Source organism: Roseibium sp. SCP15 (assembly GCF_040329435.1).
GTDB lineage: Bacteria > Pseudomonadota > Alphaproteobacteria > Rhizobiales > Stappiaceae > Roseibium.
Genome location: NZ_JBDZYI010000002.1, coordinates 1,259,331 through 1,374,673 on the forward strand (window position 1 = coordinate 1,259,331; position 115,343 = coordinate 1,374,673).

General features: G+C 57.5%; 102 protein-coding genes and 1 pseudogene (1 of these 103 only partly in view). 59 read left to right on the forward strand and 44 right to left on the reverse strand.

What is annotated here, in order from left to right:
• Positions 1-152: 152 nt before the first annotated feature.
• The 6 genes from ABLO27_RS13190 (at position 153) to ABLO27_RS13215 (ending at position 7,918) form a co-directional block, all read left to right on the forward strand.
• On the forward strand, positions 153-2,177 hold the full coding sequence (locus ABLO27_RS13190) for a bifunctional DedA family/phosphatase PAP2 family protein (RefSeq protein WP_353033375.1): 2,025 nt from the start codon (positions 153-155) through the stop codon (positions 2,175-2,177).
• 226 nt (positions 2,178-2,403) lie between these two features.
• Complete coding sequence (locus ABLO27_RS13195; RefSeq protein WP_353033376.1) at positions 2,404-2,832, forward strand: YeeE/YedE family protein; 429 nt, start codon at positions 2,404-2,406, stop codon at positions 2,830-2,832.
• 4 nt (positions 2,833-2,836) lie between these two features.
• A complete protein-coding gene (locus tag ABLO27_RS13200) occupies positions 2,837-3,274 on the forward strand; it encodes a DUF6691 family protein (RefSeq protein ID WP_353033377.1) in 438 nt (145 codons plus the stop codon).
• Between the two features lie 36 nt (positions 3,275-3,310).
• Positions 3,311-4,204: an MBL fold metallo-hydrolase gene (locus tag ABLO27_RS13205; RefSeq protein ID WP_353033378.1), complete on the forward strand. Its 894-nt coding sequence runs from the start codon at positions 3,311-3,313 to the stop codon at positions 4,202-4,204.
• Positions 4,205-4,375: 171 nt separating this feature from the next.
• Positions 4,376-6,052 carry a TIGR01244 family sulfur transferase gene (locus ABLO27_RS13210; RefSeq protein ID WP_353033379.1) on the forward strand — a complete coding sequence of 559 codons (1,677 nt, stop codon included), beginning with the start codon at positions 4,376-4,378 and terminating at the stop codon, positions 6,050-6,052.
• An 81-nt stretch (positions 6,053-6,133) separates the two neighbouring features.
• Positions 6,134-7,918 carry a SulP family inorganic anion transporter gene (locus ABLO27_RS13215; RefSeq protein WP_353033518.1) on the forward strand — a complete coding sequence of 595 codons (1,785 nt, stop codon included), beginning with the start codon at positions 6,134-6,136 and terminating at the stop codon, positions 7,916-7,918.
• Between the two features lie 14 nt (positions 7,919-7,932).
• Here the strand turns inward: ABLO27_RS13215 and ABLO27_RS13220 are convergent, their stop codons facing one another.
• Complete coding sequence (locus ABLO27_RS13220) at positions 7,933-8,421, reverse strand: hypothetical protein (RefSeq protein WP_353033380.1); 489 nt, start codon at positions 8,419-8,421, stop codon at positions 7,933-7,935.
• Between the two features lie 133 nt (positions 8,422-8,554).
• Between ABLO27_RS13220 and ABLO27_RS13225 the strand changes: the two genes are divergently transcribed.
• Positions 8,555-9,064 carry an MmcB family DNA repair protein gene (locus ABLO27_RS13225; protein ID WP_353033381.1) on the forward strand — a complete coding sequence of 170 codons (510 nt, stop codon included), beginning with the start codon at positions 8,555-8,557 and terminating at the stop codon, positions 9,062-9,064.
• A gap of 201 nt (positions 9,065-9,265) precedes the next feature.
• On the opposite strand, the gene xylA is transcribed toward ABLO27_RS13225, so the two are convergent.
• The 5 genes from xylA to xylF all read right to left on the reverse strand — a co-directional run bounded on the left by xylA (position 9,266) and on the right by xylF (position 15,451).
• On the reverse strand, positions 9,266-10,585 hold the full coding sequence (gene xylA, locus ABLO27_RS13230; RefSeq protein WP_353033382.1) for a xylose isomerase: 1,320 nt from the start codon (positions 10,583-10,585) through the stop codon (positions 9,266-9,268).
• 11 nt (positions 10,586-10,596) lie between these two features.
• The gene (xylB, locus tag ABLO27_RS13235) at positions 10,597-12,048 is read right to left on the reverse strand and encodes a xylulokinase (protein WP_353033383.1); all 1,452 of its coding nucleotides are present in this window, start codon (positions 12,046-12,048) and stop codon (positions 10,597-10,599) included.
• A gap of 148 nt (positions 12,049-12,196) precedes the next feature.
• Complete coding sequence (locus ABLO27_RS13240; RefSeq protein ID WP_353033519.1) at positions 12,197-12,964, reverse strand: ATP-binding cassette domain-containing protein; 768 nt, start codon at positions 12,962-12,964, stop codon at positions 12,197-12,199.
• Between the two features lie 24 nt (positions 12,965-12,988).
• Positions 12,989-14,284, reverse strand: coding sequence for a sugar ABC transporter permease (locus tag ABLO27_RS13245; protein WP_353033384.1), 1,296 nt, complete (start codon positions 14,282-14,284; stop codon positions 12,989-12,991).
• A gap of 135 nt (positions 14,285-14,419) precedes the next feature.
• Entirely contained in the window at positions 14,420-15,451 is a 1,032-nt protein-coding gene (gene xylF, locus ABLO27_RS13250) for a D-xylose ABC transporter substrate-binding protein (RefSeq protein ID WP_353033385.1), read from the reverse strand.
• 270 nt (positions 15,452-15,721) lie between these two features.
• Here xylF and ABLO27_RS13255 point away from each other — a divergent pair, with 270 nt between their 5' ends.
• The 6 genes from ABLO27_RS13255 (at position 15,722) to ABLO27_RS13280 (ending at position 24,853) form a co-directional block, all read left to right on the forward strand.
• The gene (locus tag ABLO27_RS13255) at positions 15,722-16,987 is read left to right on the forward strand and encodes an ROK family transcriptional regulator (protein WP_353033386.1); all 1,266 of its coding nucleotides are present in this window, start codon (positions 15,722-15,724) and stop codon (positions 16,985-16,987) included.
• Positions 16,984-18,411 carry a di-heme oxidoredictase family protein gene (locus ABLO27_RS13260; protein WP_353033387.1) on the forward strand — a complete coding sequence of 476 codons (1,428 nt, stop codon included), beginning with the start codon at positions 16,984-16,986 and terminating at the stop codon, positions 18,409-18,411. Before ABLO27_RS13255 ends, ABLO27_RS13260 begins: the two co-directional genes overlap by 4 nt.
• A complete protein-coding gene (locus tag ABLO27_RS13265) occupies positions 18,408-20,066 on the forward strand; it encodes a CRTAC1 family protein (protein WP_353033388.1) in 1,659 nt (552 codons plus the stop codon). The genes ABLO27_RS13260 and ABLO27_RS13265 overlap by 4 nt, the downstream gene beginning before the upstream one ends.
• Positions 20,067-20,504: 438 nt before the next feature.
• Complete coding sequence (locus ABLO27_RS13270; protein ID WP_353033389.1) at positions 20,505-21,893, forward strand: NAD(P)-dependent oxidoreductase; 1,389 nt, start codon at positions 20,505-20,507, stop codon at positions 21,891-21,893.
• On the forward strand, positions 21,886-23,199 hold the full coding sequence (gene preA / locus ABLO27_RS13275) for an NAD-dependent dihydropyrimidine dehydrogenase subunit PreA (RefSeq protein WP_353033390.1): 1,314 nt from the start codon (positions 21,886-21,888) through the stop codon (positions 23,197-23,199). The genes ABLO27_RS13270 and preA overlap by 8 nt, the downstream gene beginning before the upstream one ends.
• Positions 23,200-23,338: 139 nt before the next feature.
• Positions 23,339-24,853 carry a BCCT family transporter gene (locus ABLO27_RS13280; protein ID WP_353033391.1) on the forward strand — a complete coding sequence of 505 codons (1,515 nt, stop codon included), beginning with the start codon at positions 23,339-23,341 and terminating at the stop codon, positions 24,851-24,853.
• Positions 24,854-24,962: 109 nt separating this feature from the next.
• Here the strand turns inward: ABLO27_RS13280 and ABLO27_RS13285 are convergent, their stop codons facing one another.
• Together ABLO27_RS13285 and ABLO27_RS13290 are read right to left on the reverse strand one after the other, a co-directional pair.
• A complete protein-coding gene (locus ABLO27_RS13285; protein ID WP_417714776.1) occupies positions 24,963-25,436 on the reverse strand; it encodes a DUF2269 family protein in 474 nt (157 codons plus the stop codon).
• Positions 25,436-26,731, reverse strand: coding sequence for an SDR family oxidoreductase (locus ABLO27_RS13290; protein ID WP_353033393.1), 1,296 nt, complete (start codon positions 26,729-26,731; stop codon positions 25,436-25,438). Before ABLO27_RS13290 ends, ABLO27_RS13285 begins: the two co-directional genes overlap by 1 nt.
• 393 nt (positions 26,732-27,124) lie before the next feature.
• On the opposite strand from ABLO27_RS13290, the gene ABLO27_RS13295 reads away from it, so the two are divergent.
• Both ABLO27_RS13295 and ABLO27_RS13300 read left to right on the forward strand, forming a co-directional pair.
• Positions 27,125-27,649 carry a PAS domain-containing protein gene (locus ABLO27_RS13295; RefSeq protein WP_353033394.1) on the forward strand — a complete coding sequence of 175 codons (525 nt, stop codon included), beginning with the start codon at positions 27,125-27,127 and terminating at the stop codon, positions 27,647-27,649.
• 51 nt (positions 27,650-27,700) lie between these two features.
• Positions 27,701-28,852, forward strand: a complete 1,152-nt coding sequence (locus ABLO27_RS13300) for a methyl-accepting chemotaxis protein (RefSeq protein WP_353033395.1) — start codon at positions 27,701-27,703, stop codon at positions 28,850-28,852.
• 67 nt (positions 28,853-28,919) lie between these two features.
• On the opposite strand, the gene ABLO27_RS13305 is transcribed toward ABLO27_RS13300, so the two are convergent.
• Positions 28,920-29,909, reverse strand: coding sequence for an ABC transporter substrate-binding protein (locus tag ABLO27_RS13305; RefSeq protein ID WP_417714777.1), 990 nt, complete (start codon positions 29,907-29,909; stop codon positions 28,920-28,922).
• Between the two features lie 439 nt (positions 29,910-30,348).
• On the opposite strand from ABLO27_RS13305, the gene ABLO27_RS13310 reads away from it, so the two are divergent.
• Entirely contained in the window at positions 30,349-31,071 is a 723-nt protein-coding gene (locus ABLO27_RS13310) for an isochorismatase family cysteine hydrolase (protein ID WP_353033397.1), read from the forward strand.
• 83 nt (positions 31,072-31,154) lie between these two features.
• Here the strand turns inward: ABLO27_RS13310 and ABLO27_RS13315 are convergent, their stop codons facing one another.
• Complete coding sequence (locus ABLO27_RS13315; protein ID WP_353033398.1) at positions 31,155-31,832, reverse strand: Crp/Fnr family transcriptional regulator; 678 nt, start codon at positions 31,830-31,832, stop codon at positions 31,155-31,157.
• 252 nt (positions 31,833-32,084) lie between these two features.
• Between ABLO27_RS13315 and ABLO27_RS13320 the strand changes: the two genes are divergently transcribed.
• On the forward strand, positions 32,085-32,774 hold the full coding sequence (locus tag ABLO27_RS13320) for a nitroreductase family protein (RefSeq protein WP_353033399.1): 690 nt from the start codon (positions 32,085-32,087) through the stop codon (positions 32,772-32,774).
• A 60-nt stretch (positions 32,775-32,834) separates the two neighbouring features.
• Here the strand turns inward: ABLO27_RS13320 and ABLO27_RS13325 are convergent, their stop codons facing one another.
• The 7 genes from ABLO27_RS13325 to ABLO27_RS13355 are packed head-to-tail and all read right to left on the reverse strand — an operon-like array spanning position 32,835 to position 40,353.
• Complete coding sequence (locus tag ABLO27_RS13325; protein WP_353033400.1) at positions 32,835-34,670, reverse strand: V-type ATP synthase subunit A; 1,836 nt, start codon at positions 34,668-34,670, stop codon at positions 32,835-32,837.
• Positions 34,667-35,413, reverse strand: coding sequence for a hypothetical protein (locus ABLO27_RS13330; RefSeq protein WP_353033401.1), 747 nt, complete (start codon positions 35,411-35,413; stop codon positions 34,667-34,669). The genes ABLO27_RS13325 and ABLO27_RS13330 overlap by 4 nt, the downstream gene beginning before the upstream one ends.
• Positions 35,414-35,415: 2 nt before the next feature.
• Positions 35,416-36,117 (reverse strand): hypothetical protein, encoded by a 702-nt coding sequence (locus tag ABLO27_RS13335; protein WP_353033402.1) that lies wholly within the window; start codon positions 36,115-36,117, stop codon positions 35,416-35,418.
• 9 nt (positions 36,118-36,126) lie between these two features.
• The gene (locus tag ABLO27_RS13340) at positions 36,127-36,576 is read right to left on the reverse strand and encodes an ATP synthase subunit C (RefSeq protein WP_352946633.1); all 450 of its coding nucleotides are present in this window, start codon (positions 36,574-36,576) and stop codon (positions 36,127-36,129) included.
• Positions 36,573-38,366: a V-type ATP synthase subunit I gene (locus tag ABLO27_RS13345; protein WP_353033403.1), complete on the reverse strand. Its 1,794-nt coding sequence runs from the start codon at positions 38,364-38,366 to the stop codon at positions 36,573-36,575. Before ABLO27_RS13345 ends, ABLO27_RS13340 begins: the two co-directional genes overlap by 4 nt.
• The gene (locus ABLO27_RS13350; protein WP_353033404.1) at positions 38,363-38,986 is read right to left on the reverse strand and encodes a V-type ATP synthase subunit D; all 624 of its coding nucleotides are present in this window, start codon (positions 38,984-38,986) and stop codon (positions 38,363-38,365) included. Before ABLO27_RS13350 ends, ABLO27_RS13345 begins: the two co-directional genes overlap by 4 nt.
• Positions 38,986-40,353 carry a V-type ATP synthase subunit B gene (locus ABLO27_RS13355; RefSeq protein ID WP_353033405.1) on the reverse strand — a complete coding sequence of 456 codons (1,368 nt, stop codon included), beginning with the start codon at positions 40,351-40,353 and terminating at the stop codon, positions 38,986-38,988. Before ABLO27_RS13355 ends, ABLO27_RS13350 begins: the two co-directional genes overlap by 1 nt.
• Before the next feature lie 668 nt (positions 40,354-41,021).
• Between ABLO27_RS13355 and ABLO27_RS13360 the strand changes: the two genes are divergently transcribed.
• Together ABLO27_RS13360 and ABLO27_RS13365 are read left to right on the forward strand one after the other, a co-directional pair.
• Positions 41,022-42,797: an ethylbenzene dehydrogenase-related protein gene (locus tag ABLO27_RS13360; protein WP_353033406.1), complete on the forward strand. Its 1,776-nt coding sequence runs from the start codon at positions 41,022-41,024 to the stop codon at positions 42,795-42,797.
• A gap of 31 nt (positions 42,798-42,828) precedes the next feature.
• Positions 42,829-43,845, forward strand: a complete 1,017-nt coding sequence (locus tag ABLO27_RS13365; RefSeq protein WP_353033407.1) for a 2Fe-2S iron-sulfur cluster-binding protein — start codon at positions 42,829-42,831, stop codon at positions 43,843-43,845.
• Between the two features lie 57 nt (positions 43,846-43,902).
• On the opposite strand, the gene ABLO27_RS13370 is transcribed toward ABLO27_RS13365, so the two are convergent.
• From ABLO27_RS13370 to ABLO27_RS13380, 3 genes are all read right to left on the reverse strand, one after another.
• On the reverse strand, positions 43,903-46,794 hold the full coding sequence (locus tag ABLO27_RS13370) for an EAL domain-containing protein (protein ID WP_353033408.1): 2,892 nt from the start codon (positions 46,792-46,794) through the stop codon (positions 43,903-43,905).
• 14 nt (positions 46,795-46,808) lie between these two features.
• Positions 46,809-47,546 (reverse strand): PstS family phosphate ABC transporter substrate-binding protein, encoded by a 738-nt coding sequence (locus tag ABLO27_RS13375; protein WP_353033409.1) that lies wholly within the window; start codon positions 47,544-47,546, stop codon positions 46,809-46,811.
• Between the two features lie 478 nt (positions 47,547-48,024).
• On the reverse strand, positions 48,025-49,059 hold the full coding sequence (locus tag ABLO27_RS13380; RefSeq protein ID WP_353033410.1) for a LacI family DNA-binding transcriptional regulator: 1,035 nt from the start codon (positions 49,057-49,059) through the stop codon (positions 48,025-48,027).
• A gap of 187 nt (positions 49,060-49,246) precedes the next feature.
• Between ABLO27_RS13380 and ABLO27_RS13385 the strand changes: the two genes are divergently transcribed.
• The 9 genes from ABLO27_RS13385 (at position 49,247) to ABLO27_RS13425 (ending at position 59,208) form a co-directional block, all read left to right on the forward strand.
• Positions 49,247-50,479, forward strand: a complete 1,233-nt coding sequence (locus ABLO27_RS13385; RefSeq protein ID WP_353033411.1) for an ABC transporter substrate-binding protein — start codon at positions 49,247-49,249, stop codon at positions 50,477-50,479.
• 136 nt (positions 50,480-50,615) lie between these two features.
• Positions 50,616-51,509: a carbohydrate ABC transporter permease gene (locus tag ABLO27_RS13390; protein ID WP_353033412.1), complete on the forward strand. Its 894-nt coding sequence runs from the start codon at positions 50,616-50,618 to the stop codon at positions 51,507-51,509.
• 1 nt (position 51,510) lies between these two features.
• On the forward strand, positions 51,511-52,440 hold the full coding sequence (locus ABLO27_RS13395) for a carbohydrate ABC transporter permease (RefSeq protein WP_353033520.1): 930 nt from the start codon (positions 51,511-51,513) through the stop codon (positions 52,438-52,440).
• Between the two features lie 11 nt (positions 52,441-52,451).
• Positions 52,452-53,540, forward strand: coding sequence for an ABC transporter ATP-binding protein (locus ABLO27_RS13400; RefSeq protein ID WP_353033413.1), 1,089 nt, complete (start codon positions 52,452-52,454; stop codon positions 53,538-53,540).
• Between the two features lie 32 nt (positions 53,541-53,572).
• Positions 53,573-54,319 carry a sugar phosphate isomerase/epimerase family protein gene (locus ABLO27_RS13405; protein ID WP_353033414.1) on the forward strand — a complete coding sequence of 249 codons (747 nt, stop codon included), beginning with the start codon at positions 53,573-53,575 and terminating at the stop codon, positions 54,317-54,319.
• 9 nt (positions 54,320-54,328) lie between these two features.
• On the forward strand, positions 54,329-55,462 hold the full coding sequence (locus tag ABLO27_RS13410) for a Gfo/Idh/MocA family protein (protein WP_353033415.1): 1,134 nt from the start codon (positions 54,329-54,331) through the stop codon (positions 55,460-55,462).
• Complete coding sequence (mgrA, locus tag ABLO27_RS13415; protein WP_353033416.1) at positions 55,462-56,508, forward strand: L-glyceraldehyde 3-phosphate reductase; 1,047 nt, start codon at positions 55,462-55,464, stop codon at positions 56,506-56,508. The genes ABLO27_RS13410 and mgrA overlap by 1 nt, the downstream gene beginning before the upstream one ends.
• Positions 56,505-58,112 carry a glycoside hydrolase family 43 protein gene (locus tag ABLO27_RS13420; protein ID WP_353033417.1) on the forward strand — a complete coding sequence of 536 codons (1,608 nt, stop codon included), beginning with the start codon at positions 56,505-56,507 and terminating at the stop codon, positions 58,110-58,112. Before mgrA ends, ABLO27_RS13420 begins: the two co-directional genes overlap by 4 nt.
• A 40-nt stretch (positions 58,113-58,152) precedes the next feature.
• Positions 58,153-59,208 (forward strand): sugar phosphate isomerase/epimerase family protein, encoded by a 1,056-nt coding sequence (locus tag ABLO27_RS13425; RefSeq protein ID WP_353033418.1) that lies wholly within the window; start codon positions 58,153-58,155, stop codon positions 59,206-59,208.
• Between the two features lie 14 nt (positions 59,209-59,222).
• Here the strand turns inward: ABLO27_RS13425 and pcaQ are convergent, their stop codons facing one another.
• A complete protein-coding gene (gene pcaQ, locus ABLO27_RS13430) occupies positions 59,223-60,143 on the reverse strand; it encodes a pca operon transcription factor PcaQ (protein WP_353033419.1) in 921 nt (306 codons plus the stop codon).
• Positions 60,144-60,279: 136 nt separating this feature from the next.
• On the opposite strand from pcaQ, the gene pobA reads away from it, so the two are divergent.
• The 7 genes from pobA to ABLO27_RS13465 are packed head-to-tail and all read left to right on the forward strand — an operon-like array spanning position 60,280 to position 66,225.
• The gene (pobA, locus tag ABLO27_RS13435) at positions 60,280-61,449 is read left to right on the forward strand and encodes a 4-hydroxybenzoate 3-monooxygenase (RefSeq protein WP_353033420.1); all 1,170 of its coding nucleotides are present in this window, start codon (positions 60,280-60,282) and stop codon (positions 61,447-61,449) included.
• Complete coding sequence (pcaD, locus tag ABLO27_RS13440; RefSeq protein WP_353033421.1) at positions 61,449-62,249, forward strand: 3-oxoadipate enol-lactonase; 801 nt, start codon at positions 61,449-61,451, stop codon at positions 62,247-62,249. Before pobA ends, pcaD begins: the two co-directional genes overlap by 1 nt.
• Positions 62,233-62,628 (forward strand): 4-carboxymuconolactone decarboxylase, encoded by a 396-nt coding sequence (pcaC, locus tag ABLO27_RS13445; RefSeq protein WP_353033422.1) that lies wholly within the window; start codon positions 62,233-62,235, stop codon positions 62,626-62,628. Before pcaD ends, pcaC begins: the two co-directional genes overlap by 17 nt.
• Before the next feature lie 27 nt (positions 62,629-62,655).
• On the forward strand, positions 62,656-63,381 hold the full coding sequence (gene pcaH, locus ABLO27_RS13450; RefSeq protein ID WP_353033423.1) for a protocatechuate 3,4-dioxygenase subunit beta: 726 nt from the start codon (positions 62,656-62,658) through the stop codon (positions 63,379-63,381).
• A gap of 2 nt (positions 63,382-63,383) precedes the next feature.
• Entirely contained in the window at positions 63,384-64,004 is a 621-nt protein-coding gene (pcaG, locus tag ABLO27_RS13455) for a protocatechuate 3,4-dioxygenase subunit alpha (RefSeq protein ID WP_353033424.1), read from the forward strand.
• Between the two features lie 17 nt (positions 64,005-64,021).
• Positions 64,022-64,855 carry a 3-keto-5-aminohexanoate cleavage protein gene (locus ABLO27_RS13460; RefSeq protein WP_353033425.1) on the forward strand — a complete coding sequence of 278 codons (834 nt, stop codon included), beginning with the start codon at positions 64,022-64,024 and terminating at the stop codon, positions 64,853-64,855.
• A gap of 53 nt (positions 64,856-64,908) precedes the next feature.
• Positions 64,909-66,225, forward strand: coding sequence for a lyase family protein (locus ABLO27_RS13465; protein ID WP_353033426.1), 1,317 nt, complete (start codon positions 64,909-64,911; stop codon positions 66,223-66,225).
• A 3-nt stretch (positions 66,226-66,228) separates the two neighbouring features.
• Here ABLO27_RS13465 and ABLO27_RS13470 read toward each other — a convergent pair whose 3' ends face one another.
• The 5 genes from ABLO27_RS13470 to ABLO27_RS13490 form a co-directional block, all read right to left on the reverse strand.
• Positions 66,229-66,579, reverse strand: coding sequence for a hypothetical protein (locus ABLO27_RS13470; RefSeq protein WP_353033427.1), 351 nt, complete (start codon positions 66,577-66,579; stop codon positions 66,229-66,231).
• Between the two features lie 125 nt (positions 66,580-66,704).
• On the reverse strand, positions 66,705-68,060 hold the full coding sequence (locus ABLO27_RS13475) for a TRAP transporter large permease (RefSeq protein ID WP_353033428.1): 1,356 nt from the start codon (positions 68,058-68,060) through the stop codon (positions 66,705-66,707).
• Positions 68,061-68,067: 7 nt separating this feature from the next.
• Entirely contained in the window at positions 68,068-68,577 is a 510-nt protein-coding gene (locus ABLO27_RS13480; protein WP_353033429.1) for a TRAP transporter small permease, read from the reverse strand.
• Complete coding sequence (locus ABLO27_RS13485) at positions 68,577-69,611, reverse strand: TRAP transporter substrate-binding protein (RefSeq protein ID WP_353033430.1); 1,035 nt, start codon at positions 69,609-69,611, stop codon at positions 68,577-68,579. The genes ABLO27_RS13480 and ABLO27_RS13485 overlap by 1 nt, the downstream gene beginning before the upstream one ends.
• A 449-nt stretch (positions 69,612-70,060) precedes the next feature.
• Positions 70,061-70,813 (reverse strand): IclR family transcriptional regulator, encoded by a 753-nt coding sequence (locus ABLO27_RS13490; RefSeq protein WP_353033431.1) that lies wholly within the window; start codon positions 70,811-70,813, stop codon positions 70,061-70,063.
• A 133-nt stretch (positions 70,814-70,946) separates the two neighbouring features.
• Between ABLO27_RS13490 and ABLO27_RS13495 the strand changes: the two genes are divergently transcribed.
• The 3 genes from ABLO27_RS13495 to ABLO27_RS13505 are packed head-to-tail and all read left to right on the forward strand — an operon-like array spanning position 70,947 to position 75,069.
• The gene (locus tag ABLO27_RS13495) at positions 70,947-72,395 is read left to right on the forward strand and encodes an aldehyde dehydrogenase (protein WP_353033432.1); all 1,449 of its coding nucleotides are present in this window, start codon (positions 70,947-70,949) and stop codon (positions 72,393-72,395) included.
• Between the two features lie 10 nt (positions 72,396-72,405).
• The gene (locus tag ABLO27_RS13500; RefSeq protein WP_353033433.1) at positions 72,406-73,329 is read left to right on the forward strand and encodes a ketopantoate reductase family protein; all 924 of its coding nucleotides are present in this window, start codon (positions 72,406-72,408) and stop codon (positions 73,327-73,329) included.
• Positions 73,330-73,350: 21 nt separating this feature from the next.
• Complete coding sequence (locus tag ABLO27_RS13505; RefSeq protein WP_353033434.1) at positions 73,351-75,069, forward strand: thiamine pyrophosphate-requiring protein; 1,719 nt, start codon at positions 73,351-73,353, stop codon at positions 75,067-75,069.
• A gap of 381 nt (positions 75,070-75,450) precedes the next feature.
• Here the strand turns inward: ABLO27_RS13505 and hemA are convergent, their stop codons facing one another.
• The gene (hemA, locus tag ABLO27_RS13510) at positions 75,451-76,674 is read right to left on the reverse strand and encodes a 5-aminolevulinate synthase (RefSeq protein ID WP_353033435.1); all 1,224 of its coding nucleotides are present in this window, start codon (positions 76,672-76,674) and stop codon (positions 75,451-75,453) included.
• A gap of 192 nt (positions 76,675-76,866) precedes the next feature.
• Here hemA and ABLO27_RS13515 point away from each other — a divergent pair, with 192 nt between their 5' ends.
• Together ABLO27_RS13515 and ABLO27_RS13520 are read left to right on the forward strand one after the other, a co-directional pair.
• On the forward strand, positions 76,867-77,574 hold the full coding sequence (locus tag ABLO27_RS13515; RefSeq protein WP_353033436.1) for a Crp/Fnr family transcriptional regulator: 708 nt from the start codon (positions 76,867-76,869) through the stop codon (positions 77,572-77,574).
• Positions 77,571-78,131, forward strand: coding sequence for a DUF4202 domain-containing protein (locus ABLO27_RS13520; RefSeq protein WP_353033437.1), 561 nt, complete (start codon positions 77,571-77,573; stop codon positions 78,129-78,131). The genes ABLO27_RS13515 and ABLO27_RS13520 overlap by 4 nt, the downstream gene beginning before the upstream one ends.
• On the opposite strand, the gene ABLO27_RS13525 is transcribed toward ABLO27_RS13520, so the two are convergent.
• From ABLO27_RS13525 to ABLO27_RS13550, 6 genes are read right to left on the reverse strand one after another with little or no spacing between them, the layout of a single operon-like run.
• A complete protein-coding gene (locus tag ABLO27_RS13525) occupies positions 78,121-78,393 on the reverse strand; it encodes a hypothetical protein (RefSeq protein WP_353033438.1) in 273 nt (90 codons plus the stop codon). The genes ABLO27_RS13520 and ABLO27_RS13525 overlap by 11 nt on opposite strands.
• A gap of 21 nt (positions 78,394-78,414) precedes the next feature.
• A complete protein-coding gene (locus ABLO27_RS13530) occupies positions 78,415-78,981 on the reverse strand; it encodes a cytochrome c oxidase subunit 3 (RefSeq protein WP_353033439.1) in 567 nt (188 codons plus the stop codon).
• A gap of 2 nt (positions 78,982-78,983) precedes the next feature.
• The gene (locus tag ABLO27_RS13535; RefSeq protein ID WP_353033440.1) at positions 78,984-80,921 is read right to left on the reverse strand and encodes a nitric oxide reductase activation protein NorD; all 1,938 of its coding nucleotides are present in this window, start codon (positions 80,919-80,921) and stop codon (positions 78,984-78,986) included.
• Positions 80,922-80,931: 10 nt separating this feature from the next.
• Positions 80,932-81,741 carry a CbbQ/NirQ/NorQ/GpvN family protein gene (locus ABLO27_RS13540; RefSeq protein WP_353033441.1) on the reverse strand — a complete coding sequence of 270 codons (810 nt, stop codon included), beginning with the start codon at positions 81,739-81,741 and terminating at the stop codon, positions 80,932-80,934.
• 5 nt (positions 81,742-81,746) lie between these two features.
• Positions 81,747-83,117: a cbb3-type cytochrome c oxidase subunit I gene (locus ABLO27_RS13545; RefSeq protein WP_353033442.1), complete on the reverse strand. Its 1,371-nt coding sequence runs from the start codon at positions 83,115-83,117 to the stop codon at positions 81,747-81,749.
• 24 nt (positions 83,118-83,141) lie between these two features.
• Entirely contained in the window at positions 83,142-83,594 is a 453-nt protein-coding gene (locus ABLO27_RS13550; RefSeq protein WP_353033443.1) for a c-type cytochrome, read from the reverse strand.
• Between the two features lie 465 nt (positions 83,595-84,059).
• Here ABLO27_RS13550 and ABLO27_RS13555 point away from each other — a divergent pair, with 465 nt between their 5' ends.
• The 14 genes and pseudogenes from ABLO27_RS13555 (at position 84,060) to ABLO27_RS13615 (ending at position 96,172) form a co-directional block, all read left to right on the forward strand.
• Positions 84,060-85,631, forward strand: a complete 1,572-nt coding sequence (locus ABLO27_RS13555) for a cytochrome D1 domain-containing protein (protein WP_353033444.1) — start codon at positions 84,060-84,062, stop codon at positions 85,629-85,631.
• Between the two features lie 251 nt (positions 85,632-85,882).
• Positions 85,883-86,374, forward strand: a pseudogene (locus ABLO27_RS27140) (NapC/NirT family cytochrome c); the annotation flags it as partial.
• A 75-nt stretch (positions 86,375-86,449) separates the two neighbouring features.
• Positions 86,450-87,634 (forward strand): ethylbenzene dehydrogenase-related protein, encoded by a 1,185-nt coding sequence (locus ABLO27_RS13560; protein ID WP_417714787.1) that lies wholly within the window; start codon positions 86,450-86,452, stop codon positions 87,632-87,634.
• A gap of 59 nt (positions 87,635-87,693) precedes the next feature.
• Positions 87,694-88,113 carry a cupredoxin domain-containing protein gene (locus ABLO27_RS13565; protein ID WP_353033446.1) on the forward strand — a complete coding sequence of 140 codons (420 nt, stop codon included), beginning with the start codon at positions 87,694-87,696 and terminating at the stop codon, positions 88,111-88,113.
• A gap of 210 nt (positions 88,114-88,323) precedes the next feature.
• Positions 88,324-89,121 carry a uroporphyrinogen-III C-methyltransferase gene (cobA, locus tag ABLO27_RS13570; RefSeq protein WP_353033447.1) on the forward strand — a complete coding sequence of 266 codons (798 nt, stop codon included), beginning with the start codon at positions 88,324-88,326 and terminating at the stop codon, positions 89,119-89,121.
• Positions 89,114-89,419: a c-type cytochrome gene (locus ABLO27_RS13575; RefSeq protein WP_353033448.1), complete on the forward strand. Its 306-nt coding sequence runs from the start codon at positions 89,114-89,116 to the stop codon at positions 89,417-89,419. The genes cobA and ABLO27_RS13575 overlap by 8 nt, the downstream gene beginning before the upstream one ends.
• On the forward strand, positions 89,416-90,564 hold the full coding sequence (locus ABLO27_RS13580) for a cytochrome D1 domain-containing protein (RefSeq protein WP_353033449.1): 1,149 nt from the start codon (positions 89,416-89,418) through the stop codon (positions 90,562-90,564). Before ABLO27_RS13575 ends, ABLO27_RS13580 begins: the two co-directional genes overlap by 4 nt.
• A 3-nt stretch (positions 90,565-90,567) precedes the next feature.
• A complete protein-coding gene (locus ABLO27_RS13585; protein ID WP_353033450.1) occupies positions 90,568-91,557 on the forward strand; it encodes an AsnC family transcriptional regulator in 990 nt (329 codons plus the stop codon).
• The gene (locus ABLO27_RS13590) at positions 91,554-92,009 is read left to right on the forward strand and encodes an Lrp/AsnC family transcriptional regulator (protein WP_353033451.1); all 456 of its coding nucleotides are present in this window, start codon (positions 91,554-91,556) and stop codon (positions 92,007-92,009) included. Before ABLO27_RS13585 ends, ABLO27_RS13590 begins: the two co-directional genes overlap by 4 nt.
• A complete protein-coding gene (locus tag ABLO27_RS13595; RefSeq protein ID WP_353033452.1) occupies positions 92,006-92,494 on the forward strand; it encodes an Lrp/AsnC family transcriptional regulator in 489 nt (162 codons plus the stop codon). Before ABLO27_RS13590 ends, ABLO27_RS13595 begins: the two co-directional genes overlap by 4 nt.
• Before the next feature lie 2 nt (positions 92,495-92,496).
• Entirely contained in the window at positions 92,497-93,717 is a 1,221-nt protein-coding gene (gene nirJ / locus ABLO27_RS13600; RefSeq protein WP_353033453.1) for a heme d1 biosynthesis radical SAM protein NirJ, read from the forward strand.
• Positions 93,692-95,236 carry a cytochrome D1 domain-containing protein gene (locus tag ABLO27_RS13605; RefSeq protein WP_353033454.1) on the forward strand — a complete coding sequence of 515 codons (1,545 nt, stop codon included), beginning with the start codon at positions 93,692-93,694 and terminating at the stop codon, positions 95,234-95,236. The genes nirJ and ABLO27_RS13605 overlap by 26 nt, the downstream gene beginning before the upstream one ends.
• A gap of 55 nt (positions 95,237-95,291) precedes the next feature.
• Positions 95,292-95,936 carry a CbiX/SirB N-terminal domain-containing protein gene (locus tag ABLO27_RS13610; RefSeq protein WP_353033455.1) on the forward strand — a complete coding sequence of 215 codons (645 nt, stop codon included), beginning with the start codon at positions 95,292-95,294 and terminating at the stop codon, positions 95,934-95,936.
• Positions 95,933-96,172 (forward strand): hypothetical protein, encoded by a 240-nt coding sequence (locus ABLO27_RS13615; protein WP_353033456.1) that lies wholly within the window; start codon positions 95,933-95,935, stop codon positions 96,170-96,172. The genes ABLO27_RS13610 and ABLO27_RS13615 overlap by 4 nt, the downstream gene beginning before the upstream one ends.
• A gap of 48 nt (positions 96,173-96,220) precedes the next feature.
• Here the strand turns inward: ABLO27_RS13615 and ABLO27_RS13620 are convergent, their stop codons facing one another.
• The 11 genes from ABLO27_RS13620 to ABLO27_RS13670 form a co-directional block, all read right to left on the reverse strand.
• Positions 96,221-96,583, reverse strand: coding sequence for a putative quinol monooxygenase (locus tag ABLO27_RS13620; protein WP_353033457.1), 363 nt, complete (start codon positions 96,581-96,583; stop codon positions 96,221-96,223).
• Positions 96,584-96,950: 367 nt separating this feature from the next.
• Positions 96,951-97,946, reverse strand: a complete 996-nt coding sequence (locus ABLO27_RS13625; protein WP_353033458.1) for an FAD:protein FMN transferase — start codon at positions 97,944-97,946, stop codon at positions 96,951-96,953.
• Between the two features lie 44 nt (positions 97,947-97,990).
• On the reverse strand, positions 97,991-98,542 hold the full coding sequence (locus tag ABLO27_RS13630; RefSeq protein WP_353033459.1) for a nitrous oxide reductase accessory protein NosL: 552 nt from the start codon (positions 98,540-98,542) through the stop codon (positions 97,991-97,993).
• Entirely contained in the window at positions 98,539-99,369 is an 831-nt protein-coding gene (locus ABLO27_RS13635; protein WP_353033460.1) for an ABC transporter permease, read from the reverse strand. Before ABLO27_RS13635 ends, ABLO27_RS13630 begins: the two co-directional genes overlap by 4 nt.
• A gap of 3 nt (positions 99,370-99,372) precedes the next feature.
• The gene (locus tag ABLO27_RS13640) at positions 99,373-100,278 is read right to left on the reverse strand and encodes an ABC transporter ATP-binding protein (protein ID WP_353033461.1); all 906 of its coding nucleotides are present in this window, start codon (positions 100,276-100,278) and stop codon (positions 99,373-99,375) included.
• On the reverse strand, positions 100,275-101,558 hold the full coding sequence (locus ABLO27_RS13645) for a nitrous oxide reductase family maturation protein NosD (protein WP_353033462.1): 1,284 nt from the start codon (positions 101,556-101,558) through the stop codon (positions 100,275-100,277). The genes ABLO27_RS13640 and ABLO27_RS13645 overlap by 4 nt, the downstream gene beginning before the upstream one ends.
• Positions 101,559-101,561: 3 nt before the next feature.
• A complete protein-coding gene (nosZ, locus tag ABLO27_RS13650) occupies positions 101,562-103,472 on the reverse strand; it encodes a TAT-dependent nitrous-oxide reductase (RefSeq protein WP_353033463.1) in 1,911 nt (636 codons plus the stop codon).
• Positions 103,473-103,501: 29 nt separating this feature from the next.
• Positions 103,502-105,655 carry a 4Fe-4S binding protein gene (locus ABLO27_RS13655; protein WP_417714788.1) on the reverse strand — a complete coding sequence of 718 codons (2,154 nt, stop codon included), beginning with the start codon at positions 105,653-105,655 and terminating at the stop codon, positions 103,502-103,504.
• A 173-nt stretch (positions 105,656-105,828) separates the two neighbouring features.
• Positions 105,829-106,731: a DMT family transporter gene (locus ABLO27_RS13660; protein ID WP_353033465.1), complete on the reverse strand. Its 903-nt coding sequence runs from the start codon at positions 106,729-106,731 to the stop codon at positions 105,829-105,831.
• Positions 106,712-109,045, reverse strand: a complete 2,334-nt coding sequence (locus tag ABLO27_RS13665; protein WP_353033466.1) for a PIG-L family deacetylase — start codon at positions 109,043-109,045, stop codon at positions 106,712-106,714. Before ABLO27_RS13665 ends, ABLO27_RS13660 begins: the two co-directional genes overlap by 20 nt.
• Before the next feature lie 17 nt (positions 109,046-109,062).
• Complete coding sequence (locus ABLO27_RS13670; RefSeq protein ID WP_353033467.1) at positions 109,063-110,223, reverse strand: ROK family transcriptional regulator; 1,161 nt, start codon at positions 110,221-110,223, stop codon at positions 109,063-109,065.
• Between the two features lie 125 nt (positions 110,224-110,348).
• On the opposite strand from ABLO27_RS13670, the gene ABLO27_RS13675 reads away from it, so the two are divergent.
• The 5 genes from ABLO27_RS13675 to ABLO27_RS13695 all read left to right on the forward strand — a co-directional run.
• Positions 110,349-111,605, forward strand: coding sequence for an extracellular solute-binding protein (locus tag ABLO27_RS13675; protein WP_353033468.1), 1,257 nt, complete (start codon positions 110,349-110,351; stop codon positions 111,603-111,605).
• Positions 111,606-111,669: 64 nt separating this feature from the next.
• The gene (locus ABLO27_RS13680; RefSeq protein WP_353033469.1) at positions 111,670-112,569 is read left to right on the forward strand and encodes a carbohydrate ABC transporter permease; all 900 of its coding nucleotides are present in this window, start codon (positions 111,670-111,672) and stop codon (positions 112,567-112,569) included.
• Between the two features lie 80 nt (positions 112,570-112,649).
• On the forward strand, positions 112,650-113,453 hold the full coding sequence (locus ABLO27_RS13685; protein ID WP_353033521.1) for a carbohydrate ABC transporter permease: 804 nt from the start codon (positions 112,650-112,652) through the stop codon (positions 113,451-113,453).
• Positions 113,450-114,946, forward strand: a complete 1,497-nt coding sequence (gene argH / locus ABLO27_RS13690; RefSeq protein ID WP_353033470.1) for an argininosuccinate lyase — start codon at positions 113,450-113,452, stop codon at positions 114,944-114,946. Before ABLO27_RS13685 ends, argH begins: the two co-directional genes overlap by 4 nt.
• Before the next feature lie 4 nt (positions 114,947-114,950).
• Positions 114,951-115,343: the 5' portion of an ABC transporter ATP-binding protein gene (locus tag ABLO27_RS13695; RefSeq protein ID WP_353033471.1), read on the forward strand. It continues 663 nt past the right edge of the window; the window shows 393 of its 1,056 coding nt (coding positions 1-393); it begins with the start codon at positions 114,951-114,953; its stop codon lies beyond the right edge, outside the window.

Genomic DNA, 115,343 nt, shown 5'->3' on the forward strand with positions numbered 1-115,343 from the left:
ATGTTCCAGATCAAAGGTTCGAAATTGCAGAAGAATCCGTTTTTTCCTGTTGGAGGAAACAATGGAGGCCTATATGAAACGATATCAGAGCCCGACAGGTTTTGCCTGGACCGGTCTCGATCTTGACCACATGACTTTCGTCGAACCGGCAGATGTCCGTATCTGATTTTATTGATCCCATACTAAGCTTCATTGCCAACAATCCGTCGCTTGCGGGTTTGATCTGCTTTCTGGCAGCGATGGGCGAAGCTCTTTTCATCATCGGGTTGTTCGTGCCGACAACAGTCGTTCTGGTTGGCGCCGGCACACTTGTAGGCCTTGGCAAGCTGGATCCGGTGCCGCTGTTCATCTGGACAACGCTCGGTGCAACCGCGGGCGACGCGATCTCCTATTGGATCGGCTACACGTTCAAAGACAAGATCAAGCGCATGTGGCCGCTCAACAAATATGCGCACATGATCGAGAGCGGAGAAAAATTCTTTCAACAACACGGCGGCAAAAGCGTTTTCATCGGCCGGTTCGTTCCGGGCGTCAAATCCGTCGTTCCCGGGATCGCCGGGATGGCCGGAATGAATTTCACACGGTTTTCCGTGGTCAACGTCACGTCCGCCTTTGCGTGGACGATTGCCCATATGGGCCCTGGCATCATCGCAGGTTCTGCACTTGGTGCGATCGGTCAGATCAGCGGACGCCTGGCATTCGTGTTGGGAGCGCTGCTGGTCGTCATCTTCCTGATCGTCATGCTTGGCCGCTGGCTGATCCTGATCATTCTGCCGCTGTTTCCAAACACGCATGCAATGATTGTCAGCTGGTTTGCCAAACGTGATGACCGGGTCTCCCGCTGGATTGCGCAAAACTTCGACCCTGCCCATCCGCGTTCGACCGGCATGCTGGCTTCCGCCCTGCTGCTGCTGATCAGCATGCCTGCATTCTTCTGGATCATGGGCGAAGTTGCTCCGGGCGAACCGATGGTGCGAGCCGATCTTGCCATCTTGAACCTGTTCGACAGCCTCCGCACGCCAGTCGGCGACAAGATCATGGTGTTCATGACAACCCTTGGCGACGGCGTTGTCGTCACCGGGGTTACAGTCGCTGTGGCTGCGTATCTGTTCGGCAGAAAAGCCTGGCGGCGCGGCATCGGCTTCGTCATCGCCATGGCGGGAACGGCAATGTTCGTTCCGCTCATCAAGCTTCTGTTGCACCGCTCCAGACCGATAGAGCTTTATGCCGGTGCTGACGCCTACAGTTTCCCCAGCGGACACGCGACGCTCAATGCCGTCCTTTTCGGCATTTGTGCGGTCTTGATTGCCCACGACCTGAAGAGATGGGCCAAGGCAGGTATTTTCACGGTGTTCGCGACCTATGTGATCACCATAGGCTTCTCGCGCATTTATCTTGGTGCTCACTGGATGTCGGACGTTCTGGCCGGTCTCCTGTTTGGCACGGCGATGGTCTCGGCGTTCGCGTTTGTGTTCGGCCCCATTCACAACGAGAAGATCGGCCGTGCAACACTGGCATGGATCGTGGTGGTCACGCTGGCGGCCTTCGGTGGTTGGCATCTGTCCACGAGCTTCGACAAGGCGTTGCTGACTTACGAACCGCGAACCAATAAGGAAGTCATGACCGCGTCCAGCTGGCGCGAATATGGCTGGATTTCCGTTCCGGCCCGCCGGATCGAATTGAACGGAGACCGGGAAGAGCCGCTGGTCATTCAGTATGCCGGTTCGTTGCGGCGCTTTGCCGACATTTCCGAAAAGGATGGCTGGCATTTGCCGCCCAAATGGTCGCTCACAACGGCCGGTGGATTTGTCGAGGGAGAAACGCCGCCGGATTCGCTACCGATCCTTCCGCGCAGCCAGAACGGTCATCAACCAGATCTCGTTCTGATCAGGAAAGATCCAGGCAAAGACAAGAGTGGACGATGGGTTCTGCGCCTGTGGCCCAGCCAATACGAAGTTCTGGAAGGAGGCCGCCTGCAGCCTCTATATGTCGGCTCCGTGGTGCATGAGGACATCGTACGCCCGCTTGGAGAATTCTCCGGGCCACGCACCGACATCCATGCACCTCCCCTGGCTGACAATCCTGCCACGCATATACCCGGTTCTGTGATCCGGACACGGTCGGATGGAACGGAAGTCGTTCTGGGTTTCGCGGAAGACAAGACAGGACAGCCATAAGGTCTAATTCAGTCCCCTTACCAGAAACAAAGTGAGGAAGTTTTCTTCCTCTCTGCAATCCCGCTTTGACTCGAGCGAATGCAAATCAGCCGGTACTGACGCATTTTCAGTGCCTTGCGGCGCAATTTTTCCATCTTTCAGCCTGCGACACCTCGTCTTCGGGGAACTACTTGCGACTTTGTTATTATATTCATATATTCGAATATAACGTAATTAGGAAACCACCATGACTGACTTCACTCCTCTTCTGAGTTTTGCCGGCGGCACGATGATCGGCCTTGCCGTGGTCGCCTTGATGGCGGTTCACGGCCGCATCGCCGGTATCAACGGCATTGTCAGCGGCTTTCTGACAACCCAGCTGACGCAGGACTGGGCTTGGCGGGCGGCGTTTTTGGCGGGAATGGTCGCCAGCCCTTTGATCATGCTCGCAGTGACCGGGCAGCTCCCGACCATCTCGATACCATCTTCTCCCGTGCTGCTCGCAGTCGGCGGATTTCTGACCGGCGTCGGTACCACGCTCGGCTCCGGATGCACGAGTGGGCACGGGGTGTGCGGTATGTCCAGGCTGTCGGCCCGCTCCATTGCGGCGACACTTACCTTCATGGCCACCGCCATCGCGACCGTTTTTCTGACCCGTCACGTCTTTGGAGGCTGATCGAATGAGACTTGTTTTTGCTTTCGCATTTGGCCTTCTGTTCGGCAGCGGTATACTGATTTCCGGAATGGGAAATCCGGCAAAGGTCCTGAATTTTTTTGATCTCGCAGGAACCTGGGATCCGAGTCTTGCCTTCGTCATGGGCGGCGCGTTGCTGGTCACGGCTATCGGCTATCGTCTGGTGTTCCGCATGCAAAAGCCCCTGCTGGCGCAGGCATTCAGCCTGCCGAGCAAACAGGATCTGGACGTCAGATTGCTCGGTGGCTCCGCCATATTCGGTGTCGGCTGGGGTCTGAGCGGCTTCTGCCCGGGTGGTCTCATTCCGGTGCTCGGACTTGGCATGAGCGGCCCATTGCTGACAGCAGCAGCCATCGCGGCAGGTATTGTTTCGGCCAGATGGATGATCAAATTGAACTATGGCGGACAACCGGCCGGTGCCTGATCCCAACAGAGTACGGCCGCTAATAGGGAGATAATAATGAGCAGTTCAAACTACCCGGTCGACATGGCTGTCAAACCGGAAGTGAAGGCCTTTTTCGATCCGGCGACGAACACGATCAGTTACGTCGTGAAGGATCCGGCGACCAATTCGTGCGCCGTGGTCGACAGTGTCATGGATATCGACTATGCGGCCGGCCGTATCACTTACGATCATGCCGACGAAATCATTGCCCATATCCAGGACAATGGCCTGAAGCTTGAATGGCTCATTGAAACGCATGTCCATGCCGATCACCTGTCGGGTGCACCGTATATTCAACAGAAGCTAGGCGGCAAACTCGGCATCGGCGACAAGATAACCGTGATTCAGGAAACCTTCGGCAAGGTCTTCAACGAAGGCACGGAGTTTCAACGCGACGGTAGTCAGTTCGATCAGCTGTTCAAGGATGGCGACAGCTACCAGATCGGCGAAATGACGGCATTTGTCATGTACACGCCTGGTCACACGCCTGCCTGCATGGTGCACGTCATGGGTGATGCGACTTTTGCAGGCGACACATTGTTCATGCCGGACAGCGGCTCCGCCCGCGCGGACTTCCCCGGCGGTGACGCGGGCACGCTCTATGATTCAATTCAGAAGGTTCTCTCGCTACCCGACGACATGCGCCTGTTCATGTGCCACGACTACGGGCCCAATGGACGGGACATTCAGTGGGAGACGACCGTCGGCGCGGAGAAAGAGCACAACATTCATGTCGGCGGCGGCAAGACGAAAGCAGAATTCGTCAAGTTCCGCACGGAACGGGATGCCCAGCTCGACATGCCGAAACTGATCATACCCTCGCTGCAGGTCAACATGCGCGCCGGGAAACTGCCGCCAGCTGACGACAGCGGCAAGACATTCCTGAAGGTGCCGGTAAACACACTCTAGACCCGGGACACACGGGCAGATCCGCTCCGGTTCTGCCCTGTCATCGATTTATCTGCATTTTCAACGCATTGAATTGCGCAATTCTGAAGCCTGATCGCCATGCCAATTCGATCGGGGTCGTTCAGTGCGCTCAAAATCCGTTTTGAACAAAAGCGCCGGGAGGAAACGGCCATGACGATAAAGGCAATCAACTCGGAAATTTCCGTTGCCCCGCAGATCACACCAGACGATCTGACCGACATTGCCCAACTCGGATTCCGATCCGTCATCTGTAACCGGCCTGACGGCGAAGGCGCTGACCAGCCGACCTTCGAAGAGATCGAGGCAGCCGCCGGAAAGTTTGGTATTGAAGTCCACTATCTTCCGATCGTTGCGGGAAAGGTGCGCGACGAGGACGCGGATGCTTTCAATGTGTTGATGAGCACGTTGCCCAAACCGGTGCTCGCCTATTGCCGAACCGGAACGCGCTCGGCAACGCTCTGGTCGCTGTCCCAGTCGGACAAGCTTCCGCTTGCAGACATTCTGGCTCAGTCCAAATCTGCCGGTTATGACATGGCAGGCGTTGTGCGCCGGATCGCCAATGGCGGACGCACACCGACGGAATCGGCTGAAGATGCGCGTTTTGACGTCGTGATCGTGGGGGGTGGCGCTGCTGGCATCTCGGTCGCCTCCAGTCTCCTGGCCCGCAAATCCGATCTGAATGTCGCGATCATCGATCCGGCCGATGTACACTATTATCAACCCGGCTGGACCATGGTCGGCGGGGGTATCTTCAATGCGTCCGACACCGCGAAGACCATGGGTTCACTGATCCCGCGCGGGGTACACTGGATCAAATCAGCCGTTGCTGCGTTTGAACCGCAGGACAACGCCGTTGTGCTGGATGGTTGCCGTGTCGTCAAATATGGCCGTCTGGTCGTCTGCCCGGGCCTTAAACTCGACTGGCACGGGGTGGAAGGCCTGGTCGATACGCTCGGCAAGAACGGCGTCACCTCCAACTACCGCTACGACCTGGCTCCCTATACATGGCGCCTGGTTCAGGAAATGGACGCGGGACGTGCGCTCTTCACGCAACCGCCCATGCCGATCAAATGTGCCGGCGCGCCGCAAAAGGCGATGTATCTTTCCGCTGACTTCTGGGTGAAAACCGCCAGGCTCGGCAGCATCGACATTCAGTTCATGAATGCCGGTGGCGTTCTCTTTGGCGTCAAGGACTACGTTCCGGCGCTGATGAATTACGTCGAACGCTACGGCGCCCAGCTGAACTTCTTTCACAATCTGGTCTCGATCGACGGACCGGCCAAAAAGGCTGTCTTCGAAGTGAAACAGCCGGGTCAGGAGCCAACGCGTTTCGAAACCGACTTCGACATGATCCACGTAACCCCGCCGCAGACCGCTCCCGACTTCATTCGCGTATCGCCGCTTGCCGATGGCGCCGGATGGGTGGACGTCGACCAGTCGACGCTTCGCCACAAGACCTATGACAACATATGGTCTCTGGGTGACGTCATGAACGCTCCCAATGCCAAGACTGCGGCCGCCGCCCGCAAGCAGGCACCGGTCGTCGCCGAGAACCTCGTGTCGGATATCGAAGGACACAGTGCAACGGCTCAGTATGACGGTTACGGATCCTGCCCCCTCACCGTGGAACGGGGCAAGATCGTACTCGCGGAATTCGGCTATGGCGGGACGCTGTTGCCGAGCTTTCCGCGATGGTTGGTGGACGGGACCAAACCAACGCGGACTGCATGGCTTCTGAAAGAGCGCATCCTGCCACCGATCTATTGGCGCGCGATGCTGCGCGGCAAGGAGTGGATGGCCAAACCGGAAAAAGTCACCGCTTCATAAGCCTTTAATCGAAAACCTGTTTCATCGCTCGAGCCGGTTCTCCGGCTCGAGCGATGTCCCGGCGGAATGAAAGCCCAATTGATGAACCTGCTTCAGCGCTATTTGCCCATCCTCGATTGGGGAAAGCGATACGACAAGGAAACTGCGACCAACGATCTGGTCGCTGCGGTGATCGTGACCATCATGCTGATCCCGCAATCGCTGGCCTATGCGTTGCTCGCCGGACTGCCGCCGGAAGTCGGACTTTATGCATCGATCCTGCCGCTGGTTGCCTACGCGCTTTTCGGCACCAGCCGGGCTCTGGCAGTCGGCCCGGTTGCCGTCGTTTCGCTCATGACCGCCTCGGCTGTCGGCGAACTGGTGCAGCAGGGCACGCCGGAATATCTCGGGGCGGCAATCGTCCTGGCATTCCTCTCCGGGTTGATGCTGGTCGTCATGGGGCTTTTCCGGCTTGGCTTCCTTGCAAATCTTCTAAGCCATCCGGTGATTTCAGGTTTCATCACCGCCTCCGGGCTGCTGATTGCCTCCAGCCAGCTGAAACACATTCTCGGCGTACCGGCGAACGGGCACACCCTTTACGATATCCTGCTGTCGATCCTCGATCACCTCAACGAAATCAACTGGATCACCTTCGCCATCGGAGCCGCAGCAACGGCATTTCTGTTCTGGGTTCGCAAGGGACTGAAAAAGATGCTGCTCGGGTTTGGTTTCAAGCCATTTCTTGCCGATATCCTGACCAAGGCCGGACCAGTGGCGGCCGTCGCCGTCACGACACTTGCCTCCGCAACGTTTCACCTGGGGGAACGGGGGGTTCGGATCGTTGGCGATATCCCGTCCGGACTGCCCGTGCCGCAGTTGCCAGCCTTCGACAGCGAACTCTGGATGGCACTTGCCGGTCCCGCATTGCTGATTTCCGTGATCGGCTTCGTGGAATCCGTGTCAGTTGCACAAACGCTGGCGGCGAAGAAACGGCAACGCATCGATCCGGATCAGGAATTGATCGGCCTCGGGGCCTCCAATATTGCCTCTGCTGTTTCCGGCGGATATCCGGTGACGGGTGGTTTCGCGCGATCGGTCGTCAATTTCGATGCAGGTGCCGCAACGCCTGCGGCCGGTGCCTTCACTGCTGTCGGTATCGCGCTTGCAACCTTGTTCCTGACGCCGTTGCTGACCCATCTTCCCCAGGCAACTCTTGCTGCGACGATTATCGTGGCCGTTCTTTCGTTGGTCGATTTCGGTGCTATCAAACGCACCTTCGCCTATTCAAAGAGCGACTTTTCCGCGATGGCGGCGACCATCGCCGTTACGCTGGTTTTTGGTGTCGAACCAGGTGTCGTCACCGGCGTTCTGTTGTCCATCGCGCTTTACCTTTACCGCAACAGCCGCCCGCATATGGCGATTGTCGGTATCGTTCCGGGAACCGAACACTTCCGCAATGTCGACCGGCACAAGGTGGTCACAGGCGAAAGTGTGTTGACCTTGCGCGTCGACGAAAGCCTGTTTTTCGCAAATTCCCGCTATCTGGAAGACAGGGTCTATGAGCTTGTGGCAGAGAGACCTGAGATAGACCATGTCGTCCTGATGTGCCCGGCCGTGAATGAGATCGATGCCAGTGCCCTGGAAAGTCTTGAGGAGATCAATCACCGGCTTTCAGATTCCGGCGTCTGTTTCCACCTTTCGGAGGTCAAAGGACCTGTGATGGACCGGTTGAAAAGAACCGATTTTCTCGATCATCTGACGGGCCGGGTCTTCCTCAGCCAGTACGAGGCTTTGTGTGCGCTGGACCCGCTGACAGCGCATCTGGCAGAGGCCCGCACGCCGAAGAAAACCGCACGACCGGTTGTCTGGGCAGGGCCAGAGATCTGACCCCGAGGGGTCAATCAATCGCTGCCGTCAGCTTTCAGGACCGGATTGATCTTTTCGCAGAAGCGGAACTGGACCGGAGGCCTTTCGCCTTCCTGCACCAGCAGGCCATCGGTGCCCCTGGGCTGAACGGTCACCAGCTCAATCGCCTCTCCCCCATCGTTCATCAGGCAATTGATGGCCGCGCGCTGCGTATCACGGCTGCCCAACTCGGCCCCGTAAACCTGGCAGATGCGTCCCGGCATTTCCCAGAGTCCGCGATAGATGGCCAGGGTCGACCCCGGAGCACTCTGGTCGATGCGCGGAGCAGGACAATCTTTCAAGTCGCGCACCCAGATCCCTTGCGCGAAGCTGGCAAAACGCAGGTCGAGCGTTCGCCCCTGCAGCAACGGTGCCGATTTCGGCACCTGAATTTTCAAATCGCCTTTTCCTGCCAAGGCCGGTTCTCCCATCCCGGCGCTCAGCACGGCAAGCACAGCGCTCACCTTCACAAAATCAAACCGCATAACCCCTCCCGGATTGACTTATCCAATTCATAGATGCGCAATCCTTCCATTGGAACAGGCAATCTACACGGACCGATCAACTTCTGCGAGAGGTCGACTTGTCTATTTCGAACAAATGTGGAACAAAATTCACATGAACGAAGAAGCATCACATCAATCGGGCCGAATTCAGCTGGAGGATCCACTGGTTGACGGTCGTCAATCAGAAACAGCGCTGAAGGTTTGGCGTGGTGCTGCCCGGTTGCTCCGCCAAATGGATTTTGCCTGCCTGCCGGAAGTGACGCTTGCATCGGCGCGGCGGGCAGACCTCCTTGCCCTCGGCCCCAGGCACGAGCTCTGGATAATCGAGGTCAAGTCATCGATTGCAGATTTGCGAGCGGACAACAAATGGCCGGATTACCGCCAGCACTGCGATCGGCTCTATTTCGCCACCCATCCGGATGTTCCTGTCGATATCTTTCCCGAAGAAGCAGGCCTCATCATCTCCGACGGTTTCGGAGCGGAAATCCTGCGCGAAGCCCCTGAGCACAAGCTGGCTGCAGCCACGCGCAAATCGGTAACGCTTCGCTTTGCCCGCCATGCCGCTCATCGCCTGCATGACCTGTCGGACCCCGACGGCCGGCGCTTCTTTGACGGTCTTTAAGTGTTCAGACGGTCTGAAGCACCTGTCGCTGCCGGAATTTGAAGATTTCAATGCGATAAGCAGTGCTCTTTGTTTCAAGGTTTTCGCGGAACGCTAAAAATCAGCCACAAAAAAATGGCCGCGAACAAGTCGCGGCCAGGTACCAGATAGAACTTCGGTCTATTCTGGGAGGATCTTTCGGATCACATCAGGTGAATTCCGCTAGGCGAACAGGTTCACCAGGCTTTCCAGATATTCCTGTTTGCCGGATTTCGGCTGCGGCTCCAGGTCAGCCGCATGCACACGGTCTGCAAGGGCTTCGAGCGAAGAGCCTCCTTGCAGGATTTCCGCATTTTCCGGCTTCTGCCAACCGGCATACCGGTCGTCGACAAAACCTTTCAGGCGGCCGTCTTCGATCATGGCCGCTGCCGCCTTCAATCCACGGGCGATCGCATCGGCTGAGCCAACATGAGCCTGAATCAGGTCAACAGGATCGAGCGACTGGCGGCGCAGCTTGGCGTCAAAGTTGGTGCCACCGGAGGTGAACCCGCCCGCCATCAGGATCTCGTAATAGGCAAGCGCAAGTTCCGGCACGTTCATGCCGAAATGATCGGTATCCCAACCGCACTGGTAGTCGTTCCGGTTCATGTCAACGGAACCGAAAATGCCCAGGGAGCGTGCCATGTGCAGTTCGTGCTCGAAGGAATGACCGGCAAGAATGGCGTGACCCTGCTCAATGTTCATTTTCACTTCGTTCTCAAGGCCATAGGCTTTCAGGAAACCATAGACGGTCGCGACATCATAGTCGTACTGGTGTTTCGAGGGTTCCTGCGGCTTCGGCTCAATCAGGATGGCACCCTTGAAACCGATCTTGTGCTTGTACTCAACCACCATGTTCAGGAACCGGCCGAGCTGGTCGAGCTCCTGTTTGACGTCGGTGTTGAGCAAAGTCTCGTAGCCTTCACGCCCACCCCAGAGCACATAGTTCGCGCCATTGAGGCGTACCGTCACATCCATGGCGTTCTTCACCTGGGCCGCTGCATAGGCAAAGACATCTGGATCCGGGTTGGTCGCCGCGCCGCTCATGAACCGGCGATTGGAGAACATGTTGGCGGTTCCCCAGAGCAGCCCTATGCCGGTATCGGCCATTTTCTTCTCAAAGATGTCCGCAATCGCGTTCACATTGGCATTGCTCTCGGCAAGGGTTTTGCCTTCCGGGGCGACGTCGCGGTCATGAAACGTGAAGAACGGCATGCCCAGGATCTGGAACATCTCGAAAGCGACATCGGCCTTGAGCTTTGCCTGCTCCATGGGATCGCCTCCGGCCGCCATCCAGGAGCGCATGAACGTTTCGCCGCCGAACGGGTCGGAGCCCGGCCAGCAGAAGTTATGCCAATAACAAACGGCGAAACGCAGATGGTCTTCCATGCGCTTGCCAAGAACAATCTCGTCCTTGTTGTAGTGGCGATAGGTCAGCGGATCGCGGCTTTCCGGTCCGGCGAATTGAATCGGCTGCAAATCGCCGAAAAACCCAGTGCTCATGACAATTCTCCTTAGAAGCCAGCCTGCTTGAAGGCCGGATAGAGTTGACGCCAGCGGCCGAAGGCCTCGGCATATCTTTCAGTGAGGGCAGGAACGGGATCGATGCTCATCTTGAGTTCCGGTCTGGTGAAAATCCCGTTTGTTGTCTGTTCAGCTGCGGCCTGGCCAAGTCGAGCCGCACCGAGGGAGGCGCCGAAATCGCCATCGACCGGCACATCCACGGGCACGTTCAGCAAGCTGGCAATGATTTCCAGCCAGGTGCGCGAGCGCGACCCGCCGCCAACGGCCAGCAACCGGTCGACCCGTGTGCCGGCGACACTCAGGGCATCCAGGCAATCCTTGAGCGCAAACGCGACACCGTCGAGCACCGCATGTGTCAGCGCGGCATCGTCGCTCTGGTGGGAAATACCAGCAAAGCCAGCGCGAATTTCGACATCGTTGTGAGGTGTCCGTTCGCCGCCCAGATAAGGCAGGAACGATACCGGCGAAGGTCCGGTGACCTCACCCAGTCCCTCCGTCAACTCGCCCGGAGACTTTTTCAGGATACCTGAGAGCCAGTTGAGGCAGTCTGTTGCCGACAGGATAACGCCCATCTGATGCCAGGTGTCCGGCACGGCATGACAGAATGCATGGACCGCACCTTCCACGTTTGGCGAGAAGCGGTCATTGGTAACGAAAAGCACCCCGGACGTGCCGAGAGAGACGAAGGCCGAGCCCGGATCAACCGCACCGACACCGCACGCTGAGGCGGCATTGTCACCACCGCCACCGGCAATGACAGGCGGTGTTTCGATGCCCCATCGGGCGCACAGCTCCGCTTTCAGGGTTCCGGAGCCTTGCGCCCCCTCCACCAGACGTGGCATCTGCTTTCTGGTCAGTCCGGTTGCGGCGAGCAGATCGTCGCACCATTCTCTCTTTGCGATGTCCATCCAGAGCGTGCCGGCACTGTCCGACATGTCGCCGACATAGTCGCCAGTCAGCTTGAAACGCACATAATCCTTCGGCAGCAGGACCATCGCGGTCTTTGCAAAGATCTCCGGCTCGTTTTCCCGGACCCATTGCAGCTTGGGCGCAGTAAAGCCCGGCATGACCAGATTGCCCCCCAGGGACATGAACTTCGGCTCCGCAGCTGACAGTTCAGCGCATTGCTTTCCGGAACGTCCATCATTCCACAGGATGCACGGCCGGAGCGGCCTGCCTGCGTCATCCAGCAGTGTCGCGCCATGCATGTGACCGGAAAGGCCGATACCTTTCACGGCGGCCAACTCTTTAGGCGCTCGCTCCTTCAAGGCATCCAGAACGGTTTCGCAGGCGGTCCACCAGCTGTCGGGATCCTGCTCCGACCAGCCCGGATGCGGGCGTTCCACTGTCAGGTCCGCTGTCGCGGAGGCAACCAGAGACTGGTCCTCGCTGAGCAGAATGGCTTTCACCGAACTGGTGCCGATATCGAGACCGATATACATGAGGTGCGTTCCTCAAAAAGCTTCAAAAAGAATGCCGATGCCCGTTACAGGATCTCGGCGCACTGTTCTTATACGTGCCGGAACAAAAGCTTACGCCCTTTTCCGGCAGACAGACCCCGCGGGCTGACGCCCGCGGGACCAATTCGGTTTACCCGAGCACGGTATCATCGACAAGAGCACCGGGGCCCGGGGTCGCGCCTTCAGGGCATTTGCCAAGGATGATCATTCCGAGGACATCGTCGTCCGTCACATCGGTTGTCTTGGCGGTGCCGACCAACTGACCGTTTTTCATGACTGCGATCCGATCGCAAAGCTGGAACACGTCATGAATGTCATGGCTGATCAGGAAGATGCCGAGCCCCTGCTTTTTCAGCTCCTGGATCAACTCCGCCACCATCTGGGTTTCATGTACACCGAGCGCAGCTGTCGGCTCATCCATGATCAGGATCTTGGCATTGAAGTAGACCGCACGGGCAATTGCCACTGACTGGCGCTGACCACCGGACAGGGCTTTCACAGGTGCATGGAACTTTTTGAAGTTCGGATTGAGCCGGCCCATGATCTTGCGGGTTTCGGCTTCCATCTTGTCGTCGTCGACAAAGCCGAGAGGCGACGTCAATTCACGGCCGAGAAACAGGTTCGATGCCGCATCGAGGTTATCCGCCAGCGCAAGGGTCTGGTAGATCGTTTCGATGTTCTGCGCCCGAGCGTCCCGTGGTGAGTGAATGTGGACCTCTTCACCATTGATGCGGATCTCTCCACTATCGGCTTTGTACGCCCCCGAGAGGATCTTGATCAGCGTCGATTTGCCCGCACCGTTGTGACCGAGCAGGCCGACCACTTCGCCAGGGTAAAGATCAACGGAAACATGATCCACGGCGTGCACCCCGCCAAAGGAGATGCACATGTCTTTCATTTCTACGAGAGGGGTTGCCATCGCTTATTCTCCCGTGCGCTTGCGGTAGATGATGTCGACCAGAACGGCGAGAACCAGCACGGTGCCAACAACAATATTCTGAAGCGGAGCGTCGACACCGACCATGGCCATGCCCGACTGCAGTGACTGCATGATCAGGGCACCGAGAATTGCGCCATAGATCGTACCGACACCACCGGCCAGTGCCGTGCCGCCGATCACCGCTGCCGCAATCACCCGAAGCTCATCAAGCGTACCGATGTCATTGGTCGAAAAGCCGAGACGTGCCGAGGCAACCGCGGCTGCCAGCGCACACAATCCACCCATGATGGCGAAGATCTTCACCGTAAGGAAACGGGTGTTGATGCCCGAGAGCTCCGCCGCATCCGGATTGCCGCCTGTTGCGAAGATGTATCGACCCAACCGCGTGCGACGCGCGGTGACGGTCATGGCAACAGCCACCAGAATGAGAAGAACCACGGAATAAGGAATGCCATAGCCGACAGTCAGGCCCTCAGGCATCGTTTCACCAGCCGCTTCAAACATCCTTCTGAGACGAGCCTTGGGGATGTGATAGGCGTTCAGGACAGCGACAAATCCCATGATTGCGATCGTGGTGATCGCTCCAATTGTGACTTCAGCCCAGGCCGGCTTGACCGGAAACCCGTGCGATGCCTTGCGCCTGCGTGAGCCGATCTGCAGCCACAGCGACATGCCAACGGCAAGAATGCCGAAGATCCAGGACGCACTTTCCCCCATGGTGCCGCCGATGCCGCCGAGCATGGTGAAGGTTTCGTTGAGCGGACCTATGGTCTGGCCCGAGGTGATGAACCAGGCAACATTCCGCCAGACGAGAAGACCGCCCAGAGTGACAATGAAGGCAGGAATGCCCAGATAGCCGATCATCCAGCCCTGGAAAGCGCCGATGGCCACGCCCACGAAGATACCGGCAATGAGAGCGATTACCCAGATCGCGGGATGCCCGAGACCGAGAACGTCCGGATGGGCGAGGATGTCCGTCTGAACCACAGCCATGACCGCCGCAACGGTTGCCAGCAGAGACCCGACCGACAGGTCGATGTGACGGGTGACGATGACGAACACCATGCCCGTTGCCATGATGGCGACGGAAACGGTCTGGATCGTCAGGTTGAAGATGTTGCGCGGTGTAAGGAACCGGCCGTCCGTGAACACGTTGAACACCAGGCACAGAACGATAAACGCTCCGATCATGCCCAATAGGCGCGTGTCGAGCTGCAACGCGGCAAAGAAGTTTCGTGCTGCCGGGTTTTTCGACCCAGGCAGTGCGGTGTCGGACATAGAGGTTACTCCTGCTTGGAGACCATTACGCTTTCGCATCGGGTGGCCTGTCCCGGGGGGACTGCAGTGGCAGTCAACCCTGATTTGGCCCCGGTTCCTTAGAATAACCGGGGCCGCGCTTAAAGCGTACTGTTATTAGTTACAAGGCGCCGGGCCGTTTGAAACGCCCTGGCAGAGATCGTCCTTGGAGATCCAGCCAGCGTCGACGACGGCGGTCAGGTTATCCTTGGTGACCGGCAACGGAGCCAGGAACTTGGCGGTCAGCTCGGTGCCACCCGGGGAAGTCCATTTGGCTGCGCCCGGAACGTCGGACATTTCAGCACCGTCTGCCAGTGCAACGGCGATCTCACCGGCTTCCTTGCCGAGTTCACGCGCGTCTTTCCAGACCGAAACAGTCTGTGTGCCCTTGGCAACGCGGTTCAGAGCGGCATGGTCGCCGTCCTGACCTGAAACCGGAATGCCTTCCATGCCCTGAGCCGTCAGAGCTGCGACAACACCACCAGCGGTACCGTCGTTGGAAGCAACAACAGCATCAACCTTGTTGTCGTTGGCGGTCAGGATCTGTTCCATGTTGCGCTGAGCGTTCGCCGGCAACCAGCCATCGGTATAGGCTTCACCGACAATCTTGACGTCACCGGTGTCGATCGCAGCCTGCAGAACTTCCTGCTGACCACCGCGGAGGAAGTCCGCATTCGGGTCAGTCGGGGACCCCTTGATCATGACGTAGTTGCCCTTCGGCGCGGCGGCCAGAACCTCAGCGGCCTGCATACGGCCGACTTCGACGTTGTCGAAAGTCAGGTAGAAAGCACGCGGATCGTCGATGAGGCGGTCGTAACCGACAACCGGAATGCCTTCGTCGGCAGCAGCCTGAACAGCCGGACCGATAGCCTGAGCGTCCTGAGCCAGGATGATCAGGGCATTGGCACCCTGTGCGATCAGCGCTTCAACGTCGGACAGCTGCTTGGCAGAAGAGCTCTGTGCGTCAGCGGAAATATACTTGGCGCCGGCAGCTTCCAGAGCACCCTTGATGGCTGCTTCGTCGGTCTTCCAGCGTTCTTCCTGGAAGTTCGACCAGCTCACTCCGACAACGATGTCGGAAGCCTGGGCGGCTGTCAGTGCAGTCGCGGACAATAGGGCGCCCGCCAGCAAAGTGGTAATCTTACGCATTGCGATGTTTCCTCCAGTTGGCACAGCATACGTCGAGCTGCTGCGCCTAAAATGCGTCTGTTTAGCAAGGGCCTTTTTGAGGCGCCTGCAAATAGGACAACCTTGTTGTTATTTTTTTTAGTGTCCGAAAAAAAGTTGCAGGAAAGCGCGGCTCCTGTCAACATGGTTTTGCAAAACTCTGCTCCACGGGACTTGAAATTCCCGTAGAAGAGCAGGAAAACCGGGAAAAAACCGGGACAGAGGAAACACCGAGGGAAGAGCTGAGCGAGCATGACACGCAAGGCGGACCGGGATCAGATCCGGCGACAAAACAGAAGTATTGTTCTACAGGCCCTGCGCCGGAACGGTCCGATGGCTCGGATCGATCTCGGCCAGATGACACGGCTCAGCCCTGCGACCGTGACGGCCATCACCTCCGACCTTCTGGACCAGGGATTGATTCTCAGTCTGGAAAGCGAAGAGCCCAAAACACCGCAGGCGCGCGGTCGGCCGCGCACCTTGCTGAAACTCAATCCGGACGCGGTCTACACCGTCGGTGTCCGGCTTTCGGTCAACAACATCGACATGTCGTTGGTGAATTTTTCCGGTGAAGTCACTCGGGAAAAGCGCACGCATTTCGACAGTGCGAGCGCGGATGCCGCCAGTTTTCCAAAAACGCTGACGGACGCCATCAGACTGTTTCTGCAGGAAGCCGGGATAGGCCCCTCCAGGGTGCGGGAGATCGGCGTTGCGGCACAGGGTGTTGTCGAAACGGAAACGGGTGTCGTAGCCTGGAGCCCGGCCTTTGCCGGTCGCAAGATACCGGTCGTAAAACCGCTGCAGTCCGCTTTTGGTGCCGAGTGCTATATCTCCAACGATACCAATATGATAACCGAGGCGCTGCACTGGTCCGATCCCAATCGGTACAGCGGAACATTCGCCGTGATCATGCTGGATTACGGTGTCGGTATGGGGCTTTATCTGAACAATCAGCTGTTTGCCGGCGCCAGCGGCACGGCAGCCGAATTCGGCCATGCCAACCACATTCCAGGTGGTGCGCTTTGCCGCTGCGGCAAGAAGGGATGCCTGGAAGCTTACCTGTCAGACTACGCGCTCGTTCGAGCCGCATCCCATCTACCTGAAAACACCGATCCGATTTCCATCGAAGCGGGTGTGAGCGGTCTTGCCAGGCTGATCGAACTTGCAAGTTCAGGTGATGAAAACGCCCTCAAGGCATTTCATGAAGCCGGCCGCGTTCTGGGTTACGGCCTCGCCCGTGTGATCGCGATGATCGACCCGAAACGGCTTGTCCTGACCGGTGCCGCGATGCGCGCCTTTTCGTTCATGGAAAAGGGCATGTGGGAAGGTCTTGAGGAGGCGCTTGTTGCCGATCTCAGAAACAACTTCTCGCTGGATGTCATGCCCTGGAATGAGGATTTCATCCGCAGCGGTCTGATCGCCCAGTCCATGGAGCGGCTCGACAAGGACTTTCTGGGCAACGCGACGCCTGCTTCTAGCCGCGTGTCCAGAACAGATAGTTCGGAGATCCCGGCATGACCCGGGCATCCAGATTGTCCGTGGCCGTCCTGGCTGCAGGCGTCGGCCTGCCGTCCATTGCGCAGGCAGACCCGGACCTGCCCCCCTGGAGCGAAAAGGCCATTCAGGAAGACGTCGACATAGATGCGCTGGCGGCCTCCGGTCAGGACCCGATTGCCATTCTCCAACCGCTCGGAGAACAGCTGTTTTCCGCCAAATTCACCACACAGGATGGAGCGGGAAGACCGGACGCGACGGGTGCAATCGTTCCGACGAAAGTTCGCCGGCAATCTCATCTGGCGTTTCAGCGCCTCGCCGGACCGGACGCCAACGCCTGTTCCTCGTGCCATAATGAACCGGCCATCGGCGGTTCCGGGGCTTTTACAGCAAATGTCTTCGTTTCCGAGGGCTTCGAGAGTGCCGATTTCGACACGATAGATCCGCAGTTTTCCAACGAGCGCAACACCAATGCCATTCAGGGCGCAGGACTGATCGAGCTGCTTGCCCGGGAAATGACCGTCGATTTGCGTGCGCAGCGTCAGAACCTGCTGGAACAGGCCCGGACGGTTGGTGAGCCGGTCAAGGTTGACCTTCTGACCAAAGGCATCTCGTTCGGAACTTTGACGGCTTATCCTGATGGAACCCTGGATGTGTCGGGACTTGATGGGATCGATGACGATCTGACCCTGCGCCCCTTCAGCCAGAAGGGTGTCTTTTCGTCGCTTCGGCAATTCACCGTCAATGCCATGAACGCTCATCACGGCATTCAACCAAGCGAGCGCTTCGGCCCGGAATGGACGGGCTCCACCGACTTCGACGCCGACGGTTATGAAAACGAAATGAGCCCCGGACAGGTTTCGGCGCTTGTCGCCTGGCAGGCAACCTTGCCGGCACCGACGCAGAAAGTGGATTTGCCGGATATCTGGCAGGATGCAGCGGACAAGGGTGAAATTCTGTTCAGCGAAATCGGCTGCGCCTCCTGCCATGTTCCGTCTCTTCCACTTGAAAGCCTCGTGTTTTACGATCCGGGGCCGTTCGACACGGCGGGCACCTTGCGCCAAAGCGACCTGAAAACGCCGCTTGCTCTGGATCTTGCCACACTCGACTGGGTGCAGGATTTGCCCCGGGATGAAGAAGGGCGGGTTCTCGTGCCGCTCTATGGCGACCTGAAACGCCACAAGATAGCCGATGCAGGCAATGACACGTTTGGCAACGAGCTGCTGGCACAGAGATTTGTGGCTCGGGATGTATTCATCACCGCCGAACTCTGGGGAATTGGCAGCACGGCCCCTTACGGGCACAGAGGTGATCTGACGACGCTTGACGAGGTCATCCGGGCACATGGCGGTGAGGCAAGCGGAAGCCGAAAAACATACGCCGACCTGAGCGAAACCGACCGGCAATCTGTCATTGCCTTCCTGCGCAGCCTGGAGATTGCAGAATGAAACACTTCAGTCTTTTGCTGTCAGGGGTGCTGCTTGCCGGGCTTGCCGCCGCTCCGGCAATTGCAGAAGAAGGCCGCGAAACGTCACTTGCTCCCGTTCCCCAATTCGTTGAAGAAGCCGGGGCGGCCGGCATCTATCATACATATGACGGCGCGTGGGAATATTTCGTGGGTGGTGGCACCGCAATATTCGATTGCAACAATGACCGGCTGCCAGACCTGTTTCTTGCAGGTGGCAAGAACCCTGCAGGTCTTTACAGAAACGCCAGTCCGACAGGTGGCGCGCTCGCGTTCGAACAGGTCGACAGCGGTTTGACCGACAAGCAGTTGCGCAAGGTTCTCGGTGCCTATCCGCTGGACATCAACAATGACGACGTGCTGGATCTGGTTCTTCTGCGCCTTGGTGAGAACCTGATCCTGCAGGGCAAAGGCGACTGCACATTCGAGGTGGCCAATCGCGCGCTTGCTTTTGATGGTGGCCGGGAATGGACCACGGCATTTTCCGCCACATTCGAACCGGAACAGAAATTTCCGACCCTTGCCTTCGGCAATTATGTCGATCGTTCCGCTCCAGGTTCGCCCTGGGGCACGTGCCACGACAACTTCCTGTTCCGGCCAGAAGCGACCGCTGAGAGAGGAGCAGGCTACCCGGAAGCAACGCGGCTTTCTCCCGGCTACTGCACCTTGTCGATCCTTTTCACTGACTGGAACCGGTCCGGTGAGGCTGATCTGCGCATCTCGAATGACCGTCATTACTACCGGGGCGGTGAGGAACAACTCTGGGCCGTGCCCCCGGGGCGTCCGCCACGGCCGTACCGCAAAACCGACGGCTGGCAACACCTGAAAATATGGGGCATGGGAATCGCCTCGGTCGACCTGGATGTCGACGGATATCCCGAATACGCGCTGACAAGCATGGGTGATACCAAGCTGCAGAAACTTGATGACGAATCGGATGAGACCGTTCCGGTCTATCAGGACATAGCCTTTGACCTCGGGGTCACCGCCCACCGCCCCTACGCCGGCGAGGACCTGAAGCCTTCCACCGGCTGGCACTCGGAGTTTCAGGACGTCAACAATGACGGGCTCTGGGATCTTTTCATCGCAAAAGGCAATGTCGAGGCCATGCCGGACTTCGCAGCCTACGATCCCGACAACCTTCTTATCGGCCAGTGGACCGGCAAATTCGTCGAGACAGGCGATCAGGCCGGGATTGCCCTGGACCGGCGCGGCCGTGGAGCGGGCCTGGCAGATTTCAATGCAGACGGTCTTCTGGATCTCGTTGTCGTCAACCGGGCTGCCCCCGCCAGTCTCTTCCGCAATGTTGGCCAGGGAACAGCTGAGAAACCGAGACCTCTCGGCAATTGGCTGGCGGTGGACATTCGCCAACCCGGAGAACCGAATTCCAGAGCGGTTGGTGCCAAGATCAGCGTGAAGACCGGTAACCGGACAATGGTCAAGGATATCCAGGTCGGTGCAGGTCATGCCTCTGGCCAGATGGGTTTCGTCCATTTCGGTCTCGGTGTCGCAGAGCGCGCAAATGTTCGCATCAAGTGGCCGGATGGTGACTGGAGCCACAGCTACCGGGTCTTCGCCAATGGCCACGTCATTATCGAAAGAGGGGCCGAAAAGGCTCGGCTCTGGTATCCCAGGTGAGCGGAAGAAGACGGAACTGCGCGATCTGGAAGCGCTACCCTACGGCCGGTGCGCACTTCCAATATCGCCTTCCCCTTATGCCGCTCAAGCCATCGCTCGCTTGAAACGTGTTGGTCAGCACCTGCAGGCAGATCTCTTTCACTACTTGATTGGATCTTCTGGGGCGGGTGTGCACCGGCCGATTTGGCGAGATTTTGATCATCCCGGATGGAAAATCCTCAAAATCTGGCTCTTCAAGGCCGATAAATTTTCTACTCAGATTTGTCGTAAGCTGCTGTGTTTTCAGTAATTTAATTTCTGATACTTTTCCTCAAGTTTATAATTGTTCTAAAAATATTTGACTAACTGTTCAAATTTTTGCCCAATAGGGTCATGAGCTGCCTCAAAAAACGAAGGTGGCCACCTTGAAAATTGATCGCCAACCTTCCGGAGATCTCCATGACCCAGACCAAAGCCGGCCCGGACATCGCCGCCGGACGCTTGCCTGAGGACGCGTACGCAGAGAATTTCAGTGATCTGCATCCGTTGCTGGCGCCGCATGAAGCCAGCGTCGAAGCTGACCGCTGTTACTTCTGCTACGATGCGCCCTGCATGCAGGCCTGCCCTACAAGCATCGACATTCCCCAGTTCATCCGCCAGATCTCGACGGGCAACCCGACCGGATCGGCGAAGACGATCTTCGAGCAGAACATCCTGGGCGGCATGTGCGCCCGCGTCTGCCCGACTGAAACCCTGTGCGAACAGGTGTGTGTCAGGGAAGTTGCCGAAGGCAAACCGGTAAAGATCGGCGAGCTGCAACGCTTCGCCACTGACCACTACATGAGCGAGAACGACAGCACACCGTTCACGCGCGCTGCGCCAACCGGCAAGAAAATCGCCGTTGTCGGCGCCGGACCGGCTGGGCTTTCCTGTGCCCATCGCCTCGCTGTTCACGGCCACGACGTCACCTTGTTCGACGCCCGCGAAAAGGCCGGTGGGCTGAACGAATATGGTATCGCCTCTTATAAATCCGTCGACAATTTCGCGCAGCGCGAAGTCGAATTCGTCCTGTCCATTGGCGGGATCGAAGTGAAAAGCGGCATGCGCCTTGGCGATAACCTGGATCTTGGAGACCTGCGCTCTACCTATGATGCCGTTTTCCTGGGAATCGGCCTTGGCGGTGTGAACGCCCTGGGCCTCGATGGCGAAGACAAGGCCGGATCGCTGGACGCCGTTGACTACATCGCCGACCTGCGTCAGGCCAAGGAGCTTGCCAAGCTTCCCGTCGGCCGCAGGATCGTTGTGATCGGAGGCGGTATGACCGCGGTCGACATCGCGGTTCAAACCAAGCTGCTGGGTGCCGAAGATGTAACGATCGCGTATCGGCGCGGGCAGGACCGGATGAATGCTTCGGAATACGAGCAGCAGCTTGCACAGACAAGCGGTGTCCGTATCCTGACCTGGGCGCAACCGAAGGCACTGGTGACGGAAAATGGCTCCGTGACCGGCATTGAACTTGAGCGTACCGAAGAGCAGGATGGCCGTCTGAACGGTACGGGACAGACCGTCACGATGCCTGCCGACATGGTGTTCAAGGCAGTCGGTCAAAAACTCGTGCAGGCCGACCTCGGCGATGCGCTGTCCCTGGAGAAGGGCCGGATCGTTGTTGACGATGACCGCAAGACCAACCTTCCCGACGTATGGGCCGGGGGCGACTGCGTACTCGGCGGCGAGGACCTGACGGTCGCAGCCGTAGAGGACGGAAAAATCGCCGCTGAAAGCATCAATGCCGCCTTGAGCGAACAATCGCTCGGCGCCACGGATTCGAGGGAGAGCAAGTATGGCTGACTTGCGTACAAATTTTATCGGCATCAAATCGCCGAACCCGTTCTGGTTGGCTTCCGCGCCGCCGACAGACAAGGAATACAACGTCGTTCGGGCCTTCAAGGCTGGGTGGGGCGGTGTCGTCTGGAAAACGCTTGGGGAAGATCCTGCCGTCGTCAACGTGAACGGCCCGCGCTACGGCGCCATTCACGGCAAGGACCGTCAGTTGGCCGGCCTCAACAACATCGAGCTGATCACCGACCGTCCGCTGGAAGTGAACCTGCAGGAAATCAAGCAGGTCAAGCGCGACTGGCCTGACCGGGCACTGGTTGTCTCCTTGATGGTGCCGTGTGAGGAGCAGAATTGGATCGACATCCTCAAACGCGTCGAAGAGACCGAAGCCGACGGTGTTGAGCTGAACTTCGGCTGTCCGCACGGCATGAGTGAACGCGGCATGGGATCTGCCGTCGGACAGGTGCCGGAATATATCGAGATGGTCACCCGTTGGGTGAAGCAGCATTCACGCATGCCATGCATCGTCAAGCTGACGCCGAACATCACCGATGTGCGTAAACCAGCGCAAGCTGCCAAGGCAGGAGGCGCAGACGCCGTCTCGCTGATCAACACGATCAACTCCATCATGGGCGTCGATCTCGATATCATGTCCCCTTCCCCGTCGGTTGACGGCAAGGGCGCTCACGGCGGCTATTGCGGCCCGGCGGTCAAGCCGATCGCACTCAACATGGTTGCGGAGATCGCCCGCGATCCGGCAACGCATGGTTTGCCGATTTCCGGTATCGGCGGCGTGACCGACTGGCGCGATGCCGCCGAGTTCATGGCCCTTGGCGCAGGCTCGGTACAGGTCTGTACCGCAGCGATGACCTATGGTTTCAAGGTTGTCGAAGACATGATCGATGGTCTGAGCGACTGGATGGACAGCAAGGGATACACCTCCGTCGACCAGTTTGTCGGCAGTGCAGTCCCGAATGTCTCCGACTGGCAGTATCTCAACCTGAACTACATTGCCAAGGCGAAGATCGACCAGGACCTCTGCATCAAGTGTGGCCGGTGCCACATCGCCTGCGAAGACACGTCTCACCAGGCGATCACCAACATGGTGAATGGCGAACGCATGTTCGAGGTGATCGACGAGGAATGCGTCGGCTGTAACCTGTGCGTCAACGTCTGCCCGGTCGAGAACTGCATTTCCATGGAGGCGATGGACCCCGGCAGCACCGATCCACGGACGAAAAAGAAAGTGGAAGAGGACTACGCCAACTGGACCACCCATCCGAACAATCCGATGGCGGTCAAGGAAGCTGCGGAGTAACACCTCCGGCCACTTCAATATCATGCGCAGGCAAATCCAGAATTTGCCTGCGCATTTTCATTTCCCGTTCGCAAAAGCAACCTTTGCGTTCAAATGCTTGCGCCGGTAGCCTGTAACCGAGGACTTTTCCCGAGGGGGTATGATGCAGAGTTCCCGGTTGCTTCTGGCGACATCCTTGAGCCTTTGTGCCGTAATCGGTGTTTGGGGCGTTGTTGACCCGGCGGGGCTGCTGGCCCTGGCCAAGATCATTGTCGATCAGTATTTCTTCAGCCGTGGCTGGTTCGTCATGCTGTCCGTGACGGTCATGCTGCTGTTTTGCCTTGGCCTGACTTTCACCCGCTTCGGTGACTTGCGGCTCGGCAAGGACACGGATCGGCCGGAATACTCCACCCCCACCTGGATAGCGATGCTGTTTGCAGCCGGAATGGGCGTCGGTCTGCTGTTCTGGGCGGTCGCCGAACCGCTCACGCATTTCTACTTTGCCAAGGAGGCGTTGCCCGCACCGCTCGCGGCCGAGCAGGCCCTGCTGGCTGCAAACTTCAACTGGGGCATTCACGCCTGGGCGATTTACGGAACGACAGCGCTCACGATCGCCTATTTCAGTTTTCGGCGAGGCACACCGATGCTGGTGAGCGCGCCAGTCAAGAATCTGTTTCCGGGTGAAACCTGGGCGTCAGTTGTCGGCTGGTTCTCTGATTTCATGGCCATTGCCGCGATTGCGATCGGTGTCGGCGGTTCGGTTGCCATGGGCGTTTATCAGGTGGCGGACGGAGTTTCCGTCCTCACGGGCGGTGAGACCGCGACACCGTTCATGATCGGAGCTGTGTTCCTGATCATGGTGGCTGCCTATATTCCGCCGCTCCTGGTGGATCTTGGCAGCGGCATGGCGCGCCTTTCCAACATTGCCATGTGCCTTGCCATCGGCCTCGTCGCCTACACCATCATTCTCGGGCCAACCGAATACCTGATGAACTCGATCGTCAGCGGAATTGGCCTTTACGTTGCCGAAGTCGTTCCACGAGGCCTTCAAACGTTCACCTTTTTCGGCGATGAAGCGAGCCGCTGGTTCCAGGACTGGACACTTACCTACATGGTCTGGTGGATCGCCTGGGGACCGTTTGTTGGCGTTTTCGTGGCCCGGATTTCAAGAGGACGAACGATCCGCGAGTTCGTGCTTGGCGTTTTGATCGGGCCCACGTTGTTCTCCACCATCTGGTTCGGCGCCTTTGGCGGTGTCGGACTTTTCGAAGCGTTGAACGGTCAGGGGGAATTGCTTGCCATGACCCAGACCAATGTCGAGCGGATGACCTTTGCCCTTCTCGACAGGCTTCCGCTTTCAACCATCACCACGCTTGCGACCATCGCCGCCGCTTTCCTGTTCATTGTCACAAGCGTCGTTAGCGCAGCGTTTGTACTTGGCATGTTTTCGACAGGGGGCAATCCCAACCCCAGTGCAAAGGTCAGGGTTATCTGGGGTGGACTGCTCGGTGTCCTGGGGGCAGCCATGATCCTGTCCGGCTCCGCCCAGGCCATGAAGACCCTGATCGCACTGGGCGCGCTGCCATTCGTGCTCATCACTGGCCTGTTGCTGGCCTGCCTCGTCAGAGCTCTTATCCTGGACAGCAGAACGGAGGCTTCACATGCTGATCGGTGATCCGCTCGATACTGTTTTGAACCTCGGCGCCTTCGCCTTCATCGGCGCAATGATCTGGCTGATCATGCGCAAGGAGCCGGACAAGCCTGAATGAAGCCGGACACCGCGCCTAAAAGAGCGGGTCCGGTTTGGTCAACATGAGCCATACGATGGCAAGAACCGCGAAGAAGGCCGGAAACCCAAAGGCAAACCAGACGCGATAAAGCCTGTGATAGGTGGCAGGCAATTCTGTCTGCATTTCTGCTGCAGCCAGTGCCAAACGGCGCATCCTGATCTGGATCCAGACAACCGGAAGCCAGAACATCCCGACAAACACATAAAGGCAAAGGGAGGCCAGAACCCAGCCTTCCAGGATCGGCCAGCCGGTTTCGCGGGCAAGCAGATACCCCGTGACCGGTTGAAAGACCGCCGCGGTTGCCGTGAACACCGTGTCGGCAAGGACAACAATCCCGGCGACATGCGCGATCAGCACCGGATTTTGCGACCTGTTGGACATCACCATGAAAAAAGCGATGCCCGCGCCCGTCCCCAGCAGCACACATGCACCGATCACATGGGCATAGCGCAACAGGTCGTAGATCATCACCGTGTCTCCACAAGCATGGCCACGAACATGGACAGCACCATGGCCGGAAAAACCTTCACCAATGGTCCCAACGGATCTACCCAAAGCGAAGGCGCCCAAACCGTTGCCCCCACAAGATAAGCCAGCGAAACGACAATCATTCCCAAGCAAGCAAGCCGTGTCCACGGTCGCCACAGCACGGCTCCTGCCAGGGCAAGATCCATAACCGCTCCCAAGGAGACGGCAGTCTTCGCAAAGCCAGAAGACAGGCCGCGGTCGGTAAGCACCGCTGCCGCCGCCTCGAAGGACACCAGCCCGATCAAACCCGACAGACCCCAAAAAACCGCCAGGCATGCAATCGCGAGCGGCAACAAGAGATAAAGGCGCGCAAATGCCCGTTCCTGCGCGGTCGCTTCCAGATGCTGCAACGTCTCCTCAAGGGGTTTCACGGGGCGGCCACCGCGCTCATTCCATGCCGTTGCGTCTCCTCGAATTCCATTGTCCAGCGACACCAGCGCATTCGTTCTGAAAGGTGAGCGCCAGCCGAACCATCCCAGGGCATCAGCGCCCTTACCCAGCAGTGAAACAGCGCTTTCAGGAACGGTCACCACAATGCGCCATGACGGAAAGCCCAGCCACGATCTGATCCGTACCGTCAGATCATGAAAGGACCAGCACCCGTCTTCCGTCAGATCCGCTACCAACCGGCTTCCAAGTTCACCTTCCGCGGCCTGGACAACGGCGCTGGCGACGTCATCAAGATGTACCGTTTGAACCGGGGCGTTCGGGAAGACCTTTGCTCCGACGACCGGCAGGGCCGCGACCGCCCGCAGCAAAGCGGTTCCCCCATAGGCTTCTGCTCCGAGCACCAGAACCGGGCGCAGAACAATCCAGTCGATCTCGGAAGCCGAGATCAGCTGATCCCCTCTGGCCTTTGTCCGGAAGAAATCTGTCGGAGCATCAAGCGAAACACCGGCGGCCGATATCTGCACCAATCTGGTCTGCGTTCCCGTCAGCGCCTCGAGAAGCCGCTCCACAGCGGTTTCGTGAATTGCCACAAGATCATCCCGGGCACCATCCTGCAGAGCCCCTGAGGCGTTCACGACAACGTTCGCATCCCGAAACACCGTCTTCCAGCGCTCGACCGAACAGTTTGCAATATCTTCAAGTACCCAGGACAGGTCCGGGAATGCCCGAAACGCCGCGTTCCTTGAACGGCCGACGGCGGTTACTTCATAGCCGGCCGTTTGCAGCGCGCGGACGCAAGCAGCTCCAATAAAGCCGTAAGCCCCAAGAACGACTGCTTTTTTCATGCCCCGATATCCTGCCCGGTTTTCTTTGGGTTTTAGGCCGGGCCGTCCGACGAGTAAAATACAAAGTGGTAATTTCCACCCGCAACCTCACAGGTTGCTGCTTGAAATCCTGCTGCCGACCTGTGTTTCTGCTGTTGCAACCTAGCGAATACCTCAACATTACCCTAGGTAATCACTTCTTCTTTACGTAGAATTACCTACGATAAAATGCAGTTTTTGACAATTATCTACGTAGCGTTAACCGGCAATTAATCACAGTATTTCTAACAATGTATTCGAAGCAGTTTACGGAACTCAACGTAATATTTAAAAGAGAAACTTTCTACTAATGCAACCCTGAGTTCTTGCCATTCTGTTTGAGACTGGAATCTTTGTATATTACGGAGCAACCAATTGCGAAACGACGTGTTTCTCACTGACGTTGAGCGCTTTTTTGATGAAAACGAGATCATCGTCAGCAAAACCGACCTCAAGGGCCGCATCACCTATTGCAATGATGTTTTTCTGCGAGTTGCCGGATACACGGAAAAGGAATGTCTCGGACAACCTCACAGTCTGATCCGTCATCCCGACATGCCGCGCTGCATCTTCGATTTGCTTTGGGAAACGATTCAGTCAGGCCGGGAGATTTTCGCCTACGTCAAGAACCGCTGCAAGAACGGTGACCACTATTGGGTCCACGCGCATGTGACACCCAGCAGGGACAAGGGCGGGACGGTTGTCGGCTACCATTCCAATCGCCGTGTCCCTGACCGAAAGGTGCTGGAGACCGCGATCATGCCGCTTTACGATAACCTGCTGGCCGAAGAGCGCGGACACCAGGACCGCAAGAGCGGTCTTCGAGCGTCGAAAGCAATGATCAGATCGTTGCTGGAAGACCACGCCGTCGACTATGACGAGTTCATAGCCACACTTTAGATCTTTCGAAAATTGAATTGAATTTCGCACTTGTTCTGGGGGGCAAGAACCATGCTGATGGGTAAGAACAACTCGGCCATTCAAAAGGCACTGAATGTTGTGGAGAGGGTAGCAGAAGGTGACTTCGAGGCGCGCATCATCAACATCACGGAAAGCGGAGAAGCCGGCCGGCTGCTTCATTCCATCAACCGCATGATCGATCGGGCCGACGCCTATGTGCGCGAATCCAAGGCATCGCTCGAATACGTCGCCGACAACAAGTATTTCCGCCGGATTTCCGAAAAAGGCATGTCAGGCGCCTTCGGCGAGGCAAGCCAGACGATCAACAGCGCCATGCAGGTGATGGAAGACAGGGTTACCTCATTCAAGGACGTTGTTCTGGGTTTTGAAGGAACGATGGAAGAAGTCGTTGAATCGGTTGCAACTGCAGCCACACAACTGGAAGCTTCCGCCGGTTCAATGAACACCTCATCGGTTTCAGCAAGTGAACAAGCCTCATCGGCAGCAGCCGCCGCCGAGGAAGCCTCCGTCAACGTGTCCGCTGTTGCCGCGGCAACAGAACAGCTGACCCAATCGGTCAACGAGATCAATCAGCAGGTCTGCCAGTCCGTGGAAATCACCAGCCAGGCCGTTGGCGAGGTCGATCAAACGAATGCGGATATAGGTACGCTGTCGGATGCTTCGGAAAAAATCGGCGAAGTGGTGTCCCTGATTACCGAAATTGCCAACCAGACCAATCTTCTGGCACTCAATGCCAGTATTGAGGCTGCCCGGGCCGGGGAAATGGGCAAGGGGTTTGCTGTGGTTGCAGCGGAAGTGAAAGAGCTCGCGAGCCAGACCGCCCAGGCAACCCGGGAAATCGGCCTTCAGATCGGCGATATCCAGTCGGCAAGCTCTCAGGCGGTAGCGTCCATCGATTCGATCGGCACCACGATCTCCAAGATCGATGAAATATCTTCGGTCATATCCGCCGCCGTTGAAGAACAGGGCGCCGCAACGTCCGAGATCGCCAGAAACATCAATCAGGCTTCAATCGGCGCCAATGAAGTCAGCTCCAATATCGGAGCAATCAGCTCGGTTGCCGGTGAAACCAAGAAAGAAGCGAACGAAGTGCTTCTGGCAGCCGGTGCGCTTGCAGAAAAAGGCAACCTGCTGCGCAGTGAAGTATCAGGCTTTCTCACCGAGGTCCGACAAGTCATCTGACAAACGCAAAAAAAGGCCGCCCGGTGGGCGGCCTTTCCCAATTGCTGATTTCCGAGGCGACAGCGGCTTAGAGCTTGTCGGTCACCGCGGTGGAGGTTGCTCCTTCCGGGAACTTCGTGATCACCGGTGCTGAACCGCCGCTCAGAAGAGATTTCACCGTCCGCTCGTATGCATCCATGTCGAGCTTGCCGTCAGACCCATCGACCAGTTTGACGATTTCGCCGACCATGCGGATCTGGTGTTTTTCCGTCTGAGCACCGGTCGCATCGTTTTCCAAAACGATCTCGGCCGCCTCTTCCGGGTTTTCAGCTGCATAAGCCCACCCCTTCATGGAAGCTTTGACGAACCGTGCGAGCTTGTCGACCATTGCCGGATCTTCAAGGCTGGACTCAAGAACGTAGAGACCGTCTTCCAGCGTTGCGACACCCTGGTCTTCGTATTTGAAGACAACGAGCTCTTCTGCCGGGATGCCTGCATCAATGACCTGCCAATATTCGTTGTAGGTCATTGTGGAGATGCAGTCGGCCTGCTTCTGAAGCAGAGGATCAACGTTGAAGCCCTGTTTCAGGACAGTCACGCCTTCAGGACCACCTTCGGTGGAGATACCGAGCTGGCTCATCCAGGACAGGAACGGATATTCGTTGCCGAAGAACCAGACACCAAGAGTTTTGCCCTTGAGATCCGGCGGAATGGAGATGCCTGTATCCTTGCGGCACGTCAGCATCATTCCCGATTTCTTGAACGGTTGCGCGATGTTGACGAGCGGCACGCCCTTCTCGCGGGATGCCAACGCCGAAGGCATCCAATCGATGATTACGTCGGCACCGCCACCAGCGATCACCTGCGGCGGAGCAATGTCCGGACCGCCCGGCTTGATGGTTACGTCAAGGTCTTCCTCTTCATAAAAGCCCTTGTCCTTAGCCACATAATAACCGGCAAACTGGCCCTGGGTGACCCATTTCAGCTGAAGCGTCAGTTCATCAGCAGCTTCCGCTGCTCCCGAGACCAGGCTCGCCCCCAAAACGGAAGCAAGCGCTAGACTTTTCAATGCCTTCATTGCCATTCCCCTACTGGTTTTGGACCTTGCTCAGTCGGCAAAGTCCTTCTCTGGAATTATCAACACCTTGCCGATCCAACGACGGGACAGCTCCCGACCGCCCCATTGGATGCCAGCAATCTGGCCGCTGCAAGAACATCCGGGCATTTTTGCCTTCTGAACGCCTCCGCTGACCAATTGGTCAAGAAAATCTAGAAAGCAGCCACGTCCTTGGTCAAGGTTATTTTTTGTTCAAGGGTCATTTGCCGTCATTTTGCCGGTGGCAACCGGCTCTTATGCGCCACTTGCAGTCGAACTAATGGTGCCCGGATTTTTTTCGCGAGGTGGAACAAATGTTCCAGAGCGCTTCTCGCCAGTTTTCTACAACCAGATCCGCCGGCAACGACTATTGCCAACGTGTCGACCGGCCGTTTTTGAAGACAAACGGAGAGTTGTAGAAATGAAAACCTTATTGTTGTCCCTCGCAGCAAGCCTGCCTCTCGTGCTTGCCAGCGCCGTTGCACCGGCTGCTGAAAATCCGCTGCCAACGTTCGACAAGGCACACACGGCGATCGTGATCACGGATCCGCAGAATGATTTCCTGGCACCTGACGGCAAGCTCTATGGCCTCGTTGCGGAAAATCTGGCGGAACTTGGAACCATCAGCAACATTGAAACGCTGATGAAGACCGCAAAGTCCGAGGGTGTTGCCCTTGCTGTTGACCCGCTGGTCTATACGCGGATTGATATCGACTGGTCCCGCGCGGGAGCCCTTCAGCGCCAGTTGCTGGATATGAAGGCTCTTTATCGCGAATCCCTCAATGATGAAGAAGGGTTTGAAGGATCAGGCGCAGACTTCTACGAGCCGTACAAGAAGTACATCCATGACGGCGACACGATCGTTGTCGCTCCTCACAAGATGTACGGACCGGAAAGCAACGATCTGATCTATCAGCTTCGTGCCCGTGGAATAGACACGGTTATTCTCGGCGGACTTGTTGCCAACCTGTGTGTGGATTCGCATATGCGTGCGCTCATGGAAAACGGTTTCAAGGTGTATGTCGTCAAAGATGCCGTCGGAGCCCCAGGCACTGATGCCTACAATGCGGCACTCGTCAATTACAGCATGATCGCCAATGGCGTTCTGACCACCGAGGAAACAACAAAGGCCCTCGCCAATTAGGACGCTGCGCGCCAGGGGAATATCGGACGGGCCCCTGGCGTTTGCTCCGGATCGGCTTCAACTACAGCTCAGACCCAATCAACTCAGTTTTCCGGAGCCTCAGAGCGGACCAGCTCCTGCAGGCGCCGTCGATCCAGGATCGTGATCCGTTTGGGCGCAAGCGAGATCAGGTTTTGGCTGGCAAGGTTGCGCAGCAGGCGGGAAACGACTTCTCTAAGCGTGCCAAGATCACGCGCAAGCCTGTCCTGCGACAGGCAAATGACCCCTTCTTCATCCGCTCTCGCCAATAATAGCAGCACCAGACGCTCTTCCTGCGGCAGGCGCATGGACTGTTCCAGACTGTAGAGCAGAGAATACACGCGCCCCGACAGCTGCTCGAACAAAAACCCCTGAACTGCAGGGTCTTTGGCAAACAGTTCCCTGAACACGTGACCGGACAAGGTCAGAAACTCGACCCCCTCGGTGTCCGCAGCTGCAAAGGCGGGGTATGGCATGTCTGAAAAGAGACTGTTCAGCGCCAGAATGCAACTCTCACCGGGTTCTATCCAGTAAAGCGTGCCTTCGCGCCCCTCCGGATCGATGTAGTAGACGCGAATGTTTCCCGATTTGACCAGAAAGACGCCGTTAACAGTGTCTCCGGGATGCAGAATGTCCTCGCCGGCAGCAACGACGGTGCGGGTAATGTTTTCATTCAGGTACGCCAATGCCTCCGGCTGCATGCCGCGTGCGAAAGGCACGATCCTTTCAAGTTTTTCCTCCATGATGCTCCCCTTCATAGCCTCGGCAGGCTCCGCAGCCAATGTGCTCACGCTCTCGCTCGACCAAGCGATCGAGGCCGTTTCAATCCTCTCGGAAAACGAATTGCCACTGCAATGTTGTGTTCAGGTATTTCAGGGACTTAGAGTGATCTCAAAGCGCACGCTCTTTCAATTGTGCAATTGGTCTCTGAGTGCTTATGACACGCCTGACCGATTGCCGGCCGGGCGGCACGGAAACTGAACCGGACGACGAACATGATTGCCAAATCCAAACTGGACTACAAACCACTCCCCCTGCCGGACCGGCGTGACTTTTCCGACGAAGAAATGCTGAGGCGTGCCGAGACGTTTTACGAGGATGTCCGCACGCGCCACACCGTGCGCGAGTTCACAGATCGACCGATCGACCGCGCGGTGATTGAAACCTGTATTCGTGCAGCGGGGACCGCTCCAAGCGGCGCCAATCACCAGCCCTGGCATTTTGTGGCCATTTCCAATCCGGAGCTCAAGCACAAGATCCGCCTTGCGGCGGAGGAAGAAGAACGCCGTTTCTATGATGGCGGCGCAGGAGATGAATGGATCAAGGCGCTCGAGCCAATCGGAACCAACGCTGACAAACCGCACCTGGACATCGCCCCGTGGCTGATCGTCATCTTCGCCCAGCGCTGGGGCACCTATGAAGATGGCAGCAGATACAAGCACTATTACGTCCCGGAGAGCGTTGGCATCGCCACCGGTGTGCTGATCACGGCATTGCATCATGCCGGGCTCAGCACGTTGACGCACACGCCCAACCCGATGAAGTTTCTGAACGATATTCTGAACAGGCCGGAAGCGGAAAAACCGGTAATGATCCTGGCTGTGGGGCATCCGGCACAGGACGCGACGGTTCCGGCGGTCGCGAAAATCAAGAAGCCGCTTGAGGAAATTCTCAGCGTGTTCTGAAACAAGATCCGAGAATGAGCAGGCGTCATGCGTGCCTGCTCCAAGCCGAAAACGCTCAGATCATGACGTGACCTGCCGTGGGGCTTCAGCGACGTTTTCCTTTATTTTCTGCAACAGGTCCTTGCGTTCCTGACTGTCATCCGCAGAATAGTTCAGATTCTTGAACAGGGACGTCTGCTCGGTGAAGAACTTGCGTACCGCGTCCTTGTCCTCAAAGGCAAAGTCGGACTTGGCAATGGAATAGACGAGATCAAATGTCTGCTGTTGGCGAGCAAGCGGGGCAGATACATCGACATCGTCGAAGGCATCCTGCTGCAGGTAGACCATATCGAGAAAAAGCGCCTTTTGCTGAAGCACGAAGTCTTCGGTCGAGACCCCTTCTTCACCGGTGACCTGCATCATCCGGGTGATTTCATCGCCTTTGGCGAGGAGCTCGATCATCTCTTCGACATGTGGCACCCAGTTGGGACCGATGTTTTTCAGGTACCAGTCACCGAGCTGTGCGTGATAGCGGGACCAGGACAGAAGCGGATCGACTGCCGGATAGAAGCGCTTGTAGGCCCTCTCTGAGGACAGACCCAAGAAGGTCTTGACCGTGCCTAGCGTGGATTGGGTGACCGGCTCCTCGAAATTGCCGCCGGCCGGCGAAACCGTGCCGATCATGGTGAGGCTTCCGGTATCACCCGTTGCCGTTCTCAATACTCCGGCGCGCTCATAGATGCCCTTGATCGCGGAATCGAGATAGGCGGGGAAGGCTTCTTCGCCTGGTATTTCTTCCAGACGGCCAGAGGTCTCACGCATGGCCTGCGCCCAGCGGGATGTACTGTCGGCAATCAGCAGCACGTCATAACCCATCTGGCGATAATATTCGCCAAGCGTAATCCCGGTATAGATGGAAGCCTCGCGAGCCGCGACCGGCATCGAGGACGTGTTGCAGATGATCACCGTCCGATCCATCAGGGTGCCATCGCCCGACGGATCAGGCTGATGAGGAAATTCCGTGATTGTTTCCACCACCTCGCCGGCACGCTCGCCGCAAGCAACGACGATCACGATGTTGACTGCGGAAAATCTGGAAATCAGCGACTGCAGAACCGTTTTGCCGGCACCGAACGGGCCGGGAATACATCCCATTCCGCCTCGTGCGATCGGAAAGAAAGTATCGATCAACCGCAAGGTGGTGATCAGAGGCTCGCTTGGATAAAGCCGCTCACTCTGCCCTGCCTTGACCAGACCTTCCGGAAGCGCTCGCCTGACCGGCCAATGTTGAACCATGCTCAGGTCGCGGGTTTCACCACGATCGTTCTTGAGCGTGACCACCGTTTCGTTGATGTTGAAGGTACCCTCACGCACCCGCTCCACTGACCAGTTACCTGTCAGAGAGAAGGGAGCCATTATCTTGTGCTCGAACCGGCCCTCAGGGACCGTGCCAAGCGTATCACCCGCCTTGACCGGATCTCCCGATGTGACCTTGGGCTCGAATGCCCATTTCCGGTTCTGGTCGAGTGCATTGGTGAGCACACCACGCGGCAGGAAGAAGCCATGTTCTGCAGCAATATCGGCCAAAGGGTTCTGCAAACCGTCGAAAACGGTGCTGAGCAGTCCCGGGCCCAGCGCGACGGACAGCATTTCACCGCTTTGGATGACCTTGTCGCCGACACGGACGCCGTGGGTGCTTTCAAACACCTGAGCTTCGGCAGACTTGCCGCGAACCCGCAGCACTTCGGCCTTCAGATATTCTCGAGGCTTGCCTTCACGTTCCGGACCGTGAGGAATGATGTAGACCACCTCGTTCTTGATGAGAGGAGCATCGCCTGTCGGGGCAATCGTCACCAGGTCGTCCTGGACGGCGATGATTTCTGCCGTCGGCTCCGGAAGCTGGACATGGCTTGTCATGAAATGGCTCCCTCAAGAGGTAATGAACTGTCTTTCAAGAATTCCTGCCCCACACCCGGGTTTTCGGGAGCTTGCGGGCCGTTCAATGCTGCGGCAACCAGCGACAGAAGGCGCTTGCGCGCCTCCTCTTCGTCGTAACGCGACCAGCGTTCGACAATGACCCAACGCAACACATAGATGCCGACGGCCTCGAAATCGAATTCGTGACGCGTGCCATACTGATCGAGTTGGCGGAACACTTCAGTCAGGGTAAGGCGTTCCATGGCGACATGATCGTCCGACTGCATCAGCCGATGTGCCTCGGCAACCCAGGGCTTGAAATGCCCCAAACCAAAAGCCGGATCGGTCCAGTTTGCCTTTATCTGGCTGCACCAGCAGCCAAAACCCCAGTTCTGAATATCTCCGGCGGCGTCCTGGCCTCGCCCCCGTCTTCTGAGCGCTGCGATCAGAGTGCGCGTTTCCATGCGTGCCTGCACCAGGTCCTGCAGATCGGGATAGTCCTTCAGATCGGCGATGACCTGGTTCGCCCGGCGAATGACTTCAACATCCTGATCGTATTTTGCCACACCTGCCCAAGCAGTGACTTCCACCATTTCACGCAACAGACGCTGATGTTCTTCCTCAAGCATCGCAAGACGCTGCTTCAGCCGGAACTTCGAAATCGGAACATCCTTGCGCGAGAACAGCTTGCCCAGATGCGGCAGGCTGGTCATGAGCGCGATATATTGGTGCGGCCGGGACATGGTCAGCGAAGCACTCCTTCCATGACAGCGCGCAGGCGCGGCTGAAGATGGCGCTTCAACAAGGTCGCAATCGCTTCCTCGGTCAGGTCGATCGTCACGTCTCGATCCGTCAGCTTGACTTTGATGCCGTCAAATCCCGGCGCGGTGGAGAATGTCACCCCGTCGCGCAACACCTCTCCTGCAAGAGCAATGACGAAATGCGTCAGCGTCCCAGGTTCGACAGCTTCCGGGGACTGCTTCAGCTCCTCGAATGTCACCACTTTTTCCGGAAGCACCACTTCCATCGGTTCCGTGTCGCTGACCGACGCGTTTTCCTTGGCGTTGGCGGCCATTGCCAGAATGAGTTTTTGCAGGAACTCCTGGTCTCCGAGGGTCGTCCCGACCAGTCTGCCGGCCTCCTGCTGAATGCGGTCACCGAGCTCGTTTCTGAGGCTCAGGACAAGATCCCGGGCCGCGACCTTCAGGCCGTCTTCCGTGGCGGCTTTCTCTTTGGCGGCCTCTGCGCGCGCATCCGCCAGAAGACTGTCCGCCTTTTTCTGCGCTTCGGCAACGATTTCGTCTGCCCTGGTCTTCGCCTTGGCCAGGATCTCGTCGCCTTCGGTTTTGCCCGCCGAAACGCCTTCCGATTTCAGGCGGTCAATCAGAGCCTGAACCCCTGCGCCTGCTGTGTTTTCCAGGTCTGTCGCCCCTTTGCTCTTGGACATCATCGCCTCCTAACTCGGGATCGAGCCGGCCAGGACCAGGGCAAAGACGAGTGCGAAGACCGAGAAGCCCTCAAGCACAGCCGCAGGTGCCAGCGAAATACCGAAAATCTCCGGTTTTGCCTTTGATGCGTGAATGGCAGAGGCCAGAACCTCGCCCTGGCGTATGCCTGTAAAAAGCATGGTGAAACCGGAAAGAACGCCGATACCGAACAGCGCGGCCCCGTTCGCTGCGTCCACACTGGATTGTTGCAGGGAGAACATGATCACGATGCCGTAGATCACCTGAGACGACGGCATGAGGGAAACACCGATAAAGCGGCCATACCCGCCCTCGCTGTCCAGCATGGCACCAATCGCGGCGCTGCCGCCAAGAGCACATCCCCAGGCGCTGCCGATCGCCCCAAGGGCAACCGGCGCGTAAAGCCCGAACCAACCGAGAGCCACAACGAATTCGTTCACAGGCGTGTCTCCTCTTTCTTAAAAGGACGGAAGGGCTTGCCTTCGTCTTTCAAACCCCAATTGAAAAATTCAATAACGTTCAGTCGCAGACCGTGGACAAACCCCGCGATTACACCGAGTCCGATGTTGATGGCGTGGCCGATGGACAGGACCAGCAGTGCGATCAGAAGGCCGATGCCGGGCACGGCATGATTGAGCTGTCCCGAAAGGGAATTTATGGTCTCGGCCAGCGACGCTGCCGCCAGTCCCAATGCGAACAGACGCATGTAGCTGAGAACATCGGAAAAGATGTTGACGATCCGGGCGAGTGCCGCAAGACCATCGAATAACCGCAGGCCGCCTGACTTGACGGACTCCACCTTTCTGTCGCTGCCGAAAAAACCGACCGTAAGCAATCCGACGATGATGCTAACCGGCCCGGCGGTTGCGAACAGTGTGCCCTGCCCGAGAAATGTCGCCAGTCCGCCGAGGGCAACGAGAGACCAACCGACCGGTTGGTATCGGCCACTTGGTGTCTTTTCATGAAATGCCCGAAGCAGATTGGCCAAAACGATATGGACCACGCCAATGGTCAGCGTGATCTTCATCATGGTGTCGACATCCTTCAGATGAAGCACTTTCAGATGAGCCAGGAAACTGCCTTCCGGCGGCGAAACACCGAAATAGCTGCCTGTCGCCACGCCGAATGCCGTCGTGGAAACCATCAACCAGGCGAACATCCGGAACATGCGCCTGCCAAGCTCCGAACCGGTAAAGCGTTTCCGAAACAGGAACAGAAGTGCAAGCAGCAAAAGACCATAGCCCGCATCCGTCATGATCATTCCGAAGAAGATGATGAAGGAGACGTAGACGACCGACGACGGGTCCCAATCCCGGTAACCGGGTGTCTGGTAGAATTCAACGAGGTCTTCCCCGGCCTCAAGGGCTTTCGCGTTTTCCAAAAGGGTTGGCGGTCTATCCTCTTCCGACAGATCCTCAAAGACCGCAGCAATCCCGAGCTTGGCGGAAAGTTCCTGGATTTCAGCAACCTGATCGCGCCGCGCCCAGGCCTGCAACATGAAAATCCGTTCGCTGTCAGCCGTTTCAAGTGCGGCGCGCTGGCGGGCGGACAGGTCTCGTGCTGCCGCCAGGTTCCGCGCCAGAATGTAGCGCCACTTGGTCAGCGACTGCCGTTCAAGCTCAAGTTCTTCAAGGTCGATCGCAGCCTTTTCATAAGCGCGTTTGAGCTGTGAAAGCGAGGCCGAACCAACATGGGTTCTGGGCACGGGCATGGCGTTCACTGCCGGCTCTTCAGGAGACAGCAACACGACGTAAGACCGGTACCTGTCTTGATGCACGACCTCCAGCACCTTGTCCGAAGTGTCTACCGCCTTGAGCTTGCTGTGCGGCACGACGTAGAACCAAAGGCGGTTATGGCCGATTTCCTCAAGTTCCGAGAAGCTGAAGTCGCCCCAGGGCTCAACGTCCTGTATCCGGCGGTCCAGCTTGGCAAGCAGATCCTGGCAGTCTTTCAGCGCCTTTCGGTTCTTCAGGGTCCGGTCGACGACCTCCTCCAGATGGAAGTCGTCCGGCTCTGTCACGGGGCGACGCTGCGCCTGGCAGTCCATCAGCCAGCGCAAGGCTTCCACAGCCTCACGGCCGAGGCCTGCAGGCACGGCTTCAAGCTCCTTTTGCGCTGACGTCAACGCAATGAGGTGCAACGTACCAAAGACCTGTGCCGCTTCCAGAACCTTTTCCTTGTCGTCCAGAATGCCGACGAGGTTTACTTTGACGAGGGGGACGATGGTCATATCTCGGCCATCCTTTCCTCGGCGCTGCGAGCAGCCGTCTTGCGCTTGGAGATCTTGGCGCGAACAACGGCGTCGCGTTCCGCGTCTGCCAGCGCCATCCGGATCTTCTTGATGTTTCGTTCAGCGCGCGGGATGAGCACTTTCTCAAACAGGTTGACCCGGCGGGAAATCACCGCCTCAGCTTCGATCAACCGCTCGATACGTTCTCTGGCGACTTCCCTTTCCATGTTCAGGCGCAGCAAGTCCTGCATTCCTTTCACATAAGGGTCGACCCAATGTGGCCGCGCCAGCAAAGAATAGGGCGCTGTCTCCACTTCAATGTCTTCCAGAACCGGAAGAATCGTACCGGACAGGTTCTGCTCACCCCGGACAACGTTCTTGAGCGTGACCAGCCCCTCAAGCGGGACCTGGTCGTTAGCCATCATGGGCAGGGAACCGGCTAGGTCGGCGAACCTTTCCTCATAGTCCTTTTCAAGGCGGACTGCTGCTTCCTTCGCCTTGGCGCGTTCAGCCATGATCTGCAGGCGCTTGAGTTCCAGCGACGGCAGAAATCGCTTGAACTCCGACAATTGTGCGCTCTCCCGGGCAAGGGATGACTTGTTGAGCGCGAGCTTCGCCATCAGGCGGCCTCCTCATCCGAAGGATCCGAGGTGGCCGACTTTTTCGGGAAGTATTTGTCGATCAATCCCTGTTTCATCAGGAGTTGCTCTGGCTCGAAGCACTCCGCCAGGGTCTCCCAGCAAAGATCCAGTGTTTCCTCGAGAGGTTTGGAGACTTCGATATTCATGAAACGCTCACGAAACAGAGCACCGAACTTCAGGAGCTGCCGGTCGTAATCGGACAGCTCGAACGCCATCGATTGCTTCTGTTCCGCATCGCGCGCACCGGAATAGAACCGGATCATGGTATTCATGATCTGGTTGTGATCCTCACGCGTCACCTTGCCGATGACGTGCTGCTTGAGGCGGGACAACGATCCGAACGGGTCAAGCACGCCGCTATGGAGGTAGAACTGTCCCTCGGTGATATAGCCGGTGTTGTCAGGCACAGGATGAGTAACGTCATTGCCCGGCATGGTCGTTACGGTGAGAATGGTCACAGACCCCGACCCTTTGAAGTCGCAGGCTTTTTCGTAGCGGCGCGCCAGCTGGGAATAAAGATCTCCCGGATATCCCCGGTTTGCTGGGACGCGTTCCATCGCAATGGAGACTTCCTTCATTGCGTCGGCAAAGGCGGTCATGTCGGTCAGCAGCACCAGGACGCGCTTGCCTTCTTCCACCGCAAATTTCTCCGCAACCGCGAGCGCCATATCCGGCACCTGAAGCCTCTCGACAACAGGATCCGAAGCCTGGTTGATGAACATCACGGTGCGTGGGAACACGCCCGCATCCTCAAACTGCTTCCGGAAAAAGGCATAGTCATCGAAAATCAGGCCAAGACCGCCGAACACAACGATATCGGCGTCGGCCTGAATGCCGATCCGGGCCAGAAACGGATTGTAAGGTTCTCCCGATACCGAAAAGATCGGGATTTTCTGGCTCTCGACCAGACAATTGAAAATATCGATCATCGGCACGTCTGTGCGGATCATGCGCGAGGCCAGAACCCGTTTCATGGGGTTGGCTGACGGGCCACCAATGGGCACGGACGGATCGCTGGAAAGATCAGGCCCCTGATCGATCGGCCGGCCGGCACCGCTGAACACACGACCAAGGATGTTGTCGGAGTAGGTGACCATGGCCGGCTCACCCATAAACCTGACCGAAGCGTTGTTGGCCAGCCCCTTGGTGCCCGAGTTCACCTGAAGCGACACCATGTCCTGATCAATGTTGATCACCTGGGCAAGAGATGACGCACCGTCTCCGGCATCGACCAACGCCAGATCCCCCAGGCATGGCCGTCCCTCGGACTCGGCCTTCGAGGAAGACACCTGAATACGAATGATATCACCGACAATATCGACAATCCGGGTATGGGAGACCAGCATAAATGCCCCCTTGGAATGGACTATTCTCAAAATACGGCGCATGGAACATGCGCAAGGCCCGCAAGCCTGATCCGGTCAAAGCGGACAAATTATCTTAGGCGGCTTTCCTGACCTCTTACAACCTGCACATTAGGCATAGGAAGGCGAACAGCTTCAACCGGAACGAAGTTAAAAACGAAATGATTACACGTGTATGACCTGCATCAAGGACGGCAATGCAAAGCAACGAATTCGCGTGCTTGACCCGCAGTTTCCCGGAAAAGGTCGATGATCAGAGGGGCAGGAAAACGAATATGCGACGCGTCACGCGTCCCTCGATATTGACAAAACTGACAGTGACTTCACCAGGCTGCTGGCACCGCTTACGGCCCAAATCTCAATTGCCGCAGCGTCACAACTATTATTAGCAAGATGCAGTAATACTTACAACCTCTCTTACAATTAGAGGTTATATTAGTTGTTTATTAATTATTAACCCTATAATGCATACATTGTCGACGAAAAAATAGAAAAGTGGCGACTTTGCAGCATCTTTTTGCTTTTCTTTTTCCTTCCGGTGCTATTTTTTAACTAAGAATATAAAACTCTCATTAATTTTTCGGCACGAATCAGGTTTTAACAACCTGTCGCTACGCACCTGAAGGTTGGAGGAAAAGTTGACGGACCAAGTGACTGATCACACCCTTGAACTCACTTCTCCGCCAAAATCCTCGGGACGTGCCGGAGCGCAGGCTCAAGGTGATCGTGCGGGCAAGGCTGGAGGCCGGCCGGAAGATCAAAAAGCACCCGTGCGCAGTGATCTCGGCACAATCCTTCTTCACTGGACGCTGGTGATTGCAATCTTTACGAGCTTGCTGACGGGCCTGCGACTGTCTTCCGATGCAGAAGGCTCCTGGTTCGCCATCATGTTCGAACCAATCCTGCCTCAAGGTGAAATCTGGACCTGGCACTACGTGTCGGCCGTCTTTGTCCTGGCCCTGATCTTTGCATATACGGCCTATATGTCGCTTGCCCGCCTGAAGCGCCGGGTTTCTTCCAAGAAAGTCGTGGTCCTGACCTTGCCGGCAAGCACGAAGCTTCGCATCGCGGCGGTCAATGTCATTGCCTACTGGATCCTGTTCGCGGCAGTACTGGTGCTGACGGCAACCGGCGTTCTGCTCTATCTGGGCCACGGTGGCTTGTGGGTGGACGTTCACTACATCTCTGCCCTGACCGTTCTGACCTACATCTTTGCGCACGTTGTTCTGCATTACTTTTATGGCGGCTGGGAACAATTGCTCCGCCTGTTCCGCCCGCAATCCCTCCGCCAGTTTCCCGGAATGGGCCGATATCCACTTGCCAAGGCAGCAGCCCTTGGCGCAGTCGTCCTGGCAGGTGCAGTCGCGCTTGATTTCAGCACCCGGGACGACCTTATTGTCGCTCAGGCCTCAACGCTGCCCAAGCTGGACGGCGTTCTGGACGATCCGGCATGGCAGAACGCAAGACCGGTTTTCGTCAGAACGCAGCAGGGTTCAAACCTCAACGGCACGGGAGAATCGACCGTTGAGGTGCGGGCGGCGCAGATCGGAGACAAGATCGCCTTTGCCTTCCGCTGGGAAGACGCCTCACGGTCGTTGAAGCGCCATCCGCTGGTCAAGACCGAGGAAGGCTGGCGCATGCTCAACAATCGCGCCGACATCTCGGACGAGACGGCCTACTATGAAGACAAGTTTTCCGTCGCCTTTTCAAAGACGGACGCATTCGGTGGCGGCGCCTCCACACACATGGGGCCGAAACCACTTTCCGATAAACCGTCTTCCTTTCACGGGCGCGGCCTTCATTATACGACGGACGGAAGCCTTCTGGACGTCTGGCAGTGGAAGGCAGCGCGCGGCGGCATGATCGGCAAGGTCGATGACATGTGGTTCGGCACGCCGCTGGAGCCCAATGAAGGCCAGGCAGCAGGCAAGAAGCGTTACAGCGCCGGTTACGGTGCTGACGAAGGCAAGTCCTTTTACGTCTATAACTACAAAGGCTCGCCAGAGACCGGCTATCGGGAAACCGTCAGCGTCAAGCGTCTTCCGTTGGATTACGTGAAGACTGCTTCTCTCATGGGCAAGATCGACATGGACACCGAAGCGACCGACGACGAAGGGTCGCAGTGGTGGATGTTTGACGCGGAAAGCGTCCCCTATTCCCCGGAAAAAGATGCAGAGATCCCCGTTGGCACTGTCATTCCCGGCGTGCTGATTACGGGTGAATATCTGGGCAGCCGCGCGGATCTGAACGGCGGCGCGAAATGGAAGGACGGCTACTGGACGCTGGAAGTGGTTCGCGACATGGACACCGGCAACCACCAGGACCTGGCGATGGAAGATGGTCTTTATGTCTGGCTATCGGTTTTCGATCACAACCAGACCCGCCACACCAGGCACTCCCGCCCGGTTCGCCTGACCTTCAACTGATCAAACAAGCCCTCAAGCACGGACAATCAACATGTCGAAGAGCACTTGCACCGTCACAATCAACGGCAAGAAGATAAAGGCGAATGTCGGCGACACGCTGATCGATGCCGGGCTTGGCGGACGTCTGGTGCTTCCTCACGATTGTTGTTCCGGTCAGTGCGAAACCTGCCGGGTACGCGTTCTGAGCGGTCAGGTCGATGATCTGGGCACCCGTGAGAAAAACTCGGTTCTGGGCTGCCTTGCCGTGCTGGAAGGAGATGCGGAAATCTCTTACGACCCTGTCCCGATCGTGAAGACGATCAAGGGCACGGTGGAGAGTATCCGAAAGATCAAAGAAGATTACCTGGAAGTGCGCGTGCGGACAGCCAGAACGGTGACGTGGCTTCCCGGTCAGTATCTGCGGGCGACCTTCGCCGGATATCCGGCCAGGGATTACAGCCCGACCACGCCGCTCAACCTGGATGCGGAACAGGATGTCATCGTGTTCCACATCAAGGTCTACCCGAACAGCATCGTTTCCTCGAAACTGGGAAATCAGATCGACAAGGGCCACGCCGTGAAACTTCGTGGACCCTTTGGCAATGGCTTCCTGCGCAGGCAGCCTGAACCGATTGTCCTCACGTCCACCGGCACCGGCTTTGCTCCGATCTGGTCGATTGCCGTTGCCGCGAGCATGGGTCAGCCCAACCGCGATATCAGAATGATCGTCGGTTCGCGCACCCGGGACGGACTTTACATGCGGGACGCCATCCGCTGGCTGAAAAACCGCGGTATTTCGATAACGCTCACTGCCAGTGATGGAGACAACGAGACGGTTCTGACCGCCCGCCCTTACGAGCTACTTGGCGAACTTTCCTCAGACCATATCGTTTATTCCGCCGGAGCACCATCGCACGTAGATGCCACGCGTGATGTTGCCCGCCAGGCCGGCGCAACCTTCTACGCGGACCCGTTCTTCGTAGCCGAGGAAAGCAAAGGCTTGCTGACGCTTGCAAATTCGCTACTGCGGAAGGCCAAGACACCATTCGCGAGCGCAGCGGCAAGCTGACAGGCACATCATTTCGGGCAAATCATTTCAGGCAATGGGTCTTGAGGCGTGGCGCTCTTACTGAGCAGCCGCGGTGAAAGAGTTTTGGCTGGCGTAGACCAGCGCCTCGGTTTCTTCAATCGGTTTCGGGCTACCGAGGAAATATCCCTGCGCGTCGGTACAGCCGATTTCCGTGAGCATATCCAGAAGTTGCTTCGTTTCGACGCCTTCCGCCGTGGTCGTCATGTTCAGATTTTTCGCCAGTTCGATCACGGCCCGGACAATAGAGACGGAGTCCTCCGAATAGGCCATTGAACGAACGAAAGACTGGTCGATCTTGATCTTGTCGAAGGGGAAGCGCCGCAAGTAGCTGAGAGAAGAATAGCCGGTTCCAAAATCATCCATGGAAACTTTCACTCCCAGGGATTTTGCCTGATGAAGCGCATCCAGAACATCATCGGCATCGGTGAGAAGAACGCTCTCTGTGACTTCGAGTTCAAGTCGATCGGCCTGCAAGCCGGATTTGGCAAGAGCATTGATCAGAACCGGCCCAAATGCGTGACCGCGCAGCTGTCTTGGAGACAGGTTTACCGCCATCCGAAGCTGTGCAGGCCAACGAGCCGCAACGCGACAGGCTTCGTTCAGTACCCATTCGCCGATCTGCAGGATCAGGCCGGTATCTTCCGCAAGTGAAATGAACTCGATTGGCGAAACCATCCCGCGCGTTGGATGATGCCAGCGCAGCAATGCCTCAAATCCCGAGATCGAGTTGTCCTTCAGGGAATGTTGCGGCTGGAAGTACAGTTCCAGTTCTTCATTCACAATTGCGTTGCGCAGATCCGTGATCAGTTCCCTGCGATCGTTTACCGCAGTTCCCATATCTACTTCGAAGAAGCGGTAGGTGTTCCGCCCATCTTCCTTCGCCTGGTAAAGCGCCAGGTCGGCCTGTTTGAACAGCTCATCGAAACCGGCCTCATCGCCTTTGGCGATCGAAATGCCGATACTCACTCCGATGACAATCTCATGGTCGGCAATCTGAAATGGCTGATGCAATTCCCAGATGACCGACTGTGCCAATTCCTCGATCATGCTGCGGTCAGCCGGAAGATCGGAAAGAATTGCAAATTCATCACCACCCAATCGGACAACCAGCTCACGCGGGCTCACCAACGCCTTCAAGCGCTCCGCCACCTGGCGCAGCAGTTCATCACCGATCGGGTGTCCAAGGGAATCGTTGACGGTCTTGAACTCGTCAAGGTCCAGGCAAAGTATCGCGAACTCACCACCCAGGCGCTGCTGCCGCTTGAGCAGCTGCTCCATCTGGTCACGGAACTCAATTCTGTTCGGCAACTGGGTCAGGATATCGTGACGGGCAAGGAAGGCCAGTCTGTCACGCGCTTCCTGACGCTCCGTGATATCTTCGGAGATTGCGACCCAACCGCCGTCGGAGAGCGGCTGACGGGTGGTCAGAACAATCCGGCCAGACCGGATTTTCACCATCTCCGTGCTTTGCGTTGCCGGTTGCGATACCGCCAGCGGCACGTGGCGATCCAGAGCCTTTTCTGGTTCGGAATCCAGTTTCTCGACTTTCTGGAGCGCAGCGAGCTCGGCCGCGGTCATGCCGGGCTTCATGGCGTCCGGATCCAGTTCGAAGAGCTCGACAAACCGCTGGTTCGACACAATGAGCTTGCCGTCGGCATCGAACATACACAGGCCATGAGACATGTTGTTCAATGCCGCATCGAACAGAATGTTCTGTTCCCGAAGTTTGGTTTCCTGTGATTTCAGGATCGTGTTTTTCTCATGAACACGAACACGCAAAGCATCACGCTCCTTGACGGAGCGTTGCAGGGACACAACCGATCTTGCAATGTCGCCAACTTCATCGAGGCGCTCGGTCCCGACAACCTCACTCTCGAAATCCCCCGCGGCGATCCCGGAAAGCACGCGTGTGATGTTGGTCAGCGGGCGTGTGATCTGGCGGGAAAGCAAGAATGCCACGGAGGCAAACGCGACCAGTGTCAGCAAGCCGAACAGGAACAGCCACCTGAGCAGTTTTGCTTCTTCTTCCGTTCCGATCCGCGTCAGTTCGTTTTGCGTCTCGTTGAGCTTTGAAATCGGCAACAGAGCACAGACCGTCATCGGGTACACCGGAACACCGCACTCTATGACATGCTCACCGTTCATGGTGATGTTGGGCTCATTCGCGGCCCGGTTGAGGTCGGTCAGAACGCCGTCGAAATTGGCGCGGGAAATCACCGTGTCATTGTAGACAACGGCAAGTTCGAAGGAGTTGATCTTGGCCAGATCGGCAAGAATAGGCTCGTTCGGTCGCAGCCAGCGCTGTGCAAGAAGGCCCCCGATGACATAACCGAAGTCATCAAAGACCGGTACGAAGATCACCTGTGAAATACTGTTTATGTTCTCTCCGGGAACAAGAACCTGTGTTTCGGAGAGAGGTAGAATTGCGGAATAAGTGAGCTTGGCATCGGGGAAACTGTCCTGCAGCGAATTGGTGATTTCGCCGAAGAAGCTGAATTCCTGAATTCTGGCGCCGAGCGTCACAAGATCGGCTTCATAGGATGAAGCTCCGATGACCCGCCCTTCCTCGTCAAGCACGACAATGCCGTCGACATCTGCCAGCTGCGCCGCCGGTCCGAGCAACTCCGACATCGCCACCACATTGCGCGAATTGACCGCGTTGCCGGTATCCAACCGCTCTGCAATGGCATTCACGCGCCGAAGCCTGTCTTCAAACAGAAATTCAAGACGTGTTCCAGCGAGCTTGACATCTGCCGTGAGGGCTTCGAGCAGACGCGTGTGAGACAGCTTCTGCAGTTCCGTCTGCTGACGGGTCATGCTGTCCTCAAGCTGATACGCAACAAGCCCGATCAAACCTGCAAACGCGCATAGCGCTGTGAAAACAGCGCCATACGTGTAATGCCAGAGAAGTGACGAGTGACGTATCATGCTTTGCCAGAGTGCTAATTCTTGACGGGCACACCACCGTAGTTCTTCATCAGTTCGTGAGCCTTGCCAGACTGACTGAAGTCGATAAATGCCTTCATCTGATCATCCAGGGTGCCATCCTTGTAGATCAACGCCAGGGTTACCGCGCTCGGGTAATTGTCGTCCGTCGGATGCGCGCCGTTGATGCTGATGACGGACAGACCGTCTTCCAGCAGGCGGGAATAAGGGCCAAATGCAATTGCCCCTTTTTCGTCACGGGCGGTTGAAATCGCATCCTGAGTTGTCAGCGCCGTCTTGGAACGCCGAGATATTTCCAGGTCATTCCATCCGGGCATGGAATCGCGCAGCACTTGCAATGTGCTGTCTGCATCCTCCCGGCGAACAAGACGTACGCGCAGATCAGCTCCGCCCAATTCAGACCAGTTCTTGATCTTGCCTGAATAGATTTTGACGAGATCTTCACTCGAAAGTTCGTCGATGCCTGTCGAGGGATGCGTAAATATTGCGCTCGGGATCTTCGCAATCGGCAGATAGACAAGTCCGTATTCGACTTCGCTTTCCTTCAGCGGCCGTGCAACTCTTCCAAGCCGCTCAGCTCCTGAGCTGACCGCGGCAATGCCTCCACCGGATCCGATGCTTGGCGGTATCGACAGATTGATACCGGGATGTTCTTCACCGAAGCCTTCACCGATTTCCCGAAGCATTTCAAGACCATCGCCAGTTCCGACGACCTTGAGCTCGGATTGCGCCAAGGCACTTTCCGGCTGCATAAACATCACGCAAAACGACAAAACCAGACTAACGGCCAGAATCCGCATTTTTACCACCAAATTTTACTCGTGTTCTCCAGAATGCCTCATTCAAGTTAATTAAAGACTAAGTGCATGCGAAAAATTACAATGAAAATGTAATTAAATTGAGCGAATTGAAGATAAAGGCAAAATCAAGGCAAATGTAAAACACTACCTCGTCAGGTATTATTTACCCATGGGAAATATTTACCTACTGCATTCTGCAATTCTATCTGGCACAACCGACATACAACTTCTCCAAGAAATTCAATCGGCCTCGATATCGCTGAAATCACCAGAAATCCCGCAGAAGCTTACGTAGGGTCCGAAACGCTTTCTGTTACCAAAAGCACATTCGACGGTGCGGCATGAGGGCCCAGGTGGATCTCCAATGACATCCCCGGACAAGCGGGCTTTACACGTGAGAAACGCCGGATCGTCAATTCGCAGGAGGGGCCGCGCTTTGTCGAACCACAAGCTCGACGTCGACAACTACCGGAGCCACGCGTTCGGCCGATACGACCGGTTCCGGCTCAATGCATTCCATGAGGAGCGTCGCTGCTTTTCGGCCAAGTGCGTGCCGGTCCTGGCGGATGGTCGTCAGGGCCGGAACGTAATATTCGGAAAGTTCGATATCGTCGAAACCGACAACCGAGATATCTTCCGGAACCCGCAGACCATTGGCACTCAGGGTGGACATCAGACCGAAAGCCACCTGGTCCGAGGCGCAAAATACAGCGGTCGGACGATCCTCCATCGCGATGATTTTTTCCGCCGCCCGCCGGCCGGATTCCAGGGAAAAGTCTCCGCGGATAATCCACTCGTCCTTGACGGGCAGCTCCAGGCGTGCACGCTCGGCCAGCATTCCCTCGCGCCTCGCGTGGGTCAGGACATTTTCCTGCGGACCGGTGATGTGGGCTATTTTCCGATGGCCAAGTTCGAACAGATGCTGCACGGCGAGCCGCGCTCCGCGAGCATTGTCGCTGCGCACGGAAGGCAGGCAGGTGTCATGAACCCATTCACAGGCAAAAACGATCCGGTTGGACAATCCCTTGTCACTGAACTGCTGCAGCTCGTGACCTGACAGCCCTCCATCCAGACAGATCATGCCATCTACCTGGGAATCCAGAAAATAGTCGACAATCAGCTTGCCTGACGGTGCCTGATCTTTCGTATCGGCAATCAACACCGAGGTGTCGCTGTCACCGAAACATTCGCTCATGCCAGCCAGAATCTGCGAGAAGAACGGATTGCCCAGATTGGGAACCAGCACAAGAACCGCTCCCGCCTGACGGGTCCTCAGGTTTCGGGCCGCCTTGTTGACCCTGTAACCAGTCGACCGGATTGCTGCGAAAACGGTTTCTCGCGTTGTCTCGGTGAGAAGTTCGGGGTTGCTGAGCGCACGGCTGACGGTCGCAGTCGACACACCGGCCTCTTTTGCAACATCCCGAATTCTAACGCTTTTCTGGGCCAAGACCGTCTCCGGAGGTTTTTGAATTTTCGCTTTCCTTACATTCCGGGTTGACATAAAGCCATTTCCCGAGAATGATAAATGTAATCGATTACATGTCTATATACAACTAAATGTAATCGATTACAAATATGCGGCAGTTGCCGCATGTGAGGACAATCGAACGATTTTTGTTCGGTGGGAGGAAGATATGAAAGCACTACGCGCAGTCTTTGCGGCGACTACAGCACTTTGCGCAGCAAGCGCAGCGAATGCAACTGATCTGGAAGTCACCCACTGGTGGACGTCTGGCGGTGAAGCCGCTGCCGTTGCCGAATTCGCAAAAGCATTCGATGCAACAGGTAACAAATGGGTCGATGGCGCCATTGCTGGTTCCGGCGGGACCGCACGTCCGATCATGATCAGCCGCATCACCGGCGGCGATCCGATGGGCGCAACCCAATTCAACCACGGCCGCCAGGCAGAGGAGCTGGTGGAAGCGGGGTTGATGCGTGACCTGTCAGACGTCGCTGCCGAAGGAAACTGGGCCGAACTCGTACGTCCATCCAGCCTGCTCGACAGCTGTACCGTTGACGGCAAGATATACTGCGTGCCTGTCAACATCCACTCGCCGCAATGGCTCTGGCTGAACAACTCGGTTTACGAGAATCTGGGCATTGCCGTTCCCAGCAACTGGGACGAGTTCGTCGCAGCCGCGCCGAAGCTCCAGGAAGCCGGCATCGTGCCCTTGGCAATGGGTCAGCAACCCTGGCAGACAACGCTCGCCTTCCAGGTTCTCATGGTCGCTCTTACCGGCACGGACACTTACATGAAAGTGTTTGGTGACAAGGATTCAGACCTCGCGGGCGGCGATGAAGTCGCCAAGGTCTTCCAGGCTGCAGCAACGGCTCGTGATCTGGCAAAAGACTCCAATGTTCAGGCCTGGAACGATGCCACCAACATGGTCATCACCGGCAAGGCCGGCGGACAGATCATGGGTGACTGGGCACAGGGTGAGTTCCAGGTTGCCGGCAAGGTCGCAGGCACCGATTACACCTGTCTTCCTGGTCTTGGCGTGAACGAAGTCATCCAGACCGGTGGCGATGCCTTCTACTTCCCCAAGGTGGATGATGCCGCGATCACGGCCGCTCAGGGCGAACTGGCCAAGGTGATGATTTCTCCTGCAACCCAGGTTGCCTTCAACCTGAAGAAGGGTTCCCTGCCGGTGCGCGGCGACGTCGATCTTGCAGCCGCAAACGACTGCATGCGCAAAGGCCTCGATATCCTGGCCAAAGGCAACATCATTCCGGGCACCGACCAGCTGATGTCTGCAGACTCCAACCAACAGGTGAACGATCTGTTTGTTGAGTTCTTCAACAACCCGTCCATGTCAGCAGAAGATGCACAGGAACTGTTTGCATCCATCATCGGCAACGCTGACTAACGCTGGCATGTGTTCCGCCATCCCATTCCTATGGGGGCTTCCATAGGGGGTGGCGTCCTCCAGCCCTGCGCGCAGCAATGCGCGCAGGGAAATCCGAAACAATTTTCGGACAGATTTCTACAAGGAAACACAAGGCATGTCGGCTGCAACGGGCCCCGCAAGATGGCACCGCAACTTGAGTGCAAAGATTGCGGCAATTCCGATGATAACCACCGCGATGGTTGTCTTCATCGGTGGGACCGCCTGGACGGTTCTCTACTCCTTCACCAGTTCCAAGCTCCTGCCGAAGGAGAAATTCGTCGGCTTTGCCCAGTACGAACGTCTCTGGAACAGCAGCAAGTGGCTCATTTCCATTGAGAACCTGGCCATTTACGGCGGATTTTCGCTGATATTCTCGCTGGTCATCGGTTTCGTACTTGCGGCCCTGCTGGATCAGAAGATCCGCTTTGAAGACACGTTCCGCACAATCCTTCTGTATCCGTTCGCTCTGAGCTTCATCGTGACCGGTCTCGCCTGGCAATGGATCCTCAATCCGGATTTCGGAATTCAGCACGTCGTGCGCAGTCTCGGTTGGGAGAGCTTCTCATTTGATCCGCTCTACGATCCCGACATCGTGATCTACGGCATTCTGATTGCGGGCCTTTGGCAGGGAACCGGCCTGATCATGTGCCTGATGCTGGCAGGCCTTCGCGGTATCGATGAAGATATCTGGAAGGCAGCGAAGATCGACGGCATCCCCATGTGGAAGACCTACATCTTCATCGTCATTCCAATGATGCGCGGCATCTTCATTACCGCGATCGTCCTGGTCGCCTCCGGTATCATCAAGGTCTACGACCTGGTGGTCGCCCAGACAGGCGGCGGCCCGGGCATTGCGTCCGAAGTACCGGCCAAATACGTCTATGACGCAATGTTCCTGTCGCAAAACCTCGGCCAGGGCTTTGCTGCCTCCACAATGATGCTTCTCACGGTCGCCATCATCGTCATTCCGTGGGCATATCTCGAATTCGGAGGAAAACGCCGTGGGTAACATGGAACGCATTTCCTCAGGGATCGAACTCGCTCCCACCCAGGACACCATGACCGGACCGCGCGGTCCCAAGCCGCGCAAGATGATCTCGCGCCGGAACATCATGATCTACGGCACGCTGATTGTCGTGTCGCTCTATTATCTGTTGCCTCTCTACGTCATGATCGTGACCTCGTTGAAGGGCATGCCGGAAATCCGGCTCGGCAACATATTCTCGCCACCGGTCGAGATCACCTTCCAGCCCTGGGTGAAAGCCTGGGCGGAAGCCTGCACCGGTCTGAACTGTGACGGTCTTTCCCGGGGCTTCTTCAACTCGGTACGGATCCTGGTGCCTTCCGTCATTCTGTCGATCATCATCGCTTCGGTGAATGGCTATGCGCTCGCCAACTGGCGCTTCAAGGGATCGGAGACATTTTTCACGATCCTGATCGTCGGTGCATTCATTCCCTATCAGGTGATGATTTATCCGATCGTGATCATGCTGCGTGAAATCGGATTGTATGGAAGCCTGACAGGACTGGTGATCGTGCACACCATTTTCGGAATGCCGATCCTGACGCTGCTGTTCCGCAACTACTTTGCATCCGTGCCGCAGGAGCTGTTCAAGGCTGCGCGTGTTGATGGTGCCGGGTTCTGGGCGATCTACTTCCAGATCATGGTTCCCATGAGCCTGCCGATCTTCGTCGTCGCAATGATCCTGCAGGTCACCGGCATCTGGAACGACTTCCTGTTCGGCGTGATCTACACGAAACCGGATCTCTATCCGATGACGGTGCAGCTCAACAACATCGTGAACTCGACGCAAGGGGTGAAGGAATACAACGTCAATATGGCCGCCACCATCCTGACCGGCCTTGTTCCTCTCACCATCTACTTCATCTCCGGAAAACTCTTTGTCCGCGGTATCGCGGCAGGCGCCGTGAAAGGCTGAAGGCTAGTCCCATGCAACCAAGTATCGCTATCAAAAACCTGACCTTGAGCTTTGGCGCCCTGGACGTTTTGAAGGACCTGAATCTGGATGTCGGGCAAGGTGAATTCCTCGTGCTGCTCGGCTCCTCCGGATGTGGCAAATCCACCTTGCTCAACTGCATCGCGGGCCTCTTGGACGTCAGCGACGGCCAGATCTTCATCGGCGGACGCAATGTCACCTGGGAGGAGCCTTCGCAACGCGGCATCGGCATGGTCTTCCAGAGCTATGCGCTTTATCCGCAGATGACCGTTGCGGGCAATCTGAGTTTCGGTCTGAAGAATGCCGGTCTGCCAAAGGCGGAAATCTCGGAGCGCGTGAACCGCGCCGCCAAGATCCTGCAGATCGAACCCCTGCTCGACCGCAAACCTGCGGCGCTTTCAGGTGGCCAGCGGCAACGGGCGGCAATCGGCCGGGCACTGGTCCGTGACGCGGATGTCTTCCTTTTTGACGAACCACTGTCCAATCTGGATGCAAAACTGCGGGCGGACCTGCGGGTGGAAATCAAGCAGCTTCACCAGAAACTCAGCAACACGATGATCTACGTCACCCATGACCAGATCGAAGCCATGACGCTTGCCGACCGCATTGCCATCATGCGCGGCGGTCAGATTCTTCAACTTGCCTCTCCCAACGAAATCTACAACCGGCCCGCCAACAAGTATGTCGCCGAATTTATCGGTTCTCCGACCATGAACTTCTTTGACGGGCATCTTGATACGGCAATCGCGCCCAGCTTCACGACCGGAGACCGGACGTTCCCGCTGGAGGGGTACGAGTTCTCGGGTGACACGTCCGCTTCAGGCCCTGCCTGGTTCGGCATCAGACCTGAACACATGGTCAGCGGGCCCGAGGCCGAACAGGCGACGATCAGCTTCAAGAGCCAGGTGGAACTGGTGGAGCCGCTCGGTTCGGACACGCTCGCGCGCGTCTCGGCAGAAGGCAACACGCTTTGGGTGCGCTTGGACGGCCAGGCTTCCGTTGATCACGGCGACAGCCTCACCGTGGGTTTTGACCCGGCGCGCGCCAATCTCTTCGACAAGAAAACCGAAAACCGGGTCTGACCGGTTTCCTCTCAACTTTCAGGAACACACCAATGGATGTTTCATTTCAACTTTATTCCGCCCGCGACTTCTCGCCATGGCAAATGGTGCTCGAGCGGCTCTCGGAACTGGGATACACCCAGGTCGAAGGCTTTGGCGGAGTTTACGAGAACGCGCCTGCCTTCAGGGAGCTGCTCGACAAGAATGCCTTAACGATGCCGTCCGGACACTTTTTCCCGATGGAGCAGTTCGAGGACGACCTGGAAAAGGTCCTGGAAACTGCAAAAACGCTCGGCATGAAGCGCCTGTTCTGCCCGGCTCTTCCGCCGGACCAGCGGGCTGCGAATGCAGCGGCGTGGCAGTCTGTGGGCGAGCGTCTGGAAGTCATCGGCAACAAGGTTCGTGATGCCGGTCTGCGGTTCGGCTGGCATAATCACGATTTTGAATTCTTTGCCTGCGCAGACGGCCGTCTGCCGATGGAAATTTTGCTTGAGGCCGCACCTTCGATCGAATGGGAAGCCGATATCGCCTGGATCGTCCGCGGCGGTCAGGACCCAATGGACTGGATCAACCGTTATGCCGATCGGATCACCACAGCCCATGTGAAGGACATCGCCCCGGAAGGCGAATGCGCTGACGAAGATGGCTGGGCCGACGTCGGCCACGGCACCATGGATTGGAAAGCCATCATGGGTGCGTTGCGCAACATCGGCGTCGACCTCTTTGTCATGGAACACGACAAACCGTCCGACTTCGACCGTTTCGCAACACGCTCAATCGAAGCTTTCCGCACCTACTAAGGACACATCATGAGTAAGACACTTGGGATCGGCATCCTAGGATGCGGCAACATCTCGGCTGCCTACATGCGCCTCGCACCGCTGTTTCGCGGCATCGAAGTTCGTGCCTGTGCCGACCTTAACGAGGCGGCGGCAAAGAGCCGTGCCGAGGAATTCAACCTGCGCGCAGAAACCGTTGACGGGCTTCTCGCTGCCGACGACATCGACATCATCGTCAACCTCACAATTCCGGCGGCGCATTTCGAGGTTTCACGCAACATTCTGAATGCGGGCAAACACGTTTATTCGGAAAAACCCTTCGTGTTGAGCGTCGAAGAAGGCCAGGCCCTTGCTTCCATCGCAGAGGAAAAAGGTCTTCGGGTCGGCTCCGCCCCGGACACCTTCCTGGGAGGTGCTCACCAGCTCGCACGCTATCTGGTCGACACCAGTGCCGTTGGTCAGGTGACTTCAGGCACCTGCTTCGTGCAAAGCCCCGGCATGGAAATGTGGCATCCGAATCCGGACTTCTTCTTCCAGCCCGGTGGAGGTCCGATCCTCGACCTCGGCCCCTATTACATTTCAAATCTGGTGCAGTTGCTGGGCCCGGTCAAAAGGGTCACCGCAATGAGTTCATCGGGTTCGGAGTACCGGACGATCACCTCGCAGCCTCGACATGGCGAGAAGATCAAGGTTGAGACGCCGACCACGATCCACGCCATCATGCAGTTCGATTCAGGGGCCCAGGTTACCTATTGCGCAAGCTGGGACGTCTGGCAGCACGGCCATTCCAACATGGAACTTTATGGTCGCGAGGGAACGCTGCATGTGCCGGACCCGAATTTCTTCGGCGGTGAAGTACGGCTGACGGAGAAGAGCAGCTTCGTCAACATCTGCGAAAACTGGGACCATCCGTTCTCCAAGGCCAATGACGGCATCAACGCCAACTACCGGGCGGCCGGTCTCGCCGACATGGCCCAGGCCATTCTCGCAGGACGACCACATCGCTGCTCGCTGGAGTTTTCCCTGCATGTCGTAGATGTGATGACTTCAATCCTCGCTTCCGGTGAAACGGGTGAGTACAAAGACATTCTCACCACATGCGAGCGTCCCGAGGCTCTTGGACCACAAGCGGCAAAGGACCTCCTGTCACAATCGGAGACATAATGACCTGGACCGCTGCGCAGACGCGCTACGACACTATGGAATATCGCCGGTGCGGGAGATCGGGACTGAAACTCCCGGTCATCTCGCTCGGCCTGTGGCACAATTTCGGAGACGACACCCCGCATGCCCGCAAGCGCGAAATCGCCTGCACCGCATTCGACCTCGGGATCACGCATTTTGACCTCGCCAACAACTACGGCCCGAAGCCAGGGGCTGCCGAACAGGCTTTCGGCGAGTTGCTGCGCACAGATTTTGCGCCTTACCGGGACGAAATGATCATTTCCTCCAAGGCCGGCTACGAAATGTGGCCGGGGCCTTACGGGGAGTGGGGCAGCCGCAAGTACCTGATCGCTTCTTGCGACCAGTCGTTGAAGCGGATGGGTCTCGACTATGTCGACATCTTCTATTCGCACCGTTTCGATCCGGACACGCCGCTGGAAGAGACCATGATGGCCCTCGACCACATCGTGCGTTCAGGCCGTGCGCTCTATGTCGGCATTTCCTCCTACAACTCGAAGCGCACCCGTGAAGCCGTCGCCATCTTGAAAGAACTGGGCACACCCTGTCTGATTCACCAGCCGAGCTATTCGATGATCAACCGCTGGGTGGAGGAAGACGGCCTTTTGGACACGCTGGAAGACCTTGGCGTCGGATCGATCGCCTTTTCTCCACTGGCCCAGGGCATGCTCACAAGCAAGTATCTGGGCGGAATTCCGGAAGGAAGCCGGGCGACGCAAGGCAAGTCGTTGAAGAACCAATTCCTGAATGAAGCCAACCTGGCGACGATCCGGGACCTCAACGAGATCGCGCAAAGACGCGGCCAGACACTTGCCCAGATGGCCCTGGCCTGGGTGTTGCGCCGTGGCCGTGTCACGACGGCACTCATCGGAGCCAGCCGAAAGGAACAGGTGGAGGATTGCGTCGGTGCGGTTGCCAACCTCGACTTCACGGATGCCGAGCTTGAGGAAATCGCGGCAAAAACACGCGAAGCCGACATCAATCTGTGGGCGGCATCCGCGGAGCGAAAAGGACCGCCGCGCAAATGATCAGGAATCCCATCCTGCCGGGTTTCAACCCTGATCCATCGATCTGCCGTGTGGGCGACGAATACTTCGTCGCCACATCCACCTTCGAGTGGTATCCGGGCGTCCAGATCCACCGATCAAAGGACCTGGTGAACTGGGATCTTGCCTGCCGCCCTCTCAATCGACCTGCTCAGCTTGATATGCGCGGCAATCCGGACAGTGGCGGCATCTGGGCTCCATGTCTGAGCTATGCCGACGACAGGTTCTGGCTTGTCTATACGGATGTGAAACGGCTGGATGGGAACTTCAAGGACGCTCACAATTACATCGTAACAGCGCCTTCAATCGACGGGCCATGGAGCGATCCGATCTATGTTTGCTCGCATGGATTCGACCCTTCCCTGTTTCATGATGACGACGGACGCAAATGGTTCCTTGTTCTGCAGTGGAATCACGTTTCCAATTCCGTCGGAGGACATCCGCGTCATCCTGCCTTCGACGGCATTCTCTTGCAGGAATGGACTGAAACCGAAGGTCTGGTCGGCGAGCAAAAGAATGTCTTTTCCGGCAGCATGCACGGGCTTACAGAAGGTCCTCATCTCTACAAGCGCGGTGGCTGGTACTATCTGACGGTTGCGGAAGGTGGCACCGGATATGACCACGCCGTCACCATGGCCCGCTCAAGATCCATAGGTGGTCCATACGACCTCCATCCGAACACCCACCTGATCACTGCCAAGGATGCCCCTGACGCAGCCCTGCAGCGGGCGGGACACGGCCAGATCGTCGAAACACCCGATGGGCAGGTCTATCATACGCATTTGTGTTCAAGACCTTTGCCTGGCCGCTTCTCGCCGCTTGGACGCGAGACAGCAATTCAGAAATGCGAATGGCGGGACGACGACTGGCTCTATCTGGCTAGCGGCGGCCTTGTACCGGATGTTGACGTTCCCGGCCTGGCAGACGTCAGGCCGCGCAGCCCTCACAAGGTTGAACGTGTCTTCTTTGGCAACGAATTGCCTGAAGAGTTCCAGTGGCTGCGAACTCCTTTTCCGGAAAGGCTGTTCAGTCTGACCGGATCAGCGTTGCGTTTGTTCGGTCGTGAAAGCATCGGCAGCTGGTATGAACAGGCGCTCGTTGCCAGACGGCAAGAGCATCTGGCTTATCGTGCCGAGACCAGTCTGACGGCCTTTGAGCCGACAACCTACCAGCAGGCCGCAGGGCTGACGACTTACTACAACCGTCACAAGTTTCACCTGATTGCAGTCAGCTGGAACGCCCAACTGGGCCGTTGCCTTACCATTCTGTCCTGTGCCGGGGACTGGCCCGAGGGTCAATTGTCCTTTCCAGCGGAACCGATTGCCATCGGTTCCGATCCGATCGAGCTGGCAGTCGAAGTCGCCGGCGCCCGACAACAGTTTTTCTGGCGGCAGAAGAGCACGTCGAACGGTAGGTGGTCACCGTTCGGCCCCGAACTCGACGCCAGTGTGATTTCTGATGAAGGTGGCCGCGGCGAGCACGCCTCGTTTACCGGAGCCTTCATCGGCATGTTCGCCTTTGACCTTACGGGTCAGGGCAAGACCGCGGACTTTACCAGATTTTCCTATGCCCCTGAGGGCACCTGACGCATCAGGCGCAGGCCCAAATTGAACCAAGGAGTGAGCCATGGCTGGACTGATCAAGGGACCCGCAATTTTTCTCGCCCAATTTGCCAGCGACGAAGCACCGTTCAACTCCCTGCCTTCGATTGCCAGATGGGCGGCGGATCTCGGCTACAAGGGTATCCAGATACCTTCGTTTGACGGACGGCTGTTCGACCTCGACAAAGCTGCCGAAAGCCAGCCCTATTGCGACGAGGTCAAGGGGATCTGTGCCGATGCCGGCGTTGAAATAACCGAGCTCTCGACCCATTTGCAGGGACAGCTGGTTGCCGTGCATCCGGCCTATGACCTCGCGTTCGATGGTTTTGCACCTGCGCATCTTCATGGCAACCCGAAAGCCAGGCAGGAGTGGGCTGTCGACCAGATGAAAAAGGCGGCCAAGGCGAGCCGCAACCTGGGACTAGATACGTCCGTCAGCTTCACAGGCTCTCTGGCTTTCCCCTATCTTTATCCTTGGCCGCAACGGCCGGCCGGACTCGTTGAAGAAGCATTTGCGGAGCTGGCCCGGCGGTGGAAACCCATCCTCGACACCTATGAGGACCATGGCGTGGATATCGGCTACGAGATCCATCCGGGTGAAGATGTGTTTGACGGCGCGACGTTCGAGATGTTCCTCGATGCACTTGGCGGACACGGACGCTGCCAAATCAATTATGACCCGTCGCATTTCCTGCTGCAGCAGATGGACTATCTGGCGTTTATCGACATCTATCACGAACGCATCTGCGCCTATCATGTGAAAGATGCGGAATTCAATCCGGACGGACGGCAAGGCGTTTATTCCGGCTACCAGAGCTGGGTAAACCGAGCCGGGCGTTTCCGGTCTCTTGGAGACGGTCAGGTCGACTTCTCCGGCATCTTCTCCAAACTGGCGCAATATGGCTATGAGAGCTGGGCCGTTCTGGAATGGGAATGCTGCCTGAAGTCTCCTGAACAAGGGGCTGCGGAAGGCGCTCCGTTCATCGAAAGCCACATTATCGAAGTCACCGACAAGGCCTTTGACGATTTTGCCGGCGGCGACACGGATCAGGAGCAGATCCGGCGGATGCTCGGGATCTGACGCCGACGTTCAACTCATGACTTGAGCTGCAAATCGTCGATCACGGTTTGTACGGCGAGCCGGAAGACCTGTTCTTCCGCGCTTGCCTGCGTGTCCGGTCGCGTCATCAACCCGACGGGTCCCTTTGTGATATCGCTGTCGAATGGCAGGCGTACCAGATGACCGTCAACGGTTTCGGTCTGAACCACGCCTGAGGAAATGATCCAGACAGCATCCGTCTGCCGGGTGTAAAGCCGACCGAAGGCGCCTGAAACCGTCTCTATCCTGTTCGGGATCTCTCCGACTCCGTTGGCAATCATGAAGCGCTCGACCAGCGGCCGGATCGCCGAGCCCTCGGGAGGGTAGATAACCGGCCAGTCGACGATCCGCTTGACGTCGGGATTTTTCAATAGCGGATGACCGGTACGCACGACGAGATCGACGCGTTCCGAATAGAGCTGCGTGAAGGAGACACCTTCCATGGAGTCGGGACGGCCGAGACGCCCGATGACAAGATCCAGTTCACCCAGTTTCAACCGTTCGATCAGGTACCCGTGGGGACCGTCCATGATGTGCACCATGACGTTGGGCGCCAGCTCGGAAAATTCCTGAATGACGGGAGGTATGAAGCTGGCTGCAACGCTTGGAAGTGCGCCGACCTTCAACGTCGCCCGGGCGTGCTCTCCTTCCTTTTCGACGCCATCCAGTCCCTGCTGCAGACTTGCCAGGGAAATCTGCGCAAAATGCAGGAACACCTTACCCTGTTTGGTCAGCGCGATCCCCGCCCTGTTTCTTGTCATCAGAGTGGCACCGATGATTTCTTCAAGCTCTTTCAGCGTTTTGGAGATAGCAGGCTGCGTCAGGAACAGTTTGTCGGCAGCCAGTTTCAGGCTGCGCTCCTGTGCAATCTCAACAAAACACTGGATGTGCCGGAACTTGATCCGCCGATCAATCATGACTGAGCCCTATGTCGTCCTCTCGATTTGCACCAAGGCTGACATTAGTTTCCTGTTTTGGCAACAAAGAGGCTCATTTACTCAATTTACTTCTCATTTTTGAACATTCAATATGGAGACAACAGAGGAGGATCGCATGCGCACTCAAGTTGTCATCATAGGCGGTGGCCCATCGGGGTTGCTGCTGGGACAGCTGCTTCACCGGAAAGGCATTGAAACCGTCATTCTGGAGCGGAAGACGCGTGATTATGTTCTTGCCCGCATCCGGGCCGGTATTCTGGAAACCGGCCTTGTCAACATGATGCGCGAGGCGGGCGTGTCGGAGCGCATGGACCGCGAGTGCTTTGTGCATCATGGCACCTGCATCTCCTATGAAAACGAGATGTTCGATATCGACTTTCACAAGTTGATCGGACAGAACGTCATCGTTTACGGCCAGACGGAACTGACCCACGACCTTTATGACGCACGGGAAGCGGTTGGCGCCAAAACCATCTTCGAAGTCGAGGATGTAAAGATCTGTGATGCGGACCGCGACGCGCCGTATGTGACATTCAACTCGGGCGGCGTGGAACAGCGGATCGACTGTGACTTTGTGGCCGGCTGCGATGGCTTCCACGGCGTCAGCCGTACCACCATTCCGGACACGGTTCGCAAGGATTTCGAAAAGGTCTTTCCTTTCGGCTGGCTCGGTATCCTGTCCGAAACGCCACCGGTTCACGATGAGCTCATCTATGCAAACTCCAATCGTGGCTTCGCCCTGTGTTCCATGCGTAACGAGAACCTCTCCCGCTACTACGTGCAATGTGCGTTGACCGACAAGGTTGAAAACTGGAGCGACGAAGATTTCTGGGACGAACTGAAGCGGCGGGTGCCTGAAGCAATTGCCGACAAGCTGGTGACCGGACCGTCCATCGAAAAGTCCATCGCACCGCTCAGATCCTTTGTCAGCGAACCGATGCGCTGGGGACGGTTGTTCCTGTGCGGCGATGCCGCGCATATCGTGCCACCGACCGGAGCCAAAGGCCTGAACACGGCCGCCTCGGATGTTCATTACCTATACGAAGCGCTGGTTCAGTTTTACCAGGACAACGAAACCAACGGCATCGATCACTATTCGCAAAAGGCGCTTGCCCGCGTCTGGAAGGCCGAGCGTTTCAGTTGGGCAACCACCAATCTTCTTCACCGGTTTCCGGATCAGTCGGAATTCGACCTGAAAATGCAGCGGGCTGAAATTGAATCCCTGCATTACAACGAAGTTGCGCAGAAATGGTTCGCGCAAAACTATGTCGGACTGCCCTACTGATGAAGATTGCCCGGCTACAATCTGCTGACCTGCACTGGCGCGAGGACGGGGATCCGAACGGACTGCCCGTCGTTTTCGCAAATTCCCTGGGAACCGATCTGCGGGTCTGGGACAAGGTCATCTATCGGCTGCCGCACACCGACCTTCGCTTCATCCGCTTCGACAAGAGGGGCCACGGTCTGTCCAGCTGTCCGGCAAGTCCCTATTCCATGGAAGATCTTGTCGAGGACACCGAACAGCTCCTTGAGCATATCGGGATTTCCTCATGCGTATTTGTCGGCCTTTCCATTGGCGGCATGATCGGACAGCTTCTGGCAAGCAGGAAACCGCAGCTTGTCAATGGGTTGGTAGTATCCAATTCGGCGGCGAAGATGGGTGAAGCGAGCATGTGGCAGGACCGCGTTGCACGCATTCGCTCAGGCGGGATCGCATGCCTTGCAGAGGCCATTCTCGAACGCTGGTTTTCGGAAGAGTTCAGGAAAACCGACGAATGCCTGGGCTGGCGCCACATGCTGACCCGAACCCCAATGGAAGGTTACACCGGTTGCTGCGAGGCGATTGCCGGTACCGATCTCGCAGCATCGACTTCGAATTTGAGGCTTCCGGTTCTCGGTATCGGCGGATCAGACGACCTGGCGAGCCCTTCCGACCTTGTGCGAACGACAACAGAGCTCGTTCCCGGCAGCCGCTTCATCGAGATCGCCGACGCCGGTCATTTGCCTTGCGTGGAAAAGCCGGAACTCTTTGCCAATCATCTCATGACATTCCTGAAGGAGGACCTCCATGTCAGAACGCTATGAACGTGGTCAGGTCATCCGGAAAGCCGTTTTGGGCGAAGATCACGTAGAGCGTGCGGAAGCCGGCAAAACCGAGCTGGATGCACCGTTTCAGACCCTGATAACCGAAGGAGCCTGGGGAACCGTCTGGGCATCGGACGGCATCAGCCGGAGAGAACGGTCCATGCTGACGCTTGCCCTTCTCGCAGCGCTCGGAAATTTCGAAGAAATTGCCATGCATATCCGGGCCACGGCACGCACTGGTGCCAGCAAGCAAGATGTGCTTGAGACTTTTCAACATGTTGCTGTTTACGCGGGCGTTCCGCGTGCAAATCAGGCGCTTAAAATCGCCAAGGAAACCTATGCGGAGATGGAACAGGATATCCATCGGACGGACCGCTGAAGCCAGGTTCAAACGGGAGAGAGGAATATGAAACCAGGCCCCTTCTATCAGCGGGACCGGCAATGGCAGCCACCGGCCTTGACGCCGGATTACAAGACGAGCGTATCCCGCTCACCGCAATATTCGATGATCAGTCTGGAAACGACGGTCAGTGAGACCACCGGTCCGGTTTTCGGGCAAAACGACATCGACCCTTTGGACAAGGACCTACTGAGCAACTACGCGAAGCCGGGCGAAAGCCCGATCGGCGAGCGCATCATTCTGCATGGGCGGGTTCTGGATGAAAATGCCAAGCCCATTCCGAACACGCTGGTGGAGATCTGGCAGGCCAATGCGGGAGGCCGCTACCGGCACAAGAAGGACACTTACCTGGCGCCGATCGATCCGAATTTCGGCGGTTGCGGACGCACGCTGACGGACGAGAACGGCTACTATTATTTCCGGACCGTCAAACCCGGCGCCTATCCCTGGCGGAACTGGGTGAACTCCTGGCGGCCCGCCCATATTCACATGTCGATCTTCGGAACTGCCTTCGCCCAGCGCCTGATCACACAGTGTTACTTCGAGGGTGACCCGCTCATCGCCAAGTGCCCGATCGTAAACACCATTCCGGATCCGGAAGCAATCGAGCAGCTGATTGCCCGACTCGATCTGAATTCAACGATCCCGCTCGATACAATTGCCTACAAGTTCGACATCGTCCTCCGCGGGCGCCGGTCGACCTTGTTTGAAAACAGGCTTGAGGGAAATTGATCATGCGTCAGCAACTTGACTATCTGAAAGAAACTCCCTCGCAGACTGCCGGTCCCTATGTTCATATCGGCCTGGCTCCCGGCGCTGCCGGATTCGATATCTACAAGCAGGAGCTTGGCTGGGATATCGCCGGACCGAATGCAGCGGGCGAACGCATCCGTATTGAAGGCCGCGTCATCGACGGTATGGGCTCTCCGATCAAGGATGTGCTGCTGGAAGCCTGGCAAGCCAATGCCGAGGGTCTCTACGCACACCCGGAACATGCGGGCGAAGTTGAAGACGGCTTCCGAGGGTGGGGCCGCGTGATCACCGATTTCGAAACCGGAGAATGGGCGTTCGAGACTGTCAAACCCGGGGCGGTGACGGGCAACGACGGCAAGGTGATGGCCCCACATATAACGCTCTGGATTGTCGCTAGGGGCATAAATGTTGGTTTGCACACAAGGCTTTATTTCGAAGACGAATCTGCAGCAAATTCCGTTGACCCTGTGATAAACCTGATCGAATGGGAACGGCGCCGCAAGACGCTGTTTGCCAAAAGAACCGAGCGCGACGGCAAGACCGTCTACCGCTTCGATATCAAGTTGCAGGGAGAAGACGAAACGGTCTTCTTCGACATCTGATCGGGTAAAAGAATAAAATGACCAAGCCCTGTATTATCTGCGTTGCCATTACCGGCTCGGTGGCAACCAAGGAAAACAATCCAGCGGTACCGACATCCGTGCCGGAACAGGTGGAAAGCACGCACGAGGCGTTCGAGGCGGGAGCATCAATCGCCCATGTACATGTGCGTAATGATGACCAGTCGCCCTCCTCCGACCCGGAGAAGTTTGCCCGTCTGAAGGAGGGGCTGGAAAAACATTGCCCGGGCATGATCATCCAGTTTTCGACCGGCGGCCGCTCCGGAGCCGGGCATGCGCGCGGCGGAATGCTGCCCCTCAAGCCGGACATGGCGTCGCTTTCGGTCGGCTCGAACAACTTTCCGACTCGGGTATACGAGAACCCGCCGGATCTTGTGGACTGGCTTGCAAGCGAAATGAGGACTTACGGGGTTAAGCCGGAAATCGAAGCTTTCGATCTCAGTCACATACACCAGGCGGCAGCCATGAACCGGGATGGCCGCATTCCAGGCAAGCTCTATGTGCAGTTCGTCATGGGCGTGAAAAACGCCATGCCGGTCGATCGCGATGTTTTTGACTATTACATCAAGACAGTAGAGCGTCTGGCACCGGAAGCTGAGTGGTGTGCCGCCGGAATCGGTCAGCATCAATTGGCTGTCAACGAATGGTCCATCGCCTCCGGAGGGCACACCCGCACGGGATTGGAAGACAACGTCCGGCTTGACCGGGACACTCTTGCTCCTTCCAACGCGGCGCTGGTGCAGAGGGCGGCAGATCTATGTGAAAAATACGGCCGGCCGGTCGCCACCTGGCAGCAGGCCCGGGAAATACTGGATCTCAAAGCGCCTGCTTGACGCTCTTCCAATCTTGGCTCTCAATAAAGGGCTGATCTTCAATGGTGTGATCCATGCCCTTATCCCTGTTCTCGAGCCCGATCTATTCAGAATTGTTTGCTGACGAGGAGCTTTCACAGCTCCTCGACGATGCGAGTGATGTGGCGCATATGGTGCTCTTTGAGCGGGTGCTCGCCAGGGTTCAGGGACATCTGAACGTGATCCCACATGAGGCCGCCGAACAGATTGATGAAGCGCTTCGGAATGCCTCGCCGGATCCTGGCCGACTGAGCGCCGGCACTCGATCAGCGGGTATTCCGATACCGGCGCTTGTTACCGAACTGCGCCAGCTTGTCGGCGGTGACGCCGCACAATGGCTGCATTGGGGCGCGACCACCCAGGACGTCATGGACACTGCGCAGGTGCTGCAGATCCGCTCCTGTCTTGAAGTTCTGGAAGCCCGGATCAAACGGTTGATCGACACACTGCAGACGGAAAGCAATCATCACGCCGACCAACTTCTGGCAGGAAGAACCCGAAGTCAGATTTCAACACCGATCACGCTCGGCTACCGTATCGCCCAATGGGCACATCCGTTGATCAACATCGAATCCGCCCTTCCAGAACTCCGCAGATCCGTGCTGAAGGTGCAGTTCGGCGGTGCCTCTGGCGTGAATTCGGCAATTGCTCCAGAGGGCCCTCTCGTCCTCAAGAAACTGGCCGAAGAACTCGATCTGCATCCAAGCCCATCCTGGCATGTCAATCGCTCCTCCATCCTGGCTTTGGCCGGATGGCTGCAGCAGATCTGCGCGGCGCTTTCCAAAATGGCAGGTGATCTCATCCTGCTCGGCCGGACGGATATCGCCGAAGTTTCCAGCGGCACTGGCGGGGGCTCTTCGACCATGCCGCAAAAGGCCAATCCGGTTCAGGCGGAAACGATCAGGGTTCTCAATCGGATCGCGGTCACCGCACAAGCGGGTCTTGCGGCAGCTGCCGATCCAGCAGAAGAACGCGATGGTTCCAGGTGGCCGCTGGAATGGATGTTCCTGCCGCAAATGCTGCTTTCGGCAGGCACAGCTCTCAACCATGCACAAAGACTCATCGAAAGCCTGGCACCTCATCCTGACCGTCTCTCGGCAACACTCGACGACAATCCTGAAATGATGGCTGAAACGGCCAGTTTCATACTCGCCAAGAACGGGATTGTGAGGTCCGAAGCGAAGAACATGGTTGCAGCCGCAGCCGCTGATTCTGCCCCCTTTGCCGAAGCCCTTGCCAAAGTCAGTCCTCTGGAGATCAACTGGCGAACAGCCCTTGACCCGAAAGAGGTTGTCGAGCCGGCCAAGGAGATGTCGGCCCGGATCTTCGCGCAGCGCAATCTGCCGGACTGAAACTCAGGATCTGAACCTATCAGTAGGTCCGTCCTCCAAGTGCCACGGTTTGTCACGGGCGCTTTCCCACAGGACTTGAAATTCGTCCTGTGTCATTGAAATCAGCCCTTCATAAGCGATTTTAAGAAATGGTCCGTGCACAAGAGACCTGTGCTCAGGCAATCGCTGGTCAGGTCCCTCGCGCTCAGAGAGTTCAATACTATTTCGAACAGCATCGCCATCCGCGTAAAAATCAACGGTGCGCGTAACGACATCAAGTGCTTTAACTACTTCGTAGTGCATCCATTCAGGTTCACCGTTTGGAACGGATACCTCTGGCCAGCGGCATTTGAAGTAGAGAAATTCATCAGGCATTCGACTACTCTGAATTACAATACGATGGAAGAACCACTCCTACGATATTTCTCCTTGTCTACCGATCTGAGCTGTTAACGGCCTCGAGATCACTTACGAGGCCGTTTGTCTTACAGCATTGTTCGCTACTGTAGTAACTGTGGTAACCACAGTGTCAGCGCCGGGAAACTCACCAGCAGGACAACCCGCACGAGTTCAGCCCCGAAAAAGGGTGCAACGCCCTTGAATGTCTCGATCATCGGCGTGTCGCGCGCAAGCGAGGAAATCACGAAGACGTTCATCCCGACCGGCGGCGTGATGAGCCCCAGCTCAACCACGATCAATGCCAGCACGCCGAACCAGATCTTCAGGTCTTCTGTGCTCATGCCGAAACCAGCGCCCTCCGGACCCTGATAGATCCCGCCGTTGATCTCCACCAGCACCGGCCAGAAAAACGGGATAACCAGCAGGATCATGGAGAGGCTGTCCATCAGGCAGCCAAGCAGGATCAAGGCAACCAGGAGCAGGATGAGCACCGTCATCGGCTCCAAACCGGAGCCGGCGATCCAGGCCGCAGTCTGTTGCGGCAGACCTACCCGGGACATGAAGATCTTGAGCAGCTCCGCTCCCAGAATGATCAGGTAGATCATGCCGGACGTCGACGCGGTTTCCTTCAGTGCGGCAACCAGGTCCTTCCCACTCAAATTGCGCTGGAGCAGCCCGAACAGAAGCACGAGAAAAACGCCGACGGCTGCCGCGGGGGTCGGGTTGAAGAAGCCGAAATAGATCCCGCCGATGACCAGGCCGAAGATGATCAGCACTGGGATCATTCCCGCCGTTGCTTCGACAAACTCGGCCCGGTCGGGTGTGCCACCCTTGGGTCCCGCCTCGGGCTTGATCGCCACATAGATTGCAATTGTCAGCAGAAACAGAACGACCGCCAGCAGGCCCGGCAGGAACGCCGCCATGAACATGGTGACGATGTTCGCCTCCACGATGATGGCATAAATGATGAGAACAACCGATGGCGGGATAAGGATGCCGAGCACACCGCCGGCGGCCAGGGTGCCCGTCGCCAGCGCGCCGGAATAGTTGTAACGACGCAGTTCCGGCAGAGCGACCTTGCCCATGGTCGAAGCAGTTGCCAGCGAGGATCCGCAGACAGCGCCGAAACCGGCGCATCCTGCGATAGCCGCCATCGCAGTGCCGCCCCGCAACCATCCAAGCCACGCGTTCGCCCCCCTGAAAAGAGCCTGGCTAAGTCCGGTCTTGGAAGCGATCGCCCCCATCAGGATGAACATCGGCACCACCGACAGGTCGTAGATGGAAAACTGGCCGTAAGCCAGGGTTTTGAGCTGGCTCAGAACGAGCGCCGGCCCATTCAGCATCATGGTGCCGACACCACCAACCAGGATCATGGCATAGGCGATCGGCATTCTGATCGCGATCAGAAAAATCAGTACCGCAAGGCCGCCCAGCCCCAACAGAAGAGCGTCTGCCATCTTGTTCTTATCCTTTCGACAGCGCGTTGACGTCACGCATGAGCGTCACGAAAGCAGCAAGCGCCAGCAAGGCCAGGGAGATGAGAATCGGGATAAACGCAATCCAGTGCGGAAATTGCAGGATTGTCGTGGTGTAGTCGTATTCCTTCTGGTCAAGCATGCCGTAATACATGCGCCAGATGAGCAGGATGGCGAAGCCCAGGGCCACCAACGACCCGAGCATCGTGAAAAACGCAATGGTCCGTTTGGATGCGGCTGCGGTGAAGATATCTGCCGAGACATTTGCGCCGACAAGCTGGCAATAGGGCAGAAACGCAAAGACGGCGACCGCAACACCGACTTCGGTCAGTTCAAAATCGCCCGGAAACGGCGCGCCGAAGATCGAACCGATGATCGACAGCATGTTCACGCCGACCACCAGAAGCAGCACGCCCCCTCCCAGGAGCGCCCACAAGGTTATCAGCCGGCTGGCAGCCCCGATGAAACCGGAGCTGCTTTCTTGTTGGATACCAGGCATCAGTTCGAAGCGTTCTTCGCAACCGCAGCCTTGGCCTTGTCGACCAGAGCCCCACCGTCGATGCCTTTTTCGGAAACTTCCTCGACCCAGCGGTCAACGACCGGTGCAAGCGCTTCGTTGAAAACGGACGTCTCCTCCGGGGTCAGCGTGATGTGCGTGTTGCCAGCCTTCGTGGCAAGCCCGATGCCGAAGTCGTCGGCTCCGGCCCAGATGTCACCAACCTGTTTGACCCAGTCCTTGCCGGACGCGTCCCTGAAGGCCTGCTTCACATCATCCGGCAGACTTTCCCAACGATCCTTGTTCATGGAAACCTGGAAGACCGTGGTACCGAAGCGTTCCTTGTCCGCACCTTCAATCTGGTATTCGGTCTGTTCCTGGATCTTGAGCGGCGGAATGATCTCCCAAGGGATCAAAGCCCCGTCGATGACGCCCTTTTGCAGTGCCGGCGGCAGTTCCGGAACCGGCATGGCAACCGGCGATGCGCCCAGTGCTTCAATCACCCAGGCCCCCGTGCGGGTCGGGATGCGCATTTTCTTGCCTTCCAAATCCGCCGGAGAGCGCACTTCCGTGTCGGTCATGTGAATTCCCTGACCTGCATGGACGTGCAGGAACATGACTTCGACGCCCTTGTATTCGTCCTTCAGGTCACTCTCGTAAAGATCCATCAAGGCCAGGTTGGTGGCTGCTGTGTCGTTCTTGTGAACGCCCGGCAGTTCAAAAACCTCGGACCGTGGGAACAGGCCCGGCGTATAGCCATTCACCGTCCAGACCAGATCGACAACACCGTCGCGCACCTGGTTGATCAGCTCCGGCGGGCGGCCGCCGAGAGTCATTGCCGGATAGATTTCGATGGCAACCTTTCCGCCGGAGTTTTCTTCAACCTGCTTGGCCCAAGGCGCCAGCATCTTGGAATGGGCCGGAGCCTTTTCACCCAGGAAGTGGTGAAGTTTGAACTCGTAATCCGCGGCAACTGCCGACGATGCACCGAGTACAAAAAGCGCGGTTCCCAATATCGCATTCTTGATGTTGCTCATGATTCCTCCTCCAAGCGAATTCCATTTTCCGATGACTGATGCGCTATCGATCCGACAGGATCACAGTGAGCGTTTTCATCAGCGAACATTCCCGTCATTCTCGGTACAACCGACCGTATCAAGGCCGATTGCAAGTCCGGTCATTTGCAGTCCTTTGCACGCTCGCGACAAGCCGGCAGTTTCCGGTTTCTCAGTCTGCTTTTATTTGCTTTGTTAAATATTGTCAAATTAAGCAAACAGAACTCACGACGTTGCCAGGTGAACTGACCCGACAGTTTGAGGCTCTAAAGATCAGGTTCGAGATTTCCCGTGAGACCAAAATCTTCCACTCCTCCACAAATCATCTTCACTAATTAGTTTGGTAATGTAAATTGAGATATCGGGCCATATACTTTCCGTTTTTGGAAATAAAAATCCTTCTTCCTTCAATTTGACCGAACCGAGCAGCCTCACTTCCATTTGCTGCTGATTTCAGAAGACGCCGCACGCAGGCGGCTTTTTGCTCGCTCGACAAATTCAGCATCGAACCGGCTCAACATGCCGAAGACCGACAGCGACAGGATCATGTCTCCCTCTGCATTCCAGACTGGAACGGACACCGCCGCGATATCCGGCTCGTTGTCGCCAAGATTAAGCGCGTATCCCTTCCCCCGAACGGTTTCCAGGTCCTTCGTGAAACTTTCAGGATCGATCTGTTTCTGAGAATGAGCTCTCAAAACCGCTCCGTCCTGAAGGTAGGAAGCTCTTGTCTCCGGCGTCATATGAGCAAGCCAGAGCCTTCCCTGAGCCGAGTGCTGAAACGGCAGAACGGTTCCCGTTTTCACAATGACCGAAATCGACCGCTCGCTCTCTGAAACCGAAACGCAAACCGGTCCAAGCCGGTTCAGCCGGCAGGCCATGACAGATTCGTTCAGGTCTTTGCTTACCGCGTCGAGTACCGGCTTCACCATGACCGGCAACGGATTTGTAAGTTCGGCAAGACGCCCCAACTCCTCAAGCCTGGGTCCCAGGCCGAAGTGCCCGCGTCGCAAACTGGTAAGAGCGCCGACATGTTCGAGCGTCAGCAGAAAGCGATGCGCCGTGGATGTGTTGAGCCCAAGTTTCTGCGCGACCGTCACCGCCGACAGTTCGGACTGGTCTTCATCGAACAAGCGCAGAATTTCAAAGGCTTTTATCAAAGATCCGTTTAGCGGCGTGCTCATCAAATGCCCCCTTTCTTGTCTCACTGGTCTGCCCAGGTCGCATCGCAATCCAGTGCGCCCGCCTTGACGAACTCGGCACATCAGTTCAATATATGAAATATATATCTTATATAATGAGATTATGGAGTTTGCAATGGAAATCGGTCTCTTTATCGGCAACGAGGATGTTCCGGCAGATCGAGGTAGAAAATTCGACCGCAGATCGCCTGTAACCGGCGATGTGGTCACAACCGCAGCTTCTGCGGGGGCGGAAGATGTCAACGCTGCTGTCATAACTGCTCAGGAAGCTTTCGGGGCATGGTCGCAGACATCTCCAAACCAGCGCCGCACCATTCTGAATGCCTGTGCGGATGCACTGGAGGCCCGTAGCGCAGACTTTATCGCGCTCGGGGTTCAGGAAACCGGCGGGACCGGACCGTGGATCGGGTTCAATGTCATGCTGGGTGCCCGTGTGCTGCGCGAAGCCGCTTCGCTGACAACCCAGATCAAGGGAGAAATAATCCCCTCCGACAAGCCTGGCACCTTGGCCATGGGCTACCGGCAACCTGTCGGCGTTCTGGTCGGCATGGCCCCCTGGAATGCTCCGGTCATTCTCTCCGTCAGGGCCTTTGCGATGCCGATTGCCTGCGGCAATACGGTGGTGCTGAAGGCATCGGAAAAATGTCCCGCGCTACACAGGCTTATCGGCGACTGCATGAAGGCGGGAGGATTGCCGGAGGGCGTTCTGAACATCCTTCTTCACTCTCCCGAGGATGCCCCGGAGGTCGTGAACGCACTGATCGATCACCCGCTGACGCGCCGTATCAACTTCACAGGTTCAACCCGAGTCGGACGGATCATCGCGGAACGAGCGGCCAAGCACTTGAAACCCTGCCTGCTGGAGCTCGGAGGCAAGGCGCCTCAGATCGTGCTGGACGATGCAGACCTTCAGGCAGCCGTCAACGCGGCCGGCTTTGGCGCCTTCATGAACCAGGGCCAGATTTGCATGTCGACAGAAAAAATCGTGGTTCTGAATGAGGTTGCTGACGACTTTGCAACAGCATTTGCCGGAAAGGCCGACAGTCTTGTGACCGGCGACCCGGGCGAGCAGGTTCATCTCGGATCGGTCGTTGATGTCGACACAATCCAGCATGTGAAATCGCTTATAGACGATGCCGTGGCCAAGGGCGCGAAGGTCATCGCCGGCGGTGTGCCGGACAATGGCACGATCATGCCCGCGACTGTCGTGGATCATGTCACTCCGGAAATGGACATCTATTCTGCGGAAAGTTTCGGCCCGGTTACCACGATCATTCGTGCAGCAAACGAAACTGACGCTATCAGGATTGCCAATGACACCGAGTATGGTCTGACCGCCTCGGTCTTCAGCCGCGACACAGGCCGGGCCATGAAAGTCGCCAAGCAGATCCAGACCGGGATTTGCCACATAAACGGACCAACTGTCGGAGACGAAGCACAAATGCCGTTCGGCGGCACCAAGGCATCCGGATATGGCCGGTTTGGCGGTACCGCAGCGATCCCCGAATTCACCGAACTGCGTTGGATCACCATAGAAGACCCGAACCAGCACTATCCGATCTGAGGACAGGACAATGCGCATAGCAATACTCGGTGCGGGCGCTCTCGGCTCTGTTATCGGTGCCTTTCTGTTCCGCGAAGGCCGAGACGTTTCGCTGTGGGACATCAACATGGATCATCTGCAGGCGATCAGGAAGGACGGGCTCCTTTTCGATGGACCGGCAGGCCGCGAGACATTGAAAATTCCGGCAATGCGTCCTGACGAAGCCGTCGAAACGCCAGATCTCATCGTTCTGCTCACCAAGACCATTCACACGGACACGGCCCTGTCCGGTATTGCCGCACATATCGAGGCCGGAGCCCGGGTCCTGACACTGCAAAATGGTCTGGGGAACGCCGAGCGGGTGGCTGGTCACGTGCCAGCCGGCCGGTTGCTTTATGGCTGCACCATGATGCCGGGTCGTTTCATTGCGCCCGGCCACGTCGCAACGCAGGGAAACGGTTCAGCCTCTTTCAAGGCATATGCATCGGAGGGAGAGCCGTTCGCCCGCGAGATTGCAATCGACGACGACAGTTTTTCACTGTCCCTATCAGATCGGACAGACCAGATCATCTGGGAAAAGGCGGCGTTCAACTGTGCCATGAACACCTGCGCAGCACTGACGGGCGCGCGCGTCGGAGATTTCGAAGCACATGCAGATATTCATGATCTGCTGCACGCAATCGCAGCGGAAGTCATCGCCGTCGCCCACACGCAGAACGTCCCCGCAAGTCTGGAAACGGTACAAAGCCAGATCGCCCATGCACTGGCTGAACACACAGAACACAAGCCCTCCATGCTCCAGGACCTGGAGGCAGGCAGACCGACTGAAATCGGCAGTCTCAGCGTTGTGGTCGCTGAGAAGGCTCGGACCATGGGCGTTGCCGCTCCGTTGAACACCGCCCTGGCAGCATTGGTCGGGCTGAAGTCCGACCTTGTTGTCAAGGGAGCCATGTGAATGACCGTGAAGGAGAACGACATGAGCCAGGACGCAGGCCCTCTATCGGCCGGTGGCGCGATTTTCGGCAAGATGAAAGCTCTCGGCATCGACTATGTCTTTGTGAATTCCGGAACCGATTTCCCGCCGATCATCGAAGGGATGGTGGCGGCGGCGCACGAAGGCATCGAACTGCCGACCGCCGTCGTCGTGCCGCATGAACATGTCGCCATGGGCATGGCGCACGGCTACTACCAGATTTCCGGAAAAATCCAGTCGGTCATGCTGCACACGAATGTCGGTCTGTCCAACGGTGTGACGGGGGCGATCAACGCCTGGTGCGACCAGATCCCCGTTCTGATGATGTCAGGGCGCACACCGGTGACCGAAGGCGCAAGGTTTGGCGCACGTACAGTGCCAATCGGCTGGGGCCAGGAGATGTTCGACCAGACCGCGCTGGTCCGCGAGGTCACCAAATGGGACTACGAGCTTCGGTTTCCCGAACAGGTCGCGGAGCTCTTCGACCGGGGCTGGGCCATTGCCAATTCCACACCCAAGGGCCCTGTTTATCTCAGCCTGCCCAGAGAGGTCCTGTGTGAACCGACACCCCCGGCAGGACTGGACACTCCTTCAAGCATGGCTCCTGTCATCACAGCGGCAACCGAGGGCGACATCAAGAGAGCGGCCGACCTTCTGGCTGGCGCTGAAAAACCCTTGATCATCAGCCAGCGCGGTGCCGGCTCCGAAGAAGCCTTTGCGGCACTACCGCAGTTTCTTGCCGACTGGGCCATCCCGCTTTCCCATTACTGGGCGAACATGCTGTCCGTCCCCTTGTCTCATCCGATGCAGATCGGTTCGGCGCCGGAAGCGATGCTGGCCGAGGCCGACGTTGTTCTCGTGATCAACGCCTTGGCTCCATGGTGGCCGGACAAGGTGACATTGCGCGACGACGTCAAGGTTATTCAGCTGGGACCGGACCCGCTGTTTACCCGAACCCCGATCCGCAATTTCCCGGCACATGTGACCCTGGCCGGCGAGACAGCGGACACGCTTCTGGCTCTGATTGCGGAAATGAACCGGCGCTCCAAGGACGACGCCTATATCGACAGCCGCAGACAACGCATTTCTGAAGTCTCGGCCGCAAATCGGCGGGCTGTTGTTGAAAAAGCGGAGCGCGGCAAAAACAGCCCGATGACCAAGGAGTGGGTCAGTCACTGCCTCGGCAAAGCCATCAAGGGGCGCAAGGCAACTGTATTTCACGAGCTTGGGTGTCCACTGGATCAACTCGACCTTGACAGCCACAACAGCTATTTTCAGGAACCTTACTCCGGCGGCCTGGGTTGGGGACTGCCGGCGGCACTCGGCGCGCAGCTCGCCGATCGCGACCGGCTGGTGTTCGCAACGGTCGGCGACGGCAGCTACATGTTCGCCAATCCGACGGTCTGCCATCAGGTAGCCGAGGCGCTGGAGCTCCCGGTCATCGTACTGGTGCTCAACAACGAGGAATGGGGCGCCGTCCGCCATTCGGTGGTGGGAACCTACAAGGGCGGCCTTGCACATCAGGCGAACGAGGTTCCGCTCACTTCACTCAAACCCAGTCCCGATTTTGCCAGAACGGCCGAAGCCAGCCGGGCCTACACAGAGACAATCACCGACGGCGAAGATCTGCCGGGTGCTCTGGAGCGCGCCATCAAAATCGCGACGGAGGAAAAACGCCAGATTCTCTTCAATATCGCTATTGAGAGAGTGAATCCCGCTTGAGCAGTTGCCATCTGCGAATTGACCTTCATTCAGGTGGCCAAAGAAAAAGTCCCTGCCAAAGCGGCAGGGACTTTCAGTTGGCATTTGCCCGGCACATATGGGCAGTTTGCTCAAAAAAACGCGCTGATCCCTTGCGGCGTTTTTTGTTTCCAGGCCTAAAGAGGACGCTTCGGCCTGGTATTTGATTTCGTTTCGACACGAAGGTCTTCAATGTGTACCGGGTCGGGTCCGGTTATGGTGCCGAACCCGAACCGGCCGTACGACCGCTCCCTTTGGCCTCATTTTATCGGAGACGGTCAAAACGCGTGCACCAGATATTTGCGAAGCCAGAAAACTGCGATTGAGGCGCACACTCCTTGACTATCATCAAGCCGGGACAGCTTATTGAGCCGCAATCGGCATCCTTGCCAGTTGGCACTGGTTCCAGAGGGAATGAAGGGCGGCGACCAGCCGGTCGATATCGGCAGGCGTATGAACCGGTGACGGAGTGATCCGCAGCCGTTCCGTCCCCTTCGGCACCGTGGGATAGTTTATCGGCTGGATGTAAATGCCGAAATCCGTCAACAGCGTATCGGACAGGAACTTGCACTTGGCCGGGTTGCCAACCATCACCGGAATGATGTGGCTCGGATTGTCGACATGCGGGATGCCGAGAGTGTCGAGCCGCCTGCGGACCGTTGCAACATTTGCCTGTTGGGCTTCCCGTTCCACGGAACTTTGCTTCAGATGCTGGATGGAAGCGGTCGCGGCAGCAGCAATGGCGGGTGGTAGTGCTGTTGTAAAGATAAAGCCGCTGGCGAAGCTGCGCACGAAGTCACATAATTCCGCAGAGGCCGCGATGTAACCTCCGACCACGCCAATGGCCTTGCCGAGTGTGCCTTCGATCACCGTCAGACGATCCATCAGCCCCTCGCGCTCGGCAATGCCGCCGCCACGTGGCCCGTAAAGACCAACCGCATGCACCTCGTCCAGGTAGGTCATCGCACCGTACTTGTCCGCCAGATCGCAGATCTCGGCGATCGGAGCAATGTCGCCATCCATGGAGTAGACGCTTTCAAAGGCGATCAGTTTCGGCTTGTCCGGATCCGCGGCAGCCAATTTTGCCTCGAGGTCTTCCAGGTCGTTGTGCTTCCAGATCACCTTTTCGGCACGCGAATGGCGTATGCCCTCAATCATCGATGCGTGATTCAGGCTGTCGGAAAAGACGATGCAGCCCGGAATTTTCGATGCGAGTGTTCCGAGTGCCGCCCAGTTGGACACATAGCCTGAGGTGAAAACAAGCGCGGCTTCCTTACCGTGAAGATCCGCAAGCTCTGCTTCCAGCAAAACATGGTCATGGGTGGTGCCTGAAATGTTGCGTGTTCCACCGGCCCCGGCACCGCAGCGGTCGATGGCATCGTGCATCGCTGCAATCACCTTGGGGTGCTGCCCCATGCCCAGATAGTCGTTGGAACACCAGATAGCCACCTCGTCAGCGTGGTTGTTGTGGGTCCAGACCGCTTCGGGAAAGGAACCGCGCTTACGCTGAAGATCGATGAAAACCCGGTAATTTCCCTCTTGTTTGAGCTCGGTCAACCGGTTTCTGAAAAAGGCCTGATAGTCCATGGTATCCTCGCTTTCTCATCTTGCCTGAAAAGCTAGACACCGGACGCGCAGGATTAAATGACTATAGTCAAGTTGTCGGGAAGAAGACGTCCCATGTCCGCATTTCAACGCATGTGACGTGTTGAAGCAGTTGTGTAAGGTGCGGCAACGGAGAGCAGATCCAGAAGCTGGGTCTGAGAAGGATTTAAAGAGATGCCGAACGAACGCCGCAGGAAGATCGCGCAGAATTCCCTGTTGCTGAAAAGTTTTTCCCAGGAAATTCAGGACATGGTGCTGAGCATGTCCAGCTGGCGCGAATACGACCGAGGGGAAACGCTCTTCCTGCAAGGTGAAACCGCGCAGGCCATTCACATTGTCACCGAAGGTTGGGTCAAGCTTTATCGCATCGCGCCGAACGGAGGCGAAGCGGTGGTGAACGTGTTTGCGAAGGGTGAAAGTTTCGGCGAAGCAGTAGCTTTCCGTGGCCATGCCTATCCCGTTTCGGCGGAAGCGGTGACGGCCTGTGAAGTCATGCGCATCCCGAGCGTTGCCTTGCTGGAAGCCATGCGCAAGGATCCGGAAATCGCGGTCTCCGTGCTGGCATCCACCTTTGCACACCTGCATTCGCTTGTGTCCCAGCTTGAACAGCTCAAGGCGCAAACGGGTCCGCAGCGGGTCGCAGAGTTCCTGCTGGAGCTTTGTGAGCACGAGGAAGGCAGCTGCGTCGTGACCCTTCCCTACGACAAGTTCCTGATCGCCGGACGTCTCGGCATGAAACCGGAAAGCCTGTCGCGCTCGTTCGCCAAGCTGAAGACCGTCGGAGTGCATATCAAGCGCAACCACGCGGCCATCGACAATATCGAGCGCCTCAGGGACTTTTCCGAAACCGATCCCGTGGAAGCCTGGCACAAAGCGCAATGACACAACTGGACACAGCCCTGCAGGCTATCGACACTGCAAACACCGCAGACCCCAACGCCGAAGACGGACAGCCTGCCGCCCTGCTATACGGACAGCGCATGACATCGGAGCTGGACCGCCTGTTTCCAGAGGCACCCGACAGCCTGAAAATTGCTGCCAGAGGTCAACACATCGAACGGTGGTCCATTCCCAGGAGCAGCTATCCGGAAGGCAAAGCCGGCTACCACGCCTGGCGTCGGGACCTCGCCGGACACCATGCCGAACGCGTTGGTGCGATCATGGCCGATGCCGGATATTCAGAGGATGATATTGCGGACGCCGGACGGATTCTGCGCAAGGAAGGCATCAAGCGGCACGCCGATGTACAGGCCCTGGAAGACGTTATCTGCTTCGTGTTCCTGAAATGGTACTTCGCGCCCTTTGCCGCCAAACACAGCGACGACAAGGTTCAGGGCATCGTCGAGAAAACGGCACGTAAGATGTCGGAAGATGCCCGGCAGAGGGTCCTTCAGGAGTTCGATCTGCCGCAAACACTGGCCGCAGCCTTCAGACCGTGAATGCCGGTACCAGGAACAATACAAGCAGCAGCAAACTGTAGAGCCCCAGGGCCCAATTGAAGCCAGCGAGCCAGGCAGGCGCCTGCCAGAGCCCCAGGTAGCGCGACAGGATCACCCGCGCTTTCATCCAGGCGAAGACCAGGACAAACACACCAATGGTGCTGGCGCTGACCGAAGCGCCGGCAAGAACCGCCGCCAGAACGGAAGCTCCGCTTAGGAACAAAAGCACCAACCAGGCACGTGTTGTCGGATTGATTGTCATTTCAGATCCCCGGACCTCGCTTCAGCCGAGCAGATAAATCACCGGAAAAAGCAGCACCCAGACAAGGTCCACCATGTGCCAGAAGGCTGTTCCCACCTCCTGGTTGCGAGGGGCGTCCTTCCAGGCAACGAGGGCGAGAATGGCAATTCCGGCGACTACGTGCGCCGCGTGAAATCCGGTCAGCAGATAGTAGAACGTGAAAAGCGGATGGGTTTCGGTCGAGACGCCCGCCGCAATCAGGTCAGCGTATTCGTAGCCCTTGATGATCAGGAATACGGTTCCCAGAACCATGGCAGCCAACAGGTGCCAGCGCGCAGCCGCTCGCTTGCCGTCAAGCCTGAATTCAACAGCCCTTGCCGCCAGAAATCCGCTTGTGATCAGCACAATCGTGTTGATGCCTGCGAGCGTCGGATGCAGTTCGGCCCGCGCGGCCGCAAAACCGGCAGGGTCGAAAATCCGGACGCCGAGAAAAGCCGCCAGCCCTGCACCGAACACCAGCAGCTCGCTGATGATCAGAACCCACATCATCAGGTCGCCGGGCAACTCGTCCAGCGACCCGGCCCGCGTTGCCGCTACCGGGTCGTTCATGATTATCCTCCGACAAGCTGACGGTAGATCTGCGGCAGTGCCTGAGTGAGCTTGTCCGGATGCGGAATGACTGCGAAGCCACCCTGCCCGAACAGTCTCGGGAACCAGGACTTTGCCGACTTGTCGATGGTCACACCGAAAACCGACTGGCCGGCGCGCCGAGCTTCGCGTACTGCCATTCTCGTATCTTCAATGCCGTGCCGACCCTCATAGTGATCAAGGTCGTTCGGCTTGCCGTCTGTGATCACGAGAAGAAGCTTGCGCTTGCGCGATTGCTCGGCCAATTCGGCACTTGCATGGCGCATCGCCGCTCCGAGACGGGTGTAAAAGCCGGGCTTCAAACCGCTGATCCTGTGTTCCACAGTCGCAGACATCGGCTCGTTGAAACGCTTGCAGCTTTGCAGATAGACACGATGACGCTTCAGGGATGAAAAGGCGCTGATCGCGAAATCATCTCCGCACGCGTTCAATCCCCAGGCAAGCGCCGTCAGTGCTTCGCGTTCAATGTCGATCACAGTTCTCCCGGTCACCGCACTCTCCGTGGAGCGGGACACGTCAAGCAGGATCGACACTGCCAGATCACGTGCCTCGGGACGAGTCTGAAGCCAGATCCGTTCGTTTCCGACACCGCTCGCGATCCGCTCTACCTGCGACCGCACGGCTGCATCCATATCCAGACCGTCGCCTTCCAGGTGCCCACGGGTCGTGACCCGGCCCGGGCGTAGAGCTTCAAACTGGCGTTTGACCGAACGGATCCGCCGTGCTGCGGCCGGATCTCTGGCCACGATATCGTTTTCCGGATCGGCGTCAGCGACACTTGTCAGAACGCAGACATGGTCAGGCAGATACCTGCCCTTCCGCGCTTCCCATTCCGGATAGAGCGTGCGTCCGGACAGGCGCTCCCGATCGACATCCTCAGGTGCCAGGTCGAGATGCAGTTTCAATCTGGTCGCCGGAGCCTTGGAAATCTGGCCGAGACCGATCTCGTCCTGGTCTTCGGCCGCCTTCTTGGCGTCGTCGTTGTCATCATCGTCGACACGGCGATTGAGGTTCAGGAATTCCGCCCAGCTCAGGATCGCTTCGAACTTGTGCAGAATCAGGCTGTCCTTGCGCTCCGCCTGATCTGACTTGCGCCTGCGAGCGCGAACGGTCTTGCCTGTGCCTTCCTCTCGCTCGCCGTCCGTTTCACGGTTCTCGACACCATCACCGGTAGAGAAGACGACGTCACGAAACTGAGGCCAAAGAGCAACAGGACGGAACGGACGATACCCTCGAGGGGCAGACATGTCCCCAAGCTCTCCGGACTCCACCCTGGATTTCAGATCCAGCACATCGCGCGGCAGGTCTGCGGTGTCGCCCAGTAGATGTCGAACAAGGCGCTCGACCCGGGTTTCCACTGTCGGCAGAGATGCTGATGGCCTTTGCCGCAGGATACCGTCGCAAAGGGCCTCGTAAAGATTCTTAAGTCCGGGCGCACCGTCCAGCGTCCGGTCCACCAGTTCACCGACGACGCGCAGGGCCTGCAAGTCTGCACGCAGCGGATCCTCTTCCGGCGCGAAGTCAGGAGCATTCGCAGCCATGGCCGTCAGCCAGACATAAAGCGCTGCATTGGCTTCGCGGATCGGGAATACGGCCAGGCTTGCGGGCAGCCGCAGTATCTCGCCGTCAAAACTGGCGCGTGGAACGATTTCAGCTTCCGTACCGAGCCGCCTCAGAAAACTGAGGCGGTGGTTGGAAACCTCTTCGGAAACCGAGCGGAATTCCACACTGTGGTCTCCACCCAGTCCCCTGAAGAGAACCGCAAGCCGCCCGCCGACCTCACTGAGGTCGACCGCGGCTCCATGATGCACCTCGGGTGCATCCAGGCGGCTTGCGAATGCGTGCCACAGTTTCCCGACCGTTTCTTCGGGTTCCCATGGCTCGATGTCGATCTTGCCCATCGGTCTGGCCTCACCCAAACACGGCCGTGACAAGATCTTGGAGCCCGCGTTTCACGTCGTCATCGTCGGTCAGCGGTTCTATCATTGCGGCGATAATGGCCCGCTCCACGGGCATTCCCTGTGCAATCAGCGTTGCGGCATAGACCACAAGGCGGGTGGACACTCCTTCTTCGAGATCCTGGCCCTTGAGTGCCCGCAACTTGCCGGCCAGACGGACGAGAGTTTTCACGCGTTCGCGGTCAAGACCGCTTTCTTCCGCAACGATGTCGACTTCGAGGTCAGGTGCGGGAAAATCGAATTCAAGTGATATGAAACGCTGCCGTGTCGACGGCTTCAGCGTCTTCAGGATGTTCTGATAGCCCGGATTGTAAGATGCCACCAGCATGAAGCCCGGCGCCGCGACCAGCTCTTCACTGGTGCGGTCAATCGGCAAGGTTCTGCGGTCGTCCGTCAGCGGGTGAAGAACAACGGTGACGTCCTTGCGCGCCTCGACGACTTCATCGAGGTAACAGATCGCACCTTCCCTGACCGCGCGGGTCAGCGGCCCGTCGACCCAGACCGTTTCGCCACCTTTCAGAAGATAGCGACCGATCAGATCGGCGGCGGACAGGTCGTCGTGACAGGCAACGGTGTAGAGTTTGCGACCGAGCTTTGCCGCCATGTGAGAGACAAAGCGGGTCTTGCCGCAACCGGTCGGACCTTTCAGCAGAACCGGCAGTCCGTTGCTGTGAGCCGCCTCGAAGACGGCGCATTCGTCACTTTGGGCGAGGTAAAAAGGGGCGTCAGCCGCCCCTTTTCCCAAGGATACACTTCCTTCCATCGGAATTACTCCGCAGGTACTTCTGCAGTTTCACCGGAGGCGATGACTTCGCGCCGGGGAACCGCAACCGAGTAAATGAACAGCAGGGCACCGAGAACGACTGCCACGCCAGAACCGAACCGCATCCAGTAGAACAGAGCCAACTGGTCCTGAACGTCCATGAAGTAGTCGCCATTGACGCGCTGCAGGTGTGTCTGAACAGTGCCGGCAAAGGTCAGGACGAAGGTCATGAACGCCATGCCGCCGGACATCAGCCAGAAGGATGCCATGTTGAGAACCTGGTTATAGGGATCGCGTCCCCGCAGGATCGGCATGGCGTAGCTGATGATGGCCAGGTTCAGCGATACATAGGCACCAAAGAAGGCAAGGTGACCGTGAGCTGCAGTGATCTGCGTGCCGTGGGTGTAGAAGTTGACACCGTGCAGCGTGTGCAGGAAGCCCCAGACGCCAGCGCCGAAGAAGGCAAGCGTTGCACAACCGAGCGACCACAGGAGAGCGGCCTTGTTCGGATGGTCGCGGCGACCTTTCCAGACCATGACGAAGGCGAACGCCATCATTGCGAAGAACGGAATGACTTCAAGTGAGGAGAAGATCGATCCGATCCACTGCCAGTAACTAGGAGTACCGATCCAGTAGTAGTGGTGGCCGGTTCCCAGAATGCCGGAGAACAGTGCGGCTGCAACGATGACATAGAGCCACTTTTCGACGACTTCGCGGTCAACACCTGTCAGTTTCAGCATCAGGTAGGCCAGGATGGAGGCCATGATCAGTTCCCAGACGCCTTCAACCCAGAGGTGGACGATGTACCACCAGTACTGCTTGTCGAGCGCCAGGTTGCTCGGGTTGTAGAAGGAGAACAGGAACAGCAGCGCCAAACCCCACAGGCCCAGCAGCAGGATGTTGGTGATGGCGGTTTTCTTACCCTTCAGAACCGTCATTGTGACGTTGTAGAGGAAGATCAGCGCGGCGACGACGATGCCCACCTTGACCCATTTGGGTTGTTCGATGAACTCGCGGCCTTCCTTGCCAAGCAGCCAGTTGCCTTCAAACAGGTTGAAGACATAGGTCACGACCACGCCGAGCGTGCCGAGCACCAGGATCGCAAGCTGCAGATAGGCAAGTTTGGTCGAATGGATTTCCCGTTCCGATTCTTCCGGAATGAGAAAATAGGCAGCGCCAAAGAAGCCCAGCAGCAACCAGACGATCAGACTGTTGGTGTGCAACATCCGGATGATGTTGAACGGGAGAAGTTCGGAGAGAAAGTTCGGCTGGACATAGACAAATCCCGCCAGCAGCCCGCCCAGAACCTGGATGGCAAAAAGGCCCAGGGCGACGGCGAAATACGCCAGGGCGACTTTCTGTGATTCGTATTTCATTGTTCGTTCCTTTTCGCTTTCGGATCAGCCGGCGTCATTCGGCGGCCAGTCCTGGGCGTCGATATTGTCGGTCCAGATCAGGAAGTTTGCGAGGTCGCGAATTTCCTTGTCGGTCAGGTTGAATTGAGGCATCTGCCGGCGGCCCTCGATGCCCGTCGGCATGGATTCCATCCAGGCTTTCAGGGTTTCGAAAGCAGCGTCCGGATCGTCCAGGACGCCCCAGCGTGTCATCACGTTGGCGACTTCAGGTGCGTAGTAGGCGCCCTCGCCGAGGATCGTGTGACAGTTGATGCAGGCATTTTCTTCCCAGACGTGCTTGCCGGCTGCCACGCTTTCCGTGATGCCGGCATGATCGGTCGATGTGCCAGTGATGTAAAAATGGCTGTGCGCCGATAGACCCAGGAAGATGATGATGAAGAACAGTGACCCGCCATAGAATATATTTCGGGCCATGCTTTTAGTCATGACTTCGCGCATTACGCGCTCCTTTCCGCCGTGTTGAATGTGGCGAAAGGGTGACAGGGTGGGCTGGCATTTCCTTAACCAAAGTCAAGCAATGCAATTCAACGCGCTTTGGATGTGTTTGAAGAATTTTTTTCAGACGAATTTGCCGTCTGAAACAGCTGATTTTGCCTGCGACAATCTTGAGCAGTCAGTTTTCGACGATACCTTTTTCGTGCCTTATTTCAGCCACTTATAATCATTCCAAATTCATGCATATTTTAAAAACACGTCTGTTTTCAGTACCTTCCATGGATTCATCTTAACGAAAGTCAAGGAAGCAAGCTGCCGAATGCACGAGGTTCGCGAGTGCCTCACCAGCATTTGGAGTTTGAAATGTCACATCCAAGAAAGAGAAAAGGGTCAGGCCACGCCTTAGCGGCCGGGCTTGCGTTGCTTTTAGGCAGCGTGACAGCGCCTGCCTTTGCAGAAGGTCCTACATTGAGCGAGGAGGCCTTTGAACGTTCCAAGCAGCTCTACTTCGAGCAATGCGCAGGCTGCCATGGTGTTCTTCGCAAGGGTGCGACCGGTAAAAACCTCGAGCCTCACTGGAAGAAGACCGCGGCTGACGGAACCGTCACCGAAGGCGGCACCCTGAAACTGGGTCAGGAACGGCTTGAGAAGATCATCGCCTGGGGTACCGAAGGCGGTATGAACAACTTCTCGGACATTCTGACCGAGCAGGAAATCAAGGACCTCTCCACCTACATCATGATGGAGCCGCCGAAGCCGCCGGAAATGTCGCTGGCACAGATGGAGGCGACCCGCAAGATCTATGTCGAGGAGAAGGATTACCCGACCGAGCCGCTGCACGGCCGGAACTGGGAGAACTTCTTCGTCGTCATCGAGCGTGACGTAGGCAAGGTTGCCATCATCGACGGCGACACCAAGGAAGTCCTGGCCCACATCCCGACCGGCTACGCCGTTCACGTGATCAAGGCCTCCGAGCATCACAAGCTGGAAGAACCGGAAAATCCGGGCCGCTTCTGGTACACGATGGGCCGCGACGGCAAGATGACCAAGATCGACCTCTGGCAGACGCCGGACAAGATGCTGGTTTCGGAAGTCAAGATTGCCTATGACGCCCGCGATGTGGCGATTTCCGGCGACGGCAAATACGTCATCGGTGGCGGTTACTGGCCTCCGCATTTCGCGATCGTCGACGCCCAGACCATGGAACCGCTGAAGGTCGTTTCCACTCGCGGCATGAATGTGGACGGAGAGTATGTGGAAGAAAGCCGCGTGGCTGCCATCTACACCACTCCGAACGAGCCGACCTGGCTGGTTGCTGTCAAGGAACTGGGCCAGATGTGGCAGGTCGACTACTCCGACCTGGACAACCTGCGCATCGACAAGATCGATTCTGCCAAGTTCCTGCATGACGGGTTCTTCGACCCGACAGGCCGGTACTTCCAGATCGCCGCGAACGCGTCGAACAAGATGGTTGTCGTCGATACCAAGGACCGCAAACTCGAGGCGATGATCGACGTTGCTGCCCTGCCGCACCCCGGCCCGGGCGCCAACTGGAACGACCCGAACTGTGGCCCGGTTGCAGGTACGACTCACCTTGGCGTGGGCACCGTGACGGTCTGGGGTAACGACCCGGAAAACCGCGCGGATGACGCCTGGAAGGTCTGCTACGAAGTCGAAACCGATGGTGCCGGCCTCTTCATCCGGACGCACCCGAACTCGAAATACGTCTGGGCCGACCAGACCAAGCACCCCGAGCCTGAAATTCAGCAGTCGGTGCAGGTCATCTCGAAAGAGACCGGTGAGATCGTGAAAACGATTCAGATCACCGAAGAGGAAGGCAATGCAGCCGTTCACTTCGAGTTCAACAAGGACGGTACCGAAGTCTGGGTTTCCAAGTGGAACCTGGCGGACTCCCTGGAGCCCAATGGCGAGATCGTCATCTTCGACGCCGAGACGCTTGAAGAAAAAGCACGGATCAAGGGCCTCTACGCTCCGACCGGCAAGTTCAACGTCTACAACCGTTCGAACCACGTCACCTAACGTGACCTAGCGACCCTTTGAAGGGCGGGCTGCTCGCCCGCCCTTCTTTTTTTTCCAGCGGCAACAGGACGGTGTCGGCGCTTGGGCAGCCGACTTTCACAGGCGCTTTTGCGCAGCCTGCAGTCCGTTGGTTCGCGGCCCAACTGCGAAGGGTCGACCAAGATAACCGAATACGGAGCCTGGACATGACCGAGAGCAGTCAGGGTGGAGACAAGAAGAAGCCGATCTGGCGCAGATACGTGCTTTGGGGCATGCCCATCGGGGCAGCCGCAGCAGTATTCATCGCCGGCATTGTCTTCTGGGGCGGTTTCAACACCGCAATGGAAGCCACAAACACCAAGGAATTCTGTATCTCCTGCCACGAGATGCGCGATTTCGTCTTCCAAGAATACACGGGCACAATCCATGACGTGAACCGTTCGGGCGTTGGAGCGACGTGCTCCGATTGTCACGTGCCGAAAGACTGGACACACAAGATCATCCGCAAAATCAAGGCTTCCAGAGAGCTCTGGGGCAAGATGACCGGATCGATCGCCACGAAGGAAAAATTCGAAGCAAAGCGCGTTCATCTGGCCATGAACGAATGGGAGCGGATGAAAGCGAACGATTCGCGTGAATGCCGCAACTGTCACGGCTTCGATTCGATGATGCCGGAATTCCAGAAACCGCGTGCGCGCCAGCAGCACCTGAACGCAATGGAAACCGGTCAGACCTGCATCGACTGTCACAAGGGCATCGCCCACTCGGACCTGCGCGACCGCGCCGATCCCGACTACATCGAAAAACTTGAAACACCGAACCCGGCTTTCAAACGCGACGTGCCTGAGGAGTATCTTGCGAGCCTGAAATACATCACCGAAAAGGAAGCTGAAGAAGAAGCTGCAAAAAAGGCTGCGAAAAAGGCCGAGCGTGAAGCCGTTCAGGCACAGATCGCCAGCGCCGTTGAAGCAGCGCGCGCGGAAGAGCGGGCAAAACTGGAAGGCCAAGCCGGAGAGGCGGCCGCAAGCGGCAACGCTGGTGGTACTGCTGCTGGTGGTGGCAACGTCGCGTCAAACATTGACTGGAACGCCGTTGCGCCGGTCGACATGACCCTGTTCTATCCCGGACAGGCTTCATTCGAGTGGGTGCAAAACGGCAAGACCCACGGTGGCGCACGCCCGCTCACCAAGGGCGGCGATGCCTGCACGACCTGCCATGCCAAGGAACTGGAGACGATCGGCAAAAAGATCGCGGCCGGTGGCGAGACCGAACCGACCCCGATCCCCGGGAAGCCAGGCACGATTGACGCTACCGTGCAGGCCGCACATGACGGTGAAAACCTTTATGTGAGACTTCAGTGGCCTGAAACCGCGCACAGCCCTGCTCCATTTGTCGAAGGCGGCAAGATGGATCCGGACAACCAGGTCAAGGTGGCCATGATGATCACCGGTACGGGTATTGAACTGGGTGAACAGGTCGGATGCTGGTCCTCCTGTCATGCCGACAACACCTACATGCCGTTCGACCCGGGAGCGGAGGCGATTGCCGCCAATGCGGATGTCGCTGCCCAGTTGGAAGCGAAAGAGACGATCACCAAGTACCTGACCGAAAGCCGCACAAAGGTTGAAGTCAAAGGCCGGAGAGGCAAGGCCCAGGGTGGCTGGGACAAGCTGAAATCTGCCGAAGAGATCGACCAGCTTCTCAACGACGGGACCTTCCTGGATCTGCTGCGTGTCTATGCCGATGGCACGGCAAGCAACGGATACCTTTTGGACCGCCGTGTCGAAAATGGAGGCGAGATCGCCGCCGAAGCCAGCCTGTCCGGTGGCATGTGGACCGTCGTGTTCTCACGGCCGCTCATCTCGGGTGCCGCCGGCGATGTTCCGCTTGAGCCAGGCAAGACCTACACGGTCGGATTTGCCATCCACGACGACTACGCAGCTGCACGCTTCCACCACGTGACGCTGAACACCAGTCTGGCGCTGGATGACGAGACGGCACAAATTGACGTCGTCAAACAATAACCCAGATGGGGCGGCCGGATCCGGCCGCCCCAATTCCGTTCAAGCGAAGGAGATACTGCATGTGCTTTAAACCGTTCTGTTTTTCCGCCGCGCTGCTTTCGCTTCTGGCCTTTGTTCCTGCAGCATCCGCAGATGAGAAAACCGAGGCCATCTGCGCCGAGGCCGAAGAGCGCTATTCCGACATGTTCGGGCATCCCTCCTCGGAAGAAGACGGCGTAACTGTCGTCAAGATGTACAAGTACAAGTTCTGTCCAGAGGCACTGACGGTTCCGGTCGGCACAACGGTTCGCTGGGTCAATGTCGACAAGCGCACCAGTCATACGGTGCTTTTGAAAGAGACGGATACACCTGAATCCGACCGGCTTTTTCCAGAAGAGACTTTCGAATTCACCTTCCTTTCTGCCGGACAGCAGAACTATCTGTGCGGCCCGCATTGGGAAACGCAGAAGATGATCGGAATGGTGAGCGTAACGCCTTGAGGGCTTTTTGAAAAAGTCCGCAAGGCAGTGCGGTTCCGTTGACTATTGTCAAGCCGCCTCCGCTCAAAATGAGCGATCATGCTGCCATGAAACGCCTCACTGAAATAGCGGCCATTTCGGCCCGGTTTGCCCCAGTCGGCAGACCGCTGGTGCAGGCAGGTTTCACAAAGAACCAAGCATCCAATTTTCTCGGGAGAAGCGAGGTCCCTCATGACTGGTAAAGTCTATCTCATCGGAGCCGGTCCAGGCGATGTCGAACTTCTTACCCTGCGTGCACTGCGCATGCTTCAGGCTGCGGACGCCGTTGTTTACGACCGGCTCGTTTCTCCCGAAATCCTGGCACTCGCTCCGGAGGGAGCGGAGAAGGTCTTTGTCGGGAAATCGCCTGACAACCACCCGGTTCCCCAGGAAAAAATCAATGAAATTCTGGCCGACCTTGCCCAGAAGGGCCGGACGGTTGCCCGCCTGAAAGGCGGCGATCCGCTTATCTTCGGCCGTGGGTCGGAGGAAGCTGCTCACCTGACCTCCGTTGGCATTCCGGTCGAATACGCTCCAGGCATTACAGCTGCCCAGGGTGCGGCGGCATCCAGCGGCGTTCCGCTCACTCACCGGGGCCTGGCAACAGGTGTGCGCTACGTGACCGGTCACCGCCAGGCCAACGGCACGCTCGATCTGGACTGGCGCAGCCTCGCCAGCAATGAAACGACACTCGTTGTCTACATGGGCGTTGCCAATATCGGTCAGATCGCCATGCGATTGATTGCCGAAGGGTTGAATGAATCAACACCTGTCATGGCGATTGCAAATGCGACAACCCCTCGCGAAACACGGTTGTTCACGCGACTGAACCGGGTTGCGATGGATGTACGCGAAGCAGGCCTAGAGGCTCCGGTTCTCTTCGTGATCGGCCAGGTCGTGACCTTATGCGCCGAATGGCCGGACACGGCGACGGACTTCATCAGCGCTGCCGAAAGCGAAGTGTCATTCGGACAGCAGGCTCATGCGTAAGCTTCTTGCCATCCTCTTCTTCCTAGCCACTCCCTCCATGGCGGAAGAGGTCAGCGCACCCGACAAGCTGGTCAATCTTGTGCATCAGGATTGCGGCTCCTGTCACGGGCTGACGCTGAAGGGCGGGCTCGGACCGGACATCCGGCCCGAGTCCCTGTCTCACTACGATATCGAGACGCTTTCCACTGTTGTCCTCGACGGTGTTCCAGGCACAGCCATGCCCCCCTGGCGCCCGCTGATGAGCGAAGCGGATGCAAAGAAAATTGCCGAATATCTCTTGCAAGGAGACTTGAAATGAAGTGGCTCTCTGGCGCCGTTCTGGCAATGATGATGGTCGGCGGTGTGCACGCTGAAAATATTGTAGCGACCGGGGATCTCGGACTGGTTGTCGAGCGGGCCACCGGTTCGCTGCTGCTGGTTGATCAGTCCGAGCGGGCTGCAATTTCCCGGATCGACGGTTTGGGGGATCTTTCCCATGCCAGCCTCGTTTATTCGCCGGACCAGCGATTTGCCTATGTCTTCGGACGCGATGGCGGGCTCACCAAAGTCGATCTGGTGGAACAGAAGGTCGTGGACCGCGTTGTCCAGGCCGGCAACGCCATCGGTGGTGCGATTTCCGACGACGGTTCCCTGGTGGCCGTGTCCAACTACGAGCCGGGCGGCGTGCGGATTTTTGATGCCGAAACGCTCCAGATGGTTGCGGATATTCCAACCGAATCCAAGACGATCGGTCTCGTCGACGCTCCCGGACGCCGCTTCGTGTTCACGCTTTGGGACGATGGCGAAACCTGGATTGCGGACCTTTCCTCTGGCACGGTCGACATCAAGAAAATCACCGATATGGGGACCAACCCCTATGATGCGCTGATCACCGGTGACGGCCGGGTCTATATTACGGGTCTCTTCGGAGAAGACGGCCTGACGGCACTTGACCTCTGGGACGAAGATCCAAAACCCATCCGGGTTCTGCCGGAGTATGGCCGTGGCCAGCAGGAGTTGCCGGTCTACAAGATGCCCCATCTGGAAGGCTGGGCGCGCGCAGGACGCGAGTTCGTGCTTCCGGCGGTCGGTCATCATCAGGTCTTGTGGGTGGATGAGACCACTCTCGCCGAAACCGGCCGCACAGACACCTACGGACAACCTGTCTTTGCCATGGCACGACCGGATGGACGTCAGGTCTGGGTGAACTTCGCCCACCCGCTCAACGACACCATCCAGGTGATCGACACTCCGACCAAGGAAGTGATCCACGAGTTCAAACCGGGCCCGGCCATCCTGCATATGGAATTTACTCCGCGGGGACACCAGGTCTGGGTCTCCGTCCGCGATGCCGGGAAGGTCATGATCTACGACACCCGCACATTTGAAAAACTCGGCGAAATCGACGCCGAAAGCCCGTCAGGAATTTTCTTCACCTCTCGGGCTCACAGAACGGGGCTTTGAACGATGGAACGGATAGGCGATCCCATTGACATCAGGCTGCTGGACGAATGGCAGCGCGACTTTCCTCTGGTGGAACGGCCCTTTGCGGAAATCGGAAAACGGGTTGGTTGCGAGGAAGCCGAAGTCCTGTCCAGACTTGAAGCTCTGAAGGACTCGGGCAGGATCTCAAGGGTCGGTGCCACATGCGCACCCAACACAATTTCGGCCAGCACGCTGGCGGCACTTTCAGCACCTGTGGAGATGCTTGAATCAGTTGCCGAAATCATCGGTCGCCAGCCAGGTGTCAATCATTCCTACTTGCGGGAAAATCACTGGAACCTCTGGTTCGTGGCAACAGGCCCTGATCGCGCTCATGTCGACCGCACACTGGATACCATTCACCGGGAAACCGGCCTGAAGGTTCTCGACCTGCGCCTTGTCCGGCCGTTCAATGTCGATCTCGGTTTTCGGATGACCGACGACGCGAAGACCGCACCTGCACCGAGGCCAGTTTGCCTGGATCGCTTCCAGGACGGTGACAGGGACATTCTTCAGGCTCTGACAACTGGCATGCCTTTGTGCGGGCGTCCATTTTCCCGCATTGCAGAAGACCTGGGAAGAGATCCCGACGAGGTTCTCGCCCGCATCAGCATTCTGGAAGACGCGGGCATCATTTCCAGAATGGGAGTGATTGTACGTCACCGTGCACTCGGCTGGAGTTCCAACGCCATGGTCGTCTGGAATGTTCCGCCAGAACAGATGGAGGCGGCAGGTCCCGCGCTTGCGGCCCATCCGGGCGTTACCCTGTGTTACGAACGCCGTCCCGTTGATGGTCTGTGGCCATACCGGCTCTATTGCATGATCCACGCAAAGAGCAGGGGCCAGGCTCTGGATACGCTTGAAAAGGCAGCCCATCTGCCTGAGCTTTCCGGAGTTCCCTATCAGGTTCTCTTTTCCAGCCGCTGTTTCAAGCAGACGGGTGCCATGATTGCAGACAGGAGTGTGGCGGCATGAGCGACACACTTTCCAATCTCGATCGACGGCTGATCAACCGATTGCAGGACGATCTTCCCCTGACTTCACGCCCCTTTGCCGAGATTGCCGAGGAATTCGGCCTGGAGGAACAGGAGGTCGTCGACCGCACCAGGCGGATGAGAGACGATGGTTTCCTGACAAGGTTTGGACCGTTTTTCGACGCTGAAGCGCTTGGCGGAGCCTTTTGCCTGTGTGCAATGGCAGTCCCCGAGGACCGGTTCGACGAGGTCTTAACTAAAGTCAATGCTCATGCGGAAGTCGCGCATAATTATGAACGGGATCACAGGCTGAACATGTGGTTCGTGCTGGCGACCGAAAGCCAGAAGGACATTGCCGATACTGCCGCAGTCATCGAGCAAGAGACCGGACTTCAAGTTCTCCTGTTTCCGAAAGAACGCGAATTTTTCATCGGATTCCGGGTAAACGCATGACTTTGCATCCAAAAGACCGGGCAATCGTAGAAGCCACACAGGCGGGTTTGCCGCTTGTGCAAGCCCCCTTCGAAGTTGTTGCTGAAACGCTCGGCATGAGCGAAGCGGAACTGCTGGAGCGGCTTGCTCGTCTGAAAGAGCAAGGTGTCATTCGCAGGATCGGTGCAGCTCCCAATCACTATCGCCTTGGTCTCAACTCGAACGGGATGACCGTTTGGGACGTCGATGATGCTGTCGTCGACGAACTTGGTGAACGTGTTGGAGCGTTGCCGTTCGTCACCCACAGCTATCGTCGCCCGCGCGCCCTTCCCGACTGGCCCTACAACCTTTTTGCCATGGTGCATGGCGCTGACCGTGAAGAGGTTCATGCCAAGCGCGGGGAAATCGCCGAACTGCTCGCCGATGCCTGCCGCGCCAGCGACATTCTGTTTTCCACGCGCATTTTGAAGAAAACCGGAATGCGTTTGCGCAGGAAGGAGCGCTGACCATGTTTCGTCTGTCGGAATACATGCATCAGATCGCCAACCCGACACCGGTGCGTACACGCAGGGCAACCGGGCCGGTAAAACCGGTGGTGATCTGGAATCTGACCCGGCGCTGCAATCTCAAATGCCGGCACTGCTATACGGTGTCCGCCAACGTCGACTTTCCGGGTGAACTCACCCACGAGCAGGCGATGTCGACACTTGAGGATCTGGGTACCTTCCGGATACCTGCGCTCATCCTGTCCGGTGGAGAGCCCCTTGACCGGCATGACTTTTTCGAGATCGCGCCGCGAGCGAGGCAGCTTGTTCGCATGCTTGCGCTGTCGACCAACGGAACAAAGCTGCATGGCGAAACCGTGGACCGCGTCGCAGAGATCGGGTTCGACTACGTCGGGATCTCGATCGACGGGATCGGCGCTACCAATGACTGGTTTCGCGGTGTGGAAGGAGCCTATGCCGACGCGTTGCGCGGTGTGCGCGAATGCAAGGCCCGCGGTATCAAGGTGGGACTGCGTTTCACCCTGACGGAAGGCAATCACACCCATTTGCCGGATCTGCTTCGCCTGTGCGATGACGAAGGCGTCGACAAGTTCTACCTGTCCCATCTGGTTTACGCCGGACGTGGCGACAAACACCGGGGCGAAGACGCCGAACACAAACGCACCCGCTGGGCGATGGACCTTCTCATGGAACGGGCCTGGCAGGGCGTCAATGGCGAGCGCGAACTGGATATCGTAACCGGCAACAATGATTCGGATGCGGTTTATTTCCTGAACTGGATCCGTCAGAGGTTCGGTGACGAAAAGGCTGACCACGTTCGCACTCACCTGGCGGCCTGGGGCGGCAACTCCTCCGGTCTCGGCGTCGCCAATATCGACACGCTCGGCAATGTTCACCCCGATACCTACTGGTCCGACTACACGATCGGCAGTGTGAAAACCGATCTCTTCTCAGTCCTCTGGACCGGCGCCGACCCGATGCTGGCGCAGCTGCGCACCAGACCGCGTCCGCTCAAGGGACGCTGTGGCGCCTGCGCTCTGAAAGACGTCTGCGGCGGCAACACCCGTATCAGGGCGCTTCAGCTGACCGGTGATCCCTGGGCCGAAGATCCGGCCTGTTATCTGAGCGACAGTGAAATCGGCGTTGAAGACGGCGACTACGAGCGCCTTACCGTGACCCCATTCCGAGGAAAGAGCCATGACCCGGTTCATCGTTTCGCTTAGCGCCCAGACCCTGGCAATGGCCCTTATGGTTTCCGCACCGCTGGCGGACCCGGTGCAGGATTACGCCGACAATTGCCAGGAATGCCATGGTGCAGAACGGCTGGGCGGACTGGGTCCTGCTTTGATCCCGCAAACGCTGGGACGCATGCGTGGCCCCAATCTCGTCTCGGTCATCCGGGACGGCCGGGAAGCAACGCAAATGCCTGCCTTCGGTGAAATCCTGTCGGAGCAACAGATCGAAGACCTGACCGCCTATCTGAAGCAACCCTTGGCGGATGTGCCGCCGTGGGGTGAAGCCGAAATCATGGCAAGCCGGGTGCTCAACGAGGAATATACGCCTGCGGACAAACCAGTCTGGTCGTCCGATCCCATGAACATTACGCTGGCAGTCGAAACCGGCGACCATCATGTCAGTGTGCTTGACGGTGACACTTTCGAGACGCTGGACCGATTCGCAACTCCATTCGCGGTCCATGGCGGACCGAAATTCAGCCCCAACGGACGTTACGTGTTCATCATGTCACGTGACGGTTGGGTGCAGAAATACGACCTCTACTCCCTTCAGGAAGTCGGCCGTGTTCGCGCCGGGCTAAACAGCCGCAACATTGCCATGAGCCACGACGGCAAGTGGCTTGCTGTTGCAAACTATCTGCCGAATTCCCTTACGATCCTTTCGACGGAGGACCTGAGCGTTGCGAGCGTCCGGGAGGTCAAGGGCAAGGACGGTACTCCGAGCCGGATTTCAGCCGTCTATCAGGCACCGCCACGCGAAAGCTTCGTGCTGGCCCTGAAAGACGTGCCGGAGATCTGGGAAGTCTTTTACGGCAAGAACCCGCCACACTACGGATTTGCCCATGACTGGCGGGTTGAAGGCCCGGCCCCCAATACGACCCCCTTCCCGATCCGCAAGATCACCACACCCGACTATCTGGACGATTTCTTCTTCGACCAGAGCTACGAATACGTCATGGGTGCCTCCCGAAGCGGCGAAGGCGGGCAGGTCATCGACCTTGTGATCGGTCAGAAAGTCGCAGACCTGGATCTTCCTGGCATGCCGCATCTTGGTTCCGGCATCACCTGGAAATACGGCGACACCACCGTAATGGCGACGCCTCACCTGAAGGACGGGACGGTCTCGGTCATCGACATGAAGACCTGGAAAACGGTCAAGACGATCGACACGCTCGGTCCGGGTTTCTTCATGCGCAGTCATGAAAACACGCCCTACGTCTGGGTCGACGTGTTCTTCGGCCCGAACAAGGACGTCATGCATGTCATCGACAAGGAGAGCCTTGAGATCGTCAAGACCCTTCGCCCGGAAGAAGGGGCAACTGTCGCTCATGTCGAATTCACACGCGATGGCCGCTACGCCCTGGTCTCCATCTGGGAAGACGAAGGTGCGGTGATCGTCTACGACGCCAAAACACTGGAAGAAGTTCGCCGACTGCCGATGCGCAAACCCTCAGGAAAATACAATGTCTGGAACAAGATCACATTTTCGGAGGGGACCAGTCACTGAGGCGATAATCGTCTCTCACGGTCAGCCATCCAAGCCACAGGCCGGGGAATACCAGGTGCAGACGCTGGCAAAACAGGTCAGCCAGCTGCTGCCTTCCTGGTCCATCCGGTCCGCCACACTGGCAGCTCCCGGTTCCCTCGAAAAAGTTCTTGAACAATCCGAGGGCGAACCGCTCGTCTTTCCGCTTTTCATGGCAGAAGGATGGTTCACCAGGAAGGCTCTTCCGGACAGGCTGGGTGATGCCAACTGCCGGCAATTGTCTCCATTGGGCACGCATCCCGAACTGCCGCGTTCAGCGGCCCGGTTGCTGCGCCGAGCAGCGGAACGGCGCGGATGGTCACTTGAGGACTGTGACGTGTTGATAGCCGCGCACGGATCACCGACCGGCACAGCGGCAGCCAAAAGCTGCCACCACTTTGCAACCGCCCTGAGGCACCTTCTACCGGTGAGAGAGGTCCGCCGTGGATTTCTGGAACAGGACCCGCATCTTTCGGAGGTGGCGAAAGATAGAGGACCCAAGACGCTGGCGCTGCCGTTTTTTGCCACGCCGGCAGGTCATGTGATGGAAGACGTGCCCCAGGCACTGGATGCGGCGGACTTCAAGGGGGTTCGCCTGCCTTGCATCGGACAGGCCTGGTTCATCCCGGACCTCATCGCCCACTCATTGAAATGCGCTGCAATTCGGAGCATGGCTGCATGACACAAACGGAAGACTCCTGGTCAGCCAAGAAGCTGGCAATCGTGCTTTATCCGTTCACGGCAGGTGCCGTCGCGATCAACCTTTTTCTGCTTGGGCTGATCGGCATCGCCCTCGGCTTTCCGGCAATCCCGCCTGTGACCGCCATCTGGCTCAGCATTCCGCTCGGCGTCCCGGCGACGTGGTGGGCAGCCAAGTGGGTACGCGGCCTGATGGACGAAGCGGAAGGAAAAAGGTGAGTTGAGGGATAGCACGTTCCCTCAATCTCCAAGGTTCCCGTTCATCGGCTAACGCACAAAACCTCCCGCTGGCTTCATGTAAACCGGCTTTGCCCCTTCGATTGCCTCTTTCAGGGCCGCATCCGGGTCACCGAACACGACCATGCCTGTCGGCGTGACCAGTTCCATCAAGGGCCCGGCAAAATTGGCGTTGAATGACGACAGATGAGTAAGGGCCGCGTCCGAGTCACGGTAATGTTCGTGAACCTGGGCATGTGTGCCGTCATCACTGATCGACCATTCATACCCGAGTGTGCCGGGTTCAGAGGATTTGGCTTGATCGGCCATCTTGCCGATCAGCGCTTTCAGCTTATCTTGTGCCCCCTCTTTCACCGTTACTGAAAAGACCCAAGAGATATCTGAACCGCTCATACCATCACCTTTCTGTGCTTTTCCCGCACCGCTCTGCGCATAAGCCACCGGCCCCAAGGCTAAACATGCGGGCAAGGTGACGCAAATTGTGCGGATAAATGCTCGTCGTGGATAACTCAAACGCATCGTGACAACCTCAAAACCTGAAATTGCAACAATACCAGTGTTCGAGCTTGGTCCCAAGTGCAGCAAGTACTGTCGCACAAAGTGGCGGGACGCAGGGCTGCAATCTTAACGTTAAAATTAAGAAACCGTTTACTAACGCTACGTCATGGTGTTTCTGGAGCGTGTTGCCAAGCAGCGATTTTAATGACCTCAGGAGCCGCCCGGGAAACGGCTCCTGAGGTAAGTTTTTTCAAGAAGGCAATCAGCTGTTTTGCTTTTCGAGCCAACCGGAGGCTCCGCCCTTGCGCACGACAAAAGCCTTGGCTTCAGGAACATGCGTGAGGGCTGCCGACAGAACCTTTTCACCGCATACGAGAGCCGCTGTCGACAGACCGTCGGCATAGGCTGCAGTTCGAGCGATGACACTGGCTGCCGTCAGATCCGTTCCTACCGGACGTCCGGTCCGTGGATCGAGAATATGGGACGACTGTCCAGCCTGGTCGAATGTCGTTCCCGTTCTGGCTGAGCTGGCGACCGCTGCATCGGCTATCTTCACCTCAACGGCGGCATCCGGTGTTTGCGGATCAGGACGAAGCGTGATGGGCCACCCTCTTGCGGAGGGTGTTCTTGAACGCGCCGCGTCTCCGGTCGCAGAGATTTCACCCATGTCGACGACCATATCCGTACAGCCTCTTGCGCCCAGAAGGGCAGCGACCCGATCGGTGATGTAGCCCTGCGCAATCCCGTTCAGCGTCAAGGCCATGCCCTTTCGGCGGAATTCAACGAGGCCCGGCTCGACGGTGACATATTCGAAGCCTGTGCGCTCCAGAACTTCCTCCAGTTCGCCTGCCTCTTCATCCATACTGTCAAGCGCCATGCCGCGTGAAGCCCGGTCTGCGTAGTAGGCCCAAAGAGGCTGGACGGTCGGGTCGAAGGCTCCTTCCGTCACCGCATGTATCCGATGGGAGAGAGCCAGAAGATTGACCATGTCGAGTGACGGAGCGTCCAGATGTCCGTCTCGGTTCAGCCGGGCAAGTTCGCTGGTTTCGCTGTAAAGACTGAAAACAGCCTCCAGACGGCGGATTTCCGCTTCAACGAGCTGGAACAGCTCCTGCGCCTTTACCCGGTCTTCGTGGAGAAGATTGATTTCCGCTTTTGCACCAAGTGCAATGCCGCGCCAGCGGTGCAGAACCGGACGGGCCTGAGCAAGACCTGGTGTCAGGGTCAGTCCAGCTGCGGCTGCAGCACAGATTTTCACGAAGCGTCTGCGATTCAAAGTCGATCTGGTAGCTGGGCCCCGGTTCATTGCTTTACTCCGACCGTATCGTTGTCCGTGCTCAGCTGTGAGGCTGAAGACAACTCCACAGGTGCCAAAACATAGTCGGCCGGGATATCCGCAAAGCGCAGGACACTGCCGCCATTTTCCTCGGCAAATGCATTGGCCCCTGTTTCGGTTCCGAATGGAATCGCTTCAGGCGCTCCCATGCCGCCGACCTGGGTGCTGCCGATAACAAACCAGGCAACATCCGCGTCGATCCAGTTTTCCGACCCCGGATCATCCCAACTCGCCGCCTTGTCCATGTCGTTCACATAGATGGCCGCGATGTTCTTGGGCTCTTCAGGATTGTGCTTGAAGGCAACCGCGTCCCGCACCTGGGTGAACCAGAACGGGAAGGGGTTTCCGGTCAGATGGATCTGCGCCTTAGGCCCTGTGTGTTCCAGAACCGTCATCTGGCAATAAAAGCCGGCGGATTCCGGTGTAAGTGCCGTCGGATCGGGTTTCGCGATCTGAACCTCTTCCTGACAGGCTGTCAGAAGGCCAAGAGCGAGAAGGACAATCACACTGCGTTTCATGGCGTAATTCTCCGGATGAGCAAGGTGGAAAGACCGAGGGCCATGCCGGCGAAGACCAGCAGGGATACCAGGGCCAGAACAGGATCGAACGGCAGGGTTTCCGCCACGCCCGCCATGCCGCCAACAAGGTCGCTGGCGCCGAGAGCCGCGAGATTGAACAGGCGGAAGGCATCGGCTGGGTTCAACAGAACCGCATAGGGAAACACCTTCGACGCAAAGACGCCGCTCGGATTGGCGACCAGCGCGCCCAGCAGCGCCAGATCGTAAAGAACGACCAGGATGAGCCAGGCTGCAATCGCGGCAGCTGCCGCAGTACCCGATTGACGGGTCAGGGAACTGAGCACATAGCCGATCGCCAGAAAGCAGACCCCGAGCAGCACCGAGGTTGCGATCAACCGGGAGAAATCAATCAGGCCGGTCAGCGACCCGGCGCCAGTGGCAACCAGCAGTCCCGCCGTCAGTCCGTAACCGATGACAAGAGCAAAGGTCAGAACCAGTGTATGTCCGATTGCCTTGCCGATGAGGAACTCGGGCCGCGAAATGGGGCAGGACAAGGTCATCAGCAGCGTGCCGCGTTCAACCTCGCCGCAAACCGCATCGAATGCGAGCAGCAGGGCGATAAGCGGTACCAGGTAGACAGAAAGGCTTGCCAGCGAAGCGACAGTGATCGTCAGCCGGTCAACACCGAGCGTTCCGGCCGGGGCTGAGCCCAGCAAGGCCAGGGCCAGAGAAAAGACGGCGAGAATGACCGTCGCCAGCAGGATCCACCTGTTGCGGATACCTATCCGGATTTCCTGGGCGGCGATCGTCAAGATGCGGGAGAACATGGCTCAAGCTTCCTTTTGTGCCGCGTTGGAGAAATGTCTGTAGACGTCGTCCAGGCTCGGCGCGTGCACGTCGACATCCTCCACCAGGTTGCCAAGAGCGCTGATGGCCGACAGGGCTTTGACCTTTTCTTCAATATCGCAGTCGAGCTCGACAGACCGGCCGTTCATCCGGCCAGCGCCCAGATGTTCGGCGACTTCTTTGACCGCATCGGGTTTGGTCCAGACCTTCAGCTTGATCGGCAGGCCAGCCTGTGCCCTGAGTTCACTCAGAATGTCGTCGGCAACCAGCTTGCCCTTCGACAGGATCAGGATCCGGTCGGTCCGCGCTTCCAGCTCGGTGAGAGCGTGGGAAGAAAGCAGAACCGTTGCCCCTTTTTCGGCGATTTCACCGATGAGCTCATAGACATTCTGCCGGGAAATCGGGTCCAGGCCGGTTGTCGGCTCATCCAGCAGCACCAGGCGCGGATTTCCGATCAGAGACTGAGCCAAGCCAAGACGCTGGCGCATCCCCTTGGAATAGGTGCCAACCCGCCTTCTGGCAGCTTCTGCCAGGCCAACCCTTTCCAGAAGCGGCATGGCGACCGCCGGTTTTTGACCTTTCAGCCGGGCGTAGAACTTCAGAACCTCTTCGCCGGTGAGCGCTGCCGGAAAGGCAACGGATTCCGGCAGATAAGCCGTGGCAGAACGGGCAGCGTTGCTTCCAGGGGCGGCGTCCAGAACAGAAATGTCGCCGCCATCGCGCTTGAGAAAACCCAGGATCATCTTGAAGAGTGTGGTCTTGCCGGCGCCATTGTGACCCAGAAGCGCAACACGCTCTCCCGGTTCAAGGGCGAAGGAAACCTGATCAACAGCCGTGTGACTGGAAAAATGTTTGCTGACGGATTGAACAGCAAGAGTGGAATTCGTCATCCTTGAACTCCAGAATTTGGCATGGGCCGAACCGGCGGATGCATAAGAGGGGCATTGTCGACGATCCCTCCCGGCAACAAGGCCGGAAACTGGGACTGGGTCCAGCGCAGCAGCTGTACAGCCGGACTGCCGACAAGAAGTTTCGCAGAAGGTTGGGTCCATAGGACCTGATCAACAAGATCGTTGGGCCGGTAGGCCGTATCGGCAAGACCGTCGCCATTCATGTCAAAGGCAGCGTGGTCGCTCCAGAAATTGCCGCGACCTTCCGTGCTCCAGTCAAGAAGGCGACTGCCGACATATTTGACCTGGGTTTTGTTGCGGATGAAAGCGTTGCCCTGAAAACGGTTGTTGGCGGAACCGGCAGTGAAGTGAACGCCAATCGGACAGCCCTCGAACCGGTTGTCTTCAACCGTGTTCTTGTTGGCGTTGTACATGAACAGGCATTTTTCGCCGCCACCGGAGACCCGGTTGCCCGTGATCTTGGCGCGGTTGGCATAGTTCAGCATGAGGCCGTGGTTGCGGTCACCGATTGAAACATTGTCACGGACCTTGAGACGGTCGGAAAACATCAGCGCATAACCGATATCGTTGCCCTCCGAGACATTGCCTTCAACCACCCCACCATTGCCGTGCATGTAGTGGACTGCGAAGCGGAGGCCTTCAAACCGGTTGTTGCGGAACGTGTCCTTGGGGCTGGTGTTGACGAAGACGCCGTCGCGGCCGTAGCGGATGGTGTTGAATTCTGCGAGCAGACCGGGCGCATTCCAGACATAGATGCCGTTGCCGCGCTCATTCATGCGCAGATCCTGCCGGCCTTCGATCAGGTTGTTCGACACCAGGGCATCGCGTGCGCCATGCACGTCGACACCGGTCAGATTGTTCAAAATCCTGTTGTCTCGAACGACTGCCCGATGAGCGGTCTTGGTCAGTTTGACGCCTGCATCCAGAGTTTCATGAGACAGGCCGGAACCCGTCAGGATAAGACCCCTGACTTCGGCATCCGTTGCCGTAACCGTTACGACACTGCCTTCACCTGTTCCAACAATCCTGGCTTTTCCGGCACCATCCAGGACCAGGCTCTTGTCGACAAGAGCAGGTCCGGCATGGTCACCGGGAGCAAGCCGGAGAACATCCCCGGCCTGCGCTTTTTCCAGAGTGTCCTGCAGGGCGCCCTGCTCTGCCGGGACAGACCATTCCTTGGCAGACAACGGTGCGCACACCGCCAGAGCTGCTGCTAGAACGACCAGGCGACCCGTTAGTTTTTGCAGGGCGCAATGCATGGATCAGGCTCCTCTTGGCTCAACGAGCATGCGGCCGCGCATTTCCATGTGGAGTGCGTGGCAGAACCACTGGCAGTAGAACCAGTGCACACCCGGCCGCTCGGCGATGAATGTCACGGACGCAGTCGCCTGCGGACCGACTTCCATAGCAACACCATAGTTCGCCAGGCAGAAGCCATGAGTTAGATCATCGATGTCATCAATATTTGTGACATAGATCGTAACTTCGTCGCCCTGTTTCACCGTGAATTTCTCAAGGCTGAAGGTCGGTGCGACGGAGTGCATGTAGACGCGGACCTTGTTGCCGTCACGGATGACGTCGGCGGCGTCTTCCAGATCAACGCCATCTGCTTTCGCCTGCTCAACCGCATCGGCGAAGCTCGGGTCATTGCGCTCCCAGACGATTGCCGGGTTCACTTTCGAACGGTGAACAATGATGCTGTCATGCGGCTCGGCAAAGGTCGGGCCATCATGGACAACTTTCATGTCATCGCCGGAAATGTCGATGAGCTGCTCGTTCTCCGGCTTCAGCGGACCAACGTTCAAGAACCGGTCCTTGGAGAACTTGTTCATCGAAATCAGCCACTTGCCGTCTGCTTCCGCGGTTTCACCCATGGAAGTGGAGTTGTGGCCCGGCTGGTAGTGAACATCGACCTTGGAAATGATCGGATCGACTTCCTCACCGGCATAGGCACGGATGGCCTTGTCGATGTTCCATTTTGCCACCTGGCTGTCCAGGAACAGCGTGGTGAAGGCGTTGCCCTGACCATCGAACGCGGTGTGAAGCGGACCAAGACCCAGCTGCGGCTCACCGACGACTGCAGATCTCGGATCGGCGTTGTCGCTGAACAGTGCGTCCACCTTGGTCACGTCAATGATGGAAACCGTCGGGGACAGTTTGCCGTTGATGACGATGTGCTTCTTGTCCGGAGCCGCGTTACAACCATGCGGGCTGTTCGGGATCGGGATGTAGCGGGTGAACTGGGAATTGGCTTCCTTGCGACCGTCGACGACCGGAACACCATTGAGTTCCTGGTAATTACCGGCTGCGACAGCTTCCTCGATGGCCTTGATGTTGAAGACCACGCAGTGATCCAGCTCGCTCTCGGTCATTTCGGCAAGGTTCATGCCCATTTCCGAGTTGTAGCTGGTGGAAAAAGCGTATTTGCCCTGATAGTCGGCATCGCAGTTGTCGAGGTTGCCTGTAACGATCACCTGCCAGGCCACCTTCATTTCATCGCCGTCGATAGCGGTGAAAATGCAGGAGTACTTGTCCGGCTCATCCAGGATGCTACCGTCATTGACGAGCGGTGCTTCGTGTTCGCCGTTGGCAAAGATGTAGCCGGTACGCGGATACTTCTGCGGCCGCATTCCGTGAATGTCGTGCGCGTTCGGGATCTCGATGATCTTGTCGCACTTCATTGTGGTGCAGTTGATGCGGGCTACGCGGGTGTTCGCCTTGTCGTTGGCGAAAATGTAACGGCCGTCATAAGTGCCGTCGGTGAAGGACATGTGCGGGTGGTGCAGGTCGCCGTTGTCGTAGGTAACCTTGCCTTGGGCCGCCAGGAATGCCTTGGTTTCAGGCAACAGACCTTCGGTCAGAATCTTCAGGGATTCGTTGGTCTGTCCCCAACCGGTAGCGGAGCAGCGGTTGAAAACCGGCACGCGCATCAGTTCGCGCATCGACGGAACGCCGAGAATGCGAAGCTCGCCTGCCTGACCCGATGACCAGAAGCCGTAGTATTCGTCGAGCTCGCCAGGCGCCATCTCGAATTTCTGTCCGCCTTCAGCCGCGAGCGCGGAATTGGCGCCGCTGACAGCGACTGCCCCCATGCCCGCAACGACTGCAGTCTTGGCAGTGCCGCCTAACAGGTCCCTTCGGGACATGCCCCAATGTTGTTCTTTATCCTTCATGGCTGATCTCCTTATTTGCCGTTTGAAGGTTATTTGGCCGGAATGGGTTCTGCCGATTGGGCTACCTTTTCCGGTTTTCGGATTCCCGTCTGCACCTCGAATTTCCGCCGCTTGGCGAGTTTCTTGATGCAGACAGGACATTTCTGATCGTGCTGATACAGAACCTGGCAGTGCAGGCAGTTCAGACACTCGTTGGGATTGATGTTGCCCTCAGGATGGATGGCCTGGACCATGCATTCCTTGGCGCAGCGATTGCAGGGATTGCCGCACTCGCGGTACCGCTTCAGCCAGTCGAACATGCGCAGGCGGGCAGGAATCGCCAATGCAGCTCCGAGCGGACACAGATAGCGGCAATAAAACCGTTCGATGAAAAGTCCGGCGACCAAAAGAGCAACTGCGAACAGGACAAACGGCCATGCGCGCTGGAACTTCAAAATGATTGCAGTCTTGAACGGTTCGACTTCGGCGTAATGTTCAGCCACGTCCAACGAATAGAGTGACAATCCGAACAAGCCGAGGAAGATCATGTATTTCAGCGGCCACAGGCGCTCGTGAAGCCCCCAGGGCACTTCGATTTGTGGCACGCGAAAGAACTTGGCAATCCGGTTGGTCAGTTCCTGCATGGCGCCGAAGGGGCACAGCCAGCCGCAATAGGCTCCGCGGCCCCAGAACAGCAGCGCGGCTGCGACCGAGAACCACAGCAGGAAGACCAGCGGATCCATCAGGAACGCGTCCCAGCTGAATTCATTTGTCAGTGCCGAGAAGAAGGCCAGCACATTGACGACCGAAAGCTGGGCGTTTTCCATCCAGCCAAGCCAAACCAGCGTGAAGGTGAGGAACCCGATGCGGAACCAGAATGTGAAACGTTCGTTTTTCGTCACTTGCATCTGGAAGAAGAACACCAGGGTCAGAACACCGATCGCGACGCCGAGCACGACGACATCGAACACCCGTCCCTTCCAGATCCGCACCCAAAGCTTCTCGACAACGGTCTGATCACCGGCAGAAACGGCTGAAGCTGCTGCCGGGTCCGCAGGAGCAGCCGCGACCGGGATTGCCTTCAGGTAATCCTGCGGCAACTGATATCCGAGGTCGAAAGTCAGGAAGACTTTGTCGATAGGCCCGACAGCGCGCTGCACAAGCAGCTGCAAGCGGAAATCTCTTGCCGGATCGAAGCCGATGTCGGCCGGGATGATGAAAAGGTCCATCTCCGTGAAGGACGGAGCGCCATCGGCGAGGATTTCACCAACACGAACCTGTTGCTTGTCGAAGAACCTGGCGGAAACATCGTGCTGGATCATCTGGATCCGGTCGAAAATGCCGCCACGGACGTAGCCTGACCCCTTAAAGGAATAGCGGCCGCGTCCCATGACGAGGATTGCGTGCTCACCTTCCTTCAAGCGGTTTTTCAGGTTCTGATATTCCGCTTCACCCAACAGGGAAAGGCCGATGGACGGCACGTCTGCCAGGGCAACGTAAAGGTCGATAAAGGTATCTGTATCGGGTCCGGGTTCCGGACGGGCGATGGCCCTTTCGTCACCCTGCTCGACAAAAGCCTCGTTGATCTGGGCAACGTCGAGGGACATGCGGCGAACAGAGCCATCACCGGTCAGGGTCATCCAGTCGGAAACTTCCTGCTTGTCGAAGTCGATTTCCAGCTGAGGACCTTGCTCGGCAACCTCCGGAGCAAGTCCGCCAAGTCCGAGCGCTCTTGCAACCTTCAGTCCTGACCGAACGATGGAGTCGTCGATCACCATGATGGTCACCGTAGCGCCGGAAATGATGTCCAGATCGTGCGCCGAGCCGCCGCGTTCGGCCTCGGCCTTCAGATCAAGTCCGGCATACCCTTCCGTGACGGCCTTGATCTTGCTGTCGGGAATGCCGATCAGAACGATCGGCTCGGAGTGCTTGACCAGTCTGACACCGGTAATCACGGCGGACGGATCCACGCCGACAAGCGTATGGATCGGCTTGCCCGAATAGCCGGTAGTGGACACATAGTCAGATGTCAGGAAGACCCAACCGACGGTCTCCCCGTTCTTGAGTGCGGCCACCACAGGAACGTTTTCCTGCAATGGACCGAACGAATCCGCACCGGGCACGAGGTCTCCGGCCTCGACCTTGTCGAGGAAACGCGTAACTTGAGCCGCAAGGGCCTCTGCCGAAGGCGACAATGCGCTCACCAGAAGGATGGCGAGGCCGATCGCACACAGGCGAATGATATTAAATAGGGGACGCACGAGAAGCGCTCCAGCACTTGTCTTGAATGACGCTGGCCCAATTCTCGGTGTTTCGAACTGGTTTCGCTTTGACGATTGTCAAGTCAGAGCAAAAACAGAGTCTTACAGTAAGGTTTTTACGCTGCTTTTCCGGACCGTGTCTGGCGCCACCCCGTCCAGGCGGAGGCACAAACGATCAAACAGGCGCCGATAAGAAAATTGACGCTGAGACTTTCACCAAAGACAAAAAAGCCGACACCTGCGGAAAGCGGCAGGCTGAGATAGCTCAGGATCGCCAGGAACGCCGCTGCGGCACGGCGATGCGCATTCAAAAAACAAAATTGAGCACACTGTGCACATACACCGATGGCAATGAGTGGCAATGCATGTTCGGTCCGCACCGGAACCCAGGTGACAACCGCCAATGGCAAGACAAGAACTGCGAGGCCAGCCGTGTAGAACGTCATCATCACGACCAGAGGAACATCGGCAAGTTTGCGCGTCAGAATAACGGCGGATGTTCCGGCAAGAACCGTCATTGCAATCGCGGGAAGTCCCCAGGAAAACGGTACGGATCCTGGACTGACGGCAATGAGAACGCCGACAAAGGCAATGGCTGCGGCTATCCAGCGACGCGGACCGATCATCTCTTTGAGAAAAACAACCGCCAGCACCATTGTCAGGATAGGCCGCGTGAAATTGATGGCGGTTACCAGCGCCAGCGGCAAGCGGGCGATGGCAAAGAAGCTCGTTGTCAGCGCCACTGTTGACGCCGCGACCCTGAAAAAGTGAAGCGTCAGCCGGTCGGGTTTTCTGAAGTCACCTGATGCACGCCATATCCACGGCAAGATCAGAACCAGCCCGGTCAGAGCGCGCAGAAACACCAACTGCGCAGAACTGTAATCGAGGCCCAGCGCCTTGACGATACTGAGCGCCCAGATGTTGAGGCTCATGTCTGCCAGCAACCAGAGGCCACCGACCGCATTCTCCCTGGTGGCGGAGGTCTGATGCCCCGCGTGTTCAGGTTCTCGGCGAAACAAGATTCACCATGAGCCGGAAGGAACCGGGGACGAGTTTTTCCATCTGGTGGTGCAGGATCAATGCACAATGAATGTGCCGCCCCTTGCCGATGTCCGCAGCCAGGAGCGATCCCATGTGCGGTGCCTCACCCGGGTCCGCCATTTCCAGCAGAGGTTCGTAAATCGGGTCCCAGCTCTTGGCGAAGTAAAGACCACGCTCCTTTTGCCACCCGGCCCAGTCGTCGCTGTCGATCCGGTTCGGCTTCGTAAAGAGGTCATGATCCGGAGACAGCACCGTCACGGCTGCATTTTCATCAGTCACCCGCCAGCGCAAGGAGGGCTGCCCGATCTCAAGCCGTGCAGGAGGCGTTCTATCAGGGTCCCAATTGTCCCATGGCCGATGATAAAGGGTGAGCAGCGTTCCACCGGAAGACACCCATTTGCGCAATGCGGGCATTGCCTCTTTCAAACCGTCCTTGAACCTGACTGCAAAGATACCGATCACAATCGTATCGAACTCTGATAGAGCGGCCTCATTCGTCAGATCATCGGCATCAAGAGAAACAACGTCCAGCCCGAGGCCGGAAAGCCAGTAATCGACGCGATCGTTGCCTGCGCCGATATAGCCGACCCTCGCGGAGTTCTTTCCTGCATTCACAACACACACGGATGCTTCAGCCGGCAGGATCATGTGACGGGGCGCAATGTGCGGATACTTTACCGGGATGACGGTGTTCGCGGGTTCTCCATCGAGGAGCAGGCCAACCTTGTAGGCTCCTTCCGCAACGTCGGATGGAAGTTTGACCTCAAACCCCATCGCGGTTTCGCGCGCGCTCCATCCTTCCGGCAGGTCCAGCGTGGCCTGACAATCGGCCGGCACGATTGCCGGAACCTTGAAGGTCAGGGATCGATTGCCGCCGGACCGGTTGAGCACCGTCGCCATGGGCGACAGAACGGCGCTGCGCTCAGGCAGCACCTGAGGAGGGACTTCGAAGGGAATGGCCGTTTCGCTGACAACACCATGCGTTGTCAGAGATAGTCTGGCGTGAGGCGTATCCGGTTCACCTGGAAGATAGGTGTCCGGATAAGGATTGCTGAAGGGAGCATTTTCCGTGCGCACTTCGCTCATAGTCCCCGACCAGCCCTCCGGAAGCGCGAGCGAAAGTGCATGTGCTTCTGAGAGACCGGACCGAAACTCCGTCTGGACCGTGCTGAAGTCGTTCGCGCTAAGGACATTTTTTTCCAGGCGCACGCGGCACTCGACACGTGCGGCAGTCCGGATCAGTTTTGAAAGCTGGGCTTCCTTTCGAGCGATCTTGTTGGCGAAGCGCTGAGCGACCTTGTCGGCCCCGAGCCGAAGGGCTGCGAGCGCGTTGCTGGCGTGTTTCAGGACTGCTTCGGAATCGGGAAATGCTGAAACAGCCGCAGCCATTTCCCGGTCTGCCTCGATGAGATCCGGGCCGGCTCCCAGATCTGCCAGACAAGTCGGCAACCCTGACTTCAGGTTGTCGTCCTGCAGTCCGAGCCGGCTGAACTTGAGGTGCAGCGGCCAGTCTCTTTCAGACCCTGTCGGGATCCAGCGTCCCATGGCCTGTGTCTTGTGGCAGACGCGGCTCTGTTCTCCGATGCGGGCATAGGAATACCCGGTGACCGGATCAAAGCCCTTGCCGCCGATCATCAATGTCGCAGGTGGAGGCGGAAGGTCATCGTCATAAGCCTGTCCGGCACCCGACCAGGCAGGCAGATACATTTTCGACACCTCCCACGCGGGCAGGAGGCTGTCGCGGTAGGCCGGGTCAGCCGCAAGACCAATGGCTTCTTCGGCGGCTTCCGTCATTGCACGGTGATGGCCATGCTGCCCCGGGATATCCAGAAATGTCGGGCAGATGATGTCCGGTTTTTCCTGGCGCAGGATATCGACAAAACGTTTGAGCGTTCGCTCCCTGCCCCATTTGGCAAGCGTCTCTTCTCCGGATTTGGAAAACCCGAAATCGAAGATCGGATCATCAGGGCTTTCCGACAGCCAATAGAGCCGCAACCCCAGTCGGTCGGCTGCACGTTCCATTTCCGCGGTACGCAAGACGCCAAGCTGCTGACTTGCCTCGCGGCCGATGTCGTTCTGCCCGCCTTCGCCCCTGGTCGAACAGGCATAAGAGAGATCGACACCGTCCTGAAATCCCAGAACAGCGAGCATTTCGGAGGTTTCGTCATCCGGGTGCGCGCCTGTGTTCATGAAAGACACAAGAGACCGCAGCGGCACAAGCGCCCGCCACAACTCGACGATATGCGGGTGTTCGATTTCGAGAGCGATACGCTCGGGGTCGGTCAGGGCCATGAAATTCGTCCGGGAGATCAGGTGTCTTGTTGAGGAGTGAAGGCGCGGTGCAGAACAAGTGACGCTGCACCCAAAGTGGCTGTCATGCGCCCACAAGTACCGCGCTGAAGTCTGGGGAACGGATTGTCCTGCCGGTTGGACACCGAGGAAGCCGACAACGGACAGGCTTCAACCAGATGATCGATAATGGCGCCCGGCATTGCGCCGCCCAGAATGATGGTCTGAGGATCGAGAATGTTTTCCAGAAGGAGGACAGCTTGTCCAAGCGCTTCGGCGGCGCGTGAAAGCCAATCCAGCAGACGGGAATCCCGCTCCCGGAACAATCTATCGAGAGTTTCCTGATCAAGCGGGTCGTCACCACCGATGAACGACTGGATGGAGACGCGACTGAGCATGCTTTCCAGCGGCACGGGTCCGTCCGGGCCGAGAACGGGCACGTGGCCGACCTCGCCGGCATTGCCGAAAGCGCCTGACACCAGACGCCCTTCGCTGATGATGCCAAGCCCGAGGCCCTTGCCGAAATAAACGAATGCATATGAACCGATGCCTTGCGCAGCCCCGGTCAGGCGTTCTGAAAGTGCGGCAGCGTTCGCATCGTTGGAGAGTTCAATTGCGCCTCCAAGCGAGGTTTCAAAGAGGGAGCGCGCATCGGTATCCTCCCAGCCCTGCAGGTCGGAACTGCGGCCTGACAGGCCGGTCTTGCCGAATGGGCCCGGCATGACAATTCCCGTTCCCAGGAGGCGTTCATCAACAACCCCGGCGGCCTCAAGCATCCGTTCACGAAGACTCAGGACTCTTCCCACAACAATGTCTGGCGAATTGTCCGTCAGTTCCGTGCGCGCGGTGTCGACCGTTGTTCCCGAAAGGTCCAGCAGTGCGGTGAAAATGGCATCCGGGCGAATTTCCACACCGAAGGCATAACCTCCTTTGGGATCCACCCCGTACTGGACGGCGGGCAAGCCGCGTCCGGCAATCCGGGTTCCCTTTTCCAGAATCAGCCCTTCACCCAGCAAATCGGCTATGATGTTTGAGACGGCCTGGGTCGACAGCCCGAGGGCACGCGCAATTTCGGCGCGGCCCATCGTGCCGGCCGCCTGAATATGGCCCAGCACCGCCTGCCGGTTCCGGTTTCGGCTGCGCAGCGGGTTCGACCCCCTGATTTGTGTGTCGCTCTTCATTCCCTGTTATTAACTCAAGAAAATTGACAATTCAATTTATTTGACTTAATCACTTTCCGATAGGCGGCAAAAGACTGCCACTTCGGTGCGATACGGTCACACCAATCCAGATGGGAGCATCAGCAATGTTGAAGCAGTTAAAGCGCATGGCGCTGGGTGGGGTTGCCGCTGCAGCGACCCTGATAGGAAGTTCGGCCTGGGCTGTCGAAATTGAATATTGGCAATATTTCTTTGATGCCCGTGTCGAGGCGATGGAACAGTTGATCGAAAAGTTCCAGGAAGCCAATCCGGATATCACGGTCAAGATGACCCATTTCCCATATGCCGACTACCGGACGAAGGTGGCAGCCGCCATTCCCGCCGGCGAAGGCCCGGATGTGGTGCAACTGTTCTACGGCTGGCTGAACGATTACATCGAAGCTGACCTGATCCAGCCTCTTCCCAAGGACGTTTTCGATCCAGCAAAGATCGATTCCGAGTTCTTCCCCATGGTTCAGGCCATGAAAAAGGACGGCACCTATTACGCGCTACCGACTGCAGTCCGTTCGCTTGCGCTCTTCTACAACACCCGGCTCTTCGACGAGGCCGGCATCGAAACACCTCCGGCCACTCTCGACGAACTTGTTGATACAGCGAAAAAGCTGACCAAGGTCGATGGGGCCGGCAACATTACCCAGGTCGGCATCACCACCGGCATGAACGCCCAGGATCACCACTGGTTCCGTGAAGTGCTCGTTCGTCAGTTTGGTGGCGATCCCTACGAGAACGACTATCAGACCGTCAACTACAACAATGAAGCCGGTCTCGACGCCCTGAACTTCTATGTGGGTCTGGAAAAAGATCACAAGGTGACCCAATCGGGCTTCATGGATGAGCCTCAGGCAGCCTTCAAGGGCAACCGCGCAGGCATGCATATCGACGGCTCCTTCCGCATCGGATCTCTGAACAAGGTGCGTGGCCTGAAATGGGGCGTTGCCGAGTTGCCCGCCGGCCCTGACGGCAAGAAATCCAACTACTCCTCCTATTGGGTGAACGGCATCACCACCAAGGCTGAAGGCGAAAAGTACGACGCCGCAGTCAAGTTCCTCGACTACCTCACCTCCGATGAGGCGATGCAGGTCTGGCTGGACGTGGTTGGTGAACTGCCGGCGAAACCGTCTGTCGGCCTCGTTGAGAAAAACGCCAACGACCCGACCTATGGCCCGTTCATCCGTGGTCTCGAATATGCGAACACGACGAAGTTCGCCAACGAATCCGCACAGCGCCAGGCCCTGATGGACATGGTTGCCCGGATCGATATCGAAGGCCAGGACCCGACAGAAAGCCTCAACGCCGCGGCCGCCGAGGAGCAGAAGATCCTGGACGAGTACTACGGCAAGTAATCTTCGCCTGAAGGGGCTGCCGGATAACCGGCAGCCCGGACCTTTCGCATAAGCGGTGCGGGTAATGTCAGCCTACAAAAATCTATCGATCCGGCAGAAACAGATTCTGTGGGCATGGATCTTCCTTGCCGTACCGACGCTCTTTTACGTCGTGATCCGGTTCTATCCGACCGGCGCAGCCTTCGTGACCTCGTTTCAGGACTGGAACCTTCTGGGGGCTCGAACCTGGACGGGCATGGACAACTACGTGAAGCTGTGGAACGACCCGGTTTTCTGGAAAGTCTTCCGCAACACGTTTGCCTATCTTCTGCTCGGCACTCCGATCTCACTCGTGATCAGTTTTGTCATTGCCTATCACCTGGACAAGACGCGGTTCATGCATGGCTTCCTGCGCATGCTCTATTTCCTGCCATTCATGACGTCGGCGGTCGCCATGGCCTGGGTCTGGCGCTGGTTCTATCAGCCGGTTCCGATCGGCCTCTTCAACAACACCTTGGCTTCAATGGGCATCCCGCAAATCGAGTTTCTGAATTCCACCACCAACGCGCTGCCATCCGTGCTGGCTCCGGCAGTGTGGGCCGGGCTCGGGTTCCAGATCATCATCTTCATGGCGGGACTGCGGGCCATTCCGGTCAGTTACTATGAGGCGGCGCGTATTGACGGTGTCGGCTGGTGGACCGTGCTGACGCGCATCACCCTGCCACTTCTGAAGCCGACAATCGTCTTCATCGTGGTGTTCTCCTCAATCGGGTTCCTGCGGATCTTCGATCATGTGTTCAACATGACAACGAACAACCCTGGCGGACCACTGAACTCGACCAAACCACTCGTTCTGATGATCTACGAAACGGCATTCAGCAGTTTCGACATGGGATATGCGGCTGCGCAAACCGTTGTTCTGTTTGTGATTCTATTGCTTGTCAGCCTGTTTCAGCTCTGGATTCTTAGAGGGGACAACACATGACCATTGCCTCCGAAGCATCCGGGCAGCCTAATGCAAGCGCAGACGCGCTGTTCTCCAAGAAGGCGAACAAGCAGCGCAATATGGGCCAGGTACTGCGCTGGATGGTCCTGTTTCTCGGCGGCGTGATGATGATCGCGCCCCTCGCCTACATGATCTCGACGTCGCTGAAATGGCCCCACGAAGTCTACAACGTCAACCTGATCCCTGATGAGCCGACGATCGAGAACTACACCTATGTTCTTGAAGACGGACGGTTCTACGGCTGGTTCGTCAATTCGATCATCATCGCGCTGATAACGACGGCGTCCAACCTGTTCTTCGACAGTCTTGTCGGGTACACCCTTTGCAAGTTCCGCTTTCCCGGCCGCCAGATCGTCTTCATCGCAATCCTGTCGACCCTGATGATCCCGACCGAAATGCTGGTGATCCCCTGGTACATGATGAGCCAGTCCTTTGGATGGCTGGACAGCTACTGGGGCATCATGTTCCCGGGATTGATGACCGCGTTTGGCACCTTTCTTATGAAACAGTTCTTTGAGAGCGTTCCCGACGACTTCCTGGAAGCAGCGCGTATCGATGGGCTGAACGAGTTTCAGATCTGGTGGCGGATCGCCATGCCGCTGGTCAAACCGGCACTTGCAGCACTTGCGATCTTTGTTTTCCTCGGCAACTGGACGGCGTTCCTGTGGCCGCTGATCGTGACCAATTCAGTGGAGATGTACACGGTGCCGGTTGGTCTTTCCGGGTTCGGCGACGAGGTCGACGTGGCCTGGGAACTGATCATGACCGGTGCGGCCATTTCCACCTTGCCGACTCTGATCGTCTTTCTCATCTTCCAGCGGTTCATCATCCGCGGTGTTGTCATGGCGGGGTTGAAGGGATGAGCGGAAATCGCAACGACACCTCCCGGTTTCCGGATCCGGTTTACAAGGACACGGTGCTGTCGGCCCTGTTCGAAGGTGTCAAGGCCCACTACGCGCAGCATATGGGAGCGATTAACAGAGCCCATCTGGTGATGCTGAAGGATACCGGTGTTCTAAACCCGGATCAGGTCCGCTCCCTTGCCGGGGCATTGAAGGAAATCGACGCGGAAACGGATGTCGCCGCCCTCACATACACCGGCGAACACGAGGACTATTTCTTCTTCGTTGAGGCAGAGCTCCGCCGGAAGCTGGGTGACCTCGGCGGTATGCTGCATACCGCAAGGTCGCGTAACGACATGGACCATACACTGTTCAAGCTCGCCTTGCGTGATCGGGTGCAGGTCCTGTGGCGGGAACTTGCAGCTCTCGCCGAGGCAATCGCCGACAAGGCTGAAGCGGAAGCCGAGACACTGATTGTCGCCTATACGCACGGACAGCCGGCGCAGCCCTCCACATTCGGCCACTATCTGTGTGCGGCCCTGGAAGTTCTTTTGCGGGACATGGCGCGCCTCAACCTGGCGGCAGAGGATCTCGACCATTGCCCGATGGGAGCCGCGGCCATCACCACGAGCGGATTTCCGATCGACAGACAACAGGTTTCAGATCTGCTCGGGTTTGAGGCCCCGCTTCTCAACTCCTATGGCTGTATCGCGTCCGTGGACTATGTCACGGGTCTCTATTCTGCTCTCAAGCTGGTTTTCGTGCACCTTGGCCGCCTGATTCAGGACATGGCCTTCTGGTCTTCCTTTGAAGTCGGCCAGCTCTACGTGCCGAACGCCTTTGTCCAGATCAGCTCGATCATGCCGCAGAAGCGCAACCCGGTTCCGATCGAGCACATGCGTCATCTGGCAGCTGTGACCGCGGGCCGGTGCGATGTCATGGTCGACACCATGCGCAACACGCCTTTTACGGACATGAACGACAGCGAAGGTGAAGTCCAACAGGCCGGATATGCTGCATTTGAGAGCGGCAGCAGAGTGCTGCAGCTGCTGACAGCCTTCCTCCCCGCGTGCAGCATCGACGCCAGCCGGGTCCGCCGCAATTCGGACGCTGCCTGCATCACGATTACCGAATTGGCCGACACACTCGTTCGAGAGGAAACCCTGAGTTTCCGGCAGGCACACGAAATCGCAGCGGCAACTGCCCGTGGTGTCCTTGCCGACGAGAAACCTCTGGCAAAAGGCTTCACCCATTTCTGCGAAGCCTTCAGAGCCGAAACCGGGCGAGACACGACGCTCAACGCAGAAGCATTTTCGCTTTCCGTCTCACCAGAGACCTTTATTGCCCGCAGGACCCGACCGGGAGGTCCTGCGCCCGAAGCGCTTCGGGACGCAGTTGAGATCTACAAGGCGCGCCTTGCGGGCCTGAACGAACAACAGGCAAGACGAAACGCCCGCCACACGCAATCAACCGAACTGCTTGATGCTGCATTTGCGGCATTGCTGGAGATTTGAATTCATGGCCGACCTTTCCCTCAAAAAGCTGACCAAGTCCTATGGGCCAGTTGAGGTACTCCATGGGATTGACCTTGAGATCTCCGATGGCGAGTTCGTTGTTTTTGTCGGTCCGTCGGGGTGCGGCAAGTCGACAAGCCTCAGGATGATCGCCGGACTGGAAGATATCACGGCAGGTGAGATCTGGATCGGCGGGCGCATGGTCAACAACCTTGAGCCCAAGGAACGTGATATCGCGATGGTGTTCCAGAATTACGCCATCTATCCGCATATGACCGTGCGCAAGAACATTGCCTTTGGGCTTTGGAACGCGCCGCTCAGCAAAGCCGAGAAAACTGCCCGAATCGAGGAAGTCGCCCAGGTCCTGGACATGGCCAACCTTCTTGACCGGAAGCCA

Bases quoted from the DNA above. Each gene is read 5' to 3' on its own strand.
- ABLO27_RS13535 (WP_353033440.1), bottom strand. From the start codon at position 80,921: ATGGGCAAGATCGACATCGAGCCATGGGAACCCGAAGAAACGGTCGGG.
- ABLO27_RS13285 (WP_417714776.1), bottom strand. From the start codon at position 25,436: ATGATCTACGACCTGTTGCGCTATGCCCATGTGATCGGTGCATGTGTG.
- xylB (WP_353033383.1), bottom strand. From the start codon at position 12,048: ATGTATATCGGTCTCGATATCGGCACCAGTTCGGTGAAAGCCATTCTG.
- ABLO27_RS13670 (WP_353033467.1), bottom strand. From the start codon at position 110,223: ATGAAGAGCGACACACAAATCAGGGGGTCGAACCCGCTGCGCAGCCGA.
- ABLO27_RS13350 (WP_353033404.1), bottom strand. From the start codon at position 38,986: ATGGCGAAGCTCGCGCTCAACAAGTCATCCCTTGCCCGGGAGAGCGCA.
- ABLO27_RS13490 (WP_353033431.1), bottom strand. From the start codon at position 70,813: ATGAGCACGCCGCTAAACGGATCTTTGATAAAAGCCTTTGAAATTCTG.
- ABLO27_RS13345 (WP_353033403.1), bottom strand. From the start codon at position 38,366: ATGACCATCGTCCCCCTCGTCAAAGTAAACCTCGTCGGCATTCTGGAC.
- ABLO27_RS13585 (WP_353033450.1), top strand. From the start codon at position 90,568: ATGGAACGGATAGGCGATCCCATTGACATCAGGCTGCTGGACGAATGG.
- hemA (WP_353033435.1), bottom strand. From the start codon at position 76,674: ATGGACTATCAGGCCTTTTTCAGAAACCGGTTGACCGAGCTCAAACAA.
- ABLO27_RS13645 (WP_353033462.1), bottom strand. From the start codon at position 101,558: ATGCATTGCGCCCTGCAAAAACTAACGGGTCGCCTGGTCGTTCTAGCA.
- ABLO27_RS13315 (WP_353033398.1), bottom strand. From the start codon at position 31,832: ATGGAGGAAAAACTTGAAAGGATCGTGCCTTTCGCACGCGGCATGCAG.
- ABLO27_RS13330 (WP_353033401.1), bottom strand. From the start codon at position 35,413: ATGTCCCGGCCGCACCAATATATCGCGCTCATGACCAGCCTGCCGCAT.
- ABLO27_RS13215 (WP_353033518.1), top strand. From the start codon at position 6,134: ATGAACCTGCTTCAGCGCTATTTGCCCATCCTCGATTGGGGAAAGCGA.
- ABLO27_RS13615 (WP_353033456.1), top strand. From the start codon at position 95,933: ATGACACAAACGGAAGACTCCTGGTCAGCCAAGAAGCTGGCAATCGTG.
- ABLO27_RS13290 (WP_353033393.1), bottom strand. From the start codon at position 26,731: ATGAAAAAAGCAGTCGTTCTTGGGGCTTACGGCTTTATTGGAGCTGCT.
- ABLO27_RS13605 (WP_353033454.1), top strand. From the start codon at position 93,692: ATGACCCGGTTCATCGTTTCGCTTAGCGCCCAGACCCTGGCAATGGCC.
- ABLO27_RS13390 (WP_353033412.1), top strand. From the start codon at position 50,616: ATGTCGGCTGCAACGGGCCCCGCAAGATGGCACCGCAACTTGAGTGCA.
- ABLO27_RS13320 (WP_353033399.1), top strand. From the start codon at position 32,085: ATGATTGCCAAATCCAAACTGGACTACAAACCACTCCCCCTGCCGGAC.
- ABLO27_RS13460 (WP_353033425.1), top strand. From the start codon at position 64,022: ATGACCAAGCCCTGTATTATCTGCGTTGCCATTACCGGCTCGGTGGCA.
- ABLO27_RS13545 (WP_353033442.1), bottom strand. From the start codon at position 83,117: ATGAAATACGAATCACAGAAAGTCGCCCTGGCGTATTTCGCCGTCGCC.
- ABLO27_RS13310 (WP_353033397.1), top strand. From the start codon at position 30,349: ATGAAAACCTTATTGTTGTCCCTCGCAGCAAGCCTGCCTCTCGTGCTT.
- ABLO27_RS13575 (WP_353033448.1), top strand. From the start codon at position 89,114: ATGCGTAAGCTTCTTGCCATCCTCTTCTTCCTAGCCACTCCCTCCATG.
- ABLO27_RS13200 (WP_353033377.1), top strand. From the start codon at position 2,837: ATGAGACTTGTTTTTGCTTTCGCATTTGGCCTTCTGTTCGGCAGCGGT.
- argH (WP_353033470.1), top strand. From the start codon at position 113,450: ATGAGCGGAAATCGCAACGACACCTCCCGGTTTCCGGATCCGGTTTAC.
- ABLO27_RS13470 (WP_353033427.1), bottom strand. From the start codon at position 66,579: ATGCCTGATGAATTTCTCTACTTCAAATGCCGCTGGCCAGAGGTATCC.
- ABLO27_RS13245 (WP_353033384.1), bottom strand. From the start codon at position 14,284: ATGTCCGACACCGCACTGCCTGGGTCGAAAAACCCGGCAGCACGAAAC.
- ABLO27_RS13355 (WP_353033405.1), bottom strand. From the start codon at position 40,353: ATGCTGGTCTCCCATACCCGGATTGTCGATATTGTCGGTGATATCATT.
- ABLO27_RS13595 (WP_353033452.1), top strand. From the start codon at position 92,006: ATGACTTTGCATCCAAAAGACCGGGCAATCGTAGAAGCCACACAGGCG.
- ABLO27_RS13260 (WP_353033387.1), top strand. From the start codon at position 16,984: ATGACCCGGGCATCCAGATTGTCCGTGGCCGTCCTGGCTGCAGGCGTC.
- ABLO27_RS13335 (WP_353033402.1), bottom strand. From the start codon at position 36,117: ATGTCCAAGAGCAAAGGGGCGACAGACCTGGAAAACACAGCAGGCGCA.
- ABLO27_RS13270 (WP_353033389.1), top strand. From the start codon at position 20,505: ATGACCCAGACCAAAGCCGGCCCGGACATCGCCGCCGGACGCTTGCCT.
- pcaH (WP_353033423.1), top strand. From the start codon at position 62,656: ATGAAACCAGGCCCCTTCTATCAGCGGGACCGGCAATGGCAGCCACCG.
- ABLO27_RS13195 (WP_353033376.1), top strand. From the start codon at position 2,404: ATGACTGACTTCACTCCTCTTCTGAGTTTTGCCGGCGGCACGATGATC.
- ABLO27_RS13505 (WP_353033434.1), top strand. From the start codon at position 73,351: ATGAGCCAGGACGCAGGCCCTCTATCGGCCGGTGGCGCGATTTTCGGC.
- ABLO27_RS13590 (WP_353033451.1), top strand. From the start codon at position 91,554: ATGAGCGACACACTTTCCAATCTCGATCGACGGCTGATCAACCGATTG.
- ABLO27_RS13405 (WP_353033414.1), top strand. From the start codon at position 53,573: ATGGATGTTTCATTTCAACTTTATTCCGCCCGCGACTTCTCGCCATGG.
- pcaD (WP_353033421.1), top strand. From the start codon at position 61,449: ATGAAGATTGCCCGGCTACAATCTGCTGACCTGCACTGGCGCGAGGAC.
- nosZ (WP_353033463.1), bottom strand. From the start codon at position 103,472: ATGAAGGATAAAGAACAACATTGGGGCATGTCCCGAAGGGACCTGTTA.
- ABLO27_RS13280 (WP_353033391.1), top strand. From the start codon at position 23,339: ATGATGCAGAGTTCCCGGTTGCTTCTGGCGACATCCTTGAGCCTTTGT.
- ABLO27_RS13530 (WP_353033439.1), bottom strand. From the start codon at position 78,981: ATGAACGACCCGGTAGCGGCAACGCGGGCCGGGTCGCTGGACGAGTTG.
- mgrA (WP_353033416.1), top strand. From the start codon at position 55,462: ATGACCTGGACCGCTGCGCAGACGCGCTACGACACTATGGAATATCGC.
- ABLO27_RS13565 (WP_353033446.1), top strand. From the start codon at position 87,694: ATGTGCTTTAAACCGTTCTGTTTTTCCGCCGCGCTGCTTTCGCTTCTG.
- ABLO27_RS13500 (WP_353033433.1), top strand. From the start codon at position 72,406: ATGCGCATAGCAATACTCGGTGCGGGCGCTCTCGGCTCTGTTATCGGT.
- ABLO27_RS13685 (WP_353033521.1), top strand. From the start codon at position 112,650: ATGGGCCAGGTACTGCGCTGGATGGTCCTGTTTCTCGGCGGCGTGATG.
- ABLO27_RS13675 (WP_353033468.1), top strand. From the start codon at position 110,349: ATGTTGAAGCAGTTAAAGCGCATGGCGCTGGGTGGGGTTGCCGCTGCA.
- ABLO27_RS13465 (WP_353033426.1), top strand. From the start codon at position 64,909: ATGCCCTTATCCCTGTTCTCGAGCCCGATCTATTCAGAATTGTTTGCT.
- ABLO27_RS13635 (WP_353033460.1), bottom strand. From the start codon at position 99,369: ATGTTCTCCCGCATCTTGACGATCGCCGCCCAGGAAATCCGGATAGGT.
- ABLO27_RS13475 (WP_353033428.1), bottom strand. From the start codon at position 68,060: ATGGCAGACGCTCTTCTGTTGGGGCTGGGCGGCCTTGCGGTACTGATT.
- ABLO27_RS13515 (WP_353033436.1), top strand. From the start codon at position 76,867: ATGCCGAACGAACGCCGCAGGAAGATCGCGCAGAATTCCCTGTTGCTG.
- ABLO27_RS13620 (WP_353033457.1), bottom strand. From the start codon at position 96,583: ATGAGCGGTTCAGATATCTCTTGGGTCTTTTCAGTAACGGTGAAAGAG.
- pobA (WP_353033420.1), top strand. From the start codon at position 60,280: ATGCGCACTCAAGTTGTCATCATAGGCGGTGGCCCATCGGGGTTGCTG.
- pcaC (WP_353033422.1), top strand. From the start codon at position 62,233: ATGTCAGAACGCTATGAACGTGGTCAGGTCATCCGGAAAGCCGTTTTG.
- ABLO27_RS13680 (WP_353033469.1), top strand. From the start codon at position 111,670: ATGTCAGCCTACAAAAATCTATCGATCCGGCAGAAACAGATTCTGTGG.
- pcaQ (WP_353033419.1), bottom strand. From the start codon at position 60,143: ATGATTGATCGGCGGATCAAGTTCCGGCACATCCAGTGTTTTGTTGAG.
- ABLO27_RS13240 (WP_353033519.1), bottom strand. From the start codon at position 12,964: ATGAAAGACATGTGCATCTCCTTTGGCGGGGTGCACGCCGTGGATCAT.
- ABLO27_RS13370 (WP_353033408.1), bottom strand. From the start codon at position 46,794: ATGATACGTCACTCGTCACTTCTCTGGCATTACACGTATGGCGCTGTT.
- ABLO27_RS13225 (WP_353033381.1), top strand. From the start codon at position 8,555: ATGAACGAAGAAGCATCACATCAATCGGGCCGAATTCAGCTGGAGGAT.
- ABLO27_RS13400 (WP_353033413.1), top strand. From the start codon at position 52,452: ATGCAACCAAGTATCGCTATCAAAAACCTGACCTTGAGCTTTGGCGCC.
- ABLO27_RS13325 (WP_353033400.1), bottom strand. From the start codon at position 34,670: ATGACAAGCCATGTCCAGCTTCCGGAGCCGACGGCAGAAATCATCGCC.
- ABLO27_RS13365 (WP_353033407.1), top strand. From the start codon at position 42,829: ATGTCGAAGAGCACTTGCACCGTCACAATCAACGGCAAGAAGATAAAG.
- ABLO27_RS13220 (WP_353033380.1), bottom strand. From the start codon at position 8,421: ATGCGGTTTGATTTTGTGAAGGTGAGCGCTGTGCTTGCCGTGCTGAGC.
- ABLO27_RS13495 (WP_353033432.1), top strand. From the start codon at position 70,947: ATGGAAATCGGTCTCTTTATCGGCAACGAGGATGTTCCGGCAGATCGA.
- ABLO27_RS13580 (WP_353033449.1), top strand. From the start codon at position 89,416: ATGAAGTGGCTCTCTGGCGCCGTTCTGGCAATGATGATGGTCGGCGGT.
- ABLO27_RS13520 (WP_353033437.1), top strand. From the start codon at position 77,571: ATGACACAACTGGACACAGCCCTGCAGGCTATCGACACTGCAAACACC.
- cobA (WP_353033447.1), top strand. From the start codon at position 88,324: ATGACTGGTAAAGTCTATCTCATCGGAGCCGGTCCAGGCGATGTCGAA.
- ABLO27_RS13420 (WP_353033417.1), top strand. From the start codon at position 56,505: ATGATCAGGAATCCCATCCTGCCGGGTTTCAACCCTGATCCATCGATC.
- ABLO27_RS13480 (WP_353033429.1), bottom strand. From the start codon at position 68,577: ATGCCTGGTATCCAACAAGAAAGCAGCTCCGGTTTCATCGGGGCTGCC.
- xylF (WP_353033385.1), bottom strand. From the start codon at position 15,451: ATGCGTAAGATTACCACTTTGCTGGCGGGCGCCCTATTGTCCGCGACT.
- ABLO27_RS13410 (WP_353033415.1), top strand. From the start codon at position 54,329: ATGAGTAAGACACTTGGGATCGGCATCCTAGGATGCGGCAACATCTCG.
- ABLO27_RS13540 (WP_353033441.1), bottom strand. From the start codon at position 81,741: ATGGAAGGAAGTGTATCCTTGGGAAAAGGGGCGGCTGACGCCCCTTTT.
- ABLO27_RS13665 (WP_353033466.1), bottom strand. From the start codon at position 109,045: ATGGCCCTGACCGACCCCGAGCGTATCGCTCTCGAAATCGAACACCCG.
- ABLO27_RS13630 (WP_353033459.1), bottom strand. From the start codon at position 98,542: ATGAAACGCAGTGTGATTGTCCTTCTCGCTCTTGGCCTTCTGACAGCC.
- ABLO27_RS13550 (WP_353033443.1), bottom strand. From the start codon at position 83,594: ATGCGCGAAGTCATGACTAAAAGCATGGCCCGAAATATATTCTATGGC.
- pcaG (WP_353033424.1), top strand. From the start codon at position 63,384: ATGCGTCAGCAACTTGACTATCTGAAAGAAACTCCCTCGCAGACTGCC.
- ABLO27_RS13265 (WP_353033388.1), top strand. From the start codon at position 18,408: ATGAAACACTTCAGTCTTTTGCTGTCAGGGGTGCTGCTTGCCGGGCTT.
- ABLO27_RS13640 (WP_353033461.1), bottom strand. From the start codon at position 100,278: ATGACGAATTCCACTCTTGCTGTTCAATCCGTCAGCAAACATTTTTCC.
- ABLO27_RS13525 (WP_353033438.1), bottom strand. From the start codon at position 78,393: ATGACAATCAATCCGACAACACGTGCCTGGTTGGTGCTTTTGTTCCTA.
- preA (WP_353033390.1), top strand. From the start codon at position 21,886: ATGGCTGACTTGCGTACAAATTTTATCGGCATCAAATCGCCGAACCCG.
- nirJ (WP_353033453.1), top strand. From the start codon at position 92,497: ATGTTTCGTCTGTCGGAATACATGCATCAGATCGCCAACCCGACACCG.
- ABLO27_RS13300 (WP_353033395.1), top strand. From the start codon at position 27,701: ATGCTGATGGGTAAGAACAACTCGGCCATTCAAAAGGCACTGAATGTT.
- ABLO27_RS13485 (WP_353033430.1), bottom strand. From the start codon at position 69,611: ATGAGCAACATCAAGAATGCGATATTGGGAACCGCGCTTTTTGTACTC.
- ABLO27_RS13190 (WP_353033375.1), top strand. From the start codon at position 153: ATGTCCGTATCTGATTTTATTGATCCCATACTAAGCTTCATTGCCAAC.
- ABLO27_RS13385 (WP_353033411.1), top strand. From the start codon at position 49,247: ATGAAAGCACTACGCGCAGTCTTTGCGGCGACTACAGCACTTTGCGCA.
- ABLO27_RS13210 (WP_353033379.1), top strand. From the start codon at position 4,376: ATGACGATAAAGGCAATCAACTCGGAAATTTCCGTTGCCCCGCAGATC.
- ABLO27_RS13305 (WP_417714777.1), bottom strand. From the start codon at position 29,909: ATGAAGGCATTGAAAAGTCTAGCGCTTGCTTCCGTTTTGGGGGCGAGC.
- ABLO27_RS13205 (WP_353033378.1), top strand. From the start codon at position 3,311: ATGAGCAGTTCAAACTACCCGGTCGACATGGCTGTCAAACCGGAAGTG.
- ABLO27_RS13395 (WP_353033520.1), top strand. From the start codon at position 51,511: ATGGAACGCATTTCCTCAGGGATCGAACTCGCTCCCACCCAGGACACC.
- ABLO27_RS13425 (WP_353033418.1), top strand. From the start codon at position 58,153: ATGGCTGGACTGATCAAGGGACCCGCAATTTTTCTCGCCCAATTTGCC.
- xylA (WP_353033382.1), bottom strand. From the start codon at position 10,585: ATGAGCACTGGGTTTTTCGGCGATTTGCAGCCGATTCAATTCGCCGGA.
- ABLO27_RS13255 (WP_353033386.1), top strand. From the start codon at position 15,722: ATGACACGCAAGGCGGACCGGGATCAGATCCGGCGACAAAACAGAAGT.